Origin of the sequence: Sphingobium amiense, assembly GCF_003967075.1 — a bacterium.
GTDB classification, from domain to species: Bacteria; Pseudomonadota; Alphaproteobacteria; order Sphingomonadales; family Sphingomonadaceae; genus Sphingobium; species Sphingobium amiense.
Genome location: NZ_AP018664.1, coordinates 1,576,700 through 1,690,420, shown reverse-complemented (window position 1 = coordinate 1,690,420; position 113,721 = coordinate 1,576,700). Strand labels below are relative to the sequence as shown.

Genomic DNA, 113,721 nt, shown 5'->3' with positions numbered 1-113,721 from the left:
GCACACTATTATCATGGGCGCATCAACTCTCAACGGAGACTTGCGATGCGTAAACCCAGGGACTTCGATTCGGAACTGAAGGCGCTGGCCGACAAGGCACGTCAACTCAAAGAACGCCGCGTCCAGCAACTCGGCGAACTGGTGATTGCTTGCCGAGCCGATGCCACTGACGCGGAAACACTGGCGGGTGCGTTGCTGGTCATTGCCGAAACCGACGATGCCGCACGAAAGGAGAGCTGGCGCAAGCGCGGGGCTACCTTCTTTCAAGGCAACGCGCGTGGTCGAACTGCGGGAACTGATCGCGACAAAGGCAGCACTACGCCGAATGACAGCGGCGCGGTATCGGCTTGAAGCACAGAAGGCGCGAACCGACATGCGCGAATGGGCCGTGCAACGCCGCGAACGCACGCGTCAACTGATCGAACTGGGCGGCCTCGTCGTGAAAGCCGGACTGGTCGATCTCACCGATGACGATCGCGCCGCGCTCTACGGCGCGTTCCTCACCGTTGCGGCCAAGCTGCGCAGTGAGGACCGTGAACAGGCGCTCGTGTTGTGGAAACGGAAAGGGAAACGGGCATTCGAGAGCGAGAGATAACGAAAATCCTCTCGCATTTCCTGCCATCTCAAAAAATATTTTCAAATCGGTGAACCGAAATTCGCGCCGATGTCGCCTTAGCATAACAAAGACCGAAATTTGCTTCGCGTTCCTGTGCATGGAGACCGGCATGACAATTCATTCAAAGCTACGGCTGAGTGCGGCTGTGATAGCGTTGATGGTGCCGGGAACGGCATGGGCGAATTGCGATCTGACACAGCCCGACGTAATCTGCGACGGCGCGACAGGGGCGAATACGACCGCGACGATTACCGGCAAGCGCTCTGTGCGGTTCCAAAATAGCGAGACGCAGGCAGCCACTACCGGGCTGACTGTCAACGGTGATGCCACCAACGGCGCGAACGTGACGATTGATGCGGGATCGTCGATCAACGCCAGCCAAGCGGCGTCGCTGGGGCCGGGCCAGGCGCTGATTGCCTATACCGCGCTGACCTTGCGTGGCGGCGGTAACGGAGCCACTGCGCGGATCAACGGCGACCTGATCTCGGCCAGTTCTTACGGACTCGACGCATCCACTACGACATCGACCGGGCTGATTGATGTCGCACAAGGCGCGACCTCGACGATCCGGGGTGCTTCCTACTCACTGGGCGGATTGAATTACGGCTTTAACGCAATCCGCACCCAAGCCATCGGTGGTGCAGACACGCGGATAACAACCAACGGGACATTGGTTGGCGGTATCAACGCATCCAGCGGCAATCCTAATACCATCGACGATACCAGTGCGGGAGCTTCCGCGTTTCAGATCACCAACAACGGATCGATCCTCGACCTTTCCAACGGACTGGGCGGCATCGCCATCACGCAGCGCGGCACCGGCGATGTCAGCGTGGTCAACAACGGCAGCATCCTGACGACCAGCTTCGGTATCAACGCGAATGTCTACACCCCGACAGGCGTCACTCGTAACGCGGCGACCACGATAACGGTCAATGGCAATATTGGGAGTGCCGCAAGTCGGCCACGCATCGCCGCGATAGTTCAGGTTTCGGGAGGAACCAACACCGGCGATATCCGGATCGGCCTGAACAGCGCCAGCATCTTCGGTGGACTGATTGCTACAGGAGACACGCGCGGGAACGTATCGATCATCGGCACCGGGACCGGCTTGATCTCCGACAATTCGTTCGGTCCGAACCTTACTGCGGCAACCGTCATTGCTGCGAACACGCTCAAGAAAGGACCAGGCAACGTCACGATCGATCTCACCCAGACCATCGGAGTTGATCTGAGGAACTATAATACTGCAACATTGGGGACAGCATCGATTGACGCTGCTACCAGCGGAAGCGGCGCGGTCTCGGTCAACCGGACATCGGGCGGCGGCAACATCACCGTCGCCAATGGCAACGCCATCGATCTGCTCATCAACAGTGGCGTGGGCATTTCCACCGCAGTAGGGTCGTTTGTCCCCCTGTCTGCTGCGGAGCAGGCAACCCGGCTTGACAACAACACCGCCACCCTTGCGGTAACAGTCGGGGCAGGCAAAACAGTCAGTGCGGCTCAGGGCACCGGTATCCGGCTGTTCAGCGGCTATTCGACCGGCGCGGCGACCGCAGACATTAATGGCACGATCAGCGCGGGTAACGCCGGAGTGTGGGGACGCGGCACGCGCAACGATTTCACGGTCACCGTTGCGACCACCGGCAGCATTGCTGGTGCCACCGGAATCGATCTCACCACCGCCGCAGACTATTCCGATCCCAATTCCGACTTCAGCACCGGCGCGATTGTCCAGCTCAATATCACCCCAACTGTGGCGGGCCTGCAACTGGCCGGTGTATTGACGGCGAACAATGCGGGCACGGTTTCGGGCACCACGACCGGAATAAGGCTGATCGCGGGTGGAACGGGAACTGCCGTCGTCACCAACACCGGCACCCTCACTGGCGGCACCAACGCCGTCGCCGGATCGACCGCAGGCACTGCATTCCGCATCACCAATGGCGCAACCGGCACGATGACCGGCGGGATCAACGTCACCGGATCGTCGGTCAGCGCCTCGCTGTTCACCAACTCAGGCCGTTGGAATGTAGGCAGTGGAAACTCGTCGTTTTCGGGCGCATTGGCCAACACCGGCATCATCAACGCGGCGGACGGGGTCGCCGGGAACAATTCCATCACAATCACCGGAAACTACACCGGCGGCGGGCAGATATTCCTTGATGCCAGCACAGCAACCGCCCGTGCCGATACGCTGACCATCACGGGCACGGCGACCGGCACCACCGCCGTCACCGTCAACCGGCTGGCGCAGGGGCGGATCGCGGGCGGATTCCTGCCGCTGATTACTGTCACCGGCGGTGCGGCGGCGGGGGCGTTCACCTCCACTTCCTTTGCCGACGCGGGCGTGTTCCGTGAGAGCTTCGGGGTGAGCAAGACCAACGCTAACCAGTTCGGTATTTTGCAGGCGTTCAATCCGCTGCTCACCGGGCTGGGCGGACTACATGTAACGGCGGCAACAGCGGCGGCGGCACTTGATGACTCCGTGCTACCCTATGTCACTGGCCGCGAGGGTGCTGCTTCAGGCAAGCCGCACCTCGGTCTATGGATACGCGGCACCTCGGGTAGTCTCGGCCAGACGCTGGCGACCGTCATCTCCGACAGCACGACGCAGCTTGCCAGCGCGACCAACCGGCTCGAACTCGATCATCGTTCGATCCAGGGTGGAGCCGATCTCGGTTGGAGCGATCTTGGCGGTAGGGGCTGGTCCGTGCATCTGGGCATCATGGGTGGCACCTATAGTGCCGACGCCACCCAGCCCGCGACACGGATCAAGGTGAATGTGCCGTTTCTGGGAGCCTATGCTGCGTTGACAGGCGACAGGCTGACCATCGAAGCCAATGTGCGGCGCGAATGGCGGCGGTTCGATGTGACCAATGCTGTGCTGTTTGGCACTGCCGCAGCGACCAGAACCAAAGGTCGTGCATGGGCGGGCGCGGTAGCGGCGTCATACCGCCTGCCGCTTGGACACGGCTTTGCACTTACCCCGCGTGCGGCGTTGAGCTGGAGCAACAGCCGCATCGATACCTTTGCCATCGATAATTTCACACGGCTGGCTCCCGGTAGCGACAATAATAGCGTCGCCCGGCTCGGCGCGCGATTGTCATGGGCGGGCAAGGTCGGCTCAGGACTGTTCGCCGAACCCTATGCCGGGGCATATTGGGTAAAGAATATGTCGAACAGCGAGACTGCTACGATCCTCTCAGCGGACGCGGCGGGCACCGTCATCGGCTACAACCTCAATGCCACCGGCTACCGTTCAACTGGCCAATATGTCGCGGGGCTGAGCTTGCGCGATGAGCGTGGCCATCTTTCGGGCTTTATTGAAGGGCGGCTTGACCGGGGGAATAGCGTGCGCGGGCACGCCATTTCGGGCGGTGTGCGGGTCCAATTCTAGTCTCAAGGGAACCAACCCATGTCTTTTGAAGATTTCATGGCCGGAACGGTCGATGCACGGGTTTCCCGAGGGAGTTTTGATCACTCCACCAAGACTTTAGCCCCACTCCCGCTCGATGCCACCGATGCAGCTAAGACGGGCCGTGAAGCGGAGCTGAAAGTGGTTCAGTCCGAAATTGCGGCAAAATTTGACGCGGACTATTTGCCCTGCGCTGCGCAAATGGGGGGCTTGTTCGCGCAGGCGCAATCCTGCCGCACGCTGGGTCAGATGCTGCCACTCAGACTTTTTCAAGCGCAAGGTTACATGATTGGCCATCTGGTTACGCTCTGCCAAGCCTACCAAGCCGATGCTGACGTTCTGGCAAAGCTCGGTTTACCAGGCTTTCAGGCTTATCTCAAACGCTTCGCGGACGACGCGGTACAGGCGCAAGCGGCAATCAAGAACACCGTCGCCGCCGGTATGCCGGGGCCAGGCTTGGAACCGGAAGCATTCTTCGCCGCCTTGAACGCGGGCCTGCCTGTAATCCCTGACCTTCCCCAGCAGGGCGGAGACGTGGGTACGCCCGGTCCTATGACGGGTTGGCCCGGCCTAGCATCACAATCGACGACGATGCCGCCTTCTGGTGGGCTGCCGTTCCTCCCAAGCCCGCCCTTTGGGGGCGATAGAGAACCGAGGCATTCAAGCAACGCGAGGCAAACAGATAATGCGTAGCGCACGATTAACCAAGAAAAAGGAGATAATCAGATGGCAAGCGTATATGTTTCATGGACTGGCGGAATTGACGGATCGGTCTATATCGATGTTGCTTCCGAGACTGTTGGGCCTTTCAACAGTAACTCATACTATACCGTCACTCTGCCCGATGCCGACGGAACCTATCCCGTGCGACCATGGTGCGGAAGCATTGAAAGCTCAAATCAAGTTTCGGTGTCAGGTGGTTATGCCTCGCCCGATCGGATCAACTGCGATCTCGGTTAAACGGGTCGGTCGAGCCGTGGCGGCGTGAACGCATTTACCAATTTGGTGTCTCTGCCGCCATCGTTCGCAGCGAGGAATCTCGAAAGGGAAAGCAATGTGGAAAGCTATGCATGAAAAGTTCGAGGACAGTCAGATGATTGCCCCGAACAGCTACAGGTTCGCTGAGGCGAGAAAAAATCAGATCCCGGAAACCGCAGGATATGGAGCCTGTACATGTTGCGGGTGCGGAAGCTTCTTCAACGACGGTACTGGCGATTGTCGATGTGGCCACTCCTTTGGCCAGCATTACAGCTGACCCATGCTATCGTCGCGGGATCAGTCGATGGCCGAAGTAGCAACCTTCCCGCCGTTCTTTGACTTCCAAGGCCCTATAGGTCGGTGACGGAACTCGTCACCACCTTGTCATCGACACCGATGTGGATCTTGGCTCTGGCCGTGCTCGCCTATGTTGGCCGGAATTGGTTTGAAAGCATGCTGAAAAGCCGGTTCGCTGTTGCCGAGCAACGCATCGCTGCCTCGCTCGCCATCAGGGCGGGACTGCGCTCGCATGAACAGAACGAACTGGTCGCGTTTCGCATCGCGGTCGAGAAGTGGGAATATTTCCTGCAAAGCGGCATCGGCGATCTGACGATGCAGGCCGAATCGAAGGACTTCGAGCCAGCCGATTTTCACAAATCCGATCTCAAACTGTTCGGCAATGTGCGGCTTGCCGCAGTCAAGGCGTCGATCTTCCTGTGCGATCCCAACCTCGAAATCGAACTGCTCAAAACCATCGCTACGATAAGAGCGCTATATTATCCGCTTCTCGAAACGACAATGCACGATCTGCTCGAAACTCAGGAACAAATGCTGCCCTATCTCAATCGTTTGCGGCTGTTCGAGGCCAGTGGTCAGAAGGACACCGTTATCGCGTTGACCGCCGATGAAGCGCAGGTCCTGATCAGCCTGCGGCATCAAATGACGGCAGTTTTGCAGGGCTTTGCCGAGAACCTGTCTAGCCAATATCGCTCCATCGCCGAACAGCTTTACGAACTCAAGGACAAGATCAACGTTCGCACCTATCGCCCTCTGACGAATTCAGAGGTTGATCCCGGGAATGGATAGTCCGGGAGCAATGACGCCGACGCAATCGGCTTTCGATGTCATTCGTGGTATTTGGTAGAAAAATCAATTCAGGATGCCTGTGTGTCAGTCGATTCATTAGCACTCAAGGTTGTTGAAGCCGCACTGGGCATTGATAACGCCGAGGCAAGGCGCGCATTTGTAATAGGTCGTTGTGGCAAGGATGCAGGCTTACGCGCGCGCGTCGAAGAACTGCTTGCACATGAGCATACAAATTTCCGACTGCTTCCCACCGAAAGCCTCATCAAGCCGTTGGGCGTGATTGAGGCGATTCCCAAACGGATCGGGCCATACAAAATCACCGCCGAGATCGCGCGCGGCGGGATGGGGGCGGTGGTCAAGGCCGAGCGTGATGACGGTGTGTTCCAGCAGCAGGTGGCGATCAAGCTGATCCGGGGCGATCTGGCAAGTGACCGCGCCAAAGCCCGATTTGCCGAGGAGCGCCGGATTCTCGCCAGGCTGCGTCATCCGGGCATCGTGCGTATCCTCGATGGCGGCGATGCCGACGGCCGTCCGTGGCTGGCGATGGACTATGTCGATGGCCTCCCAATCACCGAAGCGCTGTGCAAGGCCGGGGTGGACCGGACCGCACGGCTCGATGCGTTCGAGGCGGTGTGTGAGGCGGTGGCCTTTGCCCATCGCAGTCTGGTGATCCATGCCGACATCAAACCATCGAACGTGCTGATGAGCGCGGACGGCGCGGTGCATCTGCTTGATTTCGGTATCGCCCGTTTGATTTCGGTGATTGACACCGACGAGACAGGCGATCCCTATCCGCTGACCAAGGGCTATGCCGCACCGGAACGCGCGGTGGGTGTGGCACCGACGATTACCAGTGACGTGTTTAGCTTGGGCGTGTTGCTGCTGGGGATGCTCGGTTGCAAGGTGCCGGGAGAGGACGGTGATTTCATTCCCGGCACACGCCTGCCGGTAGGGCAGCTTGACGGCGATCTGGGCGCGATTGCCGCCCGCACACTGGCTGAAAAGCCCGAGGATCGTTACCCCGACGTTGCCGCTTTGCTCTCTGACATCCGTCGTATGCGCGCCTTTGTGCCGCTGGCGGCGCGACACGATGCGGGATGGCGTTATGTCGTGGGCCGTTTCATCCAGCGGCACCGGAAGGGTCTGACGCTGACCGGGCTGGCCGCACTTGCGCTGGTTGCGGCGACAGCAATCAGCACGGTCCAGTATGTCCGGGCCGAACGTGCCCGCGCCGAAGCGGACGCAAGGTTTGTCGAGGTACGCCACCTTGCCAAATTCATGCTCACCGAGCTCAGTGATGATCTGAGCGATGCACCGGGAACGGTTGTCGCCCGTGCGCGGCTTGCGGAGGTTTCGGGGCAGTATCTCGAACGGCTGGGCAGCGTTAGGGATGCGCCAGCCGACCTTCGGCTCGATACCGCGCAGGGCTATCGGCGACTGGCCAGTTTGCAAGGATTGTCTGGCACATCGAACCTCGGCCATCCCGATCAGGCCGCGAAATCACTCGATCAAGCTGAAGCTTTGCTAGCGGTTCTGGCAAAGGAGCAGCCGGGCAATCCAGAAGTGCTTGAGGAACTAGGGTGGGTCACTGCCGGTCGATGGGCGATGGCGGCTGACAACGGCAAATCGCGTCAACTGAATAACCGTGCGGCTGGCTATTTCCGGCAAGCCCTTGCCATCGACCCGGCCAGACAGAGCGCGCTGATCGGCTTTCTGGTCACTGAAAAGAGCCGCGCCTATGATATGATCTGGAGCGAAAATCGCCCGGCCGCCGCAGTCCCCGTGCTGTTCTCTGCGCTTTCCCGACTGCGGGCCGTTAGGTTTGAGCGTGTAAACCGGCGCGATGCCCGCCTGCTAGAAGTGAACCTGCTGGGTCGTCTCGGCGATGCTATCTACTACGCAGGCGACAAGCCTGGATCACTTGTTCCCTATCGCGAGGCGGAGGCCATCATCCGCGCCGAGCTTGCCAAGGGAACATCGCTGGTATGGACCGACAAGTTCGGCGAAGCCAAATTCAACATCAGCGGGACGCTTGGCGATATTAACGGGCAGAATGAAGCCGCCCTGCGTGAAGCACGCGAAGGGATTGTGGCCCTTCAACGCGTGCTGGCATTCGGCCCAGATGCTAACATCGAAAAGCGCTTGCTGATCCTCTACGGTCAAGAAGCAAACGTGCTTTCGGATATGGGGCGCATGGCCGAAGCGGTCGCAGCCTCCAACGCCAGTATCGCGCTGCGACGCGAACGACTAGCGCGCGTACCCCACGATCCGCAACGAAATCGCGACCTCGCAGTCGCACTGCCTAACCATGCCGAAGTGCTAGCCCGTGCAGGAAGCCATCGTGCAGCGTGCAATGCGGCCCAGGAGGCTGTTCGGCAATGGACTGCGATCCGGGCCGCTGGAAACCTCGGCGCGCGCGATGCCGCCAAGGACGTTCCCGAAGCTGCGAAAGTAGCGACCCGGCTCTGCGGTTAATTATCAGCCAATTCGTCGGCCAACCATAGCCGCGCCGTCTGCCAGCGCCGTTTGATTGTCGATTCTGAACTTTCCAGCACAACAGCGATTTCGTCAGGTTTAAGACCAACGAAAAACCGCATCTCAACGATTCTTGCAAGTTCGGGTGAGATCGTTTCCAGCTTTGAGAGTGCCGCGTCCAGCATCTCGACATCGACCCCGCTATTCCCGGGGTCGTCTTCAAAAAAGATACTCGGTGCCTGGCGTTTGGCTCGCTTGCGGCTTTTGATTGCATCCATCATGGCTTGCCGCATGATCCGTGCGCCGGTGGCGAAGAAATGCTGGCGGTCGTTCCAACTCATCTGCTCAAGCCTGATGATCCGCAGTGCAGCTTCGTTCACCAGTTCAGTGGGTTGCAAGGTAAGCATGGGTGCGTCACGGTGCAGCATACGTGAGGCCGCCGCGCGCAGTTCATCATACACTTCGCTGAGCAATTGATCGCGTTCGGCCAGCATCGGCACCCCCATTTGCCCAATAGCAAAGAAGGGGCGAGCCGGAAGCAGGATTTTCGCCTCTCAAAAGGTTTGCGGGATGCGGATGTCAAGGGGCAATAAAGTCTGCAACTGCCAGTAATATACCGAAACCGGCACTGACATGGCCTGCGGCTTGCGCCTTTGGCATGGCGCGGGGCAAACTGACATTCAGCGGGCAGACCATCGGAAGGTAGGTCTGCAATGGTGCGCGAGTCGGGCGCGCAATCTGATCAGCAGCAGCGCAACTTTGCGTCGATAGTGTCGAACAACGTGACGTGCGCGTCACAGTTGCGACGGAAATGTGAAATTGCGCTCCGCCAAGCGCTACCCGGCGTCGCCGTGCACCGCCAGCCGCATCCGTTTACAGCCGTCTGCCGCCGTCCGCCTGTATTTACTGCCGTGGCTGCGATTGGCACCGGATGTCCTCGCAAAGGCACTTGAGCGGAAAATTGTAATCACCAAAACTCGGCTCAGGGGGAGCCATTGATAGCCAAGGAATGGAAGAAAGTCCCCATGAACTGCCCTGATCGTATCATCCGCCTGAAAACTGTTCTCGCCCGCACCGGCTTGTCCCGCTCCACCATGTATCGCAAGATCAAAGAGGGCACGTTCCCCCGGCGGGTGCCGATCAGCACGCACGGAACCGGCTGGTACGAATCCGCCGTCAATCGCTGGATAGCCGATCCCCTGCGTTACCGCGAAGATCGCGCCGAATGAGGGAAAGCCGGGTTACTCCCCGGCTTTTGCCTTCTTGAAATCGCCCTTTATGACTTTCGCGCCATCACGCAGGAAGTCGAGATGGTCGGACCAGTGCTGCATCATCCGCACGCGCTCGTCCCAATATTCGCCCCGCGTGTAGGCACGGCGCACGGCGTTGTTGTCGCAATGGGCAAGTTGCCGTTCGATCGCGTCAGGATGCCATAGGCCCATTTCGTTCAGGAGCGTCGCCGCCATCGCCCGGAAGCCGTGGCCGGTCATCTCGTCCTGGGCGAAGCCCATGCGCCGCAGCGCCGCGTTGATGGTGTTCTCCGACATGGGCCGATCCACAGAACGTAACGACGGAAACAGATAGGAGCTGTAGCCCGCGTCATGCTCGATGGTCTTGAGGATGGCGAGCGCCTGGGCGGACAGTGGGATACTGTGGGCGCGGCGCATCTTAGTCTTGTGCTTCGGGATGGTCCAAAGCGCCTCGTCGAAATCGAAGTCGGCCCATTCAGCATAGCGCAGTTCGCCCGGACGCACGAACACATGCGGGAGCAAGCGCAACGCTGCTTTGGTGTTGGCAAAACCCTCGAACGCCTCGATGGCGCGCAGTAGGCCGCCCGCCTCGTTAGCGTTCGTGATCGCGGCGCGATGGACGGGCTGGGGCGCGATGAGCGCGCCGCGAAGATCGGCGGCGACATCGCGCTCGGCCCGAGCCGTGGCGATGGCGTAGCGGAATATCTGGCTGCATGTGCTGCGTAGGCGCTTGGCCGTCTCGTAGCGGCCCTTACCCTCCATCTTGCGGAGCATCACCAACAGTTCCTGCGCGGAGATGGAGGCGACGGGGCGCTTGCCGATGGATTCGTTGATGAAGTCCAGCAGCCAGCGGAGCTTCTTCATGGTGACGCCGGAGCGACCCTCACGCTCGACCTTCACAAGCCATTCGTCGGCTACCGCCTTGAAGCTGTTGGACGCCGCGACAGCCGCCGCAACCTTTTCCAGCTTGATCTGTTCGGCGGGATCATCGCCGCGCGCCAGAACCTTGCGGGCCGCGTCGCGCTGCTCGCGGGCTTCGGCAAGGCCGGTGTCGGGATAGACCCCGAACGCCAGCGTCTTCTGCTTGCCAAGGTAGCGATAGTTCATCCGCCAGTAGCGACCGCCATTGGGGGTGACATAGAGGAACAGCCCGTCACTATCGGTGAGTTTGTAGGGCTTTTCGCGGCCCTTGGCATTTTTGATCGCGACAGCGGTAAGCGCCATGATGGTATCTCCGGCAAGGGGAGGACCGCGCTACCATCAGATATACCATCAGGATGGTGGTATCCGGTGGCACGAAGCCGCTCCGCATGGGATACCTATACCACAAGAAAACCGCAGAAATCAGCCAGTTATGGCATCATCTGGAACCCTCTGGGAGAGGATTTTGGTGACCCCTACGGGAATCGAACCCGTGTTTCAGCCGTGAGAGGGCCGCGTCCTGACCGCTAGACGAAGGGGCCGTGGGTTGCGCTGGGCAACCGGCAGGGGCTGCGATCTAGCAGACCTTGCGCGCCCGTCAAGTGAGGGAAAGCGCGGCGGCTCTTTGCCCCATAAAAAACCACCCCATGCAAGCATGGGGTGGCCAAGGTTCAGGGAGGAGACGCCTCCAAAAAGGGGGAGGCGCCCATATGACACACCCGAAAGGGGGGCGGGTGCACCATATGTTTCATAGGTAGGACAGGTCGCCCGCTCTTTCAAGGGGCGAATTGTCCTACCGATTACAGCGCTTTGCCAGCTCAGGCCGTCGCTTCGGCGGGCAGTTCGGGCTTCGGGATCGGCCCCTTGTCCTGCGCGATCTGCGCTTCGAACACATCGCGCATCAACTGGAGCGAAAAGAGATGCGCATGGATCAGCGGCAGCATGCCGTTCTGGTTGATCTTGCGGAGCTGGTCGCCGCGCAGGTCGCGCAGCTTTTCCTCGTTGATCATGCGGAAGCCGCGATACACGAAAGGCTGCTCGGCGATCGGCGTCTGGATCGACACTTCGCCTTCCATCAGCAGGTCCATTTCTTCAAGGTCACGGACGAACTGGCCGGTGCGGGCCGCCGCCTGCTCGAAATCCTCGCAGAATTTGAGCACGCCCTGCGTCAGTTCGCTGGGCTTGCCATCCTCGAACAGCGCCTGGCCTTCGTCGAACGCACCGATGGTCGAGCTGGTCGGATCAAAGCAGAGCGACAGTTCGTCGCTGTCGGGCCGCAGCTTGGCCAGCATCCAGGGATAGCGGCGGACGTATGCGGGGATATAGGCGGGGCCGTTCAGCTTGCCCTCGGCGTCGACGAAGGTGTTCACGCCTTCATTGAGGCCCATCAGCAGAAGCGGCACGGAATCGGTGCCCGCCGAAAAGATGATCGGCGCGAAACGCTGCGCCGACACGAACTCGTCGACGGTCAGCGGCACGGCGTGACTGGTCGTCAGGAAAGGCGCGGCGTCGGCCGGCTGGACCTTGTAATCGACATGGTCGGCGCTGCTCAGCGGCAGAAGGTCGTTGTAGAAGATCGGCAGGCTGTTGGCGGGCGCGCTGGCCATTATCGGGTCCACTCTGTTAGAGGCGCAGGCGGAACGATCCGCAGCCGTGCGCCGACTGATGAATGGGGCAGGGCGATACTGGCCCGGAGCCTGTTGTGCAATCGCTTTGTCGGCGCAACGCTGCCAGTTCGGGGCAAATCGTTCTTGTGCGCCACCTGCGAATATGATGTCTTGCGTGCAGGGGGACCCGAATGAAGCTTTTTCGCGCGATTAAGGCCGCTTATTTGCGCGATACGCGATTGATCGCCGCTTCGATCGGGATCGTCATTTTCGGGGTGGCCACGCTGATCGTGGCCATCAAGGCCGCGTCGCTTCCCTATGGGGACGGGCAGTTGCTCGCTGGTTTCTGGGTGTCGCTGGCCGCCTCTTTTCTCGAAGATATGGCGTTCTTCGCTTTGATCGGCGTCATTGGCCTTTATTTGAGCCTGCAACGTCCCGATAAGGACATCTTCGACAGCAGGATAAAATATCTGTTCAACGCGAATGGCGTTAACGACAGATTAAGAGCATTTTTGATAGAAAAAGTCGCTCCACTGGGGATATTTTCTACGCGCTATAAAACGTCGATTGATTTTATGGCTTATGACGAGAAGCTCGACGCTATCAAAGCGGTGTTTCATGTTGAACGTGTCCTGACGAACATGTTCAAGGACAGGGCGTTTGAGAGAGAGCGTCAGGGATTCAACATCGTTACCGATGAGGTTGGCGACCCTGCGCAGTTGCAGGGCGTTCTGTTGGCCGCGTGGACCGGCACCGGCCGCAGGGACGAGCAGTTCATCGTGGAGCCGAAGGAAATATACGGCCCAAGACATGATGAAGAAGTCTATATAAATGTGCCGCCGAACGGAGAAGTTACGTTTAATTATAGATTCTGGATCTGGCATAAAATATCGGAGTCATATCATCTGGACACGTTGCGATATTCGCAGATGGCAGAAGTCTTCGTGTCCAACAGGTCCGATGTGACGATGACGCTGGTCGATGGCAAAACCGGACAGGAACGGGTGTTGACGCCAAAGGCTACTCACCTATATGAATTGGGCGAAATTCCATCGGGTCAGCGAGAAGTATTTAAATTGAAGGAGATATTGAAAATGGCAACTCCTGGCAGCGGTGCCTGACCCGAAATTCGCGTTGCGCCGGACCGGGCATGTGATGACATTCACGGAACCAGCTTCCCCGGATTGAACAGCCCCTGCGGATCGAACGCCGTCTTGATGGCGCGTAGCGCGGCGAGCCGCGCCGGGCTGGCGAGGCGGGCCAGTTCGGCGCGCTTCATCTGGCCGATGCCGTGCTCCGCGGAAATGGAGCCGCCTGCGGCCACCACGGCATCATGGACGAAGGCGTTGATGGCCTGCCCCTGTGCGGCGATCCATGCGGGGCCATCGCCGGTCCCTTTCGGCGCGCGGACATGAAAATGAACATTGCCGTCGCCCAGATGGCCGAAGGAGGATGCGGTCGTGCCGGGAAAGGCGCGTTCCGCGGCCACTGCGGCCTCGACCATGAAGGCGGGCATCTTCGCCACCGGCACGCTGACGTCATATTGCAGCGCCGGTCCCTGCGCCCGCTCCGCCTCCGACAGCGATTCGCGGATACGCCAGAAGGCTTCCGCCTGCGCTTCGTTGGCGGCGATGGCGGCGTCGACCGCGATCTCCTGCTCGAATGCGGCGGCAAGCGCGCTCTCCAGCCGTTCGGACGGGCCGGGTTCTGACAGGTCGGCATGATCGACCTCGATCAGGACATGCCATGGCGTGCGTGTCTCGATGGGGCTGCGCGTGCCGGGGATATGCCCCAGCACAAAGCCCAATGTCTCGTCCGCCAGCACCTCGAACCCCTCGACGCTGTCGCCCAGCATCGTTTCGCACAGCCGCAGCAGCGCCAGCGCGTCGGCGGGCGTCTGCACCCCGACCCAGGCGACCGCGCGCGCCGCGATGGCGGGAGCGAGGCGCAGCGACGCCGCCGTCACGACGCCCAGCGTGCCTTCCGCGCCGATCAGAAGCTGCTTGATGTCATAGCCGCGATTATCCTTTTTGAGCGCGTCCAGCCCGTCGAAGACGCTGCCGTCCGGCAGGACTGCCTCGATCCCCTCGACCAGCGCGCGCATCGTCCCGTGGCGCAGCACCTGCGTGCCCCCCGCGTTGGTGGAAACGAGGCCGCCGACGGTCGCCGATCCCTTCGCGCCGAGGCTTAGGGGGAAGCGCCGCCCGGCATTCTCCGCCGCCTCGTGCAGCACGCTCAGGATCACGCCCGCCTCGCAGATGGCGAGATTATCGTGCGGCGACAGCGCGCGGATGCGGTTCATCCGGCGCAACGAGAGAATGAGGGCAGAGCCGTCCGCCGGGGGCGTCGCGCCGCCCACCATCGACGTGTTGCCGCCCTGCGGGACCAGCGGCACGCCCAGCTCCGCCGCCAGCTTGACCGTGTCCGCGACCTCCTGCGTGGTGGCGGGGGACAGGATGGCGGCGGCCCGGCCATGATAGCGCCCGCGCCAGTCGTCGACCCATGGCGCAATATCGTCCGGGTCGGTGATGACGCCCTTCGGCCCCAGGATCGCGACGAAGCGATCGACAATATGCTGTGCAATCATGGTAGGACGCTATGCGACAGAATTCATCGACGGTTCAACCGCTGCCCGGTAGGGGACCGGCAAAAGGGGTCTGATTTGCTGCCATCTATCCTGCTGCTGCTGATCGCGCCTGCCGGCGAGCCGGTGCAAATGGCGCAGATGACGATTCAGCAGCGCATCATCATCCGCGTTCCCATGGCCCGGCGGGGCAAGGCGCCTCCCCGCCCTTCGGAAGACGAGGATGGCGGCTGGCAGGAAAAGAAGGGGCCGCGCTGCATCGCGCTGCGGTCGATTCGCGGCGCGATGATCGCGGTGGACGACGCGGTGGATCTCATTCTGGCGGATACCCACCGGTATCGCGCGAAGCTGGAGCGCGGGTGCGATTCGCTGGGCTTTTATTCGGGTTTCTATGTCGAGCCGAATGCGGACGGCTCGCTCTGTTCCGGGCGGGACGAATTGCAGGCGCGCAGCGGGATGAGTTGTGCTATTGATCTTTTCCGCCGTCTGGTCCCCCGGGACGATGACGATTGACGTGATTTCCTTGACAACTGCGCGATATTTTCGCAAGGCGCGCGCGATTTCCGCGTGCGTCAGCTTCCCGGTCGCGCGACACTCTCTATCCCGGACACCTGAATGACTTTTGCCGACCTCGGCCTATCCGATGAACTGTTGAAGGCCGTGACCGAGGCCGGTTACGACACCCCGACGCCGATTCAGGCACAGGCGATCCCGTCCGTCCTGATGATGAAGGACATCATCGGCATCGCGCAGACGGGCACAGGCAAGACGGCGAGCTTCGTGCTGCCGATGATCGACATCCTCGCCCATGGCCGCGCCCGCGCGCTCATGCCGCGCAGCCTGATCCTGGAACCGACGCGCGAACTCGCGGCACAGGTGGCCGAGAATTTCGAGAAATACGGCAAATATCACAAGCTCAACATGGCGCTGCTGATCGGTGGCGTGCAGATGGGCGATCAGCTCAAGGCGCTGGAAAAGGGCGTCGACGTGCTGATCGCGACGCCGGGCCGCCTGATGGACCTGTTCGAGCGCGGCAAGATCCTGCTGAACGGCTGCTCCATGCTCGTCATCGACGAGGCGGACCGGATGCTCGACATGGGGTTCATTCCCGACATCGAACATATCTGCACCAAGCTGCCGGCGCAGCGTCAGACGCTGCTCTTTTCGGCGACGATGCCGCCGGTCATCAAGAAGCTGGCCGACCGCTTCCTCTCCAACCCCAAGTCGATCGAGGTCGCGCGTCCCGCGACCGCCTCCACCAACATCACACAGCATCTGGTGAAGGTGGATTCGCGCAAGAAGCGCGAGGCTCTGCGCGCCCTGATCGACGGTCAGGACGTGCATAGCGCCGTCATCTTCTGCAACCGCAAGACGACCGTGCGCGAACTCAACAAGAGCCTCCAGCGCCACGGCTACAGGTCGGGCGAAATCCATGGCGACATCGACCAGGCGTCGCGCATCGCCGAACTGGAGCGGTTCCGCGATGGCAAGGTCAACATCCTCGTCGCGTCGGACGTCGCCGCGCGCGGGCTGGACATCAAGGGCGTCAGCCACGTCTTCAACTTCGACGCGCCGTGGCATCCGGACGATTATGTCCACCGCATCGGCCGCACCGGCCGCGCGGGAGCGAAGGGCGTCGCCTACACCTTCGTCGCGGCGGAAGATGCCGAGGCCATCGACAATATCCAGAAGCTGATCGGCACGAAGATTCCCTTCGCCGAACTGCCGGGCAGCGACAGCGGCGGAGCCGAGGAACCGGCGGGCCGCCCGCGGCGCGCCGGGAGCGAGCGCAAGCCCGAGCGCCGCGAAAGCAAGCGCCGCGATGACCGCCCGCGCGAAGAGCGCGCCCGCGAAGAACATCCGCGCGAAGAGCGTCCTCGCGACGACCGTCCCCGCGAAGAACGCAAGGCGCCGCCCCCCGCCGCCCCGCGTCAGCGCCGTGAGGCCGCCGACGAAGGTCCGGACGAAGGCTGGAACGGTCCCGTCCCCGAATTTCTCTCGGTCGGTTTCGGCGAGGCGCTGTCCGCCTGATCGCCCGCGCCTGCAGCCAGCAGGTTGAGCGCGCGCGTCATGATGGCGACGAACCGCCCTTCGTCCAGCCGCGCGCGGTCGTCGTTCCATGCACCGCTGACCGCGAACCATGCGCCGTCCGCCCGCTGCGCGAGGAAGGTCATCGCAAGCACGCCCGGCTCGCTGCCGCCCTTATAGCCCAGATAGCGCCATCGCTTCGCGTCCGCAGGCGCGATGCCGGGATTGACCGCCATGACCGGCAGCGCATCTCCGCCATGGCGGCGCAGCCAGTCCATCGCCGCGACCATGTCGCGCGGAGAGGCGAACCATTCGGCGCTGTCGATGGCGGTCGGCGTTTCCGCGACGGAGCCGATGTCGACCCGGTCGCCCGCCAGTCGCGCCGCTTCGTCGCGCAGCAGCGCGCGGCGGTCCTCGACCGGTCCCGCGCGCCATCGCGCCAGCAGATCGGCATTGGCGGGCATCTTGAGCGCGAACGCCTCCGCGCTCGTCAGCAGCGGCAGGGCGCGATCCGGCAGGGCATGGCCGGTCGCGCGCACCATCGCATCCACCCGCTCGCGTCCCAGCGCCAGCATCAGCGTATCGCTCGCGCTGTTGTCGCTTTCGCTCGTCATCGCGGTGGCGAGGCTGTGCAGCGTCATCGGTGCGCCGTCGGGCCAGCCGAGCAGGCGGCCTGAAAAACTCTTGGGGCCGAGCGGGACGACATCGCTCCACCGGCGCTCGCCTGCCGCCACCGCGCGCGCCAGTTCAGCGAGGATGTAGAGTTTGTAGCTCGATCCGACCGCCATGGACGTGTCGCCAGCGCTGACCGGCAGCCATGTCGGCCCAGCCTCGGTCAGCCGGGCCATGGCGAAGCCGGTTCGTCCCGGCAGCGCGCGCAGGTCTGCCGCCACCCTGTCCAGCCCGTCGCCGGCGGTCGTGACGCCGACGATGTGCAGGCCGATGACCTTGCCCGGAGCCTGCGGCGCGACCACCAGCGTGAAGCCGACCGTTGCCCTCTCATAGCGGACTTCGACCTGCCCGGTCGTGTCGCTTTCCGTCCGCACCGCCCCCAGTGCGACCGGCCGCCCATGCTGCGCACGCAGTTCCGCCGCGACGGCGCGCCAGCGGTCCAGCGGCACGGCGTCGAGGAACAGCGTCGAGAAGAAATCCTCCTCGCCGCCGGGTTGCCCGAGAATATGGACGAGTTGCGCAGCGCGGGAGGCGTAGGTCGGGGAGGGGGCGGCCATGACCACCCCACTCTGAAACAGGCAAAGGCAGAAGGCGAGCGCGGCGAAGGCCAGCCTGCCCGCCACCCGCTTCACGCGTCGATCGCTTCCCCGTCCACCGCCGCTGCATTTTCCTGAATGAAGGCGAAGCGGTGCGCGGGATTGGTGCCCATCAGCCGGTCGACCAGATCGCGCACCTGCTGCCGGTCCTCGATGTCGTCGGGCAGGGTGATGCGGATGAGGCTGCGGGTCTTGGGGTCCATCGTCGTTTCGCGCAACTGCATCGGGTTCATTTCGCCCAGCCCCTTGAAGCGGCTGACATCGACCTTCTTGCCCTTGAACTCGGTGCGCATCAGTTCCTCGCGATGCGCGTCGTCCTTGGCATAGAGGCTCTTGCCGCCCGCGACGAGCCGGTAGAGCGGCGGCTGCGCGAGATAGAGATGCCCGCGCCGCACCAGTTCCGGCATTTCCTGAAAGAAGAAGGTCATGAGCAGCGTCGCGATATGCGCGCCGTCCACGTCCGCGTCGGTCATGATGACGATGCGTTCGTAGCGGAGATGGTCGGGGTTGCAGTCCTTGCGCGTGCCGCAGCCCAGCGCCAGGATCATGTCGGCGATTTCCTGATTGGCGAGGATCTTCGCCGTATTGGCGCTGGCGACATTCAAGATTTTGCCGCGCAGGGGCAGGATCGCCTGCGTCTTGCGGTCGCGCGCCTGCTTGGCGGAGCCGCCCGCGCTGTCGCCCTCGACCAGAAAGATTTCAGCGCCTTCCGGGTCGTCGTTCGAACAGTCCGTGAGCTTGCCGGGAAGGCGCAGCTTGCGGCTGTTGGTCGCGGTCTTGCGCTTGACCTCCTTCTCCTGCTTGCGGCGCAGCCGTTCGTCCATGCGGTCGAGCACATAGGCGAGCAGCGCCTTGCCCCGATCCATATGGTCGGTCAGATAATGGTCGAAATGGTCGCGCACGGCATTTTCGACGAGGCGGGCGGCGTCCGGGCTGGTCAGGCGATCCTTCGTCTGGCTCTGGAACTGGGGATCGCGGATGAAGACGGACAGCATGATTTCCGATGACGTCATGATGTCGTCGGCGGTGATGTCCTTCCCCTTCTTCTGCCCCACCAGCTCGGCAAAGGCGCGGATGCCCTTCACCAGCGCGGTGCGCAGCCCCGCTTCATGCGTGCCGCCGTCGGGCGTCGGGATGGTGTTGCAATACCAGCTATAGCTGCCGTCCGACCAGAGCGGCCATGCGACCGCCCATTCGACGCGCCCCGCTTCGCCGGGGAAATCCTGATTGCCCGAAAAAAAGGTGCTGGTGGCGCATTCCCGGTTGCCGACCTGTTCCTTCAGGTGGTCGGCAAGGCCGCCGGGAAACTGGAACACCGCTTCGGCGGGCGTGTCGTCGGAGATGAGTTCGGGTGCGCATTTCCAGCGGATCTCGACGCCCGCGAACAGATAGGCCTTGGATCGGGCAAGGCGATAGAGGCGGGCGGGTTTGAATTTCTGCTCGCCGAAAATCTCCGTGTCGGGGACGAAGCTCACCAGCGTGCCGCGCCGGTTGGGCGCCGCACCGACCTTCGCGAGATCGCCCTGCGGCAGGCCACGGCTGAAGCTCTGGCGGAACAGTTCCTTGTTGCGCGCGACCTCGACGACCGTTTCGGTCGACAGCGCGTTCACGACCGAGATACCCACGCCATGCAGACCGCCCGAGGTGGCATAGGCCTTCCCCTCGAACTTGCCGCCCGAATGAAGCGTGGTCAGAATGACCTCCAGCGCAGACTTGCCGGGGAATTTCGGGTGCGGATCGACCGGAATGCCCCGGCCATTGTCGGTGATGACAAGGCGGTTGCCCGCCTCCAGCGTCACTTCGATCCGCGTGGCGTGCCCCGCCACCGCTTCGTCCATGCTGTTGTCGAGCACTTCGCTCGCCAGATGGTGCAGCGCGCGTTCGTCGGTGCCGCCGATATACATGCCCGGCCGCCGCCGCACCGGCTCCAGCCCCTCCAGCACCTCGATGGTGGAGGCGTCATATTGCTGCGTCGAGGAAGCGTGGGCGGCGAACAGGTCTTCGGACATGCCGTCCAGCTATAAGGCTGGCGACGGCGCACGCAAGCGTCGCCGCTCTCAGGGCGCAGCAACCAAAAATTACAATTGCCGCTGAAACAAAGTCGCGGCGCGCATCGTTAGCTGATCACTTGACGAAGGCGCTCTGCCTTCTCTTCAGGTGAGGAGACCAACTTCATGAAATTCGGCAAATTTGCGCCCTTGGGCGCCACGATGGCGCTTGCCTTCGCGACGCCCGCGCTGGCGCAGGATGCGGGCGGCGTGGACTGGACCGGTCCCTATGTCGGCGGATCGTTCGGCTACACGTTCCAGAAGAAGGACGGCGCGGAACATCTGCGGTTCGATACCGACGGCGATGGCGCGTTCGACGATCAGCCCCGGCTTGGCAGCGGCGCCCCCGCCTTCTCGCCGGGGACATGCGGCGGCGCGGCGCGCGGGCGGACGCCCGCGGCAGGATGCAGCGGAGACAAGGACGCGATCGGCTGGATGGGCCATGTCGGTTACGACATGCAGTTTGGCAGCATCGTCGCGGGCATCGTGGGTGAAGCGGGCAAATCCTACATCAGCGACAGCGTCACGGAATTTTCGACGAACCCGGCCAGCTACACCTTCACGCGCCGTATCGACTGGAACGCCAATCTGCGCGCGCGTCTTGGCTACACGACGCCGGGCGGCGTGATGCCCTACATCACCGGCGGTCTGGCATATGCGAAGGTCAAGAACGCATTCCGGCAGGACGGCAACGGCAACAACACATTCACCCCCGGCAATGCCAAGGAAGATGCCTGGGGCTGGACGATGGGCGGTGGTCTGGAAGCGAAGGTCGCTCCCAACTTCTCGATCGGCGCACGCTATCTCTGGACCCGCTACAAGGCGAACGACTACACGGTGGTTGCCGGGCCGAACGCCAATCCGGCGGTGGCGCCGACTGCGTTCAATAACGGCTTCACCAACGGCCAGACCGTCATTGGACGCGGGGACAAATTCGATACGCAAAGCGTGATGGCTACCGCCAGCTTCCGCTTCTGAACCAGAAAAAAGGCCGGTCCCATGTGGGCCGGCCTTTTTCATATCGGCATGTCAGCGGACGCGCGGCCCGCCGAAGGGCAGCGGCGGCGGCGGGCGGCGGGTGCCGCGCGGCAACTGCGCCTGATAGGCGCGGCCGCAATGTTCGACGCAATAGGGGAAGCCGGGGTTCACCGCTTCGCCGCAGAAGTGGAAATCCGGTTCGCCTGGATGCCCCATCGGCCATTTGCAGATACGCTCGGTCAAGTCGAGCAGCGACGTCTTGCCCGCGATCTCCGCGCTGGGCTTGGCGGGGACGAGGCGGCGCGGCGGCGCGGGCGGGATCGGCGCCTGCTGATCGCCCGGTCCCTGACGCAGGAAGCCGCCCGGTCCCACCGAAATCACGCGGGGCGGGGGTGGCGGCGCGGCTTCTCCCGCTGCGCTGGCGGCTGGAGCGGCAGGCGCAGGCTGCGGGGCGGGGGCGCGAACTGGCGCGCTCACCGGCGCAATGGGAGCGGCGGCAACGCGGGTCACTTCAGGCTCGGCAGCAACAGGAGCCAGTTTGCGCGGCGCGGGCGAGGCCTTCTTGGGCGCGTCGTTCGCCTTCACCGGCGACGGGCGCGATTGCAGCCCCAGCCGGTGCGCCTTGCCGATCACCGCATTGCGGCTCACTCCGCCCAGTTCGTCGGCGATCTGGCTGGCGGTCAAGCCGCGCTCCCACATCGCCTTGAGCTGGTCGATGCGCTCGTCGGTCCAGGACAATGAAAAACTCCTCACAATATTCGATTGGCGCCCTATATGGGAACCACCCGCCGCCGGTTCAAATCCTTGGACCTGCCCCCTTGCAGCACAACGAACCAGCCGATAGTCGATCCCATCATGAACGACCAGCCCAAAATTGCCGCCGATCAGGTCCTCTTCGCCGAACCGGGCGTGCCCCGGATCCGCAACGTCAACTGGGCGGGCACCTGGGCGCTCTACCGCAAGGAAGTGCGCCGTTTCCTGAAGGTCCAGCTTCAGACGGTGTGGGCGCCCGCGATCACGACGCTGATGTTCCTCATCATCTTCATCGTTGCGCTGGGGGGCAGCGGGCGGACGGTCAGCCTGCGAGGGGAAATGGTGCCGTTCGCCGACTTCATCGCGCCCGGCCTCATCATCATGGGCATGATCAACGCCTGTTTCGCCAATGCCAGCTTCTCGCTGATGGTGGGGAAGGTGCAGGGGACGCTGATCGACTATCTGATGCCGCCCATTTCGGTGGCCGAACTGCTGTTCGCGCTGGTCGCGTCGTCGGTGACGCGCGCGGTGTTCGTCGGCTTCGCCCTATGGGCCGCGATGGTCGCATGGCCCGGGGTGCACGTGACGCCCGCGCATCTGTGGGCGGTGCTCTGGTTCGGCCTGCTCGGCACCAGCTTCATCGCGTTTCTGGGTGTGCTCACGTCCATCTGGGCGGAAAAGTTCGATCATGGCGCCGCCGTCACCAACTTCGTCATCGGCCCGCTGGCGCTGCTGTCGGGCACCTTCTATTCGATCGACCGCCTGCCGCCCTTCTTTCAGGGGGTCAGCCACGCCAACCCCTTCTTCTATATCATCTCCGGCTTCCGCTACGGCTTCGTCGCGGCGGCCGACACCAATGTGGCGGTGGGGAGTGCGGTGCTGCTGGGCCTCAACATCGTGCTGCTCGCTTTGTGCTACGGGCTGCTGAAGCGCGGCTGGAAGATCAAGGCCTGACCGCTCAGGCGAAGGAGGCGAAGACCGGGACGATGAGGCCCATCACGAACAGGATCGCCGCCGCCATCAGCCAGTGACGCAGGCGGGGCAGGGCGTGGGTGGGGGCATCGTCCAGCCATGGCCATGGAAAGCTGTCGCGGTTCATGGCTACAGCCCCTAGCACCGCCGTTCAGCGGATGGTTACGATTTTCTGCCAGAGCGACGCCATGATTGCCGCCATGGACGAAGGAAGATCATGAAGATTGCGCTGGTGTTCGGCACCCGTCCCGAAGCGATCAAGATGTTCCCGGTCGTCCACGCCCTGCGCCGGCATCTTGGCGTCGACACGCGCGTCATCGTGACGGCGCAGCATCGCGGGCTGCTGGATCAGGTGCTGGAAATTGCAGGCATTGTGCCCGATGTCGATCTGGACGTCATGACGCCCAACCAGACGCTCGACGGACTGACCGCGAAGCTGATCGTCGAACTCGGCCACGCCTTCGACGCGGAAAAGCCCGACCGCATCCTCGTCCATGGCGATACGCTGACGACGATGGTGGCGAGCCTCGCCGCCTATTACCGCAAGATCCCGGTCGGCCATGTCGAGGCGGGCCTGCGCAGCGGGGACATCCACCATCCCTGGCCCGAAGAGGTCAACCGCCGCGTCGTCGCCTGCATCGCCGACATGAATTTCGCGCCCACACAGGCCGCCGCCGACGCCCTGCTGCGCGAAGGCCGCGACCCTGCGACCATCCATATTACCGGCAACACTGTTATCGACGCGCTGCTCGCCACCCGCGACCGCGTGCGCACAGAACCGGGGCTGGCCGCAGGTCTCGACCCGCTCGCGCAGCGTTTCGCGGGCAGGCGCATCGTCGCCGTGACCAGCCACCGGCGCGAGAATTTCGGCGGCGGTATGGAAGCCATCGCGCGGTCCATCGCCGACATCGCCGCGCGGCCGGACGTGGCGGTCATCTTCCCCGTGCATCCCAATCCCCATGTCCGCCCGGTCATGGACGCGGTGCTGGGCGGTCTGCCCAACGTCGCGATGATCGACCCGCTCGACTATCCGCATTTCGTCCGCCTTATGGACATGAGCCACCTCGTCCTTACCGACAGCGGTGGCGTGCAGGAGGAAGCGCCTTCGCTCGGCAAGCCGGTGCTGGTGATGCGCGAAACGACCGAACGGCCCGAAGGAATCGCGGCGGGAACGGCGAAGCTCGTCGGCACCGACCGGACGAAGATCGTGCGCGAGGTGCTGGCCCTGCTCGACAATCCCGCCGCCTACGACGCCATGGCGCGCGCGCATAACCCCTTCGGCGACGGCAGGGCGGCGCAACGGATCGCCGCCATCGTCGCGGGAGAATAAAAAAGACGCGCGGCCTCCGGTCTGCTAGGGACGGCCCATCGCTGCGTCCCTACGCCTGCAAGTATCGCCGCGACAGAGAGACCACCGCGCTCCCGCTTGCCCAGCAAGGAGCCGTCCATGTCGTCCACCATCGTTGCAATATTCCGCTCGCCGGTCTTTTCCGCATGAGCCGCGCCGTCAATGTCGCCGCCAATGTCGCGGAAGTGGAAGCGCTGTGCCTGCGTCATTCGGTTGCGATCTCCGTTATTGAGCCGTTGACGTCGGGCGGAACGCGGGTCGTGCTGCTCAATCCCGACGGCGCGGATCGCATCCGCACGCTGATGAAGAAGCAGATCATCACCACGGCGGTGGTGCGCTCGCCGCTCCACATGGCAAGGCAGCCTGCACCTCGCTACCGTTAAAGTGCGGGCCACTGGCGGCCAAAAAGGCATCCTCCCCTGTAAGGGGAGGGGAACCGCGCCCGCAGGGCGTGGTGGAGGGGTGTTCCGCGCCGGATAGGGTGACACCCCTCCGTCAGGCGCCATGCGCCTGCCACCTCCCCCGCCGGGGGGAGGGTGCCGGCACATTACCGAAATCTTCAGCATTTTGCGGCACGGCATAGGGCGTTCAATTCGTGCGCCCAAGGATGATCCATGCCCGTCGATACCAAGCAGAAGGTTTCCGTCATCGGTCTGGGCTATATCGGCCTTCCCACCGCCGCGCTGATCGCGCGGGGCGGCGCGCAGGTGGTCGGCGTCGATGTCTCCGCGCATGTGGTGGAAACGGTCAATTCGGGCCGCGTCCATATCGAGGAAGTCGATCTCGACGGGCTGGTGCAGGGCGTGGTCGCGCGCGGCAATCTGCGCGCCAGCCTTGCCGTGGAGGAAAGCGACGTCTTCATCATCGCCGTTCCGACCCCGGTGGCGGAGGATCGCGCGCCCGACATCTCCTTCGTCCTGAAGGCCGCGCGCACCGTCGCCCCGGTGCTGAAGGCCGGCGACACCGTCATCCTCGAATCGACCTCGCCGGTCGGCACCACCGAAGCGATGCGCGATCTCTTCGCGCAGTTGCGCCCGGACCTGAAGATGCCCGGACATGGCGGGGCGGGGGACATCGCCATCGCCTATTGCCCCGAACGGGTGCTGCCCGGCCGCATCCTCGTCGAACTGATCGACAATGACCGCTGCATCGGCGGCATCACGCCCCGCTGCGCGCGAAAGGCGCTGGGCTTCTACCGCCAGTTCGTGCGCGGGGCGTGCATCACCACCACCGCACGCGCCGCCGAAATGGTGAAGCTGGTCGAAAACAGCTTCCGCGACGTGAACATCGCCTTCGCCAACGAACTGTCGGTGATCGCGGAGAATATGGACATCGACGTGTGGGAAGTGATCCGCCTCGCCAACCGGCATCCGCGCGTCAACATCCTCAATCCCGGACCCGGCGTCGGCGGCCACTGCATCGCCGTCGATCCGTGGTTCATCGTCCATGGCGATCCCGAAAACGCCCGCATCATCCGCACCGCGCGCGAAGTGAATGACGCCAAGACCGATCATGTCGTCGCAAAGGCGTCCGACCTGATCGACCAGTTTCCCGGCGAAAGCGTCGCCTGCCTCGGCCTCGCGTTCAAGGCGAATATCGACGATTTCCGCGAAAGCCCGGCGGTCAACGTCGCCGCCCGCCTCGCCCGCCGCTACGGTCGCCGCGTCAGGCTGGTCGAACCCTATGCCCACGCCCTGCCGATGGAGTTCGCGGGCACCGGCGCGGAACTGACCGATCTCGATACGGCTCTGGAACAATGCGGCGTTTTCGTCATTCTTGTCGATCATGACATGTTCAAATCCGTTCCCGTCGACGAACGCGCCGACAAGGCGGTGTATGACACGCGCGGCATCTGGCCCGACCAGCCTCGTCGCGCGCCATGGTCCGCGCCGGACCGTCTGGCGGTCTGACAGCCGGGACGCGGCATCGGCCCATCCCGGTTGCGGTTGCCATGCCGCGACACTCCCGTTAACCCGCCCGCTCGACAGGGTCATTTCTGGGCGGGAGCGCGGATGAAGCGCAACATCGACAAGGCTCTACGCATTGCCCCGCTCGCGGCGGCGGTGCTGATGGGCGGCTGCGCGACCGTGGAGGATGCCCCTCGCGGCGAGGCGGCCTATGCGCTCATTCCGCCGCCGCCCGCCGTCGGCATGGATTACCGCATCGTGCCCGACGATGTGCTGCGCATTCAGGTCTATCACGAACCCGGCCTGTCGCTGGAGGATGCGCAGGTCAGCGCGGCGGGCATGGTGCGCCTGCCCCTGATCGGCGACGTGCCCGTGGCGGGCCTCACCGCCGCGGAGGCAAGCGATGTGATCGCCGGGCGGCTGGGCGAACGCTATCTCGTGTCCCCGCAGGTCAGCCTGTTCGTCAAGCAGGCGGTCGGGCGGCGCATCACGCTGGACGGCGAAGTGCGCGAGCCGGGCCTCTATCCCGTCGACGGGCGGCTCACCCTGCTTCAGGCCGTCGCGCTGGCGAAGGGACCGACACGACTGGCCGGGCTCAGCGAGGTCGTCGTCCTGCGCCAGATGGACGGACATCGCATGGCGGCGCGGTTCGACCTTGCCGCCATCCGCCGGGGCAGGGCGGACGATGTGGAAATCCTGCCGGGCGACCGGATCGTCGTCGGCCTGTCGCGCGCGAAAGCGATCCTCGGCGGCGCGCTGATCGCCATTCCGGCGCTCGCCACCGGCTTCATCGCGCTGGACGGTCGATGAGGAGCGCCGCGCCTTTGCTCGACCGGGACGAGTTGGAACCGTCCGCAACGCGGTGGAACGCCCGCGTGGCGCGCTTCGTGGGCCGGAGCTGGGCGGTCATCCGCCGTCACCGCATCATCCTGTTCGTCGCGATGGCGCTGTGCCTTTTGGGCGGCGCGCTGCTGATCCTCATGGCGACCCCCGATTACCGCGCGACCGCCTCGGTCGAAGTGCAGGACGTGCCCGCCGGAGCCGCCGGTGCAGGCCCGGCCCAGCGCATGAGCGCCAGCGACACCGAAACGCTGATGCAGACGCAACTCGAAGTGCTCCGCAGCCGCGCGCTGGCCGAGGATGTCGCGCGCGATCTGGCGCTGGTCGGCACGCCCACATTCTTCGACGGCATGGGCGAAAAGCGCCCTGCCGACGGCAAGGGCGGCCAGTCGCAGAGGCAGGTCGAACAGGCGCGCGTCGTCGATCTGCTGCGCAGCCATCTGGAGGTCCGCCTGCCGGGCAAGTCCCGCATTCTTGAGATCAGCTTCGTCAGCGCCAATCCCGTGCTCTCCGCGCGCGTAGCCAACAGCTATGCCGACAGCCTGATCCGCGCCGACCTTAAACGTGGATTCGACGCCGGGGTGCAGGCGCGCCGCTTCCTGCTGGGCGAACTCGACGGCGCGCGCCGCGATCTGGAGCGGGCGGAGCGGGATCTGGCGACCTATGCCGCCCATAGCGGCCGTCCGGTGAGCGAGGGAGGCGCAGCCACGCTCGCTGCGCCCGAAGGGTCCACCGCCGCGCGGCTGGCCCAGCTCAACGCCTTCCGCGCGCAGGCCACCGCCGAACGCATCGCCGCGCAGAAGCGCTGGGAAAGCGCACGCGGCGCAAGCGCCGACAGCCTGCCCGATGTGCTGAACAACGGCGCGATGCAGCAGATTGTCGCCGACCGGGCGCAGGCGCGGGCGCAGGTCGCGGAGGAACGCCAGTTCCGCAAGGATGCGCACCCCGAAATGCGCGAGGCCCGCGCCCGGCTCGCCGCGCTCGACGAACAGGCCGATGCGATGGCCGAAACCATCCGCAGCTCGATGCGCGCGCAATATGACGTCGCCGTGCGGGGCGAACAGCAGATCGACCGCGAAATCGCGAAGATCGAGGATCAGGCGCGCACCGAACAGGGGCGGGATGTGCAACTCGGCATCATGGGCCGCTCCGTCGACACCTACCGCATGCTGCACGACAGCCTGCTCCAGCGCTATCGCGACATGGCGTCGCAGGCCGGGTTTCAGGCCGGGCGCATCCAGCCGCTCGACCGCGCCGCCGTGCCGGAGCGCCCCTTCTCCCCCAAGGTGGGCGAGACGCTGGCGCTCGCGGCGCTCGCCGGGCTGGCGCTGGGCCTGCTGCTGATCGGCGCGCGGCATGTGTTCGATGACGCGGTGACTTCGGGCGATACGCTCGGCGAGCGCGTCGGCCTGCCGCTGATCGGTGCGGTCCCGGCGACCGGCGACAATCCGCCGCCGCCCGACATCTTCCGCCCGATCGCCGCGTCGCTTCAGCTTGCGACGGCGGACGGCCTGCCCCGATCCATCCTCGTCACCAGCGCGCAGGAAGGGGAGGGCAAGTCGCTGACGCTTCACGCGCTGGCGCTGGCGCTCGCGGGCCTTGGCAAGCGTGTGCTGGTGGTCGATGGCGACATGCGGCGGCCCGTGCAGCACCGTCTGTTCCGACTTCCCGCCACGGCCGGCATCAGCGAGGTTCTGACCGGGCAGGCGTCCGCCGCGCAGGCAATCGTCGAAACCGGCGAGGCGGGCGTTTCGCTCCTGTCCTGCGGCGCGATGCCGCCCAATCCGGCGGAGCTGCTCGCAACCGGCGCGTTCGACGCATTACTCGCGGAGGTGCAGGACCGCTATGACAGCGTCCTGATCGACGCTCCGCCGATCCTGGGCGTCAACGACGCCCTGCTCCTCAGCGCGAAGGCGCAGGTCAGCCTGCTGGTTGTCGAATGGGGCCGCAACCATCATGGCGGGCTGCGCACGGCGGTGGAGCGGCTGCGGCGCGCCGGAGGGCGGATCATCGGCGCGATCCTCACCAAACAGCAGGGCCGCTCGCTCGATTACGACTATCATCGCGGCGGCTGAAACCGCCCGCCGCGTGCCCAAACTCCGTCAGGCGCGGGCCATCAGGCTTTCGACGAGGCCGCGGAACAGCCGCTGACCGTCCGTGCCGCCCTGTGCGGGTTCGATCACGCGCTCCGGATGCGGCATCATGCCCAGCACATTGCCCGCATCGTTCAGGATGCCCGCGATGTTGCGCGCGGACCCGTTGACGCTCTCCGCGTAACGCAGCGCCACGCGCCCTTCGCCTTCCAGCCGGTCCAGCGTCTGCGTGTCGGCGAAATAATTGCCGTCATGGTGCGCGACCGGATAGTGGATCGTCTCGCCCGCTTCATAGCGGCTGGTGAAGGCGGTCTGCGCATTCTCGACGGTCAGCGCGACATCGCGGCAGACGAAATGCCCGCCCGCATTGCGCAGCAGCGCGCCGGGCAGCAGCCCGCTTTCGGTCAGCACCTGAAATCCGTTGCACACGCCCAGAACATAGGCGCCGCGCTCGGCGGCCTTCGCCACCGCCTGCATCACCGGCGATCGCGCCGCCATCGCGCCCGAACGCAGATAGTCGCCATAGGAAAAGCCGCCGGGCACGCCGATCAGGTCGATATCATCGGGCAGTTCGGTGTCGCGGTGCCACACCATAGCGGGCCTGCTGCCGGTCGCGGTTTCGAACGCCACCGCCAGATCGCGGTCGCAATTGCTGCCCGGAAAGACGATGACGGCGCTCTTCATGGCTCAGGCGCCCTTTTCGATGCGGTAATTTTCGATCACCGTGTTGGCCAGCAGCTTGCGGCACATGGCGTCGATGTCCTCGTCGCTGGTGCCGTCGGCGAGGTCCAGTTCAATCAGCTTGCCCGCGCGCACATCGTTGACGCCGCCAAAGCCGAGGCCTTCGAGCGCATGGTGAATCGCCTTGCCCTGCGGGTCGAGGACGCCGCCCTTGAGGGTCACGAAGATGCGGGCTTTCATGGGAAGGAAGCTCCTTGGCAATGGGCATGGATCACGCGCCGCGCGCGTCGGATCGGGATTGCGGACCCCCTAGGCGCGTGGCGCTTTGGAGGCAAGCCATTATGACCCGCATGCCGCCCTTTCCATTGCCCCGCCATCTGGCCTAGGGGGCGGATCATGCATCCCGATCCCCTCTACATCGTCTGCGCCGTGATCGCGGTCATCATCTCCGGCCTTGCCAAGGGCGGCTTCGCCGGGATCGGGGCGCTCGCCATGCCGGTGATGGCGCTGGGCGTCGATCCCGTGCGCGGCGCGGCGATCATGCTGCCGATCCTCATCCTTCAGGACGCAGTCGGCGTCTGGGCATTCCGCAAGAGCTGGGACGGGGGCATCCTCCGGGTCATGCTGCCCGGCGCGACGATCGGCATCGCGCTTGGCTGGCTGTTCGCGGCGCGCGTGTCCGAAATCGCCGTGCTGGGCGCGCTGGGCGTCATATCGGTGCTGTTCGGCCTCCAGCGGCTGTGGATCGAGCGGGGCGGCGCCGTGGTGCTGCCGTCCAGTTCGCCCGGCTGGGTCGGCTTCCTGTTCGGTATCGCCAGCGGCTTCACCAGCCAGCTCGCCCATGCCGGGTCGCCGCCGTTCCAGATGTGGGTGCTGCCCAAAAAGCTGCCGCGCGACATGCTGGTCGGCACGACGGCGATGGCCTTTGCCGCGATGAACTGGATGAAGGTGCCCGCTTACGCGGCGCTCGGCGAGTTTACGCGCACGAATCTGATCGCGACGGCGATGCTGGTGCCGGTGGCGGTCCTGTCGACCTTTGCGGGGGTGCGGCTGGTCCGCCGCGTCGATGCCGCGCGCTTCTACACGCTGATCTACGTCCTCATGATCCTGCTGGGCATGAAGCTGATCGCGGACGCCACGCTGGCCTGAAACGAAAAGGCCGGCGCTGCGGCCGGCCCTTTCCTTATTCCTTTTCCCGCTTCTTGCGGTGGGTGTCGAGGTCCAGCACCGTCGTGTCCAGCCCCTCGGGCATCAGCCCCAGCCGCCGCGCGACCTCCTGATAGGCTTCGACTTCGCCGCCCAGATCGCGGCGGAAACGGTCCTTGTCCAGCTTTTCGCCGGTGTTCATGTCCCACAGGCGGCACCCGTCCGGGCTGATCTCGTCCGCCAGGATCACGCGGCTATAGTCGCCGTCCCACAGCCGCCCGAACTCCAGCTTGAAGTCGATGAGGCGGATGCCGATGCCCGCAAACAGGCCGCACATGAAATCGTTGATGCGGATCGCCATGTCGGCGATGTCGTGCATCTCTTCCTGCGTGGCCCAGCCGAAGCAGGCGATATGCTCTTCGGACACCAGCGGGTCGCCCAGCGCGTCGTCCTTGTAGCAATATTCGATGAGGGTGCGGGGAAGCTGCGTCCCTTCCTCGATCCCCAGCTTCTTGCTGAGCGATCCCGCCGCGACATTGCGCACCACGACCTCGATCGGGACGATTTCCACCTGCCGCACCAGTTGCTCGCGCATGTTGAGGCGGCGGATGAAGTGGGTGGGGACGCCGATCTGGCCGAGCAGGGTGAAGATATGCTCGGAAATGCGGTTGTTGAGCACGCCCTTGCCGGAAATCGTGCCCTTCTTCTGCGCGTTGAAGGCTGTTGCGTCATCCTTGAAATACTGGATGATCGTGCCGGGTTCCGGGCCTTCGTAGAGGATCTTGGCCTTGCCTTCGTAGATCTGGCGGCGACGAGCCATGCGCGTTCCTGTCTCTTTGCGTCGAAAACAATGCGCCCCGGCAAACGCGAATCGGGAAGGATCAGCGGGTGCCGGGGCTGTCAGCGCGGCCCATAGAACAAAGTGGCACGGCGTGCAACGAAGCCGTCAGGCGATACCCTTCATCCGGCGGAACGCGTCGAACAGGTCGAGGAAGCGGTCGATGTCGGCTTTGCTCAGGAAATAGGCCGTCGCGAGGCGCAGCTTGCTGGGATTGCCGCCGCGCACGCGCACCTTGTGGTTGGTCCACAGCCAGTCCTGCAACTCCATGCGCTGCACCGGTGGCACGTTGACGGTCGCGATCCCGCCGCGCAGCGCCGGATCGGGCGATGTCCAGCTTTCCGCGCCCCGCTTCATCATTTCGGCATGGATATAGTCGGCAAGGCTGCGGTTGCGCGCCTCGATCCGGTCCATGCCGATCCCTTTGGCGAACTCGACCGCGGCGTTCAGACCCATGAGGGTCGGGATACAGGACGAACCGATCTGCATATAGCGGTCCGCCATCCGCGCGGGGTCGTCGTAGCCGCCGGTCGCAATGGTGTTCCACACGCGGTCCATCACGCCCCTGTCGCGCAGGTAGAGGAAACCCGTCCCTTTGGTCGCGAACAGCCATTTGTGCATCGAACCGGTGTAAAGATCGCATCCTATATCGTTGAGATCGACCTTTATCATCCCCGGCGCATGGGCGCCGTCGAAGGCGGATATGATCCCTTTCGACCGGGCGAGCGCCGCGATTTCCTTCGCGGGCAGGATGACGCCGGTGGCGGTGCTGATATGGCTGACAAAGATGATGCGCGTGCGCGGCGTGATCGCGTCGTTGATGCGATTGAGAATGTCAGCCGCGTCCTTCGGCGGTTTGGGCATCGCGAATTTCTTCACCGCCACGCCATAGCGCCGCTGCCGCAGCATCCAGGGCATTTCGCCCGATCCATGCTCCTCGTCGCTGATGAGCACTTCGTCGCCCGGCTTCATGTCGAAACCGTTGGCGACGTAGCTGTTCGCCTCCGTGCAGTTGCGCAGGATCGCCATCTGCTCGACCTTCGCGCCCATGAAGCCGGCGAAGGGCTTGCGATATTCGTCCCACGATCCGTAACCCCAGATCGGATAATCCTCCGACCCCGCCTGCGTCATCTGCTCGGTCGTCTCGAACCCGTCGAATATGGCCTTGAGCACCGGGCGGGGCGAGGAACCGACCGTCCCGACATTGAGGTTCACCACGTCCGCCGGGATCAGGAACTGTTTGCGCAGCGCCGCCCAATAGGCGTCGGGCCTGCTGTCATGCAGGGCAGGGGCGGGCAGCGGCACGCTGGCGAGCGCCTGCGCCGCAGCGGGGGCGGCGAGGGAGGCGGCAGCGGCGCTGCCCATGAAGGAACGGCGGTCGAGCATCGGCATCTCCCCGGCAGGATGCGGCAGGATGCCGCCTTCCTGCTCAACGATGGAGCCGCGCAAATCCACCGTTCGCAAGGCGTCGCAGGCAGCTTTTGTCCGATTGATGCGTTTGCGCATCGACCGGATGGGAGAAGATGCCTTGAAAAACACGATCCTGCTTGCCGCCCTGCTGTGCGGAGCCTGCAACGTGTCGGTGACGGAAGCAAATAACAGCGCCGCCGACCGGCCCGCCACCGCCGAACGGACGGAGGCGCAGGCGGGCGCGCGGACCAGCAGCGACTATGATTTCCAGATGGTGCAGGAGGAGGCGGGCAAGGCTCCCGCGCCCAATCCCATCCTTCAGGCGCAGGTCTCGCTTGACCGGCGCGGCTTTTCGCCCGGCGTGATCGACGGCAGGGACGGCATGAGCTTCAAGGCGGCGCTGCGCGGTTTTCAGGACGCCAACGGCCTTCCCGTGACCGGCGAATATGACCGGAAGACGGCGCAGGCGTTGCTCGCCGGGCAGGATAACCCGACAAGCTGGCTGGTGCGCATTCCCGAAGGCTTCGCGCGCGGCCCTTTCTTCAATGTGCCTAAAGGACTGAACGAACAGGCGAAGCTGCCCGCCCTGACCTACCGCAATCTGCTGGAGAAGCTCGCCGAGCGGTTCCACACGACGCCCGAAACGCTGGTCGCGCTCAATCCGCCCGGCACGAAGGTCGGGGCGGGGACCACCATCCGCGTGCCTGCCGTCGCGAACCAGCCCATCGCCCGGATCGAAGGCGACGAGCGCGGCTGGGGCGAAACGCTCGCGGGCCTCGGCGTCGCGAAGGACCAGCCGCAGGCCGATCATCTGGTCGTGGACAAATCCGAGGGGCTGCTGAAAGTCTATGACGCGGACAACAGACTGATCGCGCAGTTTCCCGTCACCACCGGGTCGGACCATGACCCGCTGCCGCTGGGCGAATGGACGATCAGGGGTGTCAGCCGCAATCCCGATTTCCACTATAACCCGGACCTGTTCTGGGACGCTTCGTCCAAGGATGAGAAGGCGGTGCTGAAGCCCGGACCCAACGGGCCGGTCGGCGTGGTGTGGATCGACATATCGAAGGATCATTACGGCATCCACGGCACCCCCGAGCCGCAGACAATCGGCCGCACCGAAAGCCATGGCTGCATCCGCCTGACCAACTGGGACGCCGCCCGCCTTGCCCAGATGGTGAAGGCAGGCATCAAGGCGAAATTCCAGGCATGAGGTGGCGGCTGTGGGGCAGCGTCGCGCTGGCGCTGCTGCTCTGCGTCGCGTTCCTGCGCTTCTGCGTGCGCTTCCTGCCCGCTGACGCGCCATCGAAGGAGCGGGAGCGGCACGCCCCTGTCGGACCCGGCCCATTGCTCGTGCCGGTGGAGGGCGTGCCGCCGTCCGCGCTGACCGATACCTTCTCCCAATCACGGGCGGCCGGAGCGCGCCGCCACGACGCCATCGACATCCTCGCGCCGCGCGGCACCGCCGTGCTGGCGGCCAGCGACGGGCCGGTCGAGAAGATCTTCTGGAGCGAGGCGGGCGGCCGGACGCTCTACCAGCGCTCGCCCGATGGCCGGCTGTCCTTCTACTACGCCCATCTCGACGGCTACGCGCCCGGCCTGCGCGAAGGCGCGATGCTGAAACGCGGCCAGCGGATCGCGACGGTGGGCAGCACCGGCAACGCCGACCCGTCCGCGCCGCACCTCCATTTCGCGGTGCATGTGATGGCGAAGGGCGACCCGTGGCATGGCGGGCGGGCGGTCAATCCCTGGCCCCTGCTCACCGCGCGCTGACCTGTCCTATGGGTTGCGGGGCAGCCTATTATCACAGGTCTGACGCAAGAAGATGTCCGTCATAGGAAATCTAATGTCAAAACTTGCGGGAAATATGCGAAGCTAAGCGGTGGGCCTGCCCCCTTGCCCTTCGGCCTGCGCCGCTGTAAACGCGCGCCCAGCCTCACCGCGAGGCCGGCTCTTTTCCACCATCAGACATATAGGCAGGCTCTTCCCATGAAGATCAGCGGCGTGGACATCCGTCCCGGCAACAACATCGAATATGAAGGTGGCCTGTGGCGCGCCGTCAAGATCCAGCACACCCAGCCCGGCAAGGGTGGCGCCTATATGCAGGTGGAACTCAAGAACCTGATCGACGGGCGCAAGAACAACGTCCGCTTCCGTTCGGCGGAAACGGTCGAGCGCATCCGCCTCGACACCAAGGATTTCCAGTATCTCTACGCCGAAGGCGACATGCTCGTCTTCATGGACACCGAAACCTATGAGCAGATCAATCTGCCGCAGGATCTGGTGGGGGAGGCTTCCGCCTTTCTTCAGGACGGGATGATGGTCATGCTCGAAATGTATGACGAGCGCCCGATCAGCGTCCAGCTCCCCGAAACGGTCGAGGCGACCGTGGTGGAGGCCGACGCGGTGGTGAAGGGACAGACCGCTTCCGCCAGCTACAAGCCCGCGATCCTCGACAATGGCGTGCGCGTCATGGTGCCGCCGCACATCGTCACCGGCACGCGCATCGTGGTCGATGTCTACGAACGCGAATATGTGAAGCGGGCCGACTGATGATCGCCCGCAGCGCGTTCCTGATCGCGGCCGCCGCCCTGTCGGCGCCCGCCATCGCCGCCGGACCGGCTGCGCCCGCAAAGGCGCAACTGGAAACCGCGGCCTTTCACCTCAAGGTGCTGATGAGCGCGCTGCAATCGAAGGATGTGGACGAGCCGGTCAAGAATGTCCTGTTCGCCTGCCTCTACGAAAATCCTTTCGGCAAGGTGAGCGAGTCGACCGCCCGAGTGCTGGCCGGGAACAAGCTCGACCCGAAAGACCCTAACAAGGTGCTGACCGTCATGGCCGGCGTGTGTGGCCTGCGCCCCGGCGGCAGCGCCGCGCCGCCCGCTGGCGCGAAGCCCGCCCCCAATCAGCAGCCGCGCAGCCGCTGACCTTTCCACAAAGCCCCTTCGCCGCCCGGCGGAGGATGGAGACATAATAATGGTATCGCACTCCGGCCTTCTCACCGTCATGGAACGCGCCGCCCGCAAGGCGGGATCGAAGCTCCGCCGCGACTTCGGCGAGGTCGAGCATCTTCAGGTCAGCCGGAAGGGGCCGGCCGACTTCGTGTCGAAGGCCGACCAGCAGGCGGAACGCACGCTGGTGGAGGAATTGCAGAAGGCGCGGCCGGACTGGGGCTTCCTGCTGGAAGAGGGCGGGGAGATCGCGGGCGATCCCAGCAAGCCGCGCTGGATCATCGACCCGCTCGACGGCACCACCAACTTCCTTCACGGTATCCCGCACTTCGCCATCTCGATCGCGGTCGAGGAGCCGCTCTTTGGTGGGCAGAAGCGGGAGGTGACGACCGGTCTCATCTATCAGCCCGTCACCGACGAAAGCTACTGGGCGGAAAAGAGCCGGGGCGCGTGGCGTCACGACCAGCGGCTGCGTGTGTCGTCGCGCCGCGATCTGGGCGATTGCCTGATCGCCACGGGCATCCCGTTCATGGGGCATGGCGACATGGCGCAATGGACGCGCATCTTCGGCGCGGTCGCGCCTTCGGTCGCGGGCATCCGCCGCTTCGGCGCTGCGGCGCTCGATCTCGCTCATGTGGCGTCGGGGCGCTATGACGGCTTCTGGGAAAGCGGCCTCCAGCCATGGGACGTGGCGGCGGGCCTGCTGCTCGTCCGCGAAGCGGGCGGTTTTACCAGCGATTTCCGCGGCAGCGACCAGATGATCGAGCGCAGGGAAGTCATTGCCGGAAACGACGCCATTCATTCCAAATTGCACAAGCTGGTTGCTGGCGCGTTGCGGTGAGATAACTGAACCGCAGCCTGTAATCGCAACAGTGTGTTGAGATTCATTCTCACCGCCCTCGGGCCTTGCTTCGCACATGCGGCAGGCCTAAAGCGCGGCCACAACCTTTCGCCCAGGGGATACCGTTGGTCGATCTAGCCCAATATCTGCCGATCCTGATCTTTCTCGGGATTGCCTTGCTGCTCTCCGGCACGTTCGTGTTCCTGCCGATGCTGGTGGGTAGGCTGACCGGCGCGCACCAGCCCGATCCGGCCAAGCTCAGCGAATATGAATGCGGCTTCCCCGCGTTCGAAGAGCCGCGCAGCCAGTTCGACGTGCGCTTCTATCTGGTCGCCATTCTCTTCATCATCTTCGATCTTGAAGCGGCGTTCCTGTTTCCCTGGGCAGTGAGCCTCGACCAGATCGGCTGGGCCGGCTGGGCGACGATGATGATCTTCATAGCGGAGCTGGTGCTCGGCCTCGTCTATGCGTGGAAGAAGGGAGCACTCGATTGGGAGTAGAACTCACGACGCCCGCCCCCGGCACGATGCTGCCGGCCGGGACGCAGCCTGACCAGGCCTTCTTCGATTCGCTCAACGGCGAAGTCAGCGACAAGGGCTTCCTCGTCACCTCGACCGAGGAACTGTTCCAGTGGGCGCGCACCGGGTCGCTCTGGTGGATGACCTTCGGCCTTGCCTGCTGCGCGGTGGAAATGATCCACGTCAACATGCCGCGTTATGACATGGAACGGTTCGGCGCCGCCCCGCGCGCGTCGCCGCGCCAGTCGGACGTGATGATCGTGGCGGGCACGCTCTGCAACAAGATGGCCCCTGCGCTGCGTAAGGTCTACGATCAGATGTCCAATCCGAAATATGTGATTTCGATGGGCAGTTGCGCCAATGGCGGCGGCTATTACCACTATAGCTATTCTGTCGTGCGCGGCTGCGACCGCATCGTGCCGGTCGACATCTATGTGCCCGGTTGCCCTCCGACTGCCGAAGCGCTGCTCTACGGCGTGATGCAGTTGCAGCGGAAGATCCGCCGTATCGGGACGATTGAGCGCTGATATGGGCCATTCCGCACCGAAGATCGCGACCGTGGACGGTATCGCCGAGGAAATCGGCGGCCTGCTGGGACCGATGCTGATCGAAACCGTTCATGCGGCGGACGAATTCAGCTTCACCGTGGTTCGCGAAAGCCTGGCCGACGCTATGACGCTGCTGCGCGACCGCGCGCAATATCAGCAGCTCATGGAAATCGCTGGCGTCGACTATCCCGACCGGGCCGAACGGTTCGAGGTCTGCTATCACCTGCTCAGCGTCACGCGGAACCATCGCGTCCGCATCAAGGTGACGACCGACGAGGATACGCCCGTTCCTACCGTCACGCACATCTGGCCGGTCGCCGGCTGGCTGGAGCGCGAGGTGTTCGACATGTATGGCGTGCTGTTCGACGGCAATACCGACCTGCGCCGCATCCTGACCGACTACGGGTTCAAGGGGCATCCGCAGCGCAAGGACTTCCCGCTGACCGGCTATGTCGAACTGCGCTATTCCGAAGAGGACAAGCGCGTGGTCTATGAGCCGGTGAAGCTGGCGCAGGACTTCCGCAGCTTCGATTTCATGAGTCCATGGGAAGGCGCGGAATATATTCTGCCCGGCGACGAAAAGGCGCCGCAGGCTCCGGGCGCGCCGTCGCCCGTGGCTGCTCCGCCGCCGCCTTCGGCTGCACCCAAGGGTGGAGAGAAGGCTCCAACGCCAAAGACCACCGACAAGCCCGGCATCAGCGGCGCGGGTGAGCCGACCGACAGCAAGGCGAACGAAAAGTCGGGGGACAAGGCCTGATGTCCGACTATATGGAAAAACTGGATCACACGATCAACGCCAGCGACCCTACGCCGGGCGATACCGACATCCAGAACTACACGATCAACTTCGGCCCGCAGCATCCTGCGGCGCACGGCGTCCTTCGCCTCGTCATGGAACTGGACGGCGAGATCGTCGAGCGCTGCGATCCGCATGTCGGCCTGCTGCATCGCGGCACCGAAAAGCTGATCGAATACAAGACCTATCTGCAGGCGCTGCCCTATTTCGACCGGCTCGACTATTGCTCGCCGCTCGGCATGGAGCACAGCTATGTGCTGGCGGTCGAGAAGCTGCTCAATCTGGAAGTGCCACTGCGCGCGCAATATCTGCGCGTGTTCTTCGCGGAATTGACGCGCATCTGTAATCATATGCTGAACCTCGGGTCGCACGTCATGGACGTGGGCGCGATGACGCCGAACCTGTGGTTGTTCGAGATCCGCGAGGACTGCCTCAACTTCTTCGAGCGCGCCTCGGGGGCCCGTATGCACAGCGCATATTTCCGCCCCGGCGGCGTGCATCAGGATGTGCCGCTCAAGCTCTTGACCGACATCGCCGACTGGCTCGACACGCGCCTGCCGCGCCTGTTCGAGGACGCGATCAGCCTCGTCGCCGACAACCGCATCTTCAAGCAGCGTAACGTCGACATTGCCGTCTGCTCGAAGGAAGACGCGCTGAAATGGGGCTTCTCCGGCCCGATGATCCGGGGCAGTGGTATTCCGTGGGACATTCGCAAGGCGCAGCCCTATGACGTCTATGACCGGATGGAGTTCGACGTTCCGGTCGGCACCAATTTCGACTGCTACGACCGCTTCATGGTCCGTGTCGAGGAAGTCCGTCAGTCCGCGCGGATCATGAAGCAGTGCCTCAACGAAATGCCCGAAGGCCCGATCGCCAGCTTCGACCGCAAGGTGGTGCCGCCCAAGCGCGGCGAGATGAAGCGCTCGATGGAAGCGCTGATCCACCACTTCAAACTTTACACCGAGGGCTTCCATGTGCCCGCCGGCGAAGTCTATGTCGCGACCGAAAGCCCCAAGGGCGAATTCGGCGTCTATCTGGTCAGCGATGGCAGCAACAAACCCTATCGCTGCAAGATCCGCCCCACGGCCTTCTCGCACCTGCAGGCGATGGACTTCATGATGAAGGGCCACATGCTCGCCGACACCACCGCCGTTCTGGGCGCGATGGACATCGTGTTCGGGGAGTGTGACCGGTGAGGGGGGTTGTTCCGGTCACGCTGGCGACAGTTAGCCTTGGATGGCTACCATCCTGTTCGGAGAGCAAAGTTCCGACTGGCCCGAGCAAGCGTTTCGCGCCGGTTACGAGCGCGAATGCCCCCTCGCTCGCGCAATTGAGGGCGCGGGGCTTGGAAGTCGCGGGCTATAACGCGCAGATCTATGCCTGTGGTCCCGGTTGCGAGGCTAGGTACGATTCTGACATTTATGTAGGGCGGGTCGGTAAACGCCTCCCCAATGAATATCTGTTCGTATGTCCCAATCCAGGCGGGGACGTGGCCGAGGATGATTGGAAATGCGCTGATTTTGTCCCCGGTTCTCCTGGGCCTGGAATGCCGGAAGTTTGGATTGGTGACCAATAATGGCTGACGCACCCCATATCCCCGACGAAGCCGAAACCCGCGCGCGCTGGGGCGCGTTTGCGTGGACGGCCGAAAATGCCGCGCAGGCCGAGAAGGTGATCGCCCGCTATCCCGCCGGTCGCCAGCAGTCCGCCGTGATGCCGCTGCTCGATCTCGCCCAGCGGCAGGTCGGTGCGGAGACGCAGACGCAGGGGTGGCTGCCCGTGCCGGTGATGGAATATATCGGCCGTCAGCTCGATATGCCGTACATGCGCGTCTATGAGGTCGCGACCTTCTACACCATGTACAACCTCGCGCCGGTCGGCCGCTATCATGTGCAGGTGTGCGGCACGACGCCCTGCATGCTGCGCGGCTCCGACGATGTGTTCGCGGCCTGCAAGAATAAGGGACTGGTGAAGGGCGCGACGACGCCGGACGGCCTGTTCACCCTGACCGAGGTCGAATGCCTGGGCGCCTGCGCCAACGCGCCGATGGTCCAGATCAACGACGACAATTACGAAGACCTGACCTACGACAGCATGAGCGCCGTCCTCGACACGCTCGCGTCGGGCGGACAGCCCAAGATCGGCCCCCAGATCGACCGCCAGACGAGCGCGCCCGAAGGCGGCCCGACCACGCTGAAAGAGATGGTCACCGAAAATCACGACTATCGGGGAGAATGGTGATGCCAGACGCACCCGCAGCGCCCGCCCCCTTCGTTGGCCCGCTCGCCGACAAGGACCGCATCTTCACCAACGTCCACGGCTTTCAGGACTGGGGCATCGACGCCGCGATGAAGCGCGGCGACTGGGATAACACCAAAAAGCTGATGGAGCTGGGGCAGGACGCCATCATCGACATCGTCAAGGCGTCCAACCTGCGCGGCCGCGGCGGCGCAGGCTTCCCGACCGGCATGAAGTGGAGCTTCATGCCCAAGGAAAGCAAGGACGGTCGCCCCAGCTTCCTCGTCATCAACGCGGACGAATCGGAACCCGGTTCGTGCAAGGACCGCGAGATCATCCGCCACGATCCGCACAAGCTGATCGAAGGCGCGCTGATCGCCGGTTTCGCAATGCGCGCGCGCGCCGCCTATATCTACATCCGCGGCGAGTTCATCTACGAAGCGAAGGTTCTCTTCGCCGCCGTCGAGCAGGCCTATGAAAAGGGCTTCATCGGCAAGAATGCCTGCGGTTCCGGCTATGATTTCGACGTCTTCGTCCATCGCGGCGCGGGCGCCTATATCTGCGGCGAGGAAACCGCGCAGATCGAAAGCCTGGAAGGCAAGAAGGGCCAGCCGCGCCTGAAGCCGCCTTTCCCGGCAGGTGCGGGCCTTTATGGCTGCCCGACGACCGTCAACAATGTGGAATCCATCGCGGTTTCGCCCACGATCCTGCGTCGCGGCGCGGCATGGTTCAACGGCTTCGGGCGCGAGAATAATCGCGGCACCAAGCTGTTCCAGATCAGCGGCCATGTGAACAAGCCCTGCGTGGTCGAAGAGAGCATGTCGATCCCGTTCCGCGAGCTGATCGACCGCCATTGCGGCGGCATCCGGGGCGGATGGGACAATCTGCTGGCTGTCATCCCCGGCGGCTCGTCCGTGCCGCTGGTGCCCGCGAAGGAGATCATGGACGCGCCGATGGACTTCGACGGCCTGCGCGCGCTCGGCTCGGGCCTCGGCACCGCCGCCGTCATCGTCATGGACAAGTCCACCGACATCGTCCGCGCGATCAGTCGCCTCAGCTATTTCTACAAGCATGAAAGCTGCGGCCAGTGCACGCCCTGCCGCGAAGGCACCGGCTGGATGTGGCGCGTGATGGAGCGGCTCCGCACCGGCGACGCCGACCAGAGCGAGATCGACATGCTGTTCCAGGTGACCAAGCAGGTCGAAGGCCACACCATCTGCGCGCTCGGCGACGCGGCGGCATGGCCGATCCAGGGTCTCATCCGCCACTTCCGCCCGGAAATCGAGCGCCGGATCAATGAAAACAAGGGTAGCGCCCCGATGATGGAGGCGGCGGAGTGAAGCTGCCTAAAATATTTACTTCAGCGGGAACCCTCGGCGCGGTTTTGGCCTCATCCGTTGCTATGGCTGCACCATCGGTGGGCGATACGTTTTGGAATGCAGGAAAAGCATCGACCAAAAGTAGAGAACTTGCTGTTTGCCTCTGGGAAACAAATCGACCTGCCGCTTTACGCATGGCAGCAGAAGCTTCAGCGGTTTGGAAAAAGGATAGCTTCGCTCAATTCCATATAGCCCCTGATTCCTTTGGAAAATGTGGTGGCAGCGAAGCGGTTAGCTACGCGATCAACAATATCGACGCGATAGGTGCTGACCTGCACCTCATCAGAGTAAACCAAATGGCGCGTTGTATCACCCATGAGAAGGGCGTTGCTGTAGACAGCATAGTTACGCAAGTTGAACGGGAATTGGCGGCGCGGCAGCCTGTGATGGCCAGCGTCAAAAACAGAAATGTAAAGCTGCTGTCAGCGTTTCTTCAAGCCGGCGTTACATTGCCTGAACCTTTGAAGAAGGCAGCAGGGGAATGCGATCAGGAATGTGCGGTATGGGCAGATACGGATGGGGATGCCCGCATGCTTTTGATGGACGAATTAGTGTACGAGGCCAAGCGCAATGCCTAAACTCACCGTAGACGGCGTAGAAATCGAAGTCCCGGCGGGCGCGACGGTGCTGCAGGCGTGCGAGCTTGCGGGCAAGGAAATCCCGCGTTTCTGCTATCATGAGCGCCTCAGCATCGCCGGTAACTGCCGCATGTGTCTGGTAGAAGTGAAGCCCGGACCGCCCAAGCCGCAGGCTTCGTGCGCGCTGCCCGCAGCCGACAATCAGGAAATCTTCACGCAGACCGAAATGGTCAAGAAGGCGCGCGAAGGGGTGATGGAGTTCCTGCTCATCAACCACCCGCTCGACTGCCCGATCTGCGATCAGGGCGGCGAATGCGACCTTCAGGACCAGTCGGTCGCCTATGGCCGTGGCGCGTCGCGCTACGACGAGAACAAGCGCGCCGTTACCGAGAAATATATGGGGCCGATCGTCAAGACGGTCATGACCCGCTGCATCCAGTGCACCCGCTGCGTGCGCTTCGCCGAGGAAGTCGCGGGCGTGCCGGAAATCGGCGCCATCTATCGCGGCGAGAATATGCAGATCACCACCTATCTGGAGCACGCCGCAAAAAGCGAGCTGTCGGGCAATGTGGTCGATCTCTGCCCGGTGGGCGCTCTTACGTCCAAGCCCTATGCGTTCGAAGCGCGTCCTTGGGAGCTGAAGAAGACCCACGCCATCGACGTGATGGACGCGGTCGGCACCAACATCCGCCTCGATAGCCGTGGCCGTCAGGTCATGCGGGCGCTGCCGCGCATCAACGACGACGTCAATGAGGAGTGGGCGTCGGACAAGACCCGGCACAATGTCGACGGCTTGGTCCGCAAGCGGCTCGACAAGCCGTTCGTGCGCAAGGATGGTAAGCTCGTCCCCGCCACATGGGAAGAGGCGTTCAGGGCCATCGCGGCGGTCCCGCATGGCGGCAGCGTAGCGGCGCTCGCGGGCGACCTGCTCGATTGCGAGACGATGTTCGCGGGCAAGCTGCTGGTCGAAAAGCTGGGCGGCACGATGCTGGAAGGGCGTCAGACGGGCCTCGCCTATGATGTGTCGAGCCTGTCTGCGGTGGTGTTCAACACCCCGCTGGCCGACCTCGAAACCGCTGACGTGATCCTGCTGGTCGGCACCAATCTGCGCTGGGAAGCGCCACTGGTGAACACGCGCATCCGCAAGGCGATCAAGAAGGGCGCGAAGGTTTTCGGCATCGGCCCGGAATTCGATCTGACTTACAAGGTCGAATGGCTGGGTAACGACGCCTCGCTGCTCGGCAAGCTGCCGAAGGCGGTGCTCGATGCCTTCGCCGGTGCCGCCCGCCCCGCGATGATCGTGGGCGGCGGCGTGCTGGCCAAGGACGGCGCGCATGGCGACACGCTGGCGCTGGTCGGCACGCTCGGCCTTATCAAGGACGGCTGGAACGGCTATAATCTGCTGCACTTCGCGGCGGCGCGGATGGGCGGGCTGATGCTTGGCTATGCTGTCGACGGCGGCATCAGGGCGGTGGCTGCGGCAAAGCCCAAGCTGCTCTTCTCGCTCGGCGCGGACGAGGTCGATTATTCGGCGTTCGAAGGCAGCTTCAAGGTCTATGTCGGCCATCATGGCGACAAGGGTGCGCATGCGGCGGATGTGATCCTGCCGGGCGCGAGCTATGCCGAAAAGGCGGGCACCTACGTCAATCTCGAAGGCCGGGTGCAGTTCAGCGACAAGGCGGTCTTCGCACCGGGCGATGCCCGCGAGGACTGGTCGATCCTGCGGGCGCTGTCCGATGTGATGGGCGCGCGCCTGCCGTTTGACAGCTTCGAACAGCTTCGCGCACAGATGGCGGAAGCGGTGCCTGCGCTGGGCGTCGAGGGGCTGGCCGACTATGGCTGGTCCGTCCCCTCGCTGCCGACCGGCGCGACCGGCGCACTCGCCTCGCCGATCAAGGATTTCTACCTCACCAACGCGATCTGCCGCGCCAGCCCGACGATGCAGCACTGCTCGGCCGAACTGATCCATGGGACAAGCTTCGCGGAGGCCGCAGAGTGACCGCTTTCTTCCAGAATCTCGGCCTCCCGTTCGAGGGCGCATGGTTGCTTTCGACCGTCATCGGCATTTTGCTGATCGCGCTTCCGGTCATGCTGGCGGTGGCGATGATCATTTACGCCGACCGCAAGATCTGGGCGGCGATGGCGCTCCGCCGTGGTCCCAATGTGGTCGGGCCGTTCGGCCTGCTCCAGTCGTTCGCAGACGGCCTTAAGGTCTTCCTTCAGGAAACTATCATCCCGTCGGCCGCCAACCGCGCGCTTTTCCTGATCGCACCTATCATCACCTTCACGGTGGCGTTGATGGCGTGGGCGGTGGTGCCATTTCAGGTTGGTGTGGTGCTGGCGAACATCAACGTGGGCCTGCTCTACATCCTCGCGATTTCGTCGCTGGGCGTCTATGGCGTGGTGCTTGCGGGCTGGGCGTCCAACTCCAAATACCCCTTCTATTCCGCGATCCGCGCGTCGGCGCAGATGATCTCCTATGAAGTTTCGATCGGCTTCATCCTGATCTGCGTCGTGCTGTGGGCGGGCAGCTTTAACCTGACCGCGATCGTGGAAAGCCAGAAGGGCTATTACGGCTTCCTCAACGGAAACGGTTTTAATCCGCTGCTCTTCCCGATGGCGGTCATGTTCCTCATCAGCGCCATGGCGGAAACGGCGCGCGCGCCCTTCGACCTGACCGAAGCGGAGAGCGAACTGGTCGCGGGATACCAGACCGAATATTCGTCCATGTCGTTCGCGCTCTACTGGCTTGGCGAATATGCCAACGTGATCCTGATGTGCGCGCTCAACGCCATCCTGTTCTGGGGCGGCTATCTGCCGCCATTCGACTGGGCGCCGCTCTATCTCGTTCCGGGCATTCTCTGGCTGTTCGCCAAGATCCTGTTCTTCTTCTTCGTCTTCTCCTGGGTGAAGGCGACAGTGCCCCGTTACCGCTACGACCAGTTGATGCGGCTGGGCTGGAAGATATTCCTGCCGACCTCGCTGCTGTTCGTGTTCCTGGTGTCGGGGTTCCTCATGCTGACGAGGTATGGGGGATAAGATGAACTTTGGTGCCTTCTTCGTCCTCATCATTGCCGCTGTTAGCTCGCCGGTCTCTGCGGCTGTGCCCGAAAAGGCAGGCCAAGGCTTCCATTGCAGCTTCCAGACGGGTCTGACGAATTTTGAAAGGCTGACCTTGTGGTATGGTCAGATGGGCAGAACTAACGTCAAGACGCCGCAGTTCGTCGACTCGGGCAAGCTTTTCGTCCGTGGCGGTATGGCCGAGGGAAACCGCACGACATTCTGGGTATCCGACGAGTGGCCCGACAGGTTTACTGTCAACTACTTCGACCCAGTTTTTAAAGATGGCTTCCCGTCCGCGCTGCTGACCATTTTCAATCGCTCCAGCGATGGCACGCTTTTTAACGCGGACATCAGTCATTTCGACCCGAAAGCCGAACGGTCGCAGGATGGGAAGATCACTCCCATCAGAACTTATCGAGGTCTCTGTGAGGTAAAGCTCGACGTGACCCTTTCTGCATTCACAAATGGTGCACAAAAATGATTGGTTACTACGTCAAGAGCTTCACCCTCTGGGAATTCGTGAAGGCGCACTGGCTGACCTTGAAATATTTCTTCAAGCCCAAGGCGACGATCAACTACCCCTATGAGAAGAACCCGATCTCGCCGCGGTTCCGCGGTGAGCATGCCCTGCGCCGCTATCCCAACGGGGAAGAGCGCTGCATCGCGTGCAAGCTGTGCGAGGCGATCTGCCCGGCGCAGGCGATCACTATCGAGGCTCAGCCGCGCGAGGACGGCAGCCGCCGCACGACGCGCTACGACATCGACATGACCAAGTGCATCTATTGCGGCTTCTGCCAGGAAGCCTGCCCGGTCGATGCGGTCGTCGAAGGCCCGAACCTCGAATTTTCGACGGAAACGCGTGAGGAGCTGATCTACGACAAGGCGAAGCTCCTTGAGAATGGCGACAAGTGGGAACGCGCGATTGCCGCGAACCTTGCCGCCGACGCACCCTATCGTTAAGCCGCGCGCGCCAAGGGGAATATGATCCTGTGATTCACGTGCTAGCCTTTTATCTGTTCGCCACCCTGGTGGTGTGCAGCGGCGCGCTGACCATCCTGTCGCGCAACCCGGTCCATTCGGTACTGTGGCTGATTCTGGCCTTTTTCAACGCGGCCGGGCTGATGATCCTGCTGGGCGCGGAATTCATCGCGATGCTGCTCGTCATCGTCTATGTCGGCGCGGTCGCGGTCCTGTTCCTGTTCGTCGTCATGATGCTCGACATCGACTTTGCCGAACTGCGCGCCGGTTTCGTCGACTATCTGCCTTTCGGCCTGCTGATCGCGCTGGTGCTGCTGGCGGAGATCGTGCTCGGCATCGGCCTCTGGAGCGCCGGTCCCATCGAACTGGCGCAGCGCGCAGGGCCGGTGAACCCGGAACTGAGCAACATTCAGGCCATCGGGGGGCTGCTCTACACGCGTTATATCTTCCTGTTCGAGGCGGCGGGCATCGTCCTGCTCGTCGCGATGATCGGCGCGATCGTGCTGACCCACCGCGCACGCGGCGGGGTGCGGCCGCAGAATATCGCCAGGCAGAACCGCCGCCGTCCCGAAGATGCGGTGCGCAATGTCAATCAGCCCGTGGGGCAGGGGGTGGAGCTGTGATCGGCCTGCAACATTATATGGTCGTCAGCGCGATCCTGTTCGTCATGGGGGTGCTCGGCATCTTCATCAACCGCAAGAATGTCATCATCATCCTGATGGCGATCGAGCTGATCCTCTTGAGCGTGAACATCAACCTCGTCGCCTTCAGCGCCTTCCTGGGCGATCTGGTGGGGCAGGTGTTCAGCATGTTCGTGCTGACTGTGGCGGCGGGCGAGGCGGCCATCGGTCTCGCCATCCTCGTTATCTACTTCCGCGGTCGCGGCACCATCGCCGTCGATGACATCAACCAGATGAAGGGCTGAGCCGTTTCATGATCCAGCTTATCGTCCTTCTTCCCCTGCTGGCGGCAGCCATCGCGGGCCTTGGCAACAAGGCTCTGGGCAAACTGCCGGCCAAGATCGTCACCACCGGCGCGCTGTTCGCGAGCTGCGCGATGAGCTGGCCGATCTTCATCGGTTTCCTGACCGGCCATAGCGAAGCCTATGTGCAGCCGCTCTTCACCTGGATCGAAAGCGGCAGCTTCGACGCCCAGTGGGCGCTACGCGTCGATACGATGACGGCGGTCATGCTGGTGGTCATCACCAGCGTGTCCAGCCTCGTCCACCTCTATAGCTGGGGCTATATGGACGAAGAGCCGGACCAGCCGCGTTTCTTTGCCTATCTGTCGCTCTTCACCTTCGCGATGCTGATGCTCGTGACCGCGAACAATCTGCTCCAGATGTTCTTCGGCTGGGAAGGTGTGGGCCTCGCCTCCTACCTGCTCATCGGCTTCTGGTTCCGCAAACCGTCGGCAAACGCCGCCGCGATCAAGGCGTTCGTCGTCAACCGGGTCGGCGACCTTGGCTTCATGATGGGCATTTTTGGCACCTATCTGGTGTTCAACACCATCTCGATCCCGGAGATTCTGGCCGCCGCGCCTTCCATGGCGGGATCGACCATCGGGTTCCTCGGCCATCGTTTCGATACGATGACCGTGCTCTGCCTGCTGCTGTTCATCGGCGCGATGGGCAAGTCGGCGCAGCTTGGCCTCCACACCTGGCTGCCGGATGCGATGGAAGGCCCGACCCCGGTGTCGGCGCTGATCCACGCGGCAACCATGGTGACGGCGGGCGTGTTCATGGTGTGCCGCCTGTCGCCGATGTTCGAGACTTCGCCGACGGCGCTCGGCTTCGTCACCTTCATCGGCGCTGCCACCTGTCTCTTCGCGGCGACAGTCGGCACGGTGCAGAACGACATCAAGCGCGTGATCGCCTATTCGACCTGTTCGCAGCTCGGCTACATGTTCTTCGCGGCGGGCGTCGGCGCATATGGCGCGGCGATGTTCCACCTCTTCACCCACGCCTTCTTCAAGGCGCTGCTGTTCCTTGGCGCAGGCTCGGTCATCCATGCGATGCACCATGAGCAGGACATGCGTTACTATGGCGGCCTGCGGAAGGAGATCCCGATCACCTTCTGGACGATGACGCTGGGCACGCTCGCCATCACCGGCGTCGGCTTGCCGCTCATTGGCTACGGGTTCGCGGGTTTCTATTCGAAGGACGGCATACTCGAAGCGGCCTTCGCTGCCGGGGGCAGGGGCGTTGGCGCCTATTATGTCGGCGTGTTCGCGGCGCTGCTCACCAGTTTCTACAGCTGGCGGCTGGTGTTCCTCACCTTCTTCGGCAAGCCGCGCTGGGCCGCTTCCGAGCATATCCAGCACGCGATCCATGACGCGCACGGTCATGGGCATGACGATCACGCGACGCATGGTCACGGATCGGAACATGACAATGCGCCGGCGCAGGAAGATGCGGGGCATGATCCGCATGGACATGAGGCGGACGCGCATGCGCTCCCCACCGGCACCGGCGGCTATCATCCGCATGAAAGCCCGTGGGTGATGCTAGTCCCGCTGGTGGTGTTGAGCCTTGGCGCGGTATTCGCCGGCTTCGTCTTCCACGACCAGTTCATCGGACCGGAAGGCGGCGTCGAGTTCTGGAAGGGCGCGCTCGCCTTTAACAGCCACCTGATGCACGCGGCGCATGAAGTGCCGACCTGGGTGAAGTTCGGGCCGTTCACGGTGATGCTGACGGGTCTTTTGATCGCCTGGCTCGCCTATATCAGGCACACGGACTGGCCGCAGCGCTTCGTTTCGCAGTTCGGCGCGCTCTACCAGTTCCTGCTCAACAAATGGTATTTCGACGAGCTGTATAACGTCCTGTTCGTGAAGCCTGCCTTCGCCATCGGCCGCTTCTTCTGGAAGTTCGGTGACATCGGCTTCATCGACCGCTTCGGTCCGAACGGCCTCGCTGCGCTCGTCGTGCAGGGCAACAAGATCACCCGTCGGATACAGTCCGGCTATCTCTACACCTACGCGCTGGTGATGCTGATCGGGCTCGCCGCGGCCGCAACCTGGGCGATGACACGATAATGGACGGCTTCCCCATCCTATCCCTGATGATGGCAGTGCCGATGGCGGGGGCCATCGCCTGCCTCTTCGCGGGCGCGAGCAATGCGCGCTGGATCGCGCTGATCGCGACGCTGGCCGATCTGGTCCTTGGCATCATCCTCTGGCTGAATTTCGACCAGTCTGGCGGTGCCGCCCAGTGGCAGTTCCGCGAATATTATCCGATTTTCGGGCGCTTCGCATGGGCACTCGGCATCGACGGCATCGCGCTGATGCTGATCGCGCTGACCGTCTTCCTGATGCCGATCTGCATCGGCGCGAGCTGGCAGGCGATCGAAAAGCGCGTCGGCGAATATATGGCCGCCTTCCTGTTCATGGAGGTGCTGATGATCGGCGTCTTCACGGCGCAGGACATCTACCTGTTTTACGTCATGTTCGAAGCCGGCCTCATTCCGATGTATCTCATCATCGGCATCTGGGGCGGCGCGGACCGCATCTACGCTTCATATAAGTTCTTCCTCTACACGCTGCTCGGCTCGGTCCTGATGCTGATCGCGATGATGTGGATGGTTCATGAGGCCGGGACGACCGAAATTCCGGCTCTGATGGCCTATAATTTCGATCCGCATGTCCAGACCTGGCTGTTCCTCGCTTTCTTCGCCAGCTTTGCGGTCAAGATGCCGATGTGGCCGGTCCACACCTGGCTGCCCGATGCGCACGTTCAGGCGCCGACCGCCGGTTCCGTCATTCTGGCGGGCGTGCTGCTGAAGATGGGCGGCTATGGCTTCATCCGCTTCTCGCTGCCTATGTTCCCGGAAGCCTCCAGCCAACTGGCGTGGCTGGTCTGGGGTCTGTCGATGGTGGCGGTTGTCTACACCAGCCTCGTCGCGCTGGTGCAGTCCGACATGAAGAAGCTGATCGCCTATTCGTCGGTCGCACACATGGCGATCGTGACGGTCGGCCTCTTCGCCTTCAATCAGGCGGGTATCGAGGGCGCGATGATGGTGATGCTGGGCCACGGCCTCGTATCGGGCGCGCTGTTCCTGTGCGTCGGCGTCATCTACGATCGGCTGCACACCCGCGAAATCAGCCGTTATGGCGGCCTGAGCATCAACATGCCCAAATATGCGGTGCTGTTCCTGCTGTTCACCATGGCGTCGGTCGGCCTGCCGGGCACGTCCAACTTCGTCGGTGAATTCCTGTCGCTGATGGGTATCTATCAGGCGTCGAGCTGGGTGGCGCTGGTCTGCACCACGGGCATCATTCTGGGCGCGGCCTACATGCTCTACCTCTACCGCCGGATCGCCTATGGTGAACAGGTGAATGCCGACGCAGCGGCCATGCCCGACCTGTCGGCGCGCGAAGTGGCGCTGCTGGTGCCGATCGCGGCGGCGGTGCTGTGGATGGGCGTTTATCCCGAAAGCTTCCTTGCGCCGATGCGCTCCGACATTCGTGCGCTCGAGGCGCGGCTCGCACCTGCGGCCCCCGCGGGCGATTCCCACATCAAGACCGGTGCGGCCAGCCCTGCGGGCGAGGCGCATCATGAAGAAGCTACCGCGCACGGGGAGGCGCATTGATGATCGACTCCGCTTCCCTTCTGGCGGTCCTGCCGGAACTCATCCTGACGGCAGGCGGCCTCGTGCTGATGCTGGTCGCGGCCTTCGGCGGCGACGGCTCCGCGCGCGCGGTCAACTGGCTGTCGGTCCTGACGCTGGCAATTGCTGGCCTGTCGATATCGACATCAGTGTCGCATGGTCCCGATGCGTTCGACGGCCTCGTCCGCGCCGATGCGTTCTCCGCCTTCGCCAAGGCGCTGATCTATGGCGCGGCAGCCGCTGCGATCCTGCTCGCGCCGCGCTTTTTCCAGACCGATGGCAAGGAGCGGCCCGAATATCCGGTGCTGATCCTGTTCAGCAGCATCGGCATGGGCATGATGGTGTCGGCAGGCGATCTGCTGACGCTCTATGTCGGCCTCGAAATGCAGAGCCTTGCCGCCTATGTGCTGGCGAGCTTCATGCGGCAGGATGGGCGCTCCTCGGAAGCGGGCCTCAAATATTTCGTGCTGGGCTCGCTGGCGAGCGGCATCCTGCTCTACGGTTCGGCGCTGCTCTACGGCTTCACCGGCACGACTGCGTTCGACGGCATCGCCGTCGCGATGGGCGACGGTGTGTCGAACGGCGAGCTGTTCGGCATGGTATTCCTGCTTGCTGGCCTCGCCTTCAAGATGAGCGCCGTGCCCTTCCACATGTGGACGCCGGACGTTTACGAAGGCGCGCCGACGCCCGTCACTACCTTCTTCGGCAGCGCGCCCAAGGTCGCGGCCATGGGCCTCGCCGTGCGCGTGGCCATCGAGGCGCTGGGACCGGCCGGGCTGGACTGGCAGCAGATCGTGATCTTCGTGGCGCTGGCCTCGATCATCCTTGGCGCGGTGGCGGCCATCGGCCAGACCAACATCAAGCGTCTGATGGCCTATTCGTCGATCAACAATGTCGGCTTCGCGCTCATCGGCCTGGCATGCGGCACCCCCGCCGGGGTCGCCGCGACGATGAGCTATATGGCGATCTATGTCGTCATGACCATCGGCGCCTTTGCCTGCATCCTTCAGATGCGCGATGCGGACGGCAAGCCGGTCGAGAGCATCGCCAGCCTGTCGGGCCTGTCGCAGTCGCGCAAGGGGCTGGCGGCGGCCTTCGCCATCTTCATGTTTTCGATGGCTGGCATTCCGCCGCTCTTCGGCTTCTGGGCGAAGTTTCTGGTGTTCGACGCTGCCGTCGCCGCCAACCTCACCGCGCTCGCCGCGTTCGGCATCGCGGCCTCGGTGATCGGCGCTTTCTATTATCTCAAGATCATCAAGACGATCTATTTCGACGAACCGGCCGCCGCTTACGAGGCGAAGGGCGGCGCGGTCGAGAATATCATCCTGACGGCGTGCGCCGTGGTGATCGTCTTCGGTTATCTGCTGAACCCCGTGCTGGATGCGGCGAGCGCCGCCGCGGCGGCGTCGCTCTTCTGAGCCTGCTCCGGTTCGTCGAGGAGACCGGCTCCACCAATGCCGACATGCTGGCGCTGGCGGAGCGGGGCGCACCCGAGGGCACCTGGCTGCGGGCCGGGCGTCAGACCGGGGGGCGCGGCCGGATGGGGCGGTTATGGGAAAGCCCCGAAGGCAATCTCTTCTGCTCGACGCTGGTGCGGACCGGCCCGAACGATCCCCCCGCGCATACGCTTGCGCTCGTGACGGCCAACGCCGTTCATGCGCTCGTCGCGCCGCTCTGTGCGGGACAGGCTCGGATCAAATGGCCCAATGACGTGCTGGTCGACGGCGCGAAGATCGCGGGCATTCTGCTGGAGCGGACGGGCGACGCAGTCGTCGTCGGCATCGGCGTAAATGTGACCGGACACCCGACCGGTCTGGATCGCCCGGTTACGAGCCTCGCTGCGCAGGGCGCTTCCGATGCGGACGCCGCATCGCTGCTGGAACGGCTCGCTACGCTGTTCGCGCACTGGGTGGGCATCTGGCGCGCGCAGGGGCTGGAGCCGGTTCGCGCGCACTGGCTGCTCAACGCGCATCCGTCCGGCACGCCGATGCGAGTTTCGATGCCCGATGGCGAGGCGGTGGACGGGACTTTCGACACGCTCGACCGGCAGGGGATGCTGATCCTGCGCTTGGCGAACGGACAGAGCCATGCCATTCACGCCGGCGACATCATCCTCACCTGAAGGACTGGCTCCATGCTACTCGCCATTGATGCGGGCAACACCAATGTGGTTTTCGCGCTGCTCGACGGGCTGGAGATTCGCGCGCGCTGGCGTATCGCCACCGACCCGCGCCGGACGGCGGATGAATATGCGGTATGGCTCAACCAGTTGCTCATGTTGGAAGGCTATGCGATTGACGATGTGAAGGCCGTCATCGTCGCCACGGTCGTGCCCCGCGCGCTCCACAATCTGGAGGTGCTGGCGCAGAAATATTTCAAGACCGCGGCGCTGGTGGCGGGGCAGCCGCCCGTCCCATGGGGCATCGACCTCGATGTGGCGGAACCTGCTTCGGTCGGCGCCGACCGTGTTGTAAATGCCATCGCCGCCCACCATCTCTATGCAGGCGACTTGATCGTCATAGATTTCGGAACCGCGACGACATTCGACGTGGTGGACTATAAGGGCGCGTATAAGGGCGGGATCATCGCACCGGGCATCAACCTGTCGCTGGACGCTCTGGTCGCTGCGGCGGCCAAATTGCCCAAGATCGCGATAGCGCCGCCCGAAAGCAGATCGGTCATCGGCCGCACGACCGAGGCGCAGATGCATATCGGCGTCTTCTGGGGCTATGTGGCGATGATGGAAGGATTGGTGGCGCGGATGCGCGCCGAAATCGGCCGCCCGACGCGGGTGGTCTCGACGGGAGGACTTGCGGTCCTCTTCAATGACAACAGCGATATTTTCGATGCGATCGCGCCGGACCTCACCATTCAGGGTCTTGGCCTGTTGCACGAACGGAGTTTGAAAACGGAATGACACCTGGAAATGAGCTGCTCTTCCTGGCCCTTGGCGGGTCCGGCGAGATCGGCATGAACGTCAATCTTTACGGTTGCGACGGCAAATGGGTCATGGTCGACCTGGGCCTGACTTTCGCCGATCCAGCCTATCCCGGCGTGGAACTGGTGCTGCCGGACCTGTCCTTCATCGAGGATCGGGCCGACGACCTGCTCGGCATCGTGCTGACCCACGGGCATGAGGATCATATCGGCGCAATCCCCTATCTCGCCGCCGACCTTGGCGTGCCGCTCTACGCCACGCCCTTCACCGCCGGACTTATCCGCCTCAAGCTGGAGGAGGAGGGGCTGACCAGGGACGTCGATCTCCAGGTCATCGACAATGAAGGCAGCTTCGCGCTCGGCCCGTTCGGGTTTCGCTACGTGCCGCTGGCGCACTCGATCCCGGAGGGCAACGCGGTCCTCATCGACACGCCTTATGGCCGCATTTTCCACACCGGTGACTGGAAGCTGGATGAGGCGCCCCTGCTGGGCCAGCCTTCCACGCCTGCGCAGTTGACCGCGATCGGCGATGACGGCGTGCTGGCGCTGGTGTGCGACAGCACCAACGTTTTCAATTCCGAAGCCAGCGGCTCGGAAAGCGATGTGCGCGAAGGGCTGATGCAGACCATCGCGGGCGCGAAGGGAAGGGTGCTCGTCACGACCTTCGCCTCCAACGCAGCGCGCGTGCAGACATTGGGTGAGGTGGCGGTAGCGACCGGGCGCAAGCTGTGCGTCGCCGGGCGATCGCTGGACCGCATCATCGGGACCGCGAAGGCCGCAGGCTATCTCAAGGATTTCCCGCCGCTGGTCGATTGGGACGACGCCATGGCGCTGCCCCGAAGCGAAGTGATGATCGTTGCAACCGGCGGACAGGGGGAGGCACGGGCGGCTCTTTCACGCATCGCGTTCGACAGCCATCCGATCAAGCTGACCGAAGGCGATATGGTCGTCTTCTCGTCCAAGCAGATTCCCGGCAATGAGATCGCGATCGGTCGCATCCAGAACGCCCTTGCCGCCAAGAACATCCTGATGGTGACGGACCGGCAGGCGGAAGTGCATGTTTCCGGCCATCCCGGACGCCCCGAGCTGGAGGCCATGTATCACTGGATAAGGCCCGAAATCCTGCTGCCCGTCCATGGCGAGCGCCGTCATATGGCGGAGCAGGCGAGGCTGGGGATCGCCAGCGGCATCCGTCACGCCGTGGTGCAATCGAACGGCGACCTCCTGCGCCTCGCCCCCGGCGCGCCGCAGATTATCGGGCATGAGGAAACGGGCCGCCTCGTGCTGGACGGTGACGTGATCCTGCCAGCGGACGGTTCCACCATGAACGAGCGACGGAAGGTCGCGCTGCATGGTCAGATCAGTGTCGCCGTCGCACTCGACCGCAAGGGCAAGCTGATCGGCGAACCGGCTCTACGCACACAGGGTGTCCCGGTGGAGGAAGACAAGGCCGCGTTCCTCACCGAAGCCGCGCGTGAAGCCGCCGCCGTCATCGGCAAGGGATCTTTGGAGGAGGAGGCGCTGCGCGAGCGCGTGCGCCTCGCCGTCCGCCGCACGGCGACTCGCTGGACCGGTAAGAAGCCGGTGGTGGACGTTCTGCTGATCCGGGCGTAAGTGAAGCGGCATGAACTGGTATGCCATCTTCGCCATCTATTTCCTCGTGTGGGTCATCAGCGCCTTCGTCATGCTGCCTTTCGGCATCCGGACGCCCGATGAAACCGGCGAGGTGTTGTTGAAGGGGCAAGCGGACAGCGCGCCCACCAACTTCCGGCCGGGCATGGTTGCTGTCCGCGCGACCATATTGTCTGCCGTCCTCTTCGGCGCTTATTACGCGAATTATGTCGAAGGCTGGATCACGATCAATATGATATCCGGCTATCACGGAGGTTCATGACGCCATCGCGGATGCGCATCGTCGAAGCGGAGTCATCGCATATCGAGCGATGGGTGCTTCTGCGCGCATCGCTCTGGCCCGAAGATGGGCTGGTCGAGCATCGGGACGAGGCGCTCGCTATGTTGCGTCAGCGCGACGGGTCAGTGGCCGTCTTCATCGCTCTGGACGATGCCGACACGGCGCTGGGCTTCGCTGAAGCGTCGATCCGCAGAGATTATGTGAACGGGTGCGAGACCAGTCCGGTTCTGTTTCTCGAAGGGCTTTATGTCGATCCCGCCGCTCGGCGCCAGGGTTGCGCAAGGGCTTTGACGCAGGCGGCCGATGCCTGGGGTAGAGCGGGCGGGTGCCGCGAAATGGCGTCGGACGCCGACATCGACAATCACGACAGCCATGCTTTCCACGAAGCGCTGGGCCTTAGAGAAACGGAGCGGGTGGTCTATTTCCGCAAGCCGCTCGACTGACTGCCAGTTCTATTGGCGCAGCCGTTCGATGGCCTGCGCCAGCGCGACATAGAGTTTGCCCATGTCCGACGAGAGAATCGCGACGCCCAGCGCATTGCCGTCCCGCGCCGACAAGATGATGCGCAGCATCGCTTCGAAATCGTGGATGTAGCGGTTCACATGATCGCGGAACTCGGCGTCGCTGTCATAATGCAGCGCAATCTCACGCGACTCTCCTGCGTCCAGCAGCTTCACCGCGCGCCGCGTGAAGACTCCACGGTCGCCCTTGAGGTAGGCTGACCAGGCCGAGTCCGTCACATCGTTGGACAGGATTTTTGCCACGTCGATGGCGGTGCTGTTGAGCGATTCGATCAGCAGCGCGGAACGGCGCGCGAAATGATCCCGGTCGCGATCTTCCGACGCCTGTTCGGCTTCGACGATGCGCTTTTCGACAGCGGCGCTCGTATCGGCGATGGTGAGAAGCTGGCGGGTGAGCCGGTCGGAAGCCTGATGCGCGACCTTCACGGCCTCTTCCGCCACGCGCGCGACCTGCTGGATCTGCGCCGCGACCTTTTCGTCGATCACGCTGCGCAGCGCTTCGTCGCTTTCCTGCGCGAGATGTTGCGCGGCTTCGGGGATGGCGCGGCCCAGCGCCTGACGTGCGCGCTCAGCTGCCTGATCGGCGGTATCCTTGACGCGGAGCAGGGCCGTGACCAGCAGCGGCCCGGCGCCTTCGGTGATCCGGCGTGCGTCCTGATCCGCCGCGTCGAGCGCGGTGCGCAGACGCTCCACCAACTCGCGGTTCGCGTGAAGCCCGCCTTGCGTGCTTTCCAGCCATTCGGTGAGGCGGCTGCCCTGACCGCGCAACATGGATTCCGCTTCTTCGGCCCGACCCACCAGCGCTTCGGAAATCGCCTCCAGCCGTTCCATTTCGGGCGTCGCTTCGCCCAGCAGGGCGCGGCTCCGCTCCAGATGCGCTTCGAACCGGCCCAGCGCAGCAGGATAGGTTTCGTCGAGTTCGCGAACGCTCGAATCAAGCGCGACCATCAGCGTCTCGGCGCAACTGATGAGCCGTTCGGCAGTCAGGCCGCCCGCCGCCAGCGCATCGTCGATGCGCCGCGTTTCCTCGGTCAGCCGCCCGAGCGCCGCCGTCAGCCTGTCGCCGCGGGCCAGCGCGCTGTCCTCCAGTGCGGCGAACCGGTCTTCGGTGGTCGCAATCGTGTCCTGCAACCCGGCATGCAGACCCGACATCAGGCTGCGCTGGCCCTCGATAAGGTCGTTGATCTGGTGCAGACGCGTTTCGACGTCGGCGATTGTGTCTCCCAGACCCGTGACGGTCCGGTCGCCGATAGCCTCCAGCCCTTCGCGCGAACGCTCCAGGAGCGCATCCATGGCATCGGCCTGAGCGGTAAGACCGGCGTCGGTCAGGGCGAGGCTTTGCTGCGCCCGTTCCAGAGCGTCGGTCAGTCGGCGGCGCAGATCCTGTTCGATCCCGTCCATATCGTGAGTCAGTGCGGAAAGGCTGTCCTCACTCGCGGCCTCGATGCCCTTGCGTGCCGCAGCGACAAGAGCCTCCAGCGCATCGGCGCGGCGCGCTACCCCCTCATCGGTGAACATGAATGCATCGCGCATGCTCTCCATCGCCTTGCCGATGCGGGCGTTGAGGCCATCCTCGACCGCTTCCAGTTCGGCAACCAGCCGCTGCCGCGCTTCGCCGCTGGTGCTGGCCATGCCCAGTTGCGCGGCCTGAACCAGATTGGTCAGGGCTTGCGCCTGCGCTTCCATATCCTGACGGCTTCGTTCCATCGTCTGCCGCGCATCCAGCGCCGTGGCGTTGATACGGCCCGATGCGATGTCGGCGAGGCCGGTAACTTCGTCGGTCGTGGCGCGGGTCGTTTCCTGAAGCTGCGTCAACTGGCTCGACAGGCTCTTGGTCGCGGCGAGCGTCCGCGCGCGCGCGTCGTCGGACAGTTCGGTCAGCGCATGGAGGCGCGCTTCGAGCGTGTCGATCCGTTCGGACAGCGCATGGCCATTGTCCATGATCTGCGCCGCCATCCGGCCACTGCGATCCTCCAGTTCCGGGATCAGGCCGATCAGCATTTCCAGCCGCTGCACCAGAGCGCTGCCCGCCCGCTCCGCCGCTTCCGTCCGTTCCGCCGTGGCACTGGCACGCGCGGCGATCAGTTCGGCGGATGCCTCCATATTGCTGCTGGCCGCCGCGCCATAGCTGTCGAGCAGCTCCGCCTGATCCTGCATTGTCTGCCGGGCAGCGTCGAGCTGCGCGCGCGCCCGGCGCAGGCGAATGTCGAGCAGGTCGGCTTCGGTCCGCAGCGCGCGAGCGGTGTCGAGATAGCGCCGCGCCTCCGTCCGGCTGTTGCGCACGATCAGCAGATAGCCGACGGCCAGCAGAATGAGCGGTATGGCGAGCGTTACGACGGCGTTCGCCCATGCGGCCGGGCCAGCGGCGAATGTTCCCGAAGACGCCAGCGCCCATCCGGCAAAGCCCAGCCAGCCAGCCGCCAGCAGGCCGAGGATGATTCGCGCCCGGCGCGCGAGGGGGTCGACGCTGATCTGCGGATCGGGCGCGTCGATGTCGGGCGCCATCTCCTCAAGCAGCAGGACATCGTCGCCCTGCTGGCTCTTCCCGGTCATGTCCTGGTCTTCGCGCCAGAACTCCACAATGGTGCTGCCCCCTGTCATCCGGACATCCTAGCATCTTTTGTCGCCCCTGAAATGCCCCTGTTACCAAAACTTAACGCACGGCAGATAGCGTCCGTCGCCATGTCTTATGAACCGGGCGCTCTTCATGCCGCACTGGCGGCCGCAGTCGGCGACGACAGCGCTTTGATCGCGGAACTGCGTGCTGCCTTCGTGCAGAGCGCGTTGCGGCAGGTGGATCTGCTTGCCCGCGCACGGTGCGACGCCAACTGGGAACTGGCCGCCTGGCGGCTCAAGGGGCTGGCCGGGAGCTTTGGCCTGACAGCGCTCATGGTGTTGGCGGAGGAGGCCGCGCAGGCCGCGCCGGGCGATCCGGCTATCGTCCGCCGGCTGCGCGCTGTGATCGCGGGGCTGGATCAGGACTGACACGCGGCAACGCGCCGCTTGCCTTGCGCCGTCGCGCTTGCGAAAAGACCCGACTTTCAGCAATCGGATCGACACGCAGCCGCCATGAGTCTCGCCGCCATTCTGAGCGCCAGCCGCACAGTCGCCGAATCGCCCGGCGCGATGCGCGCCAGCCTGCATTTCGCGGGGCAGACCCTGATCGAATATCAGGCGCGGCAGGCCGCGCAGGCGGGGGCGGACCGCGTCCTCATTCTGGTGGGAACGATTACGCCGCAGCTTTCGCAGGCGGTCGACCGGCTGAGCGCGGAAGGCATCGCGGTCGCTCTGGTCCGGGACATGGTGTCGATGGTGCGCGATGCGCCGCGTGACAGCGACGTGCTGCTGGTCGCGGACGGCGCGGTGATCGCGCAGGCGCATTTCAACGCCCTGGGAAGTGTGGAGGGCGACGCGCTTCTCGTCGCGGACGACAGCCGCGCCAGCGCGCCGTTCGAACGGATCGACGCCGGGCAGCGCTGGGCCGGGCTGGCGCGGATCACGCCTGCGCTGCTGTTCGGCACGCTCGACATGATCGGCGACTGGGACATGGCGCTGACGCTGGTGAGGGCGGCGGTGCAGAGGGGCGCGCGCCGCGTCACCGTGCCGCAGGACGACCTGCTCGAAGGAAGGGTCACCATCGTCGAATCGCAGCAGCAGGCGGACCTTGTGGCGCAGGCGGTGACGGCCGCAGGAGCAGGCGGCGCTCGCAGGCGCGGCGGGGCGGAACATTATCTGCTCGCGCCTCTCGCCCGCATAATCGGCCCGTCGCTCATGCGCATGCAGGTGCCCGCGCTTCAGGTGCGGATCGGCGCCATCGCGCTGGCAGCGATCGCACTCGTCCCCGTGGAACTCGGGTGGCCGACCACCGGCTTCCTGATCCTCCTCTTCGCTCTTCTGCTCGCGGAATGCAGCGACCGGCTCGACGAACTGGCGCTGCGTGGGGCGCCGGCGGGATGGATCGCTTTCTGCACGCCGGGGCTTGCTTTACTTGGCGTCGTTTTAGCGGGAGGCACGCCGCTGGCAATGGATCTGGCGCTGATGCTGGGGATCGTCGGTGTCGCCGACCGCTGGCGGCGGACCGGGCGGGCGAGGCCGTGGATGATCTTTACCCCGGCGACCGCTCTCCTGCTACTGACCGTGGCAGGGGCGGGCGGCGTGCTGGCGCTGGGCATCCGGGCGGCGATGCTGCTGGCCATTGCATCCGTGGCGGCGCTGCTGCTTCGCCGCAATGAATGATTTTCCCGTCAGGGTTTAGGGCATTTTAAGGACGTGCCGCTATTCTCTCAGCCATGAACGCCTTTTCGTCCCTCAACGGCATGGGCATGGCGGGCGGCTGGCCAGTGGCGCAGGTCATGGCCGGTGCGTCCGCCGTGCCCCTTGGCCATGCCGTCGATCTCGCGTTTTTTTTCGAACGGCAGGACGATTCGCGGCAGGACGCGCTGATCGTGGAGGCGCGGCGCCATCTTGCCGGATGCGTCCATGCAATCGAAATGGCGCTGCGGCTGTCGCTCAGTCATGCACCGTCGGTCGCCGCCGCGCTTGATCGTCTGGAGCCGTCGCTCTGCTGGGCGATGATCCGCTTGCAGCCGGAACTGCTTTCGCCTTCCTTGCTCGCCCACATGCGCCTGCGCGCCGCCATCACCCTGATGCTGCGGCAGCAGGGGCGGGGAGCGGGCGATGCTGGCCTTCACTCCGTGGCGGACCATGCCGCCGCTGATGCGGACACGCCGTCGCTTGAAGCGGCTGCCGGACTGGCGCTGGCCGAGGGGCGCTGGCTGATGCCGGGAGGGGAGGATCGACCGATGCGGCCCGACCTTCCCGTCGAACATTATGCCGAACTGGTGTGGACCGTCGCTGCCTGCCTCGCTCTCGCGGTCCGGCGCGGCGGTGCGGAAGATGGCGGCGTAGCCTACGCCGCGCTCGAACGATCCGGCTGGGCGCTGCTTGCCGATCATGACGAAAGCGCAAGCCCGATCGCGCTGGCCGACGACCTCGTCCGGCAACTGGGCGAGGGGGCTGGCGCACCCGATCTGCTCGGGCGCGCGCTGGAGGAGCAGCGCTTCTTGCTGTTTGCGGCGCTGGCCGCCCGCCGCCTGCATATGGACAGCGGGCAAGTGGCGGAAATCCTGCTGCTGGGACCGGTCGGGGACGTGGCGCTGCTTTGTCATGCGCTGGGCGGATCGGATGCCGAGCATCGCCGCCTCCTGCTGTGGCTGCGCCCCGTGCGGCCTTCGCTGTCCGACACATTGATGCTCGAACAGGTGGAGCGGCATGCCGCCGTAACCGGACCGCAGGCGGACGAAGCGCTCGCGCTCTGGCGCACGCCGGTCGCGTTTCGGGCGAAGCTGACGCATCTGCGCGGCGTGACACCCGCATGACCGCCACCGTGATTCGCGCGCAGGTCGCGGGCGATGGCCGCCTTTTGAGCGCAGATGCGCCTCTGCTCGCCCTGCAGCGGGAGGCGGGGGCGGAGGTGGGCGACCCGCTTGCCGTGCCACAGCTGGCTGCCATTGCGCGCCTGTCCCACCGCCTCGGCGTCATGGTGTCACGGTCGCTGACGGCGGCGGCGGATCACGCCGACATTAGCATGTGGGTGCGGGCAAAGCCCGAGGATGGCGGAGTTCATCTGGCGATCATCGACTGGCGCGAACGCCTCCTGAGCGATGATGGCGTCGGGATGGATCGCAGCACGGACATCGCCGCGCTGTCCGAAGGCTGGATCTGGCAGGTCGATACGCAATTGCGGTTCGAGATGGCATTGGCCGGAGCCGGAGACGACAGCGCTCTGCCGCAAGACCCGCCCGCCATAGGTGCACGCTTTTCCAGCTATTTCCAGCTTCAGCCCGATGAAGATGGCGATATGGCGATGCTGCGCGGCTTCGCCCTGCGGCAGGCTTTTCGCGGCCAGCACGCGATCCTGTCCGCCGATCCGGCCCGCCGCTACAGCCTGTCTGCCGCGCCGCTTTTCGACGTTGGCGGCGGATTGACCGGCTATCGCGGCATCGCGACGCCTTTGCGATCCGATCCGCCTGCGCAGCGGGACGCGCCGCTGACCCTCTATCCCGCCGAATTCGGACGGCGGCTGGACCGTTCGCTGCGCCAGCCGCTCGGGCGCATCATCGCCAATGCCGATACGATCAGCGCCCAACTGGAAGGACCGCTGCGCGACGATTATGCCGGTTATGCCAGTGACATTGCGTCGGCGGGCCGGCATTTGCTGGCGCTGGTGGATGATCTGGCGGACCTGCAGGCGGTGGATCGCCCGGATTTCAGCATCGTGTCGGAAGAGTTGGACCTTGCGGACATCGCGCGGCGGGCTGCCGGGCTGCTGGCGGTCAAGGCGCTGGACAAGTCCATTACGATTCTTCCGCCCCAGCCCGAGGAGACACTGGCCGCCACCGGCGAGTTCCGCCGCGTGCTCCAGATCCTCGTCAACCTCGTGGGCAATGCCGTCCGCTACGCGCCGGAGGGCACAGAGGTCCGGATTTGGACCGAGTGGGAAGACGGCATGGCGCGTCTGACTGTCGCCGATCAGGGCAGTGGCGTCGATCCCGCCGACCGGGAGCGCATATTCGACAAGTTCGAGCGGCTGGGCCGCGACGATCATGGCGGCAGCGGCCTTGGTCTCTATATCTCGCGCAGGCTGGCCCGTGCGATGGGGGGCGACATCGTCGTGGGCGGCGCGCCGGGACAGGGCGCGCGCTTCATCCTGACGCTGCCCGTCGCAGCGTCATAAAAAAAAGGCCGCCCGCAGGCAGCCCTTTCTTTCCGATCCAGATGCGATCAGCGGATCGGCGAATCCGGCGACAGGCGCATGTCGAGATAATTGTCGACCGACTTCATGAGCTGATCCAGTTCATGCTCGAAGAAATGGTTCGCGCCCTTGATCTCGTCATGGTGGATGGTGATGCCCTTCTGCGTGCGCAGCTTGTCGACCAGCTTCTGCACCGCGCTCGCCGTCACGACCTCATCCGCCGTTCCCTGAACGATGATGCCGCTCGACGGGCAAGGCGCGAGGAAGGAGAAGTCATACATGTTCGCGGGCGGCGCGACCGAGATGAAACTGCGGATTTCCGGGCGGCGCATCAAAAGCTGCATCCCGATCCACGCGCCGAAGGAAAAGCCCGCGATCCATGTGGTCTGCGCTTCGGGATGGAAGCTCTGCACCCAGTCGAGCGCGGCGGCAGCGTCCGAAAGCTCGCCGATGCCGTTGTCGAATGTCCCCTGGCTGCGGCCCACGCCCCGGAAGTTGAAGCGCAGCGTAGCAAAGCCCCGCTTCACGAAGGTCTTGTAGAGCGCCTGCGTGATGCGGTCGTTCATCGTGCCGCCGCCCTGCGGATGCGGATGCAGGATCATGGCGACCGGCGCGCGCGGACGGGGGGGAGGGCTGAAGCGGCCTTCGAGGCGGCCTTCGGGTCCGGGGAAAATGACGTCGGGCATGGCACCTGTTATGGTTCTGGGCTGCCCGTTCCATCCAGACAGGAGGGCGCCGGGCGGCGATAGGCGATGGATGCGCGCGCGGGCATGGATATGCTGGCGCTGCGCGGCAGAGAGCCTATATAGACAGCGCCTTCTTTTCCGCAATCAATGAGTAACGCCCGCTTGGCCGCCGATCGTCTTTATCTGGATCACGCCGCCACCACGCCGGTGCTTCCGGAGGCGCAGGAGGCGATGATTGCCGCGATGCGCCGGTGGGCCAACCCGTCCAGCCCCCATGCCGACGGGCGCGCTGCGCGGGCGGCGCTGGAGGATGCGCGCGCGCGCATCGGGGCGGCGCTCGGCTGGGACGGGCATATCCTTTTTACCTCAGGCGCGAGCGAGGCCATCGCCATCGCCCTGACCCGCGCCAAGGCCGGACGGGTCGTCACTTCACCTGTCGAGCATGACGCTGTCCTGCGCGTGACGAAGGATGCGGAGCGCTTGCCGGTCGATGGCAACGGGCTGATCCTTCCGTCGCAGGGGCATGGCGACGCTCTCCTCGCCGTTCAACATGTGAACAATGAGACCGGCGTCATCCAGCCGCTCGATCAGATCGACCGGAACGGTGCGATCCTGTTTGCCGACTGCGCGCAGAGCGCAGGAAAGTTGCCGCTGCCGGAAGCGGACATGATCGCGATCAGCGCCCACAAGTTCGGCGGTCCTCCGGGGATCGGCGCGCTGCTGATCCGTGACCTCGCCCTGATCGAACCGAGCGGCGGGCAGGAGCAGGGCTATCGCGCGGGGACGGAAAACCTGCCTGCCATCCTCGGCATGGCGGCGGCGCTGGAGGCGCGAACCGACTGGCTCCAGGGAGCTGCCGCGATGCGCGCGCGGCTGGATGCTGCGGTGGAGGCGGCAGGGGGCGAGGTCGTGGCCCGCGCCGCGCCCCGCATCCCCTCCATCGCCAGCTATCGCATGCCGGGCCTGTCCGCGCGGGCGCAGCTTATCCAGTTCGATCTTGCAGGTATATCCGTGTCCGCCGGGAGCGCCTGCTCGTCGGGATCGCTCAAGACCAGCCATGTCCTGCGCGCGATGGGTTGGGATGAAAGCGCCGCTTCAGAAGTCGTGCGCGTCAGCTTCGGTCCGCAGACGCGCGACAGCGATGTGGACAGCTTCATCGCGGTCTGGACGCGCATGGCGGAGCGGGCAAGGCATTGATCTATCTCGACTATCAGGCGACGACCCCGCTTGCGCCCGAAGCGTTCGACGCGATGGTGCCGTGGCTGCGCGATCATTATGGCAATCCGCACAGCGCCCACCGTCTCGGCCGTGCTGCTGCCGCACAGGTTGAGGTGGCGCGGGAAGAGATTGGCGCGCTGCTGCCTTCGGGCGGGCGGCTGGTCTTCACGTCCGGCGCGACCGAAGCGCTCAGCATCGCCATTCAGGGCGCGCCGCCGGGACGGATCGTGACGATTGCGACCGAACATGCGGCAGTGCTCGATACGGTGGAGGCGATGCGGCGGCAGGGGCGGGATGTGACGATCCTGCCGGTCGATGGCGACGGCCTTGTCGATCTGGGCACGGCTGCCGACCATATCGTTGCAGGTGTCTCGATCGTTGTCGCGATGCTGGTCAATAACGAGATCGGCGTGATCCAGCCGGTCGATGACTTGGCGCATATGGCGCATCGCGCGGGCGCACTTTTCCTGTGCGACGCGGTGCAGGGCTATGGCCGCGTGCCTCTTTCCGACGCCTGCGACATGATCGCGATCAGCGCGCACAAGATCCACGGTCCCAAGGGCATTGGCGCGCTCTGGCTGCGCGACGGCGTATCGCCTGCGCCGCTGATCCATGGCGGCGGGCAGGAAGGGGGGCTGCGGTCCGGCACGCTTTCGCCTGCGCTCTGTGCCGGCTTCGGCGTGGCCGCGCGGCTGATGCGCGAGCGGGCGGAGCAGGACCGCGCCCATGTCGAGGAACTGGCCGCGCTCGCCCGCGCGCTCTTTGCCGACTGGACGCTCAACGGCAGTGCGACGCAGCGCTACCCCGGCAATCTCAACGTCCGGAGGGACGGACTGGATGGGGCGCGATTGTTGTCCTATTGCCGCAATGTTGCTTTTTCACTCGGCAGCGCTTGCGCAAGCGGGTCCGGACGGCCTAGCCATGTCCTGCGCGCGCTGGGGCTGACCGATGCGCAGGCGCGCGGCGCGGTCCGGATCGGCTTTGGCCGGTATACGAGCCGGGACGATGTGGAGAGGGCAGCAGAAGCATTGAATGAAGCGGCGGCCGCGCAGGCGGTGCCGTAGCGAGGGGAGCGCCGCACGTCCATGACCAGGATCACCTTCATCAGCGCGGATGGGGAGCGCAGGCAGGAGGTCGATGCACCGGCAGGATCTGTCCTGCTGGACGTGGCGCAGGCTGCGGGTCAGCCGCTGGAGGGCACGTGCGAGGGGCAGATGGCCTGTTCCACCTGCCATGTCATCGTCGACGCGCAGGATTTCGGTCAGCTTCCCCGCGCCAGCGAGGATGAGGAGGATATGCTCGACCTCGCCGCCGCCGCGACACGCACGAGCCGCCTGTCCTGCCAGATCGTGATCGACGGCGGCATGGACCGGCTGACCGTGCGCATCCCGGGCGAATTCAACAATATGCAGGGCATGTGAGCGTGAGGATCGGTTCCGTCCTCTGCGCGCTGATGCTTTTCGCCGTGCCCGCCCATGCTGCAGAAAAGAAAGGGCCGGTGCCGACGGGCAGGCTCGATTCGCTGAAGCTGGACGTGCCGCGCTATGTCGTCCCCGCGTCCGCCATATCGGACGTGCGCAATCCCAAGGAGATCGAGGCGGAAACCGGCGGCCGACTGGGCGTCGCGCTGGTGGACAGCAAGGGCGCACTCCTGCTGGGCTTCAACCGGGACGAACGTTATCCGATGTGTTCGACCTTCAAGGCGCCGCTCGCCGCTGCCGTGCTGGTCGGCGCGGAAGGCGGCAAGTTCGGTCTGGAAGGCACCATCCCCTTCGGCAAGGAGGATGTGCTCGACTATGCGCCAGCAGTGAAGAAGAACCTGAAGCGCGGCCGCATGAGCATGGCGGAACTGGCGCAGGCGGCGGTGGAACTGAGCGACAACAGCGCTGCCAACCTGCTGCTGCCGATGCTGGGCGGGCCGGAAGGGCTGACCGCTTTCATGCGCGCGCATGGCGACACGGTGTCGCGGCTCGACCGGACCGAGCCGGAACTAAACGAGAATGCAGAGGGTGACCCGCGCGATAGCACTTCGCCTGCCGCCATGGCGGGCCTGATGGCGCGCCTGATCTTTAACGATATGAAGCCGGAAAGTGCGACCAAGCTGCGCGGCTGGCTGAATGGCAGCAGCACGGGGGACAGGCGGATCAAGGCTGGCCTGCCCGAAGGCTGGACATCGGGCAGCAAGACGGGATCGTGCGGCACTGCCTATAATGACGTGGCGCTGGTGCGCTCGCCGGGCGGGGACGAATATATACTCGCCATCTATCTCGACCGCCCGACTGTGGACGCGAAAAAGGCCGAAGCCGCCATCGCCGAAACCGCCCGCGCCGCGCTGGGTTTTGCGGCCCGTTTGCAGAAGAGCAGTGAATAGGTCCGCCGCCTAAAGCCTTGCCATCGCCCCCGCCTTTCGCCATATGCCGCGCCGGGAGTCGGGCGGACGTGATCGTCGCGAACCGGGTCAGGTCCTGACGGAAGCAGCCACAGTGATTTCGTCACGGGTCGTTCCGGCTCCCACTTTCCCCGCCTCATCGCGCTTCGACAAGAGCGGGCCGACCGGCTAATACTCTTCCCCATGTCCGATTCCCCGCAGCCCTATCGCGTTCTCGCGCGCAAATATCGTCCGCGCAATTTCCGCGAGCTGATCGGGCAGGACGCGATGGTGCAGACGCTGGGCAATGCGATCCAGCGCGGGCGGCTGGCCCATGCTTTCCTGATGACGGGCGTGCGCGGCGTCGGCAAGACATCGACCGCGCGCCTCATCGCCAAGGCGCTCAACTGCATCGGGCCGGACGGGCAGGGCGGTCCGACCATCGACCCGTGCGGGGTTTGCGAACCCTGTATTTCGATCTCAGAAGGTCGGAATATGGACGTAATCGAAATGGACGCTGCCAGCCACACGGGTGTGGATGATGTGCGATCCGTCATTGACGCTTCTCGTCATTCCGCCTTTGGCGAACGATTTAAAATTTACATTATCGACGAAGTGCACATGCTGTCGAAAAACGCGTTCAACGCGCTGTTGAAGACGCTGGAGGAGCCACCTGAACACGTTAAGTTTCTCCTCGCCACTACCGAGGTGAACAAGGTGCCGGTCACGGTGCTTTCGCGCTGCCAGCGTTTCGACCTGCGCCGCATTCCCGCGGACCTGCTCGCCAGCCATTTCGCGCATGTGGTCGAGGCAGAGCAGGTCGCGGCGGAGCCGGATGCGCTGGCTCTGATTGCGCAGGCGGCGGAGGGATCGGCGCGCGATGGCCTTTCGATCCTCGATCAGGCGATCGCGCATGCGGAAATGGGTTCGGACGCCGCCGCTCCGCTCGTCACAGCAGCGCAGGTGCGCGACATGCTCGGCCTGTCCGACCGCGGTTCGGTGCGGCGGCTGCTGGGGCTGCTGCTGGAGGGAGACACCGGCGCGCTGATCGCCGCCGTGCGCGATCACTATGCGCTGGGGGTCGAGCCGCTGTCGCTGATGCGCGGCCTGATGGAACTGGTCCACGCCATCACGCTGGTAAAGGCGGGACGCGACATCGCCAGTCCCGGCCAGTCTACTGAGGAGCGCGAGGCGCTTGCCGACTGGGCCGCGCAGCTTGGCTTCGCGCCGCTGCATCGCCTGTGGCAGTTGCTGGTGAAGGGCCATGAAGAGGTGGCGAGCGCCGTGCTCCCCATCGAAAGCTGCGAGATGGCGTTGCTGCGCGTCATGCACGCCGCCACCATGCCCGATCCGGGCGAACTGGCGCGGATGGTGCGCGAGGGCGGCGGCACGGCGGTTCCGGCTGCGTCGGGGGAAGCGGCGCAAAGCCCGCCGTCTGCCCCTGCCGCGCGCCTGCCGCAGAGCATGGCGGAAGTGATCGCTCTGGTCGAAGCCCGCAAGCCGTCGCTCGCCAATCATCTGCATGACTGTGCGGCGCTGGTAAGCCTTGCGCCGCCCGATCTGGTGCTGCGGCTGACGCATCCATGGACACAGAGCGACTTCAAGCGCGAGCTGGAAACCCATTTGAACGCCGCGACGCCCGGCACCCGCTGGAGCGTGCGGCTGGAGGAAAGCGGCGGCGATATGACCCTGCTGGAACAGGACGAGGCCGCCAGAGCGGCGTCCCGCGCGCAGATATTGGAAACACCGGTGGTCAAGGCGGCGATGGCGGCCTTCCCCGAAGCAGAGCTTGTCGATGGCGAGCCTGAAAGATGGAGTGCAGAAGCATGAAAGACCTGAATGAAATCCTGGGCATGGCCAGCCGCGTGCAGGAGGAACTGCAACGCGCGCAGGACAATCTCGACAAGCTGGAGGTCGAAGGCGCGGCGGGCGGCGGTCTGGTGAAGGTGAAGGCTTCGGCCAAGGGACGCATCATCGGCGTCGACATCGACGAAAGCCTGCTCGCGCCGTCCGAAAAGCAGATGCTGGAAGATCTGGTCGCCGCCGCCTTCAACGATGCGCGCAAGAAGGCGGACGAGGTCAGCAATGCCGAAATGGGCAAGATGACCGCAGGCCTGCCGCTGCCCCCCGGTTTCAAGCTTCCCTTCTGATAAGGCTGGGTTCAGCCGGTCATCCTTATGACATATGCTGATTGATTGCTGCGACGGGCATCCCCATAAAGACGATGAACCGTATGACGGGCGGCACGGGCCGCCCCGGAGAATGAATGACTACGCAATATCCGCTTCTGCCGCTGCGCGACATCGTCGTCTTCCCGCAGATGATCGTTCCCCTGTTCGTCGGCCGCGACAAGAGCGTCGCCGCGCTGGAAGCCGCGATGGAAGGCTCCAAGGACATCTTCCTCGTCGCCCAGCTCGATCCGGCCGAGGACGATCCGGGCCGGGACGCGCTCTATGACACCGGCGTCGTGGCGGTGGTGCTGCAACTGCTGAAACTGCCGGACGGCACCGTCCGCGTGCTGGTCGAGGGTAAGGAGCGCGCGCAGCTTGATCGCATGGAAGCGATGGAAACGCATCTTGTCGCCCATGTCGCGCCGGTCGAGGAGGCCGCTGCCGAAGGGCCGGAGGCCGCCGCGCTGATGCGATCGGTCGCGGAGCAGTTCGAAAATTACGCCAAGCTCAACAAGAAGCTGCCCGCCGAAACTCCCGTGCAACTGCGCGAGATCGAGGATGCGGGGCGGCTGGCCGATGCCGTGGCCGCGAACATCAATGTCAAGGTTTCCGACAAGCAGTCGCTGCTGGTCGAGGCCGATCCGGTCAAGCGGCTGGAAATGGTCTTCGCCTTCATGGAGGGCGAGCTGGGCGTTCTGCAGGTCGAGAAGAAGATTCGCGGTCGCGTAAAGCGGCAGATGGAGAAGACCCAACGCGAATATTATCTGAACGAACAGCTTAAGGCGATCCAGCGCGAGCTGGGCAACGGCGAGGGCGAGGACGGCGATGAGCTGGCCGAACTCACCGAAAAGATCGCGAAGGCGAAGCTCAGCAAGGAAGCACGGGCCAAGGCGACGGCGGAGCTGAAGAAGCTCAAGGGCATGCAGCCCATGTCGGCCGAAGCCACCGTGGTGCGCAACTATCTCGACGTGCTGCTCGGCCTGCCCTGGGGCAAGAAGGGGAAGGTCAAGACCGACCTCAAAAAAGCGCAGGCGATCCTGGACGAAGATCATTTCGCGCTGGAGAAGGTCAAGGACCGGATCATCGAATATCTCGCGGTTCAGGCGCGCACCAACAAGCTGAAAGGCCCGATCCTTTGCCTCGTCGGTCCTCCGGGCGTCGGCAAGACGTCGCTCGGCCGGTCGATCGCCAAGGCTACGGGACGTGAGTTCGTGCGCCAGTCGCTCGGCGGCGTGCGTGACGAAGCGGAAATTCGCGGGCACCGCCGCACCTATATCGGCTCCCTGCCCGGCAAGATCGTGTCGAACCTCAAGAAGGCGGGGACCATGAACCCGCTCTTCCTGCTCGATGAGATCGACAAGCTGGGGCAGGATTTCCGCGGCGATCCGGCGTCGGCTCTGCTGGAGGTGCTGGACCCCGAACAGAACAGCAAGTTCCAGGACCATTATCTCGAGATCGACGTCGATCTTTCAGACATCATGTTCGTGACGACCGCCAACTCGCTGAACCTGCCGCAGCCTCTGCTCGACCGGATGGAGATCATCCGGCTGGAGGGCTATACCGAGGACGAGAAGGTCGAGATCGCGCAGCGCCATCTGGTGCCCAAGCAGATCGACGCCCACGGCCTGAAGGACGGCGAGTTCGAGGTGACGGAAGAGGCCGTGCGTGACCTCATCCGCTACTACACCCGCGAAGCCGGCGTCCGCACACTGGAACGCGAAGTGGCGCGCCTCGCCCGCAAGGCGCTTCGCAAAATCCTTGAGGGCACCTATGACAAGGTCGTGATAACGCCCGAAAATCTTGCCGATTTCGCCGGAGTTCGGAAATTCCGGCATGGCGTGGGCGAGGACGAGAATCAGATCGGCGCCGTGACGGGTCTCGCGTGGACCGAAGTGGGTGGCGAACTGCTGACCATCGAAGCTGTTACCGTGCCGGGCAAGGGTCAGATCAGGACCACCGGCAAGCTCGGCGAAGTGATGACCGAATCGGTGCAGGCCGCCTTCTCCTATGTGCGGGCGCGTTCGCCGGGCTATGGCATCAAGCCCAGCCTGTTCAATCGCAAGGACATTCACATTCACCTGCCCGAAGGCGCGGTGCCGAAGGATGGACCATCGGCGGGCATCGGCATGGTGACGACCATCGTTTCGACGCTGACCGGCATTCCGGTTCACAAGGATGTCGCGATGACCGGCGAGGTGACGCTGCGCGGCCGGGTTCTGCCCATCGGCGGCCTCAAGGAAAAGCTGCTCGCCGCCTTGCGCGGTGGCATCAAGACCGTCCTCATCCCGCAGGAAAATGAAAAGGATCTGGCGGAAATCCCGGCCAATATCCGTGACGGGCTGGAGATTATTCCGGTCAGCCATGTGGACGAGGTGCTGACCCGCGCGCTGGTTTCAAAGCCGGAAGCGATCACCTGGACCGAAGAGGACGATCTCGCCGCGCAGCCGCCGTCCCCCGCTGGGCGTGACGGCGATCCTGCACTTCGTCACTGAAACGTCACAATCCGCGAAAGTCCTTCGCCCTCGCTCTGCCCCGGCCACGATGGCCAATTTTGGGGGAGGGCGGGGGTCTTCGTCGCTTTCCCTTTGACAGCCGTTTGAATCCGCGCCTTATTGCGCCCCCTACGCCGCGATTCCATAAAAACCAACCAACAGCACGAAGGGGGTTCCCAAGGCATGAACAAGCAGGATCTGATCAGCGCGGTTGCCGAAAGCAGCGGCCTCAGCAAGAATGATGCGACCAAGGCGGTCGAGGGCGTCTTCGATGCGATCACCGGCGCGCTCAAGAAGGGCGATGAAGTCCGTCTTGTCGGCTTTGGCACTTTTTCCGTTTCGCAGCGCAAGGCATCTACCGGCCGCAACCCGCGCACCGGTGAAACCATGACGATCAAGGCATCGTCGCAGCCGAAGTTCAAGGCCGGCAAGGGTCTGAAGGACTCGGTCAACTGACAGGGGTGACGCCCGCCCTGCAGAGGCGCGGGCGTCCGTCGATGACCAGTTTTCCCTATCGCGGTCGGTAGTTTTTAGGAGAGTGGTGCAGCGTCGAGGGGCAAGTCGCCTCCATCGCGCACATGTATGCCGAAAGCAAAGGACGGGACGAAGGCCGGGGCGGCTTTCGTCCCGTTTGCGTTGGGAAATGCGGCGAGCGCTCGACCCGCAACGCCCGGCGCGCTAGGATTTCCCGCATGACGATATGGAAGGGACGGGCCGCCGCAATCGGCGGCATGTTGGCCGCGTTGGCGCTGGGCGGATGCGGCGGCGGCAATTACCGCCCGGTGCGCGACACGCCGGTCAGGATCGGTCCACCCTATAGCGTGCGCGGCGTGACCTATGTCCCCGCCGCCGATCCGGCCTATGACATGCTGGGCTATGCGAGCTGGTATGGGTCGGAGTCGGGCAATCGCACCGCCAATGGCGAGCGCTTTCGCGCGAAGTGGATCACCGCTGCCCATGTCACCCTGCCGCTTCCCAGCTATGTCGAAGTGACTGCGCTCGACACCGGCCGCGCCATTCTCGTCCGCGTCAATGACCGGGGTCCGTTCGCGGGGCAAGGGCGTATCATCGACCTTTCCCGTGGCGCAGCCGACGAACTGGGGCTGCGGGCGCAGGGACATGCGGCGGTTCGCGTCCGGATCGTCGACCCGCCAGAGCGGGACCGGGAAAAGCTGCGCAATGGCAAGGCGGCTAGGCCGCGCCCGCGCGTATCGGAGGCGGTTCTGGCCAATCTGCGCGCCCAGTTGCGGGCGGCCGGATATTAAGCGCAGGAAATTGGGACCGGCCGCCTTTGTCTGCTTGACGGGCAGGGTGGGGCCGCATATGTGGCCCTTCTCTCGGGGCGATCAGCCCCCATGGCGATCGTAGCTCAGTTGGTTAGAGCGCTGGTTTGTGGTACCAGAGGTCGTGGGTTCGGATCCCATCGGTCGCCCCATTTTCCGCAAAATCCGTGATCCGGGCTTCGCAGAACGGCAGGTGCGCATTATAGCGCATTTCATGACCGACACGCGCGACACCGGGCTGACGCTCGACCCCAAATTTGACCGCGATGGCCTTATCACCGCAGTCGTGACGGACGACGCGAGCGGCGAGGTGCTGATGGTCGCGCACATGAATGCGCAGGCTCTCGATCTGACGGTTGAAACCGGCCTTGCCCATTTCTGGTCGCGCAGCCGCCAGTCGCTTTGGAAAAAGGGGGAAAGCTCCGGCCACATGCTCCGCGTGACGGACCTGCGCATCGACTGCGATCAGGATGCGCTGTGGGTGAAGGCCGTGCCTGCCGGTCCCACCTGCCACACCGGCGCGCGATCCTGCTTCTTTCGACGGGTAGGGCGGGAAGGTCTCAGCAGCGTCGATGCGGCGGACTAGCCTGACGCTCCTTCTACTGGCTGCGGCCTGCCAGCGCGGCCCGTCATCGGGCGAACCGGCGTCGTTGCGCGGCGGCGGGGTGTCGAGCCTCGAACGCGCGGCCATCGAAAGCGGAGCGATTACGGACATGAGCGCGGTGTCGCCGGTCGGCCTTTATCAGCGCAGCCATGAGGCGGGGCGCGATGCGCTGTGCGTGGTGCCCGGCAATAGCGGCGAGTTTCGCTTCGGGCTGGAGGCTGTGTTCGGGGAGGAGCCGAGCTGTCGCGGCCACGGCCTCGCGCGGCGGGCGGGCGACAAGCTGGTGCTGAGCTTCAGGGGCAAAGGCCGCTGCATCGTCGTCGCGCAATATGAGGGCGATCAGGTGGCGCTGCCCGGCGTGGTCGATATGGCCTGCGCCGATCTGTGCGAAGGGCGCGGAACGCTGGAAGGCGTCAGCTTTCCGCGCATCGCCAATGATGCGACGAGCGCCCTGAAAGCGCGCAATCGGAAGGGCGATCCGCTCTGCCCGACGTGATGGCCTATTCCGCCGGCGCACTGCGGAAGGCCGGGCGACGCGACTCCAGTGCGATGGCGACGAGGAAGATCGCAAGCCCGCCCAGCGCCAGCGCCGCGCCGATCCAGCCGGTTGAAACGAGACCATAGCCTGCGGCGATGGACAGGCCGCCCAGCCATGGCCCCAGCGCATTGGCGACGTTGAAGGCGCTGTGATGCAGCGCCGCCGCCAGCGTCTGCGCATCGCCCGCCACGTCCATGAGCCGCGCCTGAAGCGGGGTGCCAAGGCCGCCGCCAATGCCGATCAGGAATATGATGAGGCCGAGCGTCCAGACATTGCCCGCCATGAGCGGGAACAGCGCCAGCGCCGCCGCGCTCCACAGGAGCACGCCGATGACGGTACGATTCTGATTGCGGTCGGCCAGCCACGCCGCGACCAGATTGCCCAGGGTCAGGCCGACCCCGAAGATCATCAGCACAAGCGGGACATAGGTTTCGGACACATGCGTCACGTCGATCATGGTCGATGCCACATAGGTGTAGACCGCGAACAGGCCGCCGAACCCAATGGCGCCCGTCAGCAGCGTCAGCCACACCTGCGATTTGCCGAGCGCCGACAGTTCGCGCATCGGGCTGGCCTTGGGATCGCCCGCGTCGCGCGGAGCATAGATCGCCACCAGCGTCACAGTGGCCATCGCCAGGGCAGCCACCACGAAGAAGCCGGACCGCCACCCAAGCGCCTGACCCATCCAGTTCGCCGCCGGGACGCCGATCACGGTCGCGACAGTCAAGCCCGACATCACCTTCGCCATGGCGAGGGTGCGCTGCTCCAAAGGGACGAGGCTTGCGGCGACCAGTGCGGCCACGCCGAAATAGGCGCCGTGCGGCAGGCCGGACAGGAAACGAAAGAGCAGCAGCCAGTGATAGGAGGGCGACAGGGCGGACAGCGCATTGGCGACCGCGAACATCGCCATCAGCCCGATCAACAGGGTCCGGCGAGGCAGGCGGGCGGCAAAGGCGGCGATCACCGGCGCACCCGCGACGACGCCCAGCGCATAGGCGCTGATCGCATGACCCGCGGTCGGTGCGTCGATGCGGAGATCACGTGCGAAGAAAGGCAGCAGGCTCATCGCCGCAAATTCGGTCGTGCCGATGGCGAACGCCCCCACAGCGAGAGCGAAGAGGACCAGCGCGGGATGCGCGGTTCGCGAATGGCCGGTCATCTGGCCTCCATGCTGCAATGCAAAAAGTCGAAGTGCGGCAAATGGGCGTGATGACAACGCAGGTCAAGAGTGGAGCTTTGCAATGCGCGCCGGGGCGATTGCAGCGCGCGCATTGTTGCGGCCGCTTACGGCGTTGCCTATCCCTTCGCCGCCTTGCTCACGTCCAGCATCTTGCCGTTGGTGATGACGACGATGTCGCCCAGTTTCGTGACACCGAACAGTTTGCGCGCGAAATCCTTCGGCACGCCGATGCAGCCGTGCGTCGCCTTGCCATATTGCACATCGCTGCCGTGAATGAAGACGCCGTCGCTGGTCAGGCGCAGCGCATAGGGCATGGGTGCGCCATAGAGGTTGGACACATGGTCTGCGTCCTTCTGCGTGATCGGGAAAGCGCCCACGGGGCTGGGCTTGTCGGTTGCGCCGTAGAGGATGACCGCCGCGCCGATCTCATAGCCGTCGCGGAAGACGGACAGGGTTTCGGCCTTGAGATCGACGGTCACGATGACGGGACCGGTGGCGGGCGCGCCATCCTCGTTCCAGACATAATCGCCGTGGCGGAAGGGACCGTCGATCTGGAGCACGCGCTTCACCAGAAGGGCGCGGGGGTCCACTGTCATGGGCTGGTCGCTGCGCCGTTCGGCGGGCTTTATCGGCTTGGACGGCGCGGTCGCCTCGATCTGCGCAGGCGCTGCATCCCGCGCCGCGGGACGATCGGCAAAATGGAGCGCGGCGAGTGCGCCGCCGCCAAGCACGGCGGTGACGGCGAGCTTCGGTCCCAGGCTGTTCACCAATGTTCGCAGCAATCCCATCATCGTCCCCGGCCAGCAACGTTGCTGCCGGTCCTAGCAGGCAATGGTTAAGCTCAGCCTTCGCGCGCGACTTCCGCCGCGGCGATGGCAGTAAGGTTCAGGATGCCGCGAGACGTGACGCCGGGCGTCAGCACATGGATTGGCTTGGACAGGCCCATCAGCATCGGCCCCACCGTGGGCGAACTGGATGCGGCGGCCAGAGCGGTGAGCGTGATGTTGGCAGCATCCAGATTGGGCATGACGAGAAGGTTCGCCGGTCCCTCGAACCGGGAATCCGGCACCAGACGATCGCGCAACGCCTGGCTGAGCGCTGCGTCGGCATGCATTTCGCCATCGACCGACAGGTCGGGCGCGGCTTCGCGCACCAGGGTGAACGCCTTGCGCATCTTGCGCGCGCTGTCGGTGTGGGACGCGCCGAAATTGGAGTGCGACAGCAGCGCAGCACGGGGCGTCAGGCCGAAATAGCGCAGCTCCGCGCAGGCCGCGAGCGTCATCTCCGCGATCTGTTCAGGCGTCGGATCGGGCACCATATGGGTATCGGTGACGAACAGAGCGCCCGCGTCGAGGATCAGGCCCGAGAGCGCATAGACGCGGCTGTGATCGGGCACGCGGTCGATGATGCGCAGCACATGTTCGACCTGACCCCAATATTCCGAACGACCGCCGACCAGCGCGGCATCGACCCGCCCGGTGCGCAGCAGCATGGCGGCGGTGATGGTCGGGCGGCGATAGACGTGGCGCAGGATTTCGTCGGCGGGCACGCCCTTGCGCGCGGCGATGGTGCGATAGGCTTCGACCAGTTCGCCCATGGCGAGATGATCGGTTTCCGGGTCGATCACTTCCACGTCGCGGTCGAAGTCGAAGCTGATGCCGAGTTCCGGCAGCTTCTTTTCGAGGATACGGCGGCGCGCGACGATGGTCGGGCGGACGATCCCTTCGTCGAGTGCGTCGCGAATGGCGCGCAGCACGCGGTCGTCTTCGCCCTCACCATAGGCGATGCGGGTGCCGCTGCCCCGCGCGGCTTCGAACACCGGGAGCATCAACTGGCCCGAGCGGGTGCTCTGCCGGGTCAGGCTGCGCTTGTAGTCGTCGAGGTTCAGCGTCCGTTTCGCAACGCCGCTGTCCATCGCCGCCCTCGCGACCGCGACCGCGATCTCGCCGATCAGGCGCGGGTCGAAGGGGGTGGGGATGATATAGTCAGGCCCGAACGCCAGCTTGCGCCCGCCGTAGGCCTGCGCCACGCTGTCATGCGCGGGCAGGCGGGCGAGGGCGGCGATGGCTTCGGCGGCGGCGACCTTCATCGCTTCGTTGATCTGCGTGGCGCCCACATCCAGCGCGCCCCGGAAGATGTAGGGGAAGCACAGGACGTTGTTGACCTGATTGGGATAATCCGACCGGCCGGTTGCGATGATCGCGTCCGGGCGCACCTCACGCGCGGCTTCGGGGCGGATTTCCGGCTCCGGGTTGGCGAGCGCGAAGATGAGCGGATTAGGGGCCATCAGCGGCAGCCATTCGGGCTTCAGCACGCCGGGCGCGGAAAGGCCTAGGAACAGATTCGCGCCGGGAAGCACATCGGGCAGGGTGCGGGCGTTGGTGGTCCGGGCATAGCGCGCCATGTTGGGGAGCATCCCCTCGCGGCCTGAATGGATCACGCCATCCTTGTCGGTCAGCGTCACATTCTCGACCGGCAGCCCCATCGACACGAGCAGATCGACGCAGGCCAGAGCGGCCGCGCCCGCGCCCGATGTCACCAGCTTCGCATCCGCCAGAGTCTTGCCCTGAATCACCAGCGCGTTGCGCACGGCCGCCGCGACGACGATGGCGGTGCCATGCTGGTCGTCGTGGAAGACGGGGATGTTCATCCGCTCCTTCAGCCGCGCTTCGATGGCGAAGCATTCGGGCGCCTTGATGTCTTCCAGATTGATGCCGCCGAAGGTCGGCTCCAGCAGGGCGACCGCATCGATGAACCTGTCGGGGTCGGTGGTGTCGACCTCTATGTCGAACACGTCGATGTCGGCGAATTTCTTGAAGAGCACCGCCTTGCCCTCCATCACCGGCTTCGACGCCAGCGCGCCGATGGCGCCAAGGCCGAGAACCGCGGTGCCGTTGGAGATGACGGCGACGAGGTTGCCGCGCGCGGTGTAGTCGAGCGCCTTGTCCGGGTCCGCCGCGATCTCGACACAGGGGGCGGCGACGCCCGGCGAATAGGCGAGCGCGAGGTCGCGCTGGTTCACCATCCGCTTGGTCGGTTCGATCCGGAGCTTGCCCGGCTGCGGATAGCGGTGATAGTCGAGGGCGGCGCGGCGGGTGTTGTCGTCCATGAGCCGGGCCTTAAAGGCTCGGTTCCGCTAGGGCAAGACAGCGCTTTCCCAAGGGGGCGTCGGGCCGTAGAGCGCGGCCAGAAATTCGACGAAGGCGGTCAGGGCGCGGGGCGGGTTGGCCTGCGGCACATGGACCGCGTAAAGACCGACGTCGGCGGACCCTTCGAACGCGGGCAGGATCTGCCGGACCTTTCCCTCCCGCAGCGCGCCCGCAATGTCCCAGAGCGACCGGAGCGCGATGCCGCCCCCCGCCAGCGCCAGTTCGCGCACCAGCTCGCTGCTGTTGGTCCGGACATGGCTTCGTTGCTCGATGGTCACCGGTCCCTTCGGCCCCATCAGCCGCCATGGCATCTGCCCTTCCGCCGCGAGAAGCCGGTGATCTCTGAGGTCCGCTACCTCGAAGGGCGTTCCGAAGCGGTCGAGATAGCCGGGGGCGGCGCACAGGATGCGGCGATTGGTGGCCAGCCGCCGTGCGCCGACTCCCGCGCCGGGATCGGCAGTGATGCGGATGGCGAGATCGCAGCGTTCCTCGATCAGGTCGATGAAGCGGTCGGAGAGGTCGACGGTCAGTTCGACCTTCGGATGGTCGGCCAGGAAGCGCGGCAGCCATGGCGCGAGATGCATCCGCCCGAAGGAGGTCGGCGCGCTGACATGCAGCGGCCCGCTGGCCACCGCCGAAGCGCCGGTGACTCGCCTTTCCGCTTCGTCCAGCGCGGCGAGGATGGCGCGGAGGTCGCTGTGCAGCCGCTCGCCCGCCCCGGTCAGCGACAGGCGGCGGGTGGTGCGATGCATGAGTTTCGCGCCCAGCCTCTCCTCCAGCCGGGCGATCCGTTTCGATACCATCGCGGGCGATATGGACAGGCGGCGACCGGCCGCCGCGAGGCTGCCTTCGTCGGCGACGGTAACGAACAGTTCGTGGTCGGGGTCCATCATATTCGTTCACCGGAAGAATGACTATGTTCGAATAAACGCCTCTACACGCGATAATGGCGGCGGTCTATGATGGCGGCCTGACAGGAGAATGACGATGAACGAGCGCATGATCGACAGGGCGGGCATTCAGGTTGCGGCGCAACTGGCCGATTTCATCGAGGAGCGGGCCTTGCCGGCGACGAGCATCGCGCCCGACGCTTTCTGGGGCGGGGTTGCCAGCATCCTGTCCCGCTTCGCGCCCGACAATGTGGCGCTGCTGCGCAAGCGCGACACGCTTCAGGCGCAGGTCGATAGCTGGCATGAGCAGCGGCGCGGCCAGCCGCATGACGCAGAGGCCTATGAGGCCTTCCTGCGGGAGATCGGCTATCTGGTTCCCGAGCCTGCGCCCTTCGCCATCGGCAGCGCGAATGTCGATGAGGAAGTCGCGACGCTTGCCGGGCCGCAGCTCGTCGTCCCGATCCTCAACGCGCGGTTCCTGCTGAACGCCGCCAATGCGCGGTGGGGCAGTCTCTATGACGCGCTCTATGGCACCGATGCCGTCCCCGGCAAGGCGGCGGGGAAGGGATATGACGCCGCGCGCGGGGCGCAGGTCATCGCATGGGCCAAGACTTTCCTCGACGACGCCATCCCGCTGGCGGACGGAAGCTGGCGCAATCTGGCGAGCGACGAGATCGCGCTCGCCGATCCGGCGCAGTTCGTCGGCACGAGCGAGAAGGGCCGCCTGTTCCGCCATAACGGGCTGCATATCGAGGTCGTGTTCGACGGCAGCCATCCCATCGGCCGCGACGATCCGGCGGGGATTGCGGACGTGATCCTGGAATCGGCGCTTACCACCATCTGCGATCTGGAGGACTCGGTCGCCGCCGTCGATGCGGAGGACAAGGTCGCGGCCTATGCCAACTGGCTGGGGCTGATGAAGGGCGACCTGACCGACCGGTTCGAGAAGAATGGCGCCATGATGACGCGGGCGCTGCATGGCGACCGCAGCTATACCGCGCCCGATGGCAGCGCCTTCACGCTGCCGGGCCGCAGCCTGCTGTTCGTCCGCAATGTCGGGCACCTGATGACGACGCCCGCCGTCCGCCTGCCCAACGGAGACGAAGCGCCCGAGGGGATCATCGACGGCATCGTCACCAGCCTCATCGCGCTGCACGACCTTAAGGGGCGCAAAGCAAACAGCCGCGCGGGCAGCGTCTATATCGTCAAGCCCAAGATGCACGGACCGGAGGAAGCCGCCTTCACCGACCGGCTGTTCGACGCGATCGAAGATATGCTGGGCATGGCGCGCCATACGATCAAGGTCGGGGTGATGGATGAGGAACGGCGCACCTCCGCCAACCTTGCCGCCTGCATCCATGCGGTGAAGGACCGTATCGTCTTCATCAACACCGGCTTCCTCGACCGCACCGGGGATGAGATGCACACGTCGATGCAGGCGGGACCGATGATCCGCAAGGGCGAGATGAAGACGAGCGACTGGATCGCCGCCTATGAGGATCGCAACGTGCAGATCGGCCTTGCCTGCGGCCTGTCGGGCCGGGCGCAGATCGGCAAGGGCATGTGGGCCGCCCCCGATCGGATGGCGGACATGCTGGAGCAGAAGGTCGGCCATCCGATGAGCGGGGCGAACACCGCCTGGGTGCCATCCCCCACCGCCGCGACGCTGCACGCGACCCATTATCACCGCGTCGACGTCTTCGCCCGGCGCGAGGAGCGCAAGGCGGAAGGGATCGCGCCACTCGCGAAGCTGCTGACGATCCCCGTTGCGGTCGGGCGCAACTTTTCCGAGGAGGAGATCGCGCAGGAACTGGACAATAACGCGCAGGGTATCCTAGGCTATGTCGTGCGCTGGATCGACCAGGGCGTCGGTTGCTCCAAAGTGCCGGACATTCATGACATCGGCCTGATGGAAGATCGCGCGACGCTGCGCATTTCGTCGCAGCATATGGCGAACTGGCTGCTGCACGGCGTCTGCACGGCGGAGCAGGTCGACGCGGCGTTCGCGCGCATGGCGGCCAAGGTCGATGCGCAGAATGCGGGCGATCCGCTCTACGAACCGATGAGCGGGCGGGAAGGGGAGAGCCTCGCCTGGCAGGCCGCGCGCGCGCTGGTGTTCGAGGGGGTCGAGCAGCCGAGCGGCTATACCGAGCCGCTGCTCCACGCCTTCCGCGCGAAGAAGAAGGCGCAGGCGTTCGAACCGGCCTGACCCTTTTGTTGTGGCGGCTTTCCGGCTGCGCTAGCCCATGGGCTGCGCCAAACCGGGAGAGTCGCCATGACCGTCATCGTCCATCACCTGAACAACAGCCGGTCGCAGCGCATCCTCTGGCTGCTGGAGGAGCTGGGCGAGCCTTATGAGGTGCGGCGCTACGAGCGCGACGCGAAGACGATGCGCGCGCCCGCGTCCCTGCGCGCCGTCCATCCGCTCGGGCGGTCGCCGGTGGTGGAGGTGGATGGCCACCGCCTGATCGAGACGGGTGCGATCATGGAATATCTTGTCGCGCGGGCCGGGGGACGCTTCGGCCCGCCCGCCGACGCGCAGGGCGCGATCCGTTACCGCCAGTTTCTGCACTATGCCGAAGGGTCGATGATGCCGCCGCTGCTCGCGCTGCTGGTGGTGAACCGGCTGGGGCTGCTGGGACGCCCGGCCCGGCCCACGGTGCAGGGGATGCTGAACGACCATCTCGACTGGCTGGAGAGCGAACTGGCGGACCGCCCCTTTTTCGCGGGCGATGCCTTTACAGCGGCTGACATGATGATGAGCTTTCCGCTGGAAGCGTCGCGGGCGCGGGGCGGGCTGGACGGGTCGCGGCCCCGCCTTATCCGCTGGCTGGGCGAGATGCATGACCGCCCGGCCTATCGGGCTGCGCTCAAGGCGGGCGGCCCCTATGCCTATGCCTGAGCGCGGCAGCCCGGCAAATAGGAGTCCGGACGCTTAACTTCGCACATTTCCCGCAAGTTTTGACATTTCATGTCCTATGTCGGACATTTTCGGCAAGTCGACCGCATGCCAGCCATGACCCGATTCATAGCCCCCCAGGACGGGGATAGGACAGCGGCGGTCCCGTGCGACAGACCCCGCCGGAGCGGCATCATCCGCCCGCCAAAAACATATAAGCACCTCTATCTATGCAAGATTTTCGTGACGTTGCCGTTATTGCGCGATAAAGGTCAATGAAGCGGAAGGGGCGTCGCATGAAGGAAAGGGAACCACGGGTCGCAACAGCCATCCCGGCGCGTATCCGCCTCGGCGATCAATGGCTGGACGCGACCATCATGAACGTGTCGCTGCACGGCATGATGCTGCGCATGGCGCGCCCGCCGGGGCGGGGCAGCTATATCGAGATCCGCCGCGCTTCCACCATCGTTGTGGGCCGCGTCATCTGGGCGAAGGATGGCAAGTGCGGCATCCGCGCGCAGGATCGCATCGACATTTCCGCCCTGACCGGCGATGCGCCGGCGGCACCGGCATGGAAAGCCGGCGATGCCGACCGCCGCGCCGTGCAGCGCCGATCCATCGAGGAAAGCGCGGCGGCGAGTCAGGTCTGGGCGCGCCGGTTTCAGTTCGCCGCGCTGATCGTCGCCATCGTCGGCGGCGGTTTCCTGATCCTCCACAGCCTGACGGAGACATTCGCCGCCGCAATGGCCCGCGTGGCTGACGCTCTGTGATCCTCGGGCGGATCGCGCGCGCCGATCTTCATCGCCGAAAAGCGCCGCTTGTGCGGCGGAGCGCTTCCGCCTAAATCGCCCCCATGACCTCGACCAACGATATTCGCCGCTCCTTCCTCGACTATTTCGGGGCCAATGGCCACACCATCGTGCCTTCCGCTCCGCTGGTGCCGCACAACGACCCGACGCTGATGTTCGTCAATGCGGGAATGGTGCCGTTCAAGAATGTGTTCACGGGCCTGGAGACCCGCCCCTACAGGACGGCGACGTCCAGCCAGAAGTCGGTGCGGGCGGGCGGCAAGCATAACGACCTCGACAATGTCGGCTACACCGCGCGGCACCATACTTTCTTCGAAATGCTGGGGAATTTCAGCTTCGGCGACTATTTCAAGGAGCAGGCGATCACCCATGCGTGGACGCTGCTGACGAAGGAATGGGGCATTCCGGCGGAGAAGCTCACCGCGACCGTCTATCACACGGACGACGAGGCGTTCGACCTGTGGAAGAAGATCGCGGGCCTGCCGGAACATCGCATCATCCGCATCCCGACCAAGGATAATTTCTGGGCGATGGGCGACAGCGGGCCGTGCGGTCCCTGTTCGGAAATCTTCTACGACCATGGCGACCATATCTGGGGTGGCCCTCCGGGATCGCCGGAGGAGGATGGCGACCGTTTCGTCGAGATCTGGAACCTCGTCTTCATGCAATATGAGCAGGAAGCGAACGAGATCGTCAGCGAACTGCCCAAGCCGAGCATCGACACCGGCATGGGGCTGGAGCGGATCGCCGCCGTGCTTCAGGGCGTTCACGACAATTATGACACGGACACGTTCAGGGCGCTGATCGCCGAAAGCGGCGCGCTGTCGAAGACCGCGACCGATGGCGAGCATAAGGCGAGCCATCGCGTGATCGCGGATCACCTGCGTTCCACCAGCTTCCTGATCGCGGACGGCGTGCTGCCCGCCAACGAAGGGCGCGGCTATGTGCTGCGCCGGATCATGCGGCGCGCCATGCGCCATGCGCACATCATCGGCGCGAAGGAGCCGCTGATGTATCGGCTCGTCTCCAGCCTGGTGTCGGAAATGGGCGGCGCCTATCCCGAACTGATGCGCGCGCAGCCGCTGATCGAGGAAACGCTGCTGCGCGAGGAGACGCGGTTCCGCAAAACGCTGGAGAACGGCCTTCGCCTGCTGGACGAGGCGACCGGCGATCTGGGCGAGGGCGGAACGCTGCCGGGCGAGACGGCGTTCAAGCTCTACGATACTTTCGGTTTCCCCTATGACCTGACCGAGGACGCGCTGCGTTCGCGCGGGCTGACCGTGGACCGCACCGGGTTCGACAGCGCCATGGCGGAGCAGAAGGCCGCCGCCCGCGCCGCGTGGAAGGGATCGGGCGAAAAGGCGTCGGACGAAATCTGGTTCGACATTGCCGAAGATGTCGGCAACACCGAGTTCATCGGTTACGCATCGACCAAGGGCGAGGGCGAGGTTCTCGCCATCGTGAAGGACGGCGCCCGGGTCGAGAGTGCTGCGGCGGGCGACGAGGTGGTCATCATCACCAACCAGACGCCTTTCTATGGCGAAAGCGGCGGGCAGATGGGTGATGCGGGCACGATCACGACGCAGGCGGGCTTTGCCGCCAGGGTCGAGGATACCGCCAAGCCGCTGGGCCGCCTCCATGCCCACAGGGCGAAGGTGGACGCGGGCAGCGTCAAGGTCGGCGATACGGTCAACCTCGCCATCGACGTGGACCGCCGCGACCGCATCCGCGCCAACCATAGCGCCACGCACCTGCTGCACGCCGCGCTCCGCAAGGAACTGGGCGCGCATGTGACGCAGAAGGGCAGCCTTGTCGCGGCTGACCGGCTGCGCTTCGACTTCTCGCATCCCGAAGCGCTGACCCCGGCGCAGATCGCGGCGGTGGAAGCCGATGTGAACGGGCAGGTGCGCTATAATGAGGCGGTGACGACGCGGCTGATGACGCCCGACGACGCCATTGCGGCAGGCGCGATGGCGCTGTTCGGCGAGAAATATGGCGACGAGGTGCGCGTGCTGTCCATGGGCCGGGGCGGCCCGCTGGGCGAGGAATTGCATTATTCGGTCGAGCTGTGCGGCGGCACGCACGTCAATGCGACGGGCGACATCGCGCTGTTCAAGATCGTGTCGGAAAGCGCGGTGTCGTCGGGCGTGCGCCGGATCGAGGCGCTGACCGGAGAGGCCGCGCGGCTGTGGCTGACCGAGCGCGACGACAAGCTGCGCCAGACGGCGGCGGCGCTCAAGACGACGCCGGAGGAGGTGCCCGGGCGCATCGCGGCGCTGGTCGAGCAGAGCCGCAGGCTGGAACGCGAACTGGCCGACGCCAAGAAGGCGCTGGCGCTGGGCGGCGGCGGGGCGGCCAAGGCTGCGGGACCGGAGAAGGTCGGCGGGATCGACTTTATCGGGCAGGTGATCGAGGGGCTGGACCCCAAGGAGCTGCGCGGCATCGTCGATCAGAACAAGGCGTCGCTCGGCAGCGGCGTGTCGGCCGTGCTGGCGGTAGTGGAAGGCCGCGCCAGCATCGCGGTCGGAGTCACCGATGATCTCAAGGATCAGGTGAGCGCGGTCGATCTGGTCCGCGCGGGCGTAGAAGCGCTGGGCGGCAAGGGCGGCGGCGGCCGTCCCGACATGGCGCAGGGCGGCGGCCCGGACGGCGACAGCGCACAGGCGGCCATCGATGCGGTAAAGGCGGCGCTGGCGGGTGTGTCGGTGGCGTAACCGGTCGGTAAGCTTTGGCATTCACAAGGTTTTTCTGTCAGGAGAAAGCCTTTTATGAAAATGATGATCGCCATATCGCTGATGATCGGGGGCGCTGCTGCCCACGCGAACACCGTGACGCCTGCGCCGCCGATGCAGACGATAGCCGTGCCGAGGGCGGCGCCGCCGCCGGTGTTCAATCCCGTGCCCGTGGGCCGGGCCGCCATGCCCGTGACGCGCGTGACGGTTCGGGTGCTGCTGGGCCGCGAGACCTTGTGGTCAGGGCCGCTCTCGATTGGCGCGTCCACGGCCCGCATCTCGCTCAACGAGCCGGTTTCCGGCGCGGAGCCATGCGAGCAGGGCGCGCGCATGGCGGCGATGCGGCAGATCGAGGTTATGATTAGCGGGCAACCCTATAGCGGTGCCGCTGCGCCCTACCGGCTTACGGCGCGCTACACCCGTCCCGTGGACCTGGGTGGCTGCAATGGCGGAACGCGCGGCATATCTATTGAACAGGGCTTTTCGCTGAGCGGCGCCAACCCCTTCGTGGCGGAAGGCGATGGCGGTTTCCGGGTGGAAATCACCGCGCCCTAAGGGGCGACATGCCTTCTTTCGCGCATCGCTTTACGATAGCATTGCCCCGTCCGTAACGATGGGAGGGCGGGATATTGCCGGTGGATCTTGCCGAACTGACCGCCGAAATCGCGGCGGCCATGGCGGGCGCGGAGGATCGTGGGCAGGTTGCGCGCTATATCCCCGAACTCGCAGGCGTCGATCCGGCGCAGTTCGGCATCGCCATCGCAACGGCGGACGGGCGGATGTTCGCGGCGGGGGACGCGGATACCGGCTTTTCGATCCAGTCCATTTCCAAGGTGTTCGCGCTGACGCTGGCGCTCGGGAAGGTGGGCGACCAGCTTTGGGAGCGGGTCGGGCGGGAGCCTTCGGGCAATGCCTTCAACTCCATCGTCCAACTGGAGCAGGAACATGGCATCCCGCGCAATCCCTTCATCAACGCCGGGGCCATCGTGGTGTCGGACGTCAATCTGGGCGGCCACCAGCCGCGCGTCGCCATTGGCGAGATCTTGCGCTTCGTCCACTATCTGACGGGCGACGACAGCATCGCCATCGACGAAGCGGTCGCCGCGTCGGAGGGAGCGACGGGATACCGCAATATCGCGCTCGCCAACTATATGCGCGCGTTCGGCAATGTCCGCCATTCGCCCGAACTGGTGCTGGGCCTCTACGTCCACCAGTGCGCCATCGAGATGAGCTGCCGCCAACTGGCGCTGGCGGGGCGGTATCTGATGCTCGACGGGCGGCACCCCGATGGCGGGCGGGTGGTGTCGCCGGGACGGGCGCGGCGGATCAACGCGCTGATGCTGACATGCGGCCATTATGACGCGTCGGGGGACTTTGCGTTCCGCGTCGGCATTCCGGGGAAGTCGGGCGTGGGCGGCGGCATTCTTGCCATTGTGCCGGGTCGGGCGTCCATCGCGGTGTGGTCGCCGGGGCTGACCGAGGCGGGCAACAGCAGGCTGGGCGGGCAAGCGCTGGAGATACTGGCGCGCCGCACCGGATGGTCGATCTTCAGCCCGCCCGAGGAGGGCGACTAGCCGACCTCGTCCGGGCGCAGCCGCCGAAGCTTGGGCGTGGCCTCCATCTGGGCCGCATCCTTGATCCCGACGCGCAGATCCTCGCGCATCTGGTGGATCGACGCGATCACCGGCCCCATCGCGACGCCAAGGTCGACCAGCGCGGTTTCCGCCAGTTGCAGCGAGCTTTCGAGCGTTTCGGGGACCGCGTCGCTGGCGCCCGCCTTGTAGAGTTGGGCGGCATGATCGGTATCGCGGGCGCGGGCGATGATCGGCAGGTCGGGCACCCAGCCGCGCACCCGCTTGGTCACGCGCACCGACAGCACCGGATCGTCCATCGTCAGGATGAGCGCGCGGGCGTGGCCGAGGCGCAGCCTGTCCAGCATCTCCGTCCGCGCCACGTCGCCGAACAGGATCGGATAGCCCATCCGCCGCGCGTCGGCGACGACATCGGGATCGGATTCGACCACGGTGAAGCGCTGGCCATGGGTCTTGAGCAGGTCGCACACCATCTGGCCCACGCGCCCGAAGCCGATGACGACAGCCGCCGCTTCGGTTTGATCCTCCTCCTTTTCGACCCTGTCCTCGCCCAGCGCCATTTCGATCCGGCGCGCGGCGTCATGGCCGATGCGGGCGAGGAGCGGCGTGATGGTGAGGCCGATGGCGGTGACGATCTGCCAGAAGGCGGCGGTCGAGGGCAGGATGAGCTGCGCCGCCGCCGCCGCAGACAGCACGATCAGCGTGGTTTCCGAAGGGCTGGACATCAGCAGGCCGACTTCCGCCGCGACGCCCTTGCGCGCGCCGGACAGGTAGAGGAGCGCGGTCGTCACCAGCGTCTTGGCCAGCACGACGCCGACCACCGCCAGCAGCAGGCTGGGCCAGTTGGCGAGGATGACGCGGATGTCGAGGCTCATGCCCACCGTGATGAGGAAGACGCCGAGCGCCAGTCCCTTGAACGGTGCGGTCATCACCTCGACCTCGCCATGATAGTCCGTTTCGGCGATCAGGATGCCCGCCAGCAGCGCGCCGACGATCGGAGAGAGGCCCGCGATGGAGGTGGCGAGGCTGGAGACGATAACGACCAGCAGGCTGGCCGCCAGGAACACTTCGGGGCTTTTGGTCCGCGCGGCCTGGCTGAAAATGTGGGGCAGCGTGAAGCGGCCCAGCACCAGCATGACCGCAATGGTGATCCCGCCCTTCATCAGCGTGTCGGCCAATGCGCTCCACGGTCCGTCCGGGCTGGCGGCGACGGACGGGGCGAGCGCGCCGAGCATGAAGATGATCGGAACGAGCGCCAGATCCTCGAACAGCAGCATGGAAAAGGCGGAGCGGCCCACCGCGCTCTGCGTCCCGACCATGGGCAACACCACCGCGGTCGAGGAGAGAGCGAGCGCGAGGCCGAGGCCGATGGCCCCTGCGGTCGGCTGACCCAGCAGATAGAGGCCCAGCGCGATCAGCAGCGCGCTGCCGATGAGTTCCGCCGCGCCCACGCCGAACACCTGCGCGCGCATGGACCAGAGGCGGCGGAAGCTCAGTTCCAGCCCGATGGAAAAGAGCAGCAGGATGACGCCCAGCTCCGCGAACGGTTCTATCGCCTCGCGGTTGGAGATGGTGACATGATAGAGCCAGGGATATTGCCCGACGAGCGCGCCCAGCCCCGCCGGGCCTACCGCAAGGCCCACGAGGATGAAACCGATCACCGGGCTGATCCGGAAACGCGCGAACCCCGGTATCACCAGCCCCGCTGCGCCAAGGATGACGAGGGAGTCGCTGAAGCTCTGGGTATTGATTTCGCCGGCCATGCGCCATCATTGCGGCTGGGCAATGGAATTGCCAGCCCCATTCGGGCAAAATCGGAAATTGCCCTTGTCACACGCCATGGTGCGGACGGCGGGACTTGAACCCGCATTCCCAGGGGGAGGCGGATTTTAAGTCCGCTGCGTCTACCGATTTCGCCACGTCCGCCCACGCGCGTGCCTGAAGGCCCGCCACACCTGACGGGTGGCGGTCGACAGGTCAAGCGACAGATGGCGGATCAGGCGTCGGTTTTGACGTTCAGCCGCTCGCGCATTTCCTTGCCCGGTTTGAAATAGGGCACGCGTTTGGCTGACACCGGCACCTGCTCGCCGGTGCGCGGATTGCGCCCGGTTCGCGCATCGCGGGCGCGTGTGGTGAAGGCGCCAAAGCCCCTCAGTTCCACGCGACCGCCCGATGACAGTCTGTCGACAATCTCTTTGAAGAAAAGATCAACGATCTTCTCTACTTCCTGAATATGCAGGCCCGGATTGTCATGGGCCAGCTTTTGAATCAATTCCGAACGGATCATGTGTTCCCCAGCCCCTCTGCTGCGTCCCGCCTAGATCAATATAGCTTCGATGCTTGCTTGACAATGAGCCAACAAGCCGGTCGTTTCATACTGGGAATGAGAACAGGTTGCGTTCAGCAAAAAACCCGCCGGACAATGTCCGACGGGTTTCCTGTTCCTTCCGGAGGAGGCGATCAGCCCTCGCTCTTCGCCTTGAGCGCTTCGCCCAGAATGTCGCCCAGCGACGCGCCGCTGTCGGACGAGCCATATTGGGCAACCGCCTGCTTTTCCTCGGCAATCTGCATCGCCTTGATCGAGAAGGTCGGCTTCTTGGCGCGGTCGAAACCGGTCACCATGGCGTCGAACTTCTGGCCGATCTGGAAGCGTTCGGAACGCTGCTCGTCACGGTCGCGGCCAAGGTCGCTGCGCTTGATGAAGCCGGTGGCGCCATCGTCGCCGGCCTGGACTTCCAGACCGCCGTCGCGGACTTCAAGCACGGTCACGGTGACGATCGCGTTCTTGTTGAGGCCAGCCGACGCAGCCGAAGTGCCGCCCGCTGCCGGACCGCCACGCTCAAGCTGCTTCATGCCGAGGCTGATGCGCTCCTTCTCGACGTCGATGTCGAGAACGACGGCCTGAACCGTCTCGCCCTTGCGGTGCAGCGCCAGCGCGTCCTCGCCCGAGATGCCCCAGGCGATGTCCGACATGTGGACCATGCCGTCGACGTCGCCATCGAGGCCGATGAACAGGCCGAATTCGGTCGCGTTCTTGACTTCGCCCTCGACGGTCGAACCGACCGGGTGACGCTCGGCAAAGCTGTCCCAGGGGTTGGAGATCGCCTGCTTGAGGCCCAGGCTGATGCGGCGCTTTTCGGGATCGACTTCCAGGACGATGACGTCGACTTCCTGGCTGGTCGAAACGATCTTGCCGGGGTGGACGTTCTTCTTGGTCCAGGACATTTCCGAAACGTGGACAAGGCCTTCGATGCCCGCTTCCAGCTCGACGAACGCACCATATTCGGTGATGTTCGTGACGCGGCCCGACAGCTTCGCGCCGACCGGATATTTGGCGGCGGCGCCTTCCCACGGATCGCTTTCAAGCTGCTTCATGCCGAGGCTGATGCGCTGCGTGTCGCGGTTGATGCGGATGATCTGGACGCGGACGGTATCGCCGATGTTGATCATCTCGTTGGGGTGGTTGATCCGCTTGTAGCTGAGATCGGTGACGTGCAGCAGACCGTCGATGCCGCCAAGGTCAACGAACGCGCCGTAATCGGTGATGTTCTTGACCACGCCCTCGATGATCTGGCCTTCGGCCAGCGTCTGGATGAGGCCCGAGCGCTGTTCGGCGCGGGTTTCTTCCAGAATGGCGCGGCGCGACACGACGATGTTGCCGCGGCGGCGATCCATCTTGAGGATCTGGAAGGGCTGGGGAATGTCCATCAGCGGGGTGACGTCGCGCACGGGGCGGATGTCGACCTGCGAACCGGGAAGGAAGGCCACCGCGCCGTCGAGATCGACGGTGAAGCCGCCCTTGACGCGACCGAAGATCACGCCTTCGACGCGGGCGTTTTCGGTAAATTCGCTTTCCAGCTTGTCCCATGCGGCTTCGCGGCGGGCGCGGTCGCGCGACAGCATCGCTTCGCCATGGGCGTTTTCGACGCGGTCGACATAGACTTCAACTTCGTCACCGACCTTGAGATCGGCCTTCTGGCCCGGCGCGGCGAATTCGCGCAGCGGCACGCGGCCTTCGGACTTGAGGCCCACGTCGATGACGGCGAGGTCGTTTTCGATGGCGGTTACGGTGCCCTTGACGACGCGGCCTTCGAAGCCGCCATCCTCGCCACCGAGGGAATCATTGAGAAGCGCGGCGAAATCGTCGCGCGTGGGGAATGCCACAGAGGCCATTAGGAATGTCCTTCATACGTCATTGCTGGCCTACCGGTTGTCTCCGGTGGTCTTTAGGCCAAACTACGTTCACGACCGAATATCGCCAACGTATCCAGAGGGTTGGACGAAGGAACGCGCAAGCCGTGAAAAAGCGAAAAGGGCGCCCGGAAGCTCCGCGCGCCTTATCGGGCCGGGCGTTACGCGCGACCTTCAAGCTGGGCGTCCACAAGCGCGATCGCCCGCTGGACGGCGGCGTCTATAGTCAAATCGCTGGTATCTAGCAAGTCCGCGCCGTCGGCCTGTTTAAGCGGAGCATGGTCGCGGCTCATGTCGCGGGTGTCGCGCGCCTGGATGTCGGCGATGAGGCTGTCCATGTCCGGGTGCCCGCCATGGGAGAGGGCGTCCTGATAGCGGCGCTCGGCCCGCACCCGGACGCTCGCCGTCACGAAGATCTTGGCGTCGGCGTCCGGCGCGATCACGGTGCCGATGTCGCGCCCGTCGAGGATCGCGCCGCCCGGCTGCGTCGCGAAATCGCGCTGCCGCTGGATGAGGGCGTCGCGCACGCTCTGGTGCACCGACACACGGCTGGCGAGGCTGCCCACCGCTTCGGTGCGCAGCGCCGGGTCGGCGAGGATCGCGTCGTCGAAGCCGCAGGCGGCGAGCGCGTCCGCCTCGATGTCGGGGTCATGCCCGGCCTTGAGCACCGCCAGCCCGACCGCGCGGTAGAGCAGGCCAGTGTCCAGCACCGGCAGGCCATAATGGCGGCCCAGCGCCTTGGCGATGGTGCCCTTGCCCGATGCGGCGGGGCCGTCCACGGCGATAATCATGGGCGCTTCCTCCGCACGGCGTTGCCAAGCCCGAGCAGCGCGATGGCCGCCCAGACAATCTCCAGCGCCATCGACGCCAGATTGAAATGCACGGTCAGCGACCAGATCAGCAGCAGCGAGCCGACGAGGTTCAGCAGATTGAAGATGAAGAAGTTCAGCGTCTTCGCCATGTTGCTATAGGCATAGGCGACGACCATGAGGCCGCTGCCGGCCAAGCCGACGATGTTGGCCCAGTCGAAGGTCATTCGACCGCCCCCAGTTGGCGGAGCAGCGGCAGGAAGGTCGGGAAGCTGGTCGCGACCGGACGCATGTCGTCGATGGTGACGCCATCGCGCGACACGAGACCGGCCACCGCGAAGCTCATGGCGATCCGGTGATCGAGCTTCGTCGCGATGGGGCCGCCGCCGGGGAGCGGCGCGCCGCCGCTGCCTTCGATCACGATGCCGTCTTCCAGTTCCTCGACCGTGACGCCGATGGCGCGCAGACCCTGCGCCATGGTCGCGATGCGATCCGATTCCTTGACGCGCAGTTCTTCGAGACCGCGAAAGACGCTGCGGCCCTGCGCGCAGGCGGCGGCGATGAAGGCGACGGGATATTCGTCGATCATGCTGGGCGCGCGGGCGGGATCGGGTTCGATGCCGTGCAGCGTGGAGGCGGTGACGATCAGGTCGCCGACCGGCTCTCCGCCCACCTCGCGGGCGTTCACGATCTCGATCGCGCCGCCCATCTCGCGCAGCAGGTCGATGAGGCCCGCGCGTGTGGCATTCAGGCCGACATTCGCGATCGTTACCCGCGATCCCGGTACCAGCAGCGCCGCGACCATCGGGAAGGCGGCGGAGGAGGGGTCGCCGGGCACGACGATATTCTGCGGCGTCAGTTCCGCTTCGCCGACGAGCGTGATGACGCGCGTGCCATCCTCTTCCGTTTCCACGCTGAGGTCCGCGCCGAAGCCCTTCAGCATCCGTTCGCTATGGTCGCGGGTGGGGATCGGCTCGACCACGCGGGTGATGCCCGGCGTGTTGAGGCCCGCAAGAAGAATCGCCGACTTGACCTGCGCCGAAGCGACGGGAAGGCGATAGTCGAGCGGGACGGCGGGGCAGGCGCCCCGCATCGTCAGCGGTAGGCGGTCGCCGGGACTGGACGTGAAACTCGCGCCCATACGGCCCAGCGGCTCGGTCACGCGCGCCATGGGGCGCTTGCTGAGCGATGCGTCGCCGATGAAGGTCGCGGTCAGATCATGACTGGCGAGCAGCCCCATGAGCAGGCGCGTCGAGGTGCCGCTATTGCCCATGTCGAGCGCGGTCTGCGGCTGGAGCAGGCCGCCGACCCCCACGCCGTGAATGTGCCACACGCCCTGCGCGTCGCGCCCGATCTGCGCGCCTATGGCCCGCATCGCGGCGGCGGTGGCGAGCACGTCCTCGCCCTCCAGCAATCCCTCGACGCGACTTTCCCCGACCGCGAGCGCCGAAAGCATCAGCGAGCGGTGCGATATGCTCTTGTCCCCCGGCACGGTGACGCTGCCCGCGAGCGGCGGAGCGGCAGTGAAGCTGTGGGGAGAGGGCTGATCGTCTGATGAGGTCACGGATTGTCCGATGCGCTGGAACCGAAAAAATGCGAGCGGCTTTTGACAGCGCGGTCCCGCTATGGCAAGGCGCGCGACGTTTCGTGGCCAACCCCGTGTTGGGCCGCGTGATTTTACGTTTTTGGTATCGGAAAAGGAATAGGCCGGACATGGTGAAGGCTGAATGGGGCACGAAACGGACCTGCCCGAAATGCGCGACGCGCTTTTACGATCTGGGCAAGGATGATCCGGTAACCTGCATCAACTGCAACACGGCGTGGATGCCCGAGCCGGTTCTGAAGTCCAAGCAGCCGCTTCCCTATGAGGAAGCCGCGCCCAAGAAGGTCATCGAAACCGCCGATGGCGAGCTGGAGACGGCTGACGACGATCTGGACCTCGACATCGACGTCGATGACGATGGCGATTCCCCCGACAATGACGTCGATCTGGGCGGCGACGACGACCTGGGCGTCGACGCGGGCGGCGACGGCGACGACGACGATAATTGATGCAATTTCCGCTTGCCAACAGGATCGCCTGATCCTAGAGGCAGCGACCTCGAAGCGCCGGACCCAAACGGCGCTTCTCTATCTGGTGTCGGGGCCTTAGCTCAGCTGGGAGAGCGCCTGCATGGCATGCAGGAGGTCAGCGGTTCGATCCCGCTAGGCTCCACCAGTTTTGCCGGTGAGCGAATGTCCGGGGGACATTCGCCGGCAAAACTCCCCGAACGATAGTGAGGGGGTGTCGAGAAGCCGCACACGGCCTTTATGACCGCACCGGCATTCAGCCATAGCCGCGGCACCGTCCGCGCCGATGGGGCCTTAGCTCAGCTGGGAGAGCGCCTGCATGGCATGCAGGAGGTCAGCGGTTCGATCCCGCTAGGCTCCACCAATTGCAGAGATTTTATCGGACGGCGGCTTCGACCGAAGCCCGCCTTATCCGTCGCCCAGTCGCCGCTTCGCGTGCAGTTCGGCGCGCGACAGCAGCAGGTCCAGATCCTCCCGCGCGATGTCGAAGCTCTCCTGCATGTCTTCGAGTGCGCGGTCGATGTCCTGCGCGTGGAAGCCCGCCGCCGCCTGTTCCGCGCTGGCCGCCTTCACCGCGAGGGCGGGGCGATGCGGGTAGCTGTGATTGGTGAAGCGGTGGAACAGGATGCCCAGCAGCACCAGCGTGACCGAATTGACGCCCACGGGCGCCAGCGCGAAGCCGTAGCCTGCCGCATGGATGCTCTGGCTGCCGATGACGGCGGTCAGCGCCGCCGCTCCGCCGGGGGGATGCAGGCAGCGCAGCAGCGACATGAGCAGGATCGCGCCGCCCACCGCCACACCGCTCGCCACCGCGACATTGGGGACGAGATGAAACACCGCGACGCCGAACAGCGCGGAAAGGACATTGCCGCCGATGATCGGCCATGGCTGGGCGAGGGGGCTGGCGGGGACGGCGAAGACCAGAACCGCCGATGCGCCGAGCGGCGCAACAAGGACGGGCAGGTCGCCCATCGGCAGGCGACTGCAAAGGAGAGTGGTGATCGTGATGCCGGCGGCGGCGCCGATGCAGGCGACCAGCCGGGCGGGCAGGTGCGCGCCCGCCAGAACGGGCCTGAAGAAACGGAGAAGCATGAGGAAGCCTTTGGGTGGTTCGGCGCGCACCGCATTGCCGAACGCGGACGCGATGTCCAGCCCCTCAGGCGATGCTTACGAAGCTGTCCATCACCCTTTTGCGTCCCGCCGTTTCGAAATCTATCTCCAGCTTGTTGCCTTCGATCTCCGCGACGGTGCCGTAACCGAACTTCTGATGGAATATGCGCAGGCCCACAGCCATGTCGTCGCGGCCCTTGTTGCCGAGCGACACGGCCGATGCGCGCGCTTCGACGATGCGGACAGGTTCGCGGCTGAACTGGCCGGACGATTGTGCACGCTGCCAACCCGGACCGCGCCCCGTGCCGCGCGCGACATTGGCGAAAGGGTCTTCGCGTTCCGACCAGTTGGCGCGCCAGAGCGACGCGCCGCCCGACATGCTGCTTTCCTGATCGACATGCTCGGGCGGCAGTTCGCCCACGAAACGGGAGGGAATGGAACTGGTCCATTGCCCGTAGATCCGCCGGTTCGCGGCATGGAAGATGGTGCAGCGCCGCCGCGCCCGCGTGATCGCCACATAGGCGAGGCGGCGTTCCTCCTCCAGACTGTTGAGGCCGCCTTCGTCGAGCGCCCGCTGCGATGGGAAGATGCCTTCTTCCCATCCGGCGAGGAACACATGGTCGAATTCCAGCCCCTTGGCCGCGTGGATGGTCATGATCGTGATCTTGCGCTCGTCCGCCTGCGCTTCGTTATCCATGACGAGGCTGACATGCTCCAGGAACGCGCCCAGCGTCTCATATTCCTCCATCGCGCGGGTCAGTTCGGTCAGGTTTTCGAGCCGCCCGGCGCTTTCGGTCGAACGTTCGGCCTGAAGCATGGCGGTATAGCCGCTTTCGTCGAGGATCTGCCGTGCCAGTTCCGCGTGGGGGAGCTGGCCCGCCCGGTCGCGCCAGCGCGCGAGGTCGCCGATGAACGCGCCGAGCGAACGGCGGGCCTGCGGCGTCAGCTCGTCCGTGTCGAGGATGCGTGCGGCCGCCAGCGTCAGCGGCACGCCCTGCGCACGGGCGAGGCGATGGAGCTTCTCCACCGCCTTGTCGCCAAGGCCGCGTTTGGGCACGTTGACGATGCGTTCGAAGGCAAGGTCGTCGGCGGGCTGGTTGACGAGGCGCAGATAAGCGAGCGCGTCGCGGATTTCGGCGCGCTCGTAGAAGCGGAAGCCGCCGACGATGCGGTAGGGCAGGCCGATCTGGATGAAGCGGTCCTCGAACTCGCGGGTCTGGTGCTGGGCGCGCACGAGGATCGCGACTTCCTCCAGCGAGGCGCCGCTGCGTTCGATCGCCTCGATCTCCTCGCCGACGCTGCGTGCTTCCTCCGGGCCGTCCCAGACGCCGACGACGCGGACCTTTTCGCCCACGTCGATGTCGGTCCACAGCGTCTTGCCGAGACGGTTGCCATTTTCCGCGATCACGCCGGACGCTGCGCCCAGGATGTGCGGCGTCGAGCGGTAATTCTGTTCCAGCCGGATGATCGCCGCGCCGGGAAAATCCTTCTCGAACCGCAGGATGTTGGCGACCTCCGCGCCGCGCCACGAATAGATGGACTGGTCGTCATCGCCGACGCAGCAGATATTTTTGCGGCTCTGCGCGAGCAGCCGCAGCCAGAGATACTGGCTGCTGTTGGTGTCCTGATATTCGTCCACCATGATGTAGCGGAACTTCTGCTGATATTGCTCCAGCACGTCGCGATGCGTCTTCAGGATCGTCAGAACATGGAGCAGCAAGTCTCCGAAGTCGCAGGCATTCACGTCGCGCAGCCGGGCCTGATACGCGGCATAGAGCTTTTGCCCCTTGCCATGGGCATAGGCTTCGGCCTCGCCCGCGCCGACCTCCGCCGGGGTCAGTCCCTTGTTCTTCCACTGGTCGATGAGGCCCGCAAGCTGGCGGGCGGGCCAGCGCTTCTCGTCGATGCCTTCGGCCTGCACGAGCTGCTTGAGCAGGCGCAACTGGTCGTCCGTATCGAGGATGGTGAAATTGGATTGCAGGCCGACCAGTTCGGCGTGGCGGCGCAGCATCTTGGCGGCGATGGCGTGGAAGGTGCCAAGCCACGGCATCCCCTCCACCGCGTCGCCGATCATCCCGCCGACCCGCGCGCGCATCTCCCGCGCGGCCTTGTTGGTGAAGGTGACGGCGAGGATTTCGGAGGGCCATGCACGGCGGGTCGCGATCAGATGGGCGAGCCGGGCGGTCAGCGCCGCCGTCTTGCCCGTCCCCGCGCCTGCGAGCACCAGCACCGGCCCCTCGGTCGTCAGCACCGCCTCCCGCTGCGGCGGGTTCAGACCCTGAAGATAGGGCGGATCGTTGGGAGAAGGGGCAGGAACCGTCATGAAGGACAACTAAGGTGAGCGAGGGTGATGGGCAAGGGTCGGCCCCTCGCGGCGATCCTGCCGGTATGAGAACAAAAAGAGAATAATGCAAGGAGCCGCACTCTCACATCATCGGATCAATGCGCCGGGCGCTCCATCGGCTGAAACTGGCCGAGGCCGCAGCTTGCGCCCCGTTGCAGGCCGCTGCCCTGACTCCACAGCACGTGGATGATGTCGACAGAGCAGAGCTGCGACAGGGACGTGGCATAGCCGAACCGCTTTTCGAAGCCGAGGCTGGGGCAGCTATTGGGCAGAATGTTGCGGTAGATGCGGCGGCTGCTCACTTCGAAATCAATGGTGCGGTCGTCGCGGACACTGGTCGAGCGGATCTGGGTGATCGGGATGCAGTCGACCGGCTTTCCGGCGGCGACATAGGGATCGGCCTTGTCCTTGCCCGTCCCGGCGACCGAAGGCGAAACGGCCAGTGCGGCTGTCAGTCCGGCCGCCGCGATCATGGAAATGCGTGCCATCATTTCTCTCCTGATATTTCTGCCTGTAAGACGTAGCCACCCCGGCGGTTCCGTGCGTCAAACCGGTGGCGTTTTGGGCGCTTTCGCTGCCGGGGCTGGGGTCTTTGGCCGGTAGCGGCACAGGTCCGCCACGATGCAGCGCCAGCATTCGGGTCGACGCGCCTTGCAGACATAGCGGCCATGCAGGATCAGCCAGTGATGCGCGTCGCGGCGGAAGGGAGCGGGGACGCGTTTGTCGAGCTTCTGTTCGACCGCGAGCACTGTTTTCCCCGGTGCGAGACCCGTGCGGTTGCCGACGCGGAAGATGTGCGTATCGACCGCGAAGGCTTCCTGCCCGAAGGCGGTGTTGAGGACCACGTTCGCGGTCTTGCGCCCCACGCCGGGCAGCAGCGTCAGCGTGTCGCGATCCTGCGGAACTTGCCCGCCATAGTCGCGGACCAGCATTTGCGACAGGGCGATCACATTCTTCGCCTTGGCGTTGAAGAGGCCGATGGTCCTGATGTGGGCTTTCAGCCCCTCTTCGCCCAGATCGACCATCTGCTGCGGCGTTTCGACCTCGCGGAACAGCGCGCGGGTCGCCTTGTTGACGCCGACATCGGTGGCCTGCGCGGACAGGACGACCGCCACCAGCAACTGAAAGTCGTTGCCATATTCCAGCTCCGTCTGCGGCGCGGGATTGGCTTCGGCTAGGCGGCTGAAGAAATCGAAGATCTGCGCCCTGTTCATCCTAGAGGCCCAGAACGGCCTTCATGTCGTAGCGCCCCGCCGGTTGCCCGGCCAGCCATTGCGCCCCCCTGATCGCGCCGCGTGCGAAGATGGCGCGGTTTTCCGCACGGTGGCCGAGTTCGATCCGCTCGCCCTCCGTCGCGAAGATGACCTGATGGTCGCCCGCGACCGATCCGCCGCGCAGGGCGGCAAAGCCGATGGCCCCCGCCGTGCGCGCGCCGGTGATGCCATCGCGCCCGCGCTCGCTATAGCCGGCAAGGGCGATGCCGCGTCCACGCGCCGCGGCCTCTCCCAGCAGAAGGGCGGTGCCGGAGGGGGCGTCGACCTTGTGCCGGTGGTGCATCTCGACAATCTCGATATCCCAGTCGTCGCCGAGGCTGGCCGCCGCGCGCTCGACCAGCGCGGCGAGCAGGTTGACGCCGAGAGAAGTATTGCCGGTCTGGAGCACCGGGATGCTCTGCGCCGCTGCGTCGATCAGCGCATGATGGCTGGCCTCCAGCCCGGTGGTGCCGATGAGGATCGGCTTGCCCGCCGTCACACAGGCGTCGAGATGCGCCGCAAGCGCAGCGGGAGCCGAAAAGTCGATCAGCACGTCGCTGCGGGCGGCCAGCGCCGCCGGATCGCCGGTGATGGGAAGGCCGGGCGCGATTTCGCCCTGCGCGACATGATCGACGCCGCCCGCGATGGGAACGCCCGCCTCCTGCGCCGCCTGCGCGATGGCGCGGCCCATGCGTCCTGCCGCTCCCAATATGCCGATACCGCTCATATGCCCCGCCCCGTGCTGCCGTGGGCCAAGCCGATGCCAGAGCCGGGCCGCTTTGTCATCCCTTGGCGCGGCGCTTCCGCTCGCCTAGACAGGGGAAGCATGGACATCGAAAACATCGTGATCCTTACCGGGGCGGGCATATCGGCCGAAAGCGGCCTTGCGACCTTTCGCGGGCCGGACGGGCTGTGGGAAGGGCATCGGGTCGAGGATGTGTGCACGCCGCAGGCGCTGGCGCGCGACGCCGATCTGGTTCACCGCTTCTATGACGAGCGCCGCGCGAAGCTGGCCGAGGTCAGCCCCAACCCGGCGCATGCGGCGCTGGCGAAGCTGGACGCGAATTGGCCGGGCGGACTGCTGATCATCACGCAGAATGTCGACGACCTGCATGAGCGGGCGGGAGCGAGGCGGCTGATCCACATGCATGGCGAACTGAAGTCGGCGCTGTGTGCAGCCTGCGGAGAGGCGGAGGCGTGGGACGGCGCGCTGCCGCCCGGATCGTCCTGCCCGGCGTGCGGGGCGCCGCAACTGCGGCCCGACATCGTTTTCTTCGGCGAGATGCCCTATCGGATGGACGAGATCGACGCGGCGGTCAGGCGGGCCGACCTGTTCGTGTCCATCGGCACGTCCGGCGCGGTCTATCCGGCCGCGGGCTTCGTCCAGACGGCGCGGCATCATGGCGCGCGCACGCTGGAGCTGAACCTCGAACCGTCGGCGGGAAGCTATCTGTTCGAGGACACGCGGCTCGGCCCGGCGAGTGTGCTGGTGCCTGCGCTGGTCGGGGAGTTGCTGGCATGACTCCTCTGGTGCGCGACGGGCTATCCTGTATAGGGCGCGGCTTGCTTGATCCTGATCGGAGCGAAGGGTGATTACTGTTCAGCGGGTGGCGAAGGCGGCCGGCAAACATGCGACCAGGGCCATGCTGCGGCTCCGCACGGCGCTCGGTGCGCGCAAGGACCGCGCCTGTCCGGCGTGCGGGCAGATGGTGGTCGGCTTCTTCCTCTATGGCGACAATGGCGAATGGGGCTGCCCGCAGTGCGGCGCGTCCCCGCGCGAGCGGCTGATGAACTGGCTGATCGGGGAAGGGCGCATCCGCGTGCCGGTGGACGGGGCGATCCTCCACATGGCTCCCAATGAAGCGAGCCTCGTAAGGCGCTTTTCCGCCGCGTCGGATTATGTCCCGGCAGACCTGCATCCCGACATCTACCCCGTGCCGCATATGCGGCGCGTGGACCTCATGGAACTCGGTGACGAGGGGCGATACGACCTGTTCTACGCCAGTCATGTGATGGAGCATGTGCCTGACGATGGCGCGGTGCTGCGTAACATCCATCGCGCTCTCAAGGCCGGGGGCGAGGCGTGGCTGGTCGTGCCGCTGTGGGATAAGCCGACCGAAGACGGCAGTTTCGACATGCCCCCGCGCGAACGCGAGCGGCGTTTCGGGCAGTGGGATCATGTGCGCCAATACGGGCCCGATTTCGCCGATCGTATCCGTGCCGCCGGGTTCTATCTGGAGGAGATCGACGCATCGTCGATCGACCCCGACATCCGGCGTCTCTATGCGCTGGACGACCGCCTTTTCCGCGCGCGCAAGCCGATGGCGGACGCCGCCGCGTGAGCCGCCCGTGACGCGGCTCGCGCGGCTGGAAAGCTCCGCCCGCATCCTGGCGCTGGTGAAGCTCGCCAATGTGGCGCTTATCCTGATCTGGGGTTTCGCCGTCACTTTCGTGTTCGTGCGCGTGCTGCCGCTGGCGGAGTTTCAGGCATTTCTGCTGCTGGTCGCGTTCGGCAATTTCACCATCTCGGCCGAGTTCGGCCTCACCAGCATCATCTATGCGCGGCTGCGGCGACACTGGCTGGGCGAAGCGAAGGAGGGCGATGGGGGTTTCCGGCTGGAGGAGATGGGCGTCATCTTCCTGTTTCTGGCGCTGCTCGTCATGGCGGGCGCACTGATCCTGATCGCGGCGCTGGGTCTTGGATGGCTGCGGACGGGCGTGCCGTTGCTGTTCTTTCTCTTCTTCCTGTCGGCCTGCCTCAACCTTCCCGCGCTGCTGGCCAAGCGTGCGCTGGCGGCGGTGGACGGGAACCTGCTGTGGGAGTTGCTGGACTGCGGGCGGCGGGTCGTGACCATCGGGCTGCTGACGGCGATGCTGTTCGGTCTCGATCCGGTTGTTTCCGTGGCGCTGCAACTGGCGGCGAGCATCGTCGTGATCGGCTGGGCCATCGGCCATGTCCATCGCAGGCTCGGCATGACGGGCGCACACTGGATGGCTTTCCGGTCGGGCGGCGGCCATGTCCGGTCCCATTATCTGAGCGACATCGGCGCGTCGGTGCTGTTCACCCTGTCGGACATCGTCGCCTATAATGCGCCCTATTTCACCATCGCGGCGGCGACGTCCGATCCGCGCCCGATGCTGGTGTTCGACTTCTTCTTCAAGATGTCGCGTTCGCTGTCCATGCTGGTGCGCGCGGTGGTCGAAGCGGCGCTGCCGCGCATCACCCGCGCCTTTCACGCAGGCGAGAGCGTGCGTTTTCGCCAGTTGATGCTGCGCGTGTCGGCGGCGGGGCTGGCATTCTGGGGCGGGGTATCGCTGGCGCTGCTGGTGGTGGGGGAACGGCTGTTCCGGCTGCTGTTCGCGGGGCATGCGGGGATCAGCCGGATCGACATCAGCCTTATCATCGTGGCGCTGGCCGCGCTGACGATTGTGTGCGTGTCGGTCTATGTCCAGACCGCGCTCGGGAGGTTCCGGCACCTGCTCGCGCGGTCGCTGCCGCTGCTGGCCGGTTCGCTGGCGAGCGCGCCGCTGGCGGTGTTGCTCCTTCCCGGACGGTTCGATGTCGCCTTTCTGGCGCTCTATGCCGCGACGCTGGGCTTTGCCGGGCTGCTCCACATCCTCTCGCTGCGGAGCCTCGCGCGGGGATGAAGATCGCGATGATCGACCCGTCGCTCTTTACGGGGCGCTATGACGACAGCCTGTGCGCGGCGCTGGCGGCGGAAGGGCATGACGTCACGCTGATGGCGCGGCCCATGCGGGACACCGATGCGATCCGTCCGCAGGGCTATCGCTACGACCCCGCCTATTTCCGCCTGAGCGAAGGATTGCGCGCTCGGTTGGGAGAGGGGCGCGCCTTCCGCCTGCTCAAGGCCGTCGAATATGGGGTGGCCTGCGTCGTGGGAGGGCTGGGAACCATCAGGCGCGCCGGTGTGGCGCATGTCCAGTGGCTGCCGCTGGCGCCGGCCGACCGGCTGATGCTGCGGCGGCTGAAGGGCAGGTTGCCGCTCGTCCACACGGTCCACAATGCCGACGCCTATCATGCCGACGCGGGCGTGCAGGGGCGGGGCTATCGCGCGCTGCTCGATATGTTCGACGCGCTGGTCGTGCATGGCGGGACGACGGTAGCGGCGCTTACCGCGCAGGGCGTCGATCCCGCGCGCATCCATGTCATCCCGCATCCGCCGATGCAGCTTGCGGCTGCGGGCATCGACGATCTGGCGAGCGTTCCGGATGCCCCCGTGCCGCGCATCCTCTTCTTCGGCACGATGCGGCCATATAAGGGGATCGACATTCTGATCGACGCCTGTCTCAATCTGTGGAGGGCGGGGCATCGGTTCGAACTGGCGCTGGCGGGCAAGCCCTTCATGCCGATGGAGCCGCTCACCGCGCGCGTCGATGCGGCGGGCTACGGCGACAGGCTGCTCAAGGATTTCGGTTTCCTGTCCGAAGGGCGGCTGAGCGCGCATATGGAAAAGGCGGACATCATCGCCTTCCCCTATCGCCATATCGATTCGAGCGGGGCGTTCCTGTCCGCGCTGCACCATGGCAAGGCGATGGTGACGTCCGACGCAGGCATGTTCGGCCAGCTTCCCGCCGATGTTGCGGTCCGTGCGCCGGCAGGAAATGCGCCGGCGCTGGCCCAAGCCCTCTTGCCGCTGATCGAAAGCGCGGCCATCAGGCAGCAGCAGGGTGCGCGGGCGCGCGCCCATGGCGAAGCGATGGGAAGCTGGAAGGACATGGCCGTGGCGACGATCCGCGTCTACGAAAGCGTGATGGCCGGGCGCGCATGAACCGTTATGTGCGAGAATTGCGCGACCGGGCGCTGGCGACACGGCTGGCGCTGGGCGGGCGGGTGCATCAATATCCCGAGATCCAGGCTCTGCGCCGGTTTCTGGCCGCGTTCGACGTCGACTGCCTGTTCGATGTCGGCGCCAATCGTGGGCAATATGCGACGATGCTGCGCCGCGACTGCGGCTATCGCGGGCTGATCCTGTCGTTCGAGCCGAACCCCGATGTGTTCGCGCAGCTTGAACGCCACGCGGCGGGCGACCGGCGCTGGCACGTCTTCAACATGGCGCTGTCCGACTTTGACGGCACCGCGAGCTTCAACATCATGGCGGCGGACCAGTTCAGTTCGCTCAAGACGCCATCGGGGACGCAGGACGCGATCTTCACCGAGCGCAATCGCATCGTGAAGTCGGTCGAGATGCAGTGCCGCAGGCTCGACACGATGCTGCCCGAACTGATCGCCGAACATGGATTTCGCAGGCCTTTCCTCAAGATGGACACGCAGGGCCATGACCTGTCGGTGTGCGAGGGCGCGGGCGCTGCCCTGTCTTCGATGACGGGCGTGCAGACCGAACTGGCGATCCGGCCCATCTACCAGTCGGGCACCGGCTATCGCGCCATGATCGAGTGGCTGGAGCAGGCCGGGTTCGTGCCCTCCGCCTTCTTCGCCAATAATAAGGGGCATTTTCCGCGCCTCGTCGAAATGGACGGGCTGTTCGCGAACCGGACGCTGGTCGGGGACTGACATGATCGGGCGGACCGGCCATGTCGACGCGCGCCGCATCTATCTCGCCGGGGCGGTGGGGCTGGCGCTGTGGCTGGGCGCGACTTTCCTGTGGCACGTCACCTATCGTCAGGGGATCAGCCTCGCGGTCATCCTGCTGCTGGATCAGGATTTCCCCGCGCTGCTGGGCGCGATCCTCCTGCTGGCGCTGGCCGCGCCACGGGCGGAGGGGCGCGGCTTTGCCCTGCCGCCGCCGCGCGCGCGGATCGTCATCCCGCTGATCGTGCTGCTCGGCATGGCGGCATGGGCCGGGCACTATGCGCTGTTTCAGGACTATGCGATCAGCCGCGACGAGGAAGTGGCGCGCTTTGCCGCCGCCTATATGCGCGAGGGCCGATTCGCCCGGCCTATTCCGATGGAGTGGGAACCCTATCGCCGCGCGATCATGCCGGAATTCTTCTCCCCCTTTGGCGCGGCGGATTACTGGACGGCGGCCTATCTGCCGGTGAACAGCGCGATACAGGCGCTGTTCTGGCGGTTGGGCGATCCCAATCTGGCGGGGCCGACGCTGCTCATGGCGGGACTGGTCGCGCTGTGGCGGGTGGCGTTGCGGCTGATGCCCGACCGGCCCGATGCGGTGTGGGTGGCGCTGCTGCTCGCTTTCTCGTCAAGCCAGCTTTGGGTCACGGCGATGACGCCTTACGCCATGACGGGCCATTTCGCGCTCAACATGATCTGGCTGGCGCTGATGCTGCGCGCGGGCGTGGTGGGCCATGGCGCCGCGGGGCTGGTGGCGGTGATCGCCGCCGGGCTGCACCAGTGGCATTTCCCGCCCTTGTTCATCGCCCCCTTCATCCTGTGGATGCTGTTGCAGCGCCGCTGGACGGTCGCCGCCTTCCATGCGCTGACGCTGGTGGCGATTGTGGTGATCTGGGCGAAGCTGTGGCCCGGTTTCCTGTCGCACATGCTGGGCGCGCCGGTCGATGTCCGCCCCTCCGCCGGGGTGGCGGACAAGGTGGGCAGCCTGTTCGAGCGGCTGGGCGACCGGTGGCAGCCTCTGGTCAACCTGACCCGCTATGTCGCGTGGAACAATATTCTGATGGTGCCGCTCGCGGTGCTCGGCATCGCGGCGATGCGGTGGCGGGCGATGATCCGGGGGCAGGAGATCGCCCTGCCGCTGGCGCTGGGATGCCTTGCGGGATGCGTGCTGGCGCTGGCGCAGGGCTATGGATGGGGATTTCGCTATGCGCACGGGTTCATCGGCCCCTTCTGCCTGCTGGCGGGGCTTGGCTGGGCGCGGTGCCGCCGCCCGGACTGGAACCGGCCATTGTGGGTGGGGCTGGCCATCACGGCGCTGGTCAGCATCTTTCTGGTCTGGCGCACCCATGCCTTCGTCGCGCCCTATGCGGCGAGCCACCGTCTGATCGATTCGAGCGAGGCCGACGTGGTGCTGATCGACCCGCGTGGCGGACTTTATGTCACGGATCTGGTGCGCGGGCGCAATGGCGTGCCGGGCAAGCCGATGGTGATGAACCTCGCCATGCTGACGCTCGATCAGGTGGACAGCCTCTGCCGGCTTTATGTCGTCGAACTGTTCGACCGGTCGGAGTTCCGGCCGCTGGGCGTGCCGCTGGCGCGCTGGAATCTGGGCGGGATGGATGCGCTGCGCGCGCATATGAAGGAAGTCGATTGCGACAAGCCTGTGCAGCCGCCGCTGCCCGAAACCTTCGACGAAGCGCTGGAAGCCGCCGGAAACGCGATGTGACGACGCCGGATCAGGCTTCGCCCGGCGCTTCGTCGCGATAGAGGAGCATAACCGACCCGTCCTCGCCATCGACGACGCGGATGGGCAGGCTGAGCTGGAGAGCGGAGAGGAATTCGCGGCTGTCGGTCGTGCGGAACCGCCCGCCGATCCGCAGCGCCGAGACGCGCGTGTCGCCGATCAGGATAGGAGCCGTGCGGTAGCGGTTAAATTCTCCCGCCGCCTGCTCGACCGTCTCTCCGTCCAGTTCGACGATACGGTCGCGCCATGCCGTGCGCTGGCCCATGATGCGCGAATCCAGCGTCGTGAGGGCGACGTTGCGCGGCTGGATGATGGCGCCGCGTCCGGCCTCGACCATGTGCGCTCGCCCCGCCGCACAGCGGACCCGCGCCGCGCCCTTCGTGACGGTGAGTTCGACGAGCGAAGGACGCAGCCGGACGTTGAACGCCGTGCCGACCGCGCGGATGACGGCGGAGCGGGCCTCCACGTCGAAGGGGCGGCTTTCGTCATGCGCGACTTCGAAGGAGGCTTCGCCCTTGAGGATGCGGACCTTGCGGCCATTGTCGGTGAAGCGGACCTCGGCTTCGCTGTCGCTGTTGAGGTGCAGCGTCGAACCGTCCGCCAGCGCGATGTCGCGCATCTGGCCGATCGCGGTTTCATAGCGGTTGACGCCGGTAAAGGTGCGGATCGTGACGACCGCCGCGATGATGAAAAGCAGGACGGCCACCGCAGCCACGGCCATGATGTTGCGCGACAGGCGGCGCTGCTGTTCTTCGCTGACGATGGCGGCGAGGGGGGGAAGAGTGACGTCAGCCGCGGCGCTCTTAAGCCGTTCGGCTTCTTCCCAGGCGGCCTCGGCACGGGCGAAGGCGACGCCATGTCTCGGGTCCGATTCGACCCACGTGCAGATGTCCGCTTCGTCTTGCGGAGACGGGTTGGAGTTAAGCCTGGCCAGCAGGCGTGCGGCCTGCGCCTCTATCGCGCTCCATTCCCCGCTGCCTGACCCTGGCTCCGACCCCTGCACGTTCGAAGTCCGTTTCCTCACGTTCCGCCCAGGCTCGCATAACTATCGCGATGGCTTTGGCCAGATGTTTTTCAACTGTAGAAACGGATAGCGACATTTCGTCCGCTATTTCGAGCATGGATTTTTCGTGGATGCGCCGAAGAATGAAGACACGGCGGCATTGGGGCGGCAGCGACTCGACGATTGCCTCGACCTGACGCAGCGCTTCGCGGGCGTGGAGCTGGGTTTCGATATTGTTCTCGCCGCCCAGCAGTTCGAGGTCTGCAATCGTTTCGAAGCTCACCACCTTGTTGCGGCGGGCGGCGTCGATGACGAGGTTGCGGGCGATGGTGAAAAGATAGGCCCGGCCGGTGGTGACATTTTCCCAGTTTTCGGTGGCGTAGGCGCGGGTCAGAACCTCTGCGACCATATCCTCCAGCTCATGATTGGAGGGCAGGATGCGTCTGAGACGCCCGCGCAGAGCGGCTTCCTGTGGCAGGATAACCGTCTTGAACCATTCCAGTTTCGCTCGAACCCGATGCACGTCGACCCCCTTGCTTTGTCAGCCGTGCCTCTCCCCGTTTTCTTCTATCTGTCACAGTCAATCATTGTTGCAGGGGGCTGTCCAGCGCGGCCGCAGTCTTTTTTTAACGATTGACCGCAAACGTTCCCGTGAGCGCAAATTTGTTGTGGATATGTGTCCTAAAGCGCACGGTCGATACGATGCCGCCGATCAGTCCGGCGGCGGAGGGAGTTCGTCGGGGCCGCGTGCGGGCTGGTCGTAATCGGGATCGACCGGACCGACTTCGTCCGGTTCCCGCATCGGCGCTTCCTCCGGCACGTCGAGCGGCGGGGTCTCGTCCGGCGACTGCGGACGGATGATGTCCGGAGCGGGAACGCCATCGGGATCGAGGGCGGGACGGGTGGCCATCATGTCTCTCCTTGTGGTCTGTCATGAAGGCTACGCATGGCGCTGCCAGCCAGTTCCGCCCGTGCGCCCACTATCCCTTGCCTCTCAGTGCGCTTTTCTCTATGCCGCGCCGACCGGCGACCGATGCGGGCGTGGCGAAACTGGTAGACGCGCCAGATTTAGGTTCTGGTATCGCAAGATGTGGGGGTTCGAGTCCCTTCGCCCGCACCAGTGCGCCGCCTGCGACCAAGCCACCGAACTTCAGCTTATAGAAAGCGTTTGAGAGAAGAGATGCAAACTGTCGAGACGTTGAACGAAGGCCTGAAGCGCGCCTATACCGTGACCATCACGTCGAAGGATATCGACGCCCGCGTGGAAAAGGAAGTGCAGGCGATCGCGCCGCAGGTGCGCATGCCCGGCTTCCGCCCCGGCAAGGTGCCCGCCAATCTCGTCAAGAAGATGCATGGCGAGAATCTTCAGCGCGACGCGCTCAACAACTCGATCCAGGAAAGCATCCAGAAGCTGATCGCCGACCAGAAGCTGCGCCCCGCCATGCAGCCTTCGGTCGAGCTGGACGAGGGTTTCGAGTTCGGCAAGGACGCCGAGATCAAGGTCGCTCTGGAAGTGCTGCCCGAAATCGAAGCGCCCAGCATCGAAGGTCTGAAGCTGGAGCGCCTGACCGCCGAAGTCCCCGAGGACAAGGTGACGGAGGCCGCCGGCCGTATCGCCAGCCAGCAGGGTGCGCTCGAGGAGCATGCCGCCAGCCACAAGGCGAAGGACGGCGACACGCTGTCGATCGACTTCGTCGGCAAGGTCGATGGCGAAGCGTTCGAGGGCGGCAGCGCGCAGGACGTGAAGCTCAAGATCGGCGCGGGCCAGTTCATCCCCGGCTTCGAAGAGCAGCTCACCGGCGTCAAGAAGGGCGAGGAAAAGACGATCACCGTCACCTTCCCGAAAGATTATGGCGCGGCGCATCTCGCGGGCAAGGAAGCGACCTTCGACATCACGGTCAAGGCGATTCTGAACGCCGACAAGCCCAAGCTGGACGACGAGTTCGCCAAGTCGCTGGGCCTTGAGGGTCTCGACAAGCTCAAGGAACTGCTCAAGGGCCAGATCGAGCAGGAGCATAACGGCCTCACCCGCACCTATATGAAGCGCAAGCTGCTGGACCAGCTTGCCGCCGCGCATGATTTCGATGTGCCGCCCAGCATGGTGGAAGCGGAGTTCGAGCAGATCTGGGCGCAGCTCCAGCACGAAGCCAGCCATGAGGAAGATCCCGAAGCGGCCCTCAAGGAAATGGAAGCCGAGAAGGACGATTATCGCGCCATCGCCGTGCGCCGCGTGCGCCTTGGCCTGCTGCTGTCGGAAATCGGTCAGGCGAACGGCGTCACGGTCTCCGATCAGGAAATGAACCGCCTCATCATGCAGGCGGCGCAGCAGTATAGCCCGCAGGACCGCGAGCGTTTCGTGCAATATGTGCGGCAAGACCCGATGGCCGCCGCCCAGCTCCGCGCGCCGCTCTATGAGGACAAGGTCGTCGACTTCCTGTTCGAGAAGGCCGAAGTGACCGACCGGACCGTGACCCGCGAGGAGCTGGAAGCCGCGATCGAAGCCGAGGACGGCGACCTCAAGCCTCATGTCCATGGCCCTGACTGCGGCCATGATCATGACCACGATCATGGCAAGCCCAAGGCCAAGAAGGCCGCGCCCAAGAAGAAGGCGGCGGAACCCGCCGAGGCGGAAGCCGCGCCAGCCGCTGAGCCCGAGGAAGCGCCGGCGAAGAAGCCTGCCGCCAAGAAGGCCGCTGCCAAGAAAGACGCGCCGGTAGCGGAAGAGGCAGCCGCCGAGGAAAAGCCCAGGAAGAAGGCTGCTCCCAAGAAGGCCGCCGCGAAGGCCGAGTGATCGGCTCCGGCCTCCCGACATGAAAAAGCGCCCGCCTTCGCCGAGAAGGACGGGCGCTTTTCATTTCGGGGACGGCATGGCAGACGGAATGTTAAAGGATGATGCTCCATGCCCGTCGCATGAGAGCCGGGGATGCGCCGAGGATGAAGGAATTTCCGCCAGTGGCAGGTGAGGGGGCGGATGCCGGAACCGGCACCGCAAAGCCGCGCGTCGCCGTAATCCTGCCCTGCTACAATGAAGCAGGCGCGATCGTGAAGACGGTCGAGGATTTTCGCCGGGCGCTGCCCGATGCGGACATCTATGTCTTCGACAATAATTCGACGGACGGCAGCCGCGATCTGGCGGCTGGGGCGGGGGCCATCGTCCGCCGCGTCAGCCAGCAGGGCAAGGGCCATGTCGTCCGCCGCATGTTCGCGGACGTCGATGCCGACATATATATCATGGCCGACGGCGATGCGACCTATGAAGCCGCCGCCGCACCGCGGATGGTCGCGGCGATGCTGGAGGACAATCTCGACATGGTGGTGGGGTGCCGCCGCGACGAGGTGGAAGCGGCCTACCGGCGCGGCCACCGCTTCGGCAACTGGGCGCTTACCAGCCTGCTCAAGCAGCTTTTCGGACGCAGTTTCAGCGACATTCTTTCGGGCTACCGCGTCTTTTCCCGCCGTTTCGTCAAGAGCTTCCCCGTGCTGTCGGCCGGGTTCGAGATCGAGACGGAGATCAGCGTCCACGCTCTTGAACTCGCGATGCCGGTCGCAGAAGTGATGACCAGCTATGGCGCGCGGCCCGAAGGATCGGTCAGCAAGCTGTCCACCTATCGCGATGGCTGGCGTATCCTGAAAACGATCATGACCCTCTACCGCATCGAGCGGCCCGTGCTGTTCTTCGGCATCATCGCGGCATTCCTGACGGCGCTCGCGCTCGGGCTGGCGGCGCCGCTGATCGTCACCTATATGAAGACCGGCCTCGTGCCGCGCTTTCCCACCGCCATCCTCGTCACCGGCCTCATGATCCTCGCCACCCTGTCGATCATGTGCGGGCTGATCCTCGACACGGTCGTGCGCGGGCGGCGGGAGGTCCGGCGGCTGGCCTATCTGACCTTCCGCGCACCCTCTGATTTCGCGCGGCGGGACTGACGGCGGCCCCGCACGCTTCCCCCTTGAACCATTCCGCTTTTGTCCCGATGTAGGGCTTGGGCAAAAGCAATCACCCGGAAAAGAGCAAAATGACCGATATCATGTCCGACCCCATGGCCGCGCTGGTCCCCATCGTCATCGAACAGTCGAACCGCGGCGAGCGCAGCTTCGACATCTATTCGCGCCTGTTGCGGGAACGGATCATCTTCGTCACCGGTCAGGTCGAGGATCATATGGCCTCGCTGATCGTCGCCCAGCTGCTGTTCCTGGAATCGGAAAATCCGAAGAAGGACATCTGGATGTATATCAACTCGCCGGGTGGCGTCGTCACGGCGGGCATGGCGATCCACGATACGATGAAATATATCCGCCCTCAGGTCGGCACCGTCTGCATCGGTCAGGCCGCGTCGATGGGCAGCTTCCTGCTCGCCGCCGGTGAGCCGGGCAAGCGCATCGCGCTTTCCAACGCCCGCATCATGGTGCACCAGCCTTCGGGCGGGGCGCAGGGCATGGCGTCCGACATCGAGATCCAGGCCAAGGAAATCCTGCGCATCCGCCGCCGCCTGAACGACCTTTATGTCAAATATACCGGCAAGAGCCTGGACGAAGTCGAGCGGGCGATGGACCGCGATACCTTCCTTGAGGCGGACGAGGCCAAGGCGTTCGGCCTTGTCGACGAAGTGTTCGACCGCCGGCCCGTGTCGGCCGAAACAACCGAGGGCTAAAGGGGATCTTTACCGCCGCGCGCCACTATCACCCTTGTGAAAGGGGCGCGCCGCGGTCTAGGATGCCCTTTGGACCAGCAAATCCTTCCCTCATGGGCGGCAGTCCGCCGCTCCGGGAAGGGAGAGAGAATGGCGAATGACTAAGCTTACCGGTTCCGATTCGAAAAGCACGCTTTACTGCTCCTTCTGCGGCAAGTCGCAGCATGAGGTGCGGAAGCTGATTGCGGGACCGACCGTCTTCATCTGCGACGAATGCGTGGAGCTGTGCAACGACATCATCCGCGAGGAGACCAAGGGCGGTCTCGTCGGCAAGAAGGATGGCGGCGTGCCGACCCCGCAGGAAATCTGCGATGTGCTCGACGATTATGTGATCGGCCAAAACCGCGCCAAGCGCGTCCTGTCGGTCGCGGTCCACAATCACTACAAGCGCCTGAACCACGGCTCCAAGCCGGGCGAGGTCGAACTGGCCAAGTCCAACATCCTGCTCGTCGGCCCCACCGGCTGCGGCAAGACGCTG

109 protein-coding genes, 6 tRNA genes and 1 other RNA gene (1 of these 116 running past the window's edge) are annotated in these 113,721 nt (G+C 64.8%); 82 read left to right on the top strand and 34 right to left on the bottom strand.

Annotation, left to right across the window (positions count from 1 at the left end; translation table 11 throughout):
- Nucleotides 1-45 precede the first annotated feature (45 nt).
- From SAMIE_RS08125 to SAMIE_RS08095, 7 genes are all read left to right on the top strand, one after another.
- Entirely contained in the window at nt 46-351 is a 306-nt protein-coding gene (locus SAMIE_RS08125) for a conjugal transfer protein TraD (protein WP_066697306.1), read from the top strand.
- A 22-nt stretch (nt 352-373) separates the two neighbouring features.
- A complete protein-coding gene (locus SAMIE_RS08120; RefSeq protein ID WP_066697685.1) occupies nt 374-595 on the top strand; it encodes a conjugal transfer protein TraD in 222 nt (73 codons plus the stop codon).
- A gap of 118 nt (nt 596-713) precedes the next feature.
- The gene (locus SAMIE_RS08115; protein WP_083952373.1) at nt 714-4,019 is read left to right on the top strand and encodes a beta strand repeat-containing protein; all 3,306 of its coding nucleotides are present in this window, start codon (nt 714-716) and stop codon (nt 4,017-4,019) included.
- 18 nt (nt 4,020-4,037) lie between these two features.
- Entirely contained in the window at nt 4,038-4,730 is a 693-nt protein-coding gene (locus SAMIE_RS08110; RefSeq protein WP_066697301.1) for a hypothetical protein, read from the top strand.
- A gap of 33 nt (nt 4,731-4,763) precedes the next feature.
- Nucleotides 4,764-4,997 (top strand): hypothetical protein, encoded by a 234-nt coding sequence (locus SAMIE_RS08105; RefSeq protein ID WP_126516772.1) that lies wholly within the window; start codon nt 4,764-4,766, stop codon nt 4,995-4,997.
- Between the two features lie 378 nt (nt 4,998-5,375).
- Entirely contained in the window at nt 5,376-6,101 is a 726-nt protein-coding gene (locus SAMIE_RS08100; protein ID WP_126516771.1) for a hypothetical protein, read from the top strand.
- A gap of 51 nt (nt 6,102-6,152) precedes the next feature.
- Nucleotides 6,153-8,576 carry a serine/threonine-protein kinase gene (locus tag SAMIE_RS08095; RefSeq protein WP_126516770.1) on the top strand — a complete coding sequence of 808 codons (2,424 nt, stop codon included), beginning with the start codon at nt 6,153-6,155 and terminating at the stop codon, nt 8,574-8,576.
- Here the strand turns inward: SAMIE_RS08095 and SAMIE_RS08090 are convergent.
- Nucleotides 8,573-9,070: an ECF-type sigma factor gene (locus tag SAMIE_RS08090; protein ID WP_066697297.1), complete on the bottom strand. Its 498-nt coding sequence runs from the start codon at nt 9,068-9,070 to the stop codon at nt 8,573-8,575. The two genes, SAMIE_RS08095 and SAMIE_RS08090, sit on opposite strands and share 4 nt — an antisense overlap.
- Before the next feature lie 531 nt (nt 9,071-9,601).
- Here SAMIE_RS08090 and SAMIE_RS08085 point away from each other — a divergent pair.
- A complete protein-coding gene (locus tag SAMIE_RS08085; protein ID WP_066697294.1) occupies nt 9,602-9,805 on the top strand; it encodes a helix-turn-helix transcriptional regulator in 204 nt (67 codons plus the stop codon).
- 12 nt (nt 9,806-9,817) lie between these two features.
- Here the strand turns inward: SAMIE_RS08085 and SAMIE_RS08080 are convergent, their stop codons facing one another.
- From SAMIE_RS08080 to SAMIE_RS08070, 3 genes are all read right to left on the bottom strand, one after another.
- On the bottom strand, nt 9,818-11,050 hold the full coding sequence (locus tag SAMIE_RS08080) for a tyrosine-type recombinase/integrase (RefSeq protein ID WP_066697291.1): 1,233 nt from the start codon (nt 11,048-11,050) through the stop codon (nt 9,818-9,820).
- 164 nt (nt 11,051-11,214) lie between these two features.
- Nucleotides 11,215-11,289 (bottom strand) — tRNA-Glu (locus tag SAMIE_RS08075).
- A 276-nt stretch (nt 11,290-11,565) separates the two neighbouring features.
- Entirely contained in the window at nt 11,566-12,354 is a 789-nt protein-coding gene (locus tag SAMIE_RS08070; protein ID WP_066697288.1) for a SapC family protein, read from the bottom strand.
- A 191-nt stretch (nt 12,355-12,545) separates the two neighbouring features.
- Here SAMIE_RS08070 and SAMIE_RS08065 point away from each other — a divergent pair, with 191 nt between their 5' ends.
- Nucleotides 12,546-13,475, top strand: coding sequence for a hypothetical protein (locus SAMIE_RS08065; RefSeq protein WP_066697284.1), 930 nt, complete (start codon nt 12,546-12,548; stop codon nt 13,473-13,475).
- A 41-nt stretch (nt 13,476-13,516) separates the two neighbouring features.
- On the opposite strand, the gene SAMIE_RS08060 is transcribed toward SAMIE_RS08065, so the two are convergent.
- Complete coding sequence (locus SAMIE_RS08060) at nt 13,517-14,941, bottom strand: FAD-binding oxidoreductase (RefSeq protein WP_066697281.1); 1,425 nt, start codon at nt 14,939-14,941, stop codon at nt 13,517-13,519.
- A gap of 75 nt (nt 14,942-15,016) precedes the next feature.
- On the opposite strand from SAMIE_RS08060, the gene SAMIE_RS08055 reads away from it, so the two are divergent.
- Together SAMIE_RS08055 and SAMIE_RS08050 are read left to right on the top strand one after the other, a co-directional pair.
- Nucleotides 15,017-15,451 (top strand): hypothetical protein, encoded by a 435-nt coding sequence (locus SAMIE_RS08055; protein WP_066697278.1) that lies wholly within the window; start codon nt 15,017-15,019, stop codon nt 15,449-15,451.
- Between the two features lie 102 nt (nt 15,452-15,553).
- Nucleotides 15,554-16,969, top strand: coding sequence for a DEAD/DEAH box helicase (locus SAMIE_RS08050; protein ID WP_066697277.1), 1,416 nt, complete (start codon nt 15,554-15,556; stop codon nt 16,967-16,969).
- Here the strand turns inward: SAMIE_RS08050 and SAMIE_RS08045 are convergent.
- The gene (locus SAMIE_RS08045; protein WP_232037399.1) at nt 16,870-18,270 is read right to left on the bottom strand and encodes a serine hydrolase; all 1,401 of its coding nucleotides are present in this window, start codon (nt 18,268-18,270) and stop codon (nt 16,870-16,872) included. The two genes, SAMIE_RS08050 and SAMIE_RS08045, sit on opposite strands and share 100 nt — an antisense overlap.
- Entirely contained in the window at nt 18,267-20,243 is a 1,977-nt protein-coding gene (gene parE / locus SAMIE_RS08040; protein WP_066697275.1) for a DNA topoisomerase IV subunit B, read from the bottom strand. The genes SAMIE_RS08045 and parE overlap by 4 nt, the downstream gene beginning before the upstream one ends.
- Before the next feature lie 165 nt (nt 20,244-20,408).
- Between parE and SAMIE_RS08035 the strand changes: the two genes are divergently transcribed.
- Nucleotides 20,409-21,260 carry an outer membrane protein gene (locus SAMIE_RS08035; RefSeq protein WP_066697273.1) on the top strand — a complete coding sequence of 284 codons (852 nt, stop codon included), beginning with the start codon at nt 20,409-20,411 and terminating at the stop codon, nt 21,258-21,260.
- A gap of 51 nt (nt 21,261-21,311) precedes the next feature.
- Here SAMIE_RS08035 and SAMIE_RS08030 read toward each other — a convergent pair whose 3' ends face one another.
- Nucleotides 21,312-21,998: a GcrA family cell cycle regulator gene (locus tag SAMIE_RS08030; RefSeq protein ID WP_066697271.1), complete on the bottom strand. Its 687-nt coding sequence runs from the start codon at nt 21,996-21,998 to the stop codon at nt 21,312-21,314.
- A 117-nt stretch (nt 21,999-22,115) separates the two neighbouring features.
- Here SAMIE_RS08030 and SAMIE_RS08025 point away from each other — a divergent pair, with 117 nt between their 5' ends.
- Nucleotides 22,116-22,967 carry an ABC transporter permease gene (locus SAMIE_RS08025; protein ID WP_066697682.1) on the top strand — a complete coding sequence of 284 codons (852 nt, stop codon included), beginning with the start codon at nt 22,116-22,118 and terminating at the stop codon, nt 22,965-22,967.
- Nucleotides 22,968-22,971: 4 nt separating this feature from the next.
- Here SAMIE_RS08025 and SAMIE_RS23335 read toward each other — a convergent pair whose 3' ends face one another.
- Entirely contained in the window at nt 22,972-23,112 is a 141-nt protein-coding gene (locus SAMIE_RS23335) for a hypothetical protein (RefSeq protein ID WP_162849040.1), read from the bottom strand.
- Between the two features lie 90 nt (nt 23,113-23,202).
- On the opposite strand from SAMIE_RS23335, the gene wecB reads away from it, so the two are divergent.
- From wecB to SAMIE_RS08000, 5 genes are all read left to right on the top strand, one after another.
- Nucleotides 23,203-24,315 (top strand): non-hydrolyzing UDP-N-acetylglucosamine 2-epimerase, encoded by a 1,113-nt coding sequence (wecB, locus tag SAMIE_RS08020; protein WP_066697269.1) that lies wholly within the window; start codon nt 23,203-23,205, stop codon nt 24,313-24,315.
- 164 nt (nt 24,316-24,479) lie between these two features.
- Nucleotides 24,480-24,716, top strand: coding sequence for a hypothetical protein (locus tag SAMIE_RS08015; RefSeq protein ID WP_066697267.1), 237 nt, complete (start codon nt 24,480-24,482; stop codon nt 24,714-24,716).
- Between the two features lie 231 nt (nt 24,717-24,947).
- Nucleotides 24,948-26,243: a UDP-N-acetyl-D-mannosamine dehydrogenase gene (wecC, locus tag SAMIE_RS08010; RefSeq protein ID WP_066697263.1), complete on the top strand. Its 1,296-nt coding sequence runs from the start codon at nt 24,948-24,950 to the stop codon at nt 26,241-26,243.
- A gap of 102 nt (nt 26,244-26,345) precedes the next feature.
- Nucleotides 26,346-27,050, top strand: a complete 705-nt coding sequence (locus SAMIE_RS08005; protein WP_066697260.1) for a polysaccharide biosynthesis/export family protein — start codon at nt 26,346-26,348, stop codon at nt 27,048-27,050.
- Nucleotides 27,047-29,155, top strand: a complete 2,109-nt coding sequence (locus SAMIE_RS08000) for a GumC family protein (RefSeq protein WP_083952371.1) — start codon at nt 27,047-27,049, stop codon at nt 29,153-29,155. Before SAMIE_RS08005 ends, SAMIE_RS08000 begins: the two co-directional genes overlap by 4 nt.
- 27 nt (nt 29,156-29,182) lie before the next feature.
- On the opposite strand, the gene purQ is transcribed toward SAMIE_RS08000, so the two are convergent.
- Complete coding sequence (gene purQ, locus SAMIE_RS07995) at nt 29,183-29,857, bottom strand: phosphoribosylformylglycinamidine synthase subunit PurQ (protein ID WP_066697258.1); 675 nt, start codon at nt 29,855-29,857, stop codon at nt 29,183-29,185.
- A 3-nt stretch (nt 29,858-29,860) separates the two neighbouring features.
- Nucleotides 29,861-30,094 (bottom strand): phosphoribosylformylglycinamidine synthase subunit PurS, encoded by a 234-nt coding sequence (purS, locus tag SAMIE_RS07990; protein ID WP_066697255.1) that lies wholly within the window; start codon nt 30,092-30,094, stop codon nt 29,861-29,863.
- 156 nt (nt 30,095-30,250) lie between these two features.
- On the opposite strand from purS, the gene SAMIE_RS07985 reads away from it, so the two are divergent.
- Nucleotides 30,251-31,003 carry a sulfite exporter TauE/SafE family protein gene (locus SAMIE_RS07985; protein WP_066697253.1) on the top strand — a complete coding sequence of 251 codons (753 nt, stop codon included), beginning with the start codon at nt 30,251-30,253 and terminating at the stop codon, nt 31,001-31,003.
- A gap of 34 nt (nt 31,004-31,037) precedes the next feature.
- Here the strand turns inward: SAMIE_RS07985 and purC are convergent, their stop codons facing one another.
- Nucleotides 31,038-31,820, bottom strand: a complete 783-nt coding sequence (purC, locus tag SAMIE_RS07980; RefSeq protein ID WP_066697251.1) for a phosphoribosylaminoimidazolesuccinocarboxamide synthase — start codon at nt 31,818-31,820, stop codon at nt 31,038-31,040.
- Nucleotides 31,821-31,946: 126 nt separating this feature from the next.
- Nucleotides 31,947-33,344, bottom strand: coding sequence for an aminotransferase class V-fold PLP-dependent enzyme (locus SAMIE_RS07975; protein WP_232037398.1), 1,398 nt, complete (start codon nt 33,342-33,344; stop codon nt 31,947-31,949).
- A 22-nt stretch (nt 33,345-33,366) separates the two neighbouring features.
- Here SAMIE_RS07975 and SAMIE_RS07970 point away from each other — a divergent pair, with 22 nt between their 5' ends.
- The 26 genes from SAMIE_RS07970 to aac(6') all read left to right on the top strand — a co-directional run bounded on the left by SAMIE_RS07970 (nt 33,367) and on the right by aac(6') (nt 57,034).
- Nucleotides 33,367-34,461, top strand: a complete 1,095-nt coding sequence (locus SAMIE_RS07970; RefSeq protein WP_232037397.1) for a L,D-transpeptidase family protein — start codon at nt 33,367-33,369, stop codon at nt 34,459-34,461.
- Complete coding sequence (locus SAMIE_RS07965; RefSeq protein ID WP_066697249.1) at nt 34,458-35,021, top strand: M23 family metallopeptidase; 564 nt, start codon at nt 34,458-34,460, stop codon at nt 35,019-35,021. Before SAMIE_RS07970 ends, SAMIE_RS07965 begins: the two co-directional genes overlap by 4 nt.
- 216 nt (nt 35,022-35,237) lie before the next feature.
- Nucleotides 35,238-35,801, top strand: coding sequence for an elongation factor P (gene efp, locus SAMIE_RS07960; RefSeq protein WP_066697247.1), 564 nt, complete (start codon nt 35,238-35,240; stop codon nt 35,799-35,801).
- Nucleotides 35,801-36,175: a hypothetical protein gene (locus tag SAMIE_RS07955; protein ID WP_066697244.1), complete on the top strand. Its 375-nt coding sequence runs from the start codon at nt 35,801-35,803 to the stop codon at nt 36,173-36,175. Before efp ends, SAMIE_RS07955 begins: the two co-directional genes overlap by 1 nt.
- 49 nt (nt 36,176-36,224) lie before the next feature.
- Nucleotides 36,225-37,040, top strand: coding sequence for an inositol monophosphatase family protein (locus SAMIE_RS07950; protein WP_066697241.1), 816 nt, complete (start codon nt 36,225-36,227; stop codon nt 37,038-37,040).
- 125 nt (nt 37,041-37,165) lie between these two features.
- Entirely contained in the window at nt 37,166-37,540 is a 375-nt protein-coding gene (locus tag SAMIE_RS07945) for an NADH-quinone oxidoreductase subunit A (RefSeq protein WP_031297954.1), read from the top strand.
- Nucleotides 37,531-38,085 (top strand): NuoB/complex I 20 kDa subunit family protein, encoded by a 555-nt coding sequence (locus SAMIE_RS07940; RefSeq protein WP_083952370.1) that lies wholly within the window; start codon nt 37,531-37,533, stop codon nt 38,083-38,085. The genes SAMIE_RS07945 and SAMIE_RS07940 overlap by 10 nt, the downstream gene beginning before the upstream one ends.
- 1 nt (nt 38,086) lies before the next feature.
- A complete protein-coding gene (locus tag SAMIE_RS07935) occupies nt 38,087-38,863 on the top strand; it encodes an NADH-quinone oxidoreductase subunit C (protein ID WP_066697236.1) in 777 nt (258 codons plus the stop codon).
- A complete protein-coding gene (locus SAMIE_RS07930; RefSeq protein WP_066697234.1) occupies nt 38,863-40,098 on the top strand; it encodes an NADH-quinone oxidoreductase subunit D in 1,236 nt (411 codons plus the stop codon). The genes SAMIE_RS07935 and SAMIE_RS07930 overlap by 1 nt, the downstream gene beginning before the upstream one ends.
- A gap of 379 nt (nt 40,099-40,477) precedes the next feature.
- Complete coding sequence (locus SAMIE_RS07925; RefSeq protein ID WP_066697232.1) at nt 40,478-41,143, top strand: complex I 24 kDa subunit family protein; 666 nt, start codon at nt 40,478-40,480, stop codon at nt 41,141-41,143.
- A complete protein-coding gene (gene nuoF / locus SAMIE_RS07920; protein WP_066697664.1) occupies nt 41,143-42,480 on the top strand; it encodes an NADH-quinone oxidoreductase subunit NuoF in 1,338 nt (445 codons plus the stop codon). The genes SAMIE_RS07925 and nuoF overlap by 1 nt, the downstream gene beginning before the upstream one ends.
- Nucleotides 42,477-43,097 (top strand): hypothetical protein, encoded by a 621-nt coding sequence (locus SAMIE_RS07915; protein WP_126516769.1) that lies wholly within the window; start codon nt 42,477-42,479, stop codon nt 43,095-43,097. Before nuoF ends, SAMIE_RS07915 begins: the two co-directional genes overlap by 4 nt.
- Entirely contained in the window at nt 43,090-45,096 is a 2,007-nt protein-coding gene (nuoG, locus tag SAMIE_RS07910; RefSeq protein WP_066697230.1) for an NADH-quinone oxidoreductase subunit NuoG, read from the top strand. Before SAMIE_RS07915 ends, nuoG begins: the two co-directional genes overlap by 8 nt.
- Nucleotides 45,093-46,136, top strand: a complete 1,044-nt coding sequence (nuoH, locus tag SAMIE_RS07905; protein WP_066697228.1) for an NADH-quinone oxidoreductase subunit NuoH — start codon at nt 45,093-45,095, stop codon at nt 46,134-46,136. The genes nuoG and nuoH overlap by 4 nt, the downstream gene beginning before the upstream one ends.
- Nucleotide 46,137: 1 nt before the next feature.
- Nucleotides 46,138-46,641, top strand: a complete 504-nt coding sequence (locus SAMIE_RS07900; RefSeq protein WP_066697227.1) for a hypothetical protein — start codon at nt 46,138-46,140, stop codon at nt 46,639-46,641.
- Nucleotides 46,638-47,120, top strand: a complete 483-nt coding sequence (gene nuoI / locus SAMIE_RS07895; protein ID WP_066697219.1) for an NADH-quinone oxidoreductase subunit NuoI — start codon at nt 46,638-46,640, stop codon at nt 47,118-47,120. Before SAMIE_RS07900 ends, nuoI begins: the two co-directional genes overlap by 4 nt.
- A gap of 29 nt (nt 47,121-47,149) precedes the next feature.
- Nucleotides 47,150-47,761, top strand: coding sequence for an NADH-quinone oxidoreductase subunit J (locus SAMIE_RS07890; protein WP_066697216.1), 612 nt, complete (start codon nt 47,150-47,152; stop codon nt 47,759-47,761).
- Nucleotides 47,758-48,063: an NADH-quinone oxidoreductase subunit NuoK gene (gene nuoK, locus SAMIE_RS07885; RefSeq protein ID WP_066697213.1), complete on the top strand. Its 306-nt coding sequence runs from the start codon at nt 47,758-47,760 to the stop codon at nt 48,061-48,063. The genes SAMIE_RS07890 and nuoK overlap by 4 nt, the downstream gene beginning before the upstream one ends.
- 8 nt (nt 48,064-48,071) lie before the next feature.
- Nucleotides 48,072-50,171, top strand: a complete 2,100-nt coding sequence (nuoL, locus tag SAMIE_RS07880; protein WP_066697210.1) for an NADH-quinone oxidoreductase subunit L — start codon at nt 48,072-48,074, stop codon at nt 50,169-50,171.
- Nucleotides 50,171-51,724, top strand: a complete 1,554-nt coding sequence (locus tag SAMIE_RS07875) for an NADH-quinone oxidoreductase subunit M (RefSeq protein ID WP_066697208.1) — start codon at nt 50,171-50,173, stop codon at nt 51,722-51,724. The genes nuoL and SAMIE_RS07875 overlap by 1 nt, the downstream gene beginning before the upstream one ends.
- Entirely contained in the window at nt 51,724-53,160 is a 1,437-nt protein-coding gene (gene nuoN, locus SAMIE_RS07870) for an NADH-quinone oxidoreductase subunit NuoN (protein ID WP_066697206.1), read from the top strand. Before SAMIE_RS07875 ends, nuoN begins: the two co-directional genes overlap by 1 nt.
- A 2-nt stretch (nt 53,161-53,162) precedes the next feature.
- Nucleotides 53,163-53,864 (top strand): biotin--[acetyl-CoA-carboxylase] ligase, encoded by a 702-nt coding sequence (locus SAMIE_RS07865; RefSeq protein WP_267886502.1) that lies wholly within the window; start codon nt 53,163-53,165, stop codon nt 53,862-53,864.
- A gap of 12 nt (nt 53,865-53,876) precedes the next feature.
- Nucleotides 53,877-54,659 carry a type III pantothenate kinase gene (locus tag SAMIE_RS07860; RefSeq protein ID WP_066697204.1) on the top strand — a complete coding sequence of 261 codons (783 nt, stop codon included), beginning with the start codon at nt 53,877-53,879 and terminating at the stop codon, nt 54,657-54,659.
- On the top strand, nt 54,656-56,293 hold the full coding sequence (locus SAMIE_RS07855) for a ribonuclease J (protein ID WP_066697203.1): 1,638 nt from the start codon (nt 54,656-54,658) through the stop codon (nt 56,291-56,293). The genes SAMIE_RS07860 and SAMIE_RS07855 overlap by 4 nt, the downstream gene beginning before the upstream one ends.
- 10 nt (nt 56,294-56,303) lie before the next feature.
- A complete protein-coding gene (locus tag SAMIE_RS07850) occupies nt 56,304-56,573 on the top strand; it encodes a DUF1467 family protein (RefSeq protein WP_066697201.1) in 270 nt (89 codons plus the stop codon).
- On the top strand, nt 56,570-57,034 hold the full coding sequence (gene aac(6') / locus SAMIE_RS07845; RefSeq protein ID WP_232037396.1) for an aminoglycoside 6'-N-acetyltransferase: 465 nt from the start codon (nt 56,570-56,572) through the stop codon (nt 57,032-57,034). The genes SAMIE_RS07850 and aac(6') overlap by 4 nt, the downstream gene beginning before the upstream one ends.
- Before the next feature lie 9 nt (nt 57,035-57,043).
- On the opposite strand, the gene SAMIE_RS07840 is transcribed toward aac(6'), so the two are convergent.
- Nucleotides 57,044-59,713, bottom strand: coding sequence for a coiled-coil domain-containing protein (locus SAMIE_RS07840; protein WP_066697199.1), 2,670 nt, complete (start codon nt 59,711-59,713; stop codon nt 57,044-57,046).
- Between the two features lie 81 nt (nt 59,714-59,794).
- Here SAMIE_RS07840 and SAMIE_RS07835 point away from each other — a divergent pair, with 81 nt between their 5' ends.
- From SAMIE_RS07835 to SAMIE_RS07820, 4 genes are all read left to right on the top strand, one after another.
- Nucleotides 59,795-60,097 carry a hypothetical protein gene (locus SAMIE_RS07835; protein ID WP_066697197.1) on the top strand — a complete coding sequence of 101 codons (303 nt, stop codon included), beginning with the start codon at nt 59,795-59,797 and terminating at the stop codon, nt 60,095-60,097.
- A gap of 84 nt (nt 60,098-60,181) precedes the next feature.
- The gene (locus tag SAMIE_RS07830; RefSeq protein WP_066697195.1) at nt 60,182-61,348 is read left to right on the top strand and encodes a hypothetical protein; all 1,167 of its coding nucleotides are present in this window, start codon (nt 60,182-60,184) and stop codon (nt 61,346-61,348) included.
- 53 nt (nt 61,349-61,401) lie between these two features.
- Nucleotides 61,402-62,490, top strand: coding sequence for a hypothetical protein (locus SAMIE_RS07825; protein ID WP_066697192.1), 1,089 nt, complete (start codon nt 61,402-61,404; stop codon nt 62,488-62,490).
- On the top strand, nt 62,487-63,848 hold the full coding sequence (locus SAMIE_RS07820) for a sensor histidine kinase (protein ID WP_066697189.1): 1,362 nt from the start codon (nt 62,487-62,489) through the stop codon (nt 63,846-63,848). The genes SAMIE_RS07825 and SAMIE_RS07820 overlap by 4 nt, the downstream gene beginning before the upstream one ends.
- Nucleotides 63,849-63,895: 47 nt before the next feature.
- Here SAMIE_RS07820 and SAMIE_RS07815 read toward each other — a convergent pair whose 3' ends face one another.
- Nucleotides 63,896-64,552: an alpha/beta hydrolase gene (locus tag SAMIE_RS07815; protein ID WP_066697187.1), complete on the bottom strand. Its 657-nt coding sequence runs from the start codon at nt 64,550-64,552 to the stop codon at nt 63,896-63,898.
- Nucleotides 64,553-64,714: 162 nt separating this feature from the next.
- On the opposite strand from SAMIE_RS07815, the gene SAMIE_RS07810 reads away from it, so the two are divergent.
- The 13 genes from SAMIE_RS07810 to SAMIE_RS07750 all read left to right on the top strand — a co-directional run bounded on the left by SAMIE_RS07810 (nt 64,715) and on the right by SAMIE_RS07750 (nt 75,184).
- Nucleotides 64,715-65,749 carry a cysteine desulfurase family protein gene (locus SAMIE_RS07810; RefSeq protein WP_066697184.1) on the top strand — a complete coding sequence of 345 codons (1,035 nt, stop codon included), beginning with the start codon at nt 64,715-64,717 and terminating at the stop codon, nt 65,747-65,749.
- Complete coding sequence (locus SAMIE_RS07805) at nt 65,716-66,834, top strand: cysteine desulfurase family protein (RefSeq protein ID WP_083952369.1); 1,119 nt, start codon at nt 65,716-65,718, stop codon at nt 66,832-66,834. The genes SAMIE_RS07810 and SAMIE_RS07805 overlap by 34 nt, the downstream gene beginning before the upstream one ends.
- Nucleotides 66,835-66,855: 21 nt before the next feature.
- A complete protein-coding gene (locus SAMIE_RS07800) occupies nt 66,856-67,191 on the top strand; it encodes a 2Fe-2S iron-sulfur cluster-binding protein (protein ID WP_066697179.1) in 336 nt (111 codons plus the stop codon).
- Between the two features lie 32 nt (nt 67,192-67,223).
- Entirely contained in the window at nt 67,224-68,141 is a 918-nt protein-coding gene (gene blaSGM / locus SAMIE_RS07795) for an SGM family class A beta-lactamase (protein ID WP_162849107.1), read from the top strand.
- 50 nt (nt 68,142-68,191) lie between these two features.
- An RNA gene (ffs, locus tag SAMIE_RS07790) (signal recognition particle sRNA small type) lies at nt 68,192-68,289 on the top strand.
- Between the two features lie 53 nt (nt 68,290-68,342).
- The gene (locus SAMIE_RS07785; protein ID WP_066697175.1) at nt 68,343-69,968 is read left to right on the top strand and encodes a DNA polymerase III subunit gamma/tau; all 1,626 of its coding nucleotides are present in this window, start codon (nt 68,343-68,345) and stop codon (nt 69,966-69,968) included.
- Nucleotides 69,965-70,288, top strand: a complete 324-nt coding sequence (locus tag SAMIE_RS07780) for a YbaB/EbfC family nucleoid-associated protein (RefSeq protein WP_066697173.1) — start codon at nt 69,965-69,967, stop codon at nt 70,286-70,288. Before SAMIE_RS07785 ends, SAMIE_RS07780 begins: the two co-directional genes overlap by 4 nt.
- 116 nt (nt 70,289-70,404) lie before the next feature.
- On the top strand, nt 70,405-72,801 hold the full coding sequence (gene lon, locus SAMIE_RS07775) for an endopeptidase La (protein WP_066697171.1): 2,397 nt from the start codon (nt 70,405-70,407) through the stop codon (nt 72,799-72,801).
- 183 nt (nt 72,802-72,984) lie between these two features.
- Entirely contained in the window at nt 72,985-73,257 is a 273-nt protein-coding gene (locus SAMIE_RS07770; protein ID WP_066697169.1) for an HU family DNA-binding protein, read from the top strand.
- A 236-nt stretch (nt 73,258-73,493) separates the two neighbouring features.
- Entirely contained in the window at nt 73,494-74,066 is a 573-nt protein-coding gene (locus SAMIE_RS07765) for a septal ring lytic transglycosylase RlpA family protein (protein ID WP_066697167.1), read from the top strand.
- A gap of 93 nt (nt 74,067-74,159) precedes the next feature.
- Nucleotides 74,160-74,236 (top strand) — tRNA-His (locus SAMIE_RS07760).
- Between the two features lie 62 nt (nt 74,237-74,298).
- On the top strand, nt 74,299-74,670 hold the full coding sequence (gene hisI, locus SAMIE_RS07755; protein ID WP_066697165.1) for a phosphoribosyl-AMP cyclohydrolase: 372 nt from the start codon (nt 74,299-74,301) through the stop codon (nt 74,668-74,670).
- Nucleotides 74,657-75,184, top strand: coding sequence for a hypothetical protein (locus SAMIE_RS07750; protein ID WP_066697163.1), 528 nt, complete (start codon nt 74,657-74,659; stop codon nt 75,182-75,184). Before hisI ends, SAMIE_RS07750 begins: the two co-directional genes overlap by 14 nt.
- Nucleotides 75,185-75,188: 4 nt before the next feature.
- On the opposite strand, the gene SAMIE_RS07745 is transcribed toward SAMIE_RS07750, so the two are convergent.
- The 4 genes from SAMIE_RS07745 to SAMIE_RS07730 all read right to left on the bottom strand — a co-directional run bounded on the left by SAMIE_RS07745 (nt 75,189) and on the right by SAMIE_RS07730 (nt 80,448).
- Nucleotides 75,189-76,385 (bottom strand): MFS transporter, encoded by a 1,197-nt coding sequence (locus tag SAMIE_RS07745; protein WP_066697161.1) that lies wholly within the window; start codon nt 76,383-76,385, stop codon nt 75,189-75,191.
- Nucleotides 76,386-76,522: 137 nt separating this feature from the next.
- Complete coding sequence (locus SAMIE_RS07740; protein WP_066697159.1) at nt 76,523-77,197, bottom strand: L,D-transpeptidase family protein; 675 nt, start codon at nt 77,195-77,197, stop codon at nt 76,523-76,525.
- A 50-nt stretch (nt 77,198-77,247) separates the two neighbouring features.
- Entirely contained in the window at nt 77,248-79,515 is a 2,268-nt protein-coding gene (locus SAMIE_RS07735) for an NADP-dependent malic enzyme (RefSeq protein WP_066697157.1), read from the bottom strand.
- A gap of 27 nt (nt 79,516-79,542) precedes the next feature.
- Nucleotides 79,543-80,448 carry a LysR family transcriptional regulator gene (locus tag SAMIE_RS07730; protein WP_066697155.1) on the bottom strand — a complete coding sequence of 302 codons (906 nt, stop codon included), beginning with the start codon at nt 80,446-80,448 and terminating at the stop codon, nt 79,543-79,545.
- A 94-nt stretch (nt 80,449-80,542) separates the two neighbouring features.
- Between SAMIE_RS07730 and SAMIE_RS07725 the strand changes: the two genes are divergently transcribed.
- From SAMIE_RS07725 to SAMIE_RS07700, 6 genes are all read left to right on the top strand, one after another.
- Nucleotides 80,543-82,654, top strand: coding sequence for a malate synthase G (locus tag SAMIE_RS07725; RefSeq protein ID WP_066697152.1), 2,112 nt, complete (start codon nt 80,543-80,545; stop codon nt 82,652-82,654).
- 66 nt (nt 82,655-82,720) lie between these two features.
- A complete protein-coding gene (locus SAMIE_RS07720; protein WP_066697149.1) occupies nt 82,721-83,347 on the top strand; it encodes a glutathione S-transferase family protein in 627 nt (208 codons plus the stop codon).
- A gap of 293 nt (nt 83,348-83,640) precedes the next feature.
- On the top strand, nt 83,641-84,114 hold the full coding sequence (locus SAMIE_RS07715) for a PilZ domain-containing protein (RefSeq protein ID WP_066697147.1): 474 nt from the start codon (nt 83,641-83,643) through the stop codon (nt 84,112-84,114).
- Nucleotides 84,115-84,197: 83 nt separating this feature from the next.
- Entirely contained in the window at nt 84,198-86,867 is a 2,670-nt protein-coding gene (gene alaS / locus SAMIE_RS07710) for an alanine--tRNA ligase (RefSeq protein WP_066697145.1), read from the top strand.
- Nucleotides 86,868-86,921: 54 nt separating this feature from the next.
- On the top strand, nt 86,922-87,440 hold the full coding sequence (locus tag SAMIE_RS07705) for a hypothetical protein (RefSeq protein ID WP_066697143.1): 519 nt from the start codon (nt 86,922-86,924) through the stop codon (nt 87,438-87,440).
- Nucleotides 87,441-87,520: 80 nt separating this feature from the next.
- Nucleotides 87,521-88,459, top strand: coding sequence for a glutaminase (locus tag SAMIE_RS07700; protein WP_066697142.1), 939 nt, complete (start codon nt 87,521-87,523; stop codon nt 88,457-88,459).
- Here SAMIE_RS07700 and SAMIE_RS07695 read toward each other — a convergent pair.
- The 7 genes from SAMIE_RS07695 to aroA all read right to left on the bottom strand — a co-directional run bounded on the left by SAMIE_RS07695 (nt 88,456) and on the right by aroA (nt 95,041).
- A complete protein-coding gene (locus tag SAMIE_RS07695; RefSeq protein ID WP_066697140.1) occupies nt 88,456-90,240 on the bottom strand; it encodes a cation:proton antiporter domain-containing protein in 1,785 nt (594 codons plus the stop codon). The two genes, SAMIE_RS07700 and SAMIE_RS07695, sit on opposite strands and share 4 nt — an antisense overlap.
- A 77-nt stretch (nt 90,241-90,317) precedes the next feature.
- A tRNA-Leu gene (locus SAMIE_RS07690) sits at nt 90,318-90,403 on the bottom strand.
- A gap of 70 nt (nt 90,404-90,473) precedes the next feature.
- The gene (locus SAMIE_RS07685; RefSeq protein WP_066697134.1) at nt 90,474-90,764 is read right to left on the bottom strand and encodes an integration host factor subunit beta; all 291 of its coding nucleotides are present in this window, start codon (nt 90,762-90,764) and stop codon (nt 90,474-90,476) included.
- A gap of 173 nt (nt 90,765-90,937) precedes the next feature.
- Complete coding sequence (rpsA, locus tag SAMIE_RS07680; protein WP_066697131.1) at nt 90,938-92,650, bottom strand: 30S ribosomal protein S1; 1,713 nt, start codon at nt 92,648-92,650, stop codon at nt 90,938-90,940.
- A gap of 179 nt (nt 92,651-92,829) precedes the next feature.
- Complete coding sequence (gene cmk, locus SAMIE_RS07675) at nt 92,830-93,459, bottom strand: (d)CMP kinase (RefSeq protein WP_066697128.1); 630 nt, start codon at nt 93,457-93,459, stop codon at nt 92,830-92,832.
- Nucleotides 93,456-93,704, bottom strand: a complete 249-nt coding sequence (locus SAMIE_RS07670; RefSeq protein WP_066697124.1) for a CBU_0592 family membrane protein — start codon at nt 93,702-93,704, stop codon at nt 93,456-93,458. Before SAMIE_RS07670 ends, cmk begins: the two co-directional genes overlap by 4 nt.
- Nucleotides 93,701-95,041 (bottom strand): 3-phosphoshikimate 1-carboxyvinyltransferase, encoded by a 1,341-nt coding sequence (gene aroA / locus SAMIE_RS07665; protein ID WP_066697122.1) that lies wholly within the window; start codon nt 95,039-95,041, stop codon nt 93,701-93,703. The genes SAMIE_RS07670 and aroA overlap by 4 nt, the downstream gene beginning before the upstream one ends.
- Before the next feature lie 149 nt (nt 95,042-95,190).
- Between aroA and SAMIE_RS07660 the strand changes: the two genes are divergently transcribed.
- The 3 genes from SAMIE_RS07660 (at nt 95,191) to SAMIE_RS07650 (ending at nt 95,911) form a co-directional block, all read left to right on the top strand.
- Complete coding sequence (locus SAMIE_RS07660; protein WP_066697120.1) at nt 95,191-95,529, top strand: TIGR02300 family protein; 339 nt, start codon at nt 95,191-95,193, stop codon at nt 95,527-95,529.
- 90 nt (nt 95,530-95,619) lie between these two features.
- A tRNA-Ala gene (locus SAMIE_RS07655) sits at nt 95,620-95,695 on the top strand.
- 140 nt (nt 95,696-95,835) lie between these two features.
- Nucleotides 95,836-95,911, top strand: a tRNA-Ala gene (locus SAMIE_RS07650).
- 44 nt (nt 95,912-95,955) lie between these two features.
- Here the strand turns inward: SAMIE_RS07650 and SAMIE_RS07645 are convergent.
- The 5 genes from SAMIE_RS07645 to dapB form a co-directional block, all read right to left on the bottom strand.
- On the bottom strand, nt 95,956-96,639 hold the full coding sequence (locus SAMIE_RS07645; RefSeq protein ID WP_066697118.1) for an HPP family protein: 684 nt from the start codon (nt 96,637-96,639) through the stop codon (nt 95,956-95,958).
- Nucleotides 96,640-96,703: 64 nt separating this feature from the next.
- Nucleotides 96,704-98,980: an ATP-dependent helicase gene (locus tag SAMIE_RS07640; protein ID WP_066697660.1), complete on the bottom strand. Its 2,277-nt coding sequence runs from the start codon at nt 98,978-98,980 to the stop codon at nt 96,704-96,706.
- 116 nt (nt 98,981-99,096) lie between these two features.
- On the bottom strand, nt 99,097-99,492 hold the full coding sequence (locus SAMIE_RS07635) for a hypothetical protein (RefSeq protein ID WP_066697116.1): 396 nt from the start codon (nt 99,490-99,492) through the stop codon (nt 99,097-99,099).
- 54 nt (nt 99,493-99,546) lie between these two features.
- Complete coding sequence (gene nth / locus SAMIE_RS07630) at nt 99,547-100,215, bottom strand: endonuclease III (protein WP_066697114.1); 669 nt, start codon at nt 100,213-100,215, stop codon at nt 99,547-99,549.
- A 1-nt stretch (nt 100,216) separates the two neighbouring features.
- A complete protein-coding gene (gene dapB / locus SAMIE_RS07625) occupies nt 100,217-100,981 on the bottom strand; it encodes a 4-hydroxy-tetrahydrodipicolinate reductase (RefSeq protein ID WP_066697111.1) in 765 nt (254 codons plus the stop codon).
- 99 nt (nt 100,982-101,080) lie between these two features.
- Here dapB and SAMIE_RS07620 point away from each other — a divergent pair, with 99 nt between their 5' ends.
- The 6 genes from SAMIE_RS07620 (at nt 101,081) to SAMIE_RS07595 (ending at nt 107,531) form a co-directional block, all read left to right on the top strand.
- Nucleotides 101,081-101,776 carry an NAD-dependent deacylase gene (locus SAMIE_RS07620; RefSeq protein WP_066697109.1) on the top strand — a complete coding sequence of 232 codons (696 nt, stop codon included), beginning with the start codon at nt 101,081-101,083 and terminating at the stop codon, nt 101,774-101,776.
- Nucleotides 101,777-101,843: 67 nt separating this feature from the next.
- Nucleotides 101,844-102,596 (top strand): class I SAM-dependent methyltransferase, encoded by a 753-nt coding sequence (locus SAMIE_RS07615; RefSeq protein WP_066697107.1) that lies wholly within the window; start codon nt 101,844-101,846, stop codon nt 102,594-102,596.
- A 7-nt stretch (nt 102,597-102,603) separates the two neighbouring features.
- Entirely contained in the window at nt 102,604-103,902 is a 1,299-nt protein-coding gene (locus SAMIE_RS07610) for a hypothetical protein (RefSeq protein ID WP_174522200.1), read from the top strand.
- The gene (locus SAMIE_RS07605; protein ID WP_066697105.1) at nt 103,899-105,044 is read left to right on the top strand and encodes a glycosyltransferase family 4 protein; all 1,146 of its coding nucleotides are present in this window, start codon (nt 103,899-103,901) and stop codon (nt 105,042-105,044) included. The genes SAMIE_RS07610 and SAMIE_RS07605 overlap by 4 nt, the downstream gene beginning before the upstream one ends.
- Nucleotides 105,041-105,787 (top strand): FkbM family methyltransferase, encoded by a 747-nt coding sequence (locus SAMIE_RS07600; protein ID WP_066697102.1) that lies wholly within the window; start codon nt 105,041-105,043, stop codon nt 105,785-105,787. The genes SAMIE_RS07605 and SAMIE_RS07600 overlap by 4 nt, the downstream gene beginning before the upstream one ends.
- A 1-nt stretch (nt 105,788) precedes the next feature.
- Entirely contained in the window at nt 105,789-107,531 is a 1,743-nt protein-coding gene (locus SAMIE_RS07595) for an MFS transporter (RefSeq protein WP_066697099.1), read from the top strand.
- Nucleotides 107,532-107,541: 10 nt separating this feature from the next.
- Here SAMIE_RS07595 and SAMIE_RS07590 read toward each other — a convergent pair whose 3' ends face one another.
- From SAMIE_RS07590 to SAMIE_RS07580, 3 genes are all read right to left on the bottom strand, one after another.
- Nucleotides 107,542-108,552: a FecR family protein gene (locus SAMIE_RS07590; RefSeq protein WP_066697097.1), complete on the bottom strand. Its 1,011-nt coding sequence runs from the start codon at nt 108,550-108,552 to the stop codon at nt 107,542-107,544.
- On the bottom strand, nt 108,470-109,075 hold the full coding sequence (locus SAMIE_RS07585; RefSeq protein WP_066697095.1) for an RNA polymerase sigma factor: 606 nt from the start codon (nt 109,073-109,075) through the stop codon (nt 108,470-108,472). Before SAMIE_RS07585 ends, SAMIE_RS07590 begins: the two co-directional genes overlap by 83 nt.
- 189 nt (nt 109,076-109,264) lie before the next feature.
- Entirely contained in the window at nt 109,265-109,465 is a 201-nt protein-coding gene (locus SAMIE_RS07580) for a hypothetical protein (protein ID WP_408641261.1), read from the bottom strand.
- Nucleotides 109,466-109,587: 122 nt separating this feature from the next.
- On the opposite strand from SAMIE_RS07580, the gene SAMIE_RS07575 reads away from it, so the two are divergent.
- The 5 genes from SAMIE_RS07575 to clpX form a co-directional block, all read left to right on the top strand.
- Nucleotides 109,588-109,672 (top strand) — tRNA-Leu (locus SAMIE_RS07575).
- 60 nt (nt 109,673-109,732) lie between these two features.
- The gene (gene tig, locus SAMIE_RS07570) at nt 109,733-111,343 is read left to right on the top strand and encodes a trigger factor (RefSeq protein WP_066697093.1); all 1,611 of its coding nucleotides are present in this window, start codon (nt 109,733-109,735) and stop codon (nt 111,341-111,343) included.
- A gap of 143 nt (nt 111,344-111,486) precedes the next feature.
- Complete coding sequence (locus tag SAMIE_RS07565) at nt 111,487-112,479, top strand: glycosyltransferase family 2 protein (protein WP_066697084.1); 993 nt, start codon at nt 111,487-111,489, stop codon at nt 112,477-112,479.
- Between the two features lie 89 nt (nt 112,480-112,568).
- Complete coding sequence (clpP, locus tag SAMIE_RS07560) at nt 112,569-113,204, top strand: ATP-dependent Clp endopeptidase proteolytic subunit ClpP (RefSeq protein ID WP_066697083.1); 636 nt, start codon at nt 112,569-112,571, stop codon at nt 113,202-113,204.
- Between the two features lie 136 nt (nt 113,205-113,340).
- On the top strand, nt 113,341-113,721 hold the beginning of the coding sequence (clpX, locus tag SAMIE_RS07555) for an ATP-dependent Clp protease ATP-binding subunit ClpX (RefSeq protein ID WP_066697081.1). Its footprint extends 888 nt past the window's final position; only the first 381 of its 1,269 coding nucleotides appear in the window; it begins with the start codon at nt 113,341-113,343; the stop codon falls past the right edge of the window.

Coding starts and splice junctions, on each gene's coding strand:
- SAMIE_RS07820 (WP_066697189.1), top strand. CDS start 62,487: ATGACCGCCACCGTGATTCGCGCGCAGGTCGCGGGCGATGGCCGCCTT.
- SAMIE_RS07685 (WP_066697134.1), bottom strand. CDS start 90,764: ATGATCCGTTCGGAATTGATTCAAAAGCTGGCCCATGACAATCCGGGC.
- SAMIE_RS07765 (WP_066697167.1), top strand. CDS start 73,494: ATGACGATATGGAAGGGACGGGCCGCCGCAATCGGCGGCATGTTGGCC.
- SAMIE_RS08005 (WP_066697260.1), top strand. CDS start 26,346: ATGAAGCGCAACATCGACAAGGCTCTACGCATTGCCCCGCTCGCGGCG.
- SAMIE_RS07825 (WP_066697192.1), top strand. CDS start 61,402: ATGAACGCCTTTTCGTCCCTCAACGGCATGGGCATGGCGGGCGGCTGG.
- SAMIE_RS07705 (WP_066697143.1), top strand. CDS start 86,922: ATGAAAATGATGATCGCCATATCGCTGATGATCGGGGGCGCTGCTGCC.
- SAMIE_RS07720 (WP_066697149.1), top strand. CDS start 82,721: ATGACCGTCATCGTCCATCACCTGAACAACAGCCGGTCGCAGCGCATC.
- nth (WP_066697114.1), bottom strand. CDS start 100,215: ATGAACAGGGCGCAGATCTTCGATTTCTTCAGCCGCCTAGCCGAAGCC.
- SAMIE_RS07670 (WP_066697124.1), bottom strand. CDS start 93,704: ATGACCTTCGACTGGGCCAACATCGTCGGCTTGGCCGGCAGCGGCCTC.
- purC (WP_066697251.1), bottom strand. CDS start 31,820: ATGGCTCGTCGCCGCCAGATCTACGAAGGCAAGGCCAAGATCCTCTAC.
- efp (WP_066697247.1), top strand. CDS start 35,238: ATGAAGATCAGCGGCGTGGACATCCGTCCCGGCAACAACATCGAATAT.
- SAMIE_RS07695 (WP_066697140.1), bottom strand. CDS start 90,240: ATGGCCGGCGAAATCAATACCCAGAGCTTCAGCGACTCCCTCGTCATC.
- SAMIE_RS07605 (WP_066697105.1), top strand. CDS start 103,899: ATGAAGATCGCGATGATCGACCCGTCGCTCTTTACGGGGCGCTATGAC.
- rpsA (WP_066697131.1), bottom strand. CDS start 92,650: ATGGCCTCTGTGGCATTCCCCACGCGCGACGATTTCGCCGCGCTTCTC.
- SAMIE_RS07985 (WP_066697253.1), top strand. CDS start 30,251: ATGCATCCCGATCCCCTCTACATCGTCTGCGCCGTGATCGCGGTCATC.
- nuoI (WP_066697219.1), top strand. CDS start 46,638: ATGATTGGTTACTACGTCAAGAGCTTCACCCTCTGGGAATTCGTGAAG.
- SAMIE_RS07975 (WP_232037398.1), bottom strand. CDS start 33,344: ATGCGCAAACGCATCAATCGGACAAAAGCTGCCTGCGACGCCTTGCGA.
- SAMIE_RS07965 (WP_066697249.1), top strand. CDS start 34,458: ATGAGGTGGCGGCTGTGGGGCAGCGTCGCGCTGGCGCTGCTGCTCTGC.
- cmk (WP_066697128.1), bottom strand. CDS start 93,459: ATGATTATCGCCGTGGACGGCCCCGCCGCATCGGGCAAGGGCACCATC.
- SAMIE_RS07860 (WP_066697204.1), top strand. CDS start 53,877: ATGCTACTCGCCATTGATGCGGGCAACACCAATGTGGTTTTCGCGCTG.
- SAMIE_RS07620 (WP_066697109.1), top strand. CDS start 101,081: ATGGACATCGAAAACATCGTGATCCTTACCGGGGCGGGCATATCGGCC.
- SAMIE_RS07840 (WP_066697199.1), bottom strand. CDS start 59,713: ATGACAGGGGGCAGCACCATTGTGGAGTTCTGGCGCGAAGACCAGGAC.
- SAMIE_RS07850 (WP_066697201.1), top strand. CDS start 56,304: ATGAACTGGTATGCCATCTTCGCCATCTATTTCCTCGTGTGGGTCATC.
- SAMIE_RS07745 (WP_066697161.1), bottom strand. CDS start 76,385: ATGACCGGCCATTCGCGAACCGCGCATCCCGCGCTGGTCCTCTTCGCT.
- SAMIE_RS07815 (WP_066697187.1), bottom strand. CDS start 64,552: ATGCCCGACGTCATTTTCCCCGGACCCGAAGGCCGCCTCGAAGGCCGC.
- SAMIE_RS07955 (WP_066697244.1), top strand. CDS start 35,801: ATGATCGCCCGCAGCGCGTTCCTGATCGCGGCCGCCGCCCTGTCGGCG.
- SAMIE_RS07780 (WP_066697173.1), top strand. CDS start 69,965: ATGAAAGACCTGAATGAAATCCTGGGCATGGCCAGCCGCGTGCAGGAG.
- SAMIE_RS07725 (WP_066697152.1), top strand. CDS start 80,543: ATGAACGAGCGCATGATCGACAGGGCGGGCATTCAGGTTGCGGCGCAA.
- blaSGM (WP_162849107.1), top strand. CDS start 67,224: ATGCTTTTCGCCGTGCCCGCCCATGCTGCAGAAAAGAAAGGGCCGGTG.
- SAMIE_RS07750 (WP_066697163.1), top strand. CDS start 74,657: ATGCGGCGGACTAGCCTGACGCTCCTTCTACTGGCTGCGGCCTGCCAG.
- SAMIE_RS07730 (WP_066697155.1), bottom strand. CDS start 80,448: ATGATGGACCCCGACCACGAACTGTTCGTTACCGTCGCCGACGAAGGC.
- SAMIE_RS07875 (WP_066697208.1), top strand. CDS start 50,171: ATGGACGGCTTCCCCATCCTATCCCTGATGATGGCAGTGCCGATGGCG.
- SAMIE_RS08015 (WP_066697267.1), top strand. CDS start 24,480: ATGAGCCGCGCCGTCAATGTCGCCGCCAATGTCGCGGAAGTGGAAGCG.
- SAMIE_RS07595 (WP_066697099.1), top strand. CDS start 105,789: ATGATCGGGCGGACCGGCCATGTCGACGCGCGCCGCATCTATCTCGCC.
- SAMIE_RS08115 (WP_083952373.1), top strand. CDS start 714: ATGGAGACCGGCATGACAATTCATTCAAAGCTACGGCTGAGTGCGGCT.
- tig (WP_066697093.1), top strand. CDS start 109,733: ATGCAAACTGTCGAGACGTTGAACGAAGGCCTGAAGCGCGCCTATACC.
- nuoL (WP_066697210.1), top strand. CDS start 48,072: ATGATCCAGCTTATCGTCCTTCTTCCCCTGCTGGCGGCAGCCATCGCG.
- SAMIE_RS07855 (WP_066697203.1), top strand. CDS start 54,656: ATGACACCTGGAAATGAGCTGCTCTTCCTGGCCCTTGGCGGGTCCGGC.
- wecB (WP_066697269.1), top strand. CDS start 23,203: ATGAAGATTGCGCTGGTGTTCGGCACCCGTCCCGAAGCGATCAAGATG.
- SAMIE_RS07600 (WP_066697102.1), top strand. CDS start 105,041: ATGAACCGTTATGTGCGAGAATTGCGCGACCGGGCGCTGGCGACACGG.
- SAMIE_RS07950 (WP_066697241.1), top strand. CDS start 36,225: ATGGTATCGCACTCCGGCCTTCTCACCGTCATGGAACGCGCCGCCCGC.
- SAMIE_RS07900 (WP_066697227.1), top strand. CDS start 46,138: ATGAACTTTGGTGCCTTCTTCGTCCTCATCATTGCCGCTGTTAGCTCG.
- SAMIE_RS08090 (WP_066697297.1), bottom strand. CDS start 9,070: ATGCTGGCCGAACGCGATCAATTGCTCAGCGAAGTGTATGATGAACTG.
- SAMIE_RS07635 (WP_066697116.1), bottom strand. CDS start 99,492: ATGATGGCACGCATTTCCATGATCGCGGCGGCCGGACTGACAGCCGCA.
- SAMIE_RS08070 (WP_066697288.1), bottom strand. CDS start 12,354: ATGGCCAGCGCGCCCGCCAACAGCCTGCCGATCTTCTACAACGACCTT.
- SAMIE_RS07935 (WP_066697236.1), top strand. CDS start 38,087: ATGGGCCATTCCGCACCGAAGATCGCGACCGTGGACGGTATCGCCGAG.
- SAMIE_RS08000 (WP_083952371.1), top strand. CDS start 27,047: ATGAGGAGCGCCGCGCCTTTGCTCGACCGGGACGAGTTGGAACCGTCC.
- parE (WP_066697275.1), bottom strand. CDS start 20,243: ATGTCCGAAGACCTGTTCGCCGCCCACGCTTCCTCGACGCAGCAATAT.
- hisI (WP_066697165.1), top strand. CDS start 74,299: ATGACCGACACGCGCGACACCGGGCTGACGCTCGACCCCAAATTTGAC.
- SAMIE_RS08125 (WP_066697306.1), top strand. CDS start 46: ATGCGTAAACCCAGGGACTTCGATTCGGAACTGAAGGCGCTGGCCGAC.
- clpP (WP_066697083.1), top strand. CDS start 112,569: ATGACCGATATCATGTCCGACCCCATGGCCGCGCTGGTCCCCATCGTC.
- nuoG (WP_066697230.1), top strand. CDS start 43,090: ATGCCTAAACTCACCGTAGACGGCGTAGAAATCGAAGTCCCGGCGGGC.
- SAMIE_RS07800 (WP_066697179.1), top strand. CDS start 66,856: ATGACCAGGATCACCTTCATCAGCGCGGATGGGGAGCGCAGGCAGGAG.
- SAMIE_RS23335 (WP_162849040.1), bottom strand. CDS start 23,112: ATGAACCGCGACAGCTTTCCATGGCCATGGCTGGACGATGCCCCCACC.
- SAMIE_RS08060 (WP_066697281.1), bottom strand. CDS start 14,941: ATGATTGCACAGCATATTGTCGATCGCTTCGTCGCGATCCTGGGGCCG.
- alaS (WP_066697145.1), top strand. CDS start 84,198: ATGACCTCGACCAACGATATTCGCCGCTCCTTCCTCGACTATTTCGGG.
- nuoN (WP_066697206.1), top strand. CDS start 51,724: ATGATCGACTCCGCTTCCCTTCTGGCGGTCCTGCCGGAACTCATCCTG.
- purQ (WP_066697258.1), bottom strand. CDS start 29,857: ATGAAGAGCGCCGTCATCGTCTTTCCGGGCAGCAATTGCGACCGCGAT.
- lon (WP_066697171.1), top strand. CDS start 70,405: ATGACTACGCAATATCCGCTTCTGCCGCTGCGCGACATCGTCGTCTTC.
- SAMIE_RS08110 (WP_066697301.1), top strand. CDS start 4,038: ATGTCTTTTGAAGATTTCATGGCCGGAACGGTCGATGCACGGGTTTCC.
- SAMIE_RS07645 (WP_066697118.1), bottom strand. CDS start 96,639: ATGCTTCTCCGTTTCTTCAGGCCCGTTCTGGCGGGCGCGCACCTGCCC.
- SAMIE_RS07735 (WP_066697157.1), bottom strand. CDS start 79,515: ATGGACGACAACACCCGCCGCGCCGCCCTCGACTATCACCGCTATCCG.
- SAMIE_RS08025 (WP_066697682.1), top strand. CDS start 22,116: ATGAACGACCAGCCCAAAATTGCCGCCGATCAGGTCCTCTTCGCCGAA.
- SAMIE_RS07835 (WP_066697197.1), top strand. CDS start 59,795: ATGTCTTATGAACCGGGCGCTCTTCATGCCGCACTGGCGGCCGCAGTC.
- SAMIE_RS08065 (WP_066697284.1), top strand. CDS start 12,546: ATGAAGCTTTTTCGCGCGATTAAGGCCGCTTATTTGCGCGATACGCGA.
- SAMIE_RS07660 (WP_066697120.1), top strand. CDS start 95,191: ATGGTGAAGGCTGAATGGGGCACGAAACGGACCTGCCCGAAATGCGCG.
- SAMIE_RS08080 (WP_066697291.1), bottom strand. CDS start 11,050: ATGGCGCTTACCGCTGTCGCGATCAAAAATGCCAAGGGCCGCGAAAAG.
- SAMIE_RS07640 (WP_066697660.1), bottom strand. CDS start 98,980: ATGACGGTTCCTGCCCCTTCTCCCAACGATCCGCCCTATCTTCAGGGT.
- dapB (WP_066697111.1), bottom strand. CDS start 100,981: ATGAGCGGTATCGGCATATTGGGAGCGGCAGGACGCATGGGCCGCGCC.
- nuoF (WP_066697664.1), top strand. CDS start 41,143: ATGCCAGACGCACCCGCAGCGCCCGCCCCCTTCGTTGGCCCGCTCGCC.
- SAMIE_RS08120 (WP_066697685.1), top strand. CDS start 374: ATGCGCGAATGGGCCGTGCAACGCCGCGAACGCACGCGTCAACTGATC.
- SAMIE_RS08085 (WP_066697294.1), top strand. CDS start 9,602: ATGAACTGCCCTGATCGTATCATCCGCCTGAAAACTGTTCTCGCCCGC.
- SAMIE_RS07830 (WP_066697195.1), top strand. CDS start 60,182: ATGAGTCTCGCCGCCATTCTGAGCGCCAGCCGCACAGTCGCCGAATCG.
- SAMIE_RS08050 (WP_066697277.1), top strand. CDS start 15,554: ATGACTTTTGCCGACCTCGGCCTATCCGATGAACTGTTGAAGGCCGTG.
- SAMIE_RS07930 (WP_066697234.1), top strand. CDS start 38,863: ATGTCCGACTATATGGAAAAACTGGATCACACGATCAACGCCAGCGAC.
- SAMIE_RS07785 (WP_066697175.1), top strand. CDS start 68,343: ATGTCCGATTCCCCGCAGCCCTATCGCGTTCTCGCGCGCAAATATCGT.
- SAMIE_RS07715 (WP_066697147.1), top strand. CDS start 83,641: ATGAAGGAAAGGGAACCACGGGTCGCAACAGCCATCCCGGCGCGTATC.
- SAMIE_RS07565 (WP_066697084.1), top strand. CDS start 111,487: ATGAAGGAATTTCCGCCAGTGGCAGGTGAGGGGGCGGATGCCGGAACC.
- SAMIE_RS07770 (WP_066697169.1), top strand. CDS start 72,985: ATGAACAAGCAGGATCTGATCAGCGCGGTTGCCGAAAGCAGCGGCCTC.
- wecC (WP_066697263.1), top strand. CDS start 24,948: ATGCCCGTCGATACCAAGCAGAAGGTTTCCGTCATCGGTCTGGGCTAT.
- SAMIE_RS08035 (WP_066697273.1), top strand. CDS start 20,409: ATGAAATTCGGCAAATTTGCGCCCTTGGGCGCCACGATGGCGCTTGCC.
- SAMIE_RS08105 (WP_126516772.1), top strand. CDS start 4,764: ATGGCAAGCGTATATGTTTCATGGACTGGCGGAATTGACGGATCGGTC.
- SAMIE_RS07580 (WP_408641261.1), bottom strand. CDS start 109,465: ATGATGGCCACCCGTCCCGCCCTCGATCCCGATGGCGTTCCCGCTCCG.
- SAMIE_RS07740 (WP_066697159.1), bottom strand. CDS start 77,197: ATGATGGGATTGCTGCGAACATTGGTGAACAGCCTGGGACCGAAGCTC.
- SAMIE_RS07925 (WP_066697232.1), top strand. CDS start 40,478: ATGGCTGACGCACCCCATATCCCCGACGAAGCCGAAACCCGCGCGCGC.
- purS (WP_066697255.1), bottom strand. CDS start 30,094: ATGAAAGCCCGCATCTTCGTGACCCTCAAGGGCGGCGTCCTCGACCCG.